Source organism: Derxia gummosa DSM 723 (genome assembly GCF_000482785.1).
Taxonomy (GTDB): domain Bacteria; phylum Pseudomonadota; class Gammaproteobacteria; order Burkholderiales; family Burkholderiaceae_E; genus Derxia; species Derxia gummosa.
On the sequence record NZ_AXWS01000014.1, the window covers coordinates 170,939 to 286,281 of the forward strand.

95 protein-coding genes (2 of these 95 running past the window's edge) are annotated in these 115,343 nt (G+C 73.4%); 53 read left to right on the top strand and 42 right to left on the bottom strand.

The genetic code is table 11. The features are described 5' to 3' along the window. The 5 genes in view from H566_RS30400 to H566_RS25250 are tightly spaced (at most 34 nt apart) and all read left to right on the top strand, a layout consistent with a single transcriptional unit that may run on beyond the window. Positions 1–4,239 carry the 3' portion of an SDR family NAD(P)-dependent oxidoreductase gene (locus tag H566_RS30400; RefSeq protein ID WP_051378780.1) on the top strand. 555 nt of this gene lie to the left of the window's left edge, so only the last 4,239 of its 4,794 coding nucleotides appear in the window; the start codon falls outside the window, past its left edge; its stop codon occupies positions 4,237–4,239. Continuing rightward, positions 4,236–6,314, top strand: a complete 2,079-nt coding sequence (gene fabD, locus H566_RS25240) for an ACP S-malonyltransferase (protein WP_051378781.1) — start codon at positions 4,236–4,238, stop codon at positions 6,312–6,314. The genes H566_RS30400 and fabD overlap by 4 nt, the downstream gene beginning before the upstream one ends. A 34-nt stretch (positions 6,315–6,348) precedes the next feature. Continuing rightward, positions 6,349–6,624: an acyl carrier protein gene (locus H566_RS25245; RefSeq protein ID WP_051378782.1), complete on the top strand. Its 276-nt coding sequence runs from the start codon at positions 6,349–6,351 to the stop codon at positions 6,622–6,624. Next, positions 6,621–7,892: an MFS transporter gene (locus H566_RS0114225; RefSeq protein ID WP_051378783.1), complete on the top strand. Its 1,272-nt coding sequence runs from the start codon at positions 6,621–6,623 to the stop codon at positions 7,890–7,892. The genes H566_RS25245 and H566_RS0114225 overlap by 4 nt, the downstream gene beginning before the upstream one ends. Beyond that, positions 7,889–8,701 carry a thioesterase II family protein gene (locus H566_RS25250; protein WP_051378784.1) on the top strand — a complete coding sequence of 271 codons (813 nt, stop codon included), beginning with the start codon at positions 7,889–7,891 and terminating at the stop codon, positions 8,699–8,701. The genes H566_RS0114225 and H566_RS25250 overlap by 4 nt, the downstream gene beginning before the upstream one ends. A gap of 94 nt (positions 8,702–8,795) precedes the next feature. Here H566_RS25250 and H566_RS30105 read toward each other — a convergent pair whose 3' ends face one another. Continuing rightward, entirely contained in the window at positions 8,796–9,473 is a 678-nt protein-coding gene (locus H566_RS30105) for a DUF3597 family protein (RefSeq protein ID WP_051378785.1), read from the bottom strand. A gap of 250 nt (positions 9,474–9,723) precedes the next feature. Here H566_RS30105 and H566_RS0114240 point away from each other — a divergent pair, with 250 nt between their 5' ends. Together H566_RS0114240 and H566_RS27555 are read left to right on the top strand one after the other, a co-directional pair. Continuing rightward, on the top strand, positions 9,724–11,094 hold the full coding sequence (locus tag H566_RS0114240; protein WP_028311957.1) for an esterase-like activity of phytase family protein: 1,371 nt from the start codon (positions 9,724–9,726) through the stop codon (positions 11,092–11,094). Positions 11,095–11,099: 5 nt separating this feature from the next. Then, positions 11,100–11,639: a hypothetical protein gene (locus tag H566_RS27555; RefSeq protein ID WP_051378786.1), complete on the top strand. Its 540-nt coding sequence runs from the start codon at positions 11,100–11,102 to the stop codon at positions 11,637–11,639. Positions 11,640–11,708: 69 nt separating this feature from the next. On the opposite strand, the gene H566_RS0114250 is transcribed toward H566_RS27555, so the two are convergent. Next, the gene (locus tag H566_RS0114250; RefSeq protein ID WP_028311958.1) at positions 11,709–12,557 is read right to left on the bottom strand and encodes a PA4780 family RIO1-like protein kinase; all 849 of its coding nucleotides are present in this window, start codon (positions 12,555–12,557) and stop codon (positions 11,709–11,711) included. 112 nt (positions 12,558–12,669) lie between these two features. Further along, positions 12,670–13,428, bottom strand: coding sequence for an SDR family NAD(P)-dependent oxidoreductase (locus H566_RS0114255; protein WP_028311959.1), 759 nt, complete (start codon positions 13,426–13,428; stop codon positions 12,670–12,672). Positions 13,429–13,583: 155 nt separating this feature from the next. Between H566_RS0114255 and H566_RS0114260 the strand changes: the two genes are divergently transcribed. From H566_RS0114260 to H566_RS0114285, 6 genes are all read left to right on the top strand, one after another. Further along, positions 13,584–14,495, top strand: a complete 912-nt coding sequence (locus tag H566_RS0114260) for a LysR family transcriptional regulator (RefSeq protein WP_028311960.1) — start codon at positions 13,584–13,586, stop codon at positions 14,493–14,495. Positions 14,496–14,637: 142 nt separating this feature from the next. Beyond that, complete coding sequence (locus H566_RS0114265; protein WP_028311961.1) at positions 14,638–15,021, top strand: hypothetical protein; 384 nt, start codon at positions 14,638–14,640, stop codon at positions 15,019–15,021. Between the two features lie 54 nt (positions 15,022–15,075). Next, on the top strand, positions 15,076–16,122 hold the full coding sequence (locus tag H566_RS0114270) for an NAD(P)H-dependent flavin oxidoreductase (RefSeq protein WP_028311962.1): 1,047 nt from the start codon (positions 15,076–15,078) through the stop codon (positions 16,120–16,122). Between the two features lie 169 nt (positions 16,123–16,291). Further along, a complete protein-coding gene (locus H566_RS0114275) occupies positions 16,292–17,401 on the top strand; it encodes a catalase family protein (RefSeq protein ID WP_028311963.1) in 1,110 nt (369 codons plus the stop codon). A 144-nt stretch (positions 17,402–17,545) separates the two neighbouring features. Further along, positions 17,546–19,309 carry a DUF1800 domain-containing protein gene (locus H566_RS0114280; protein WP_051378787.1) on the top strand — a complete coding sequence of 588 codons (1,764 nt, stop codon included), beginning with the start codon at positions 17,546–17,548 and terminating at the stop codon, positions 19,307–19,309. A gap of 17 nt (positions 19,310–19,326) precedes the next feature. Further along, a complete protein-coding gene (locus tag H566_RS0114285; protein WP_028311965.1) occupies positions 19,327–20,667 on the top strand; it encodes a DUF1501 domain-containing protein in 1,341 nt (446 codons plus the stop codon). A gap of 79 nt (positions 20,668–20,746) precedes the next feature. Here H566_RS0114285 and H566_RS0114290 read toward each other — a convergent pair whose 3' ends face one another. The 5 genes from H566_RS0114290 to H566_RS0114310 all read right to left on the bottom strand — a co-directional run bounded on the left by H566_RS0114290 (position 20,747) and on the right by H566_RS0114310 (position 24,894). Next, entirely contained in the window at positions 20,747–21,859 is a 1,113-nt protein-coding gene (locus tag H566_RS0114290; RefSeq protein ID WP_028311966.1) for a helix-turn-helix transcriptional regulator, read from the bottom strand. 220 nt (positions 21,860–22,079) lie between these two features. Further along, the gene (locus H566_RS0114295; protein WP_028311967.1) at positions 22,080–23,414 is read right to left on the bottom strand and encodes an RNA polymerase sigma factor; all 1,335 of its coding nucleotides are present in this window, start codon (positions 23,412–23,414) and stop codon (positions 22,080–22,082) included. Positions 23,415–23,502: 88 nt separating this feature from the next. Next, positions 23,503–23,916 (bottom strand): VOC family protein, encoded by a 414-nt coding sequence (locus H566_RS0114300; RefSeq protein ID WP_028311968.1) that lies wholly within the window; start codon positions 23,914–23,916, stop codon positions 23,503–23,505. Between the two features lie 94 nt (positions 23,917–24,010). Further along, a complete protein-coding gene (locus tag H566_RS0114305) occupies positions 24,011–24,436 on the bottom strand; it encodes a YciI family protein (RefSeq protein WP_028311969.1) in 426 nt (141 codons plus the stop codon). A 92-nt stretch (positions 24,437–24,528) separates the two neighbouring features. Next, positions 24,529–24,894, bottom strand: coding sequence for a YciI family protein (locus H566_RS0114310; protein WP_028311970.1), 366 nt, complete (start codon positions 24,892–24,894; stop codon positions 24,529–24,531). Between the two features lie 75 nt (positions 24,895–24,969). On the opposite strand from H566_RS0114310, the gene H566_RS29675 reads away from it, so the two are divergent. Both H566_RS29675 and H566_RS0114320 read left to right on the top strand, forming a co-directional pair. Further along, a complete protein-coding gene (locus H566_RS29675; protein WP_211238095.1) occupies positions 24,970–25,122 on the top strand; it encodes a VOC family protein in 153 nt (50 codons plus the stop codon). A 66-nt stretch (positions 25,123–25,188) separates the two neighbouring features. Beyond that, complete coding sequence (locus H566_RS0114320; protein ID WP_028311971.1) at positions 25,189–26,067, top strand: transglutaminase-like domain-containing protein; 879 nt, start codon at positions 25,189–25,191, stop codon at positions 26,065–26,067. A 13-nt stretch (positions 26,068–26,080) separates the two neighbouring features. Here H566_RS0114320 and H566_RS0114325 read toward each other — a convergent pair whose 3' ends face one another. The 4 genes from H566_RS0114325 to acuR all read right to left on the bottom strand — a co-directional run bounded on the left by H566_RS0114325 (position 26,081) and on the right by acuR (position 31,587). Further along, positions 26,081–27,181 (bottom strand): DNA/RNA non-specific endonuclease, encoded by a 1,101-nt coding sequence (locus H566_RS0114325; protein ID WP_156924443.1) that lies wholly within the window; start codon positions 27,179–27,181, stop codon positions 26,081–26,083. A gap of 165 nt (positions 27,182–27,346) precedes the next feature. Further along, positions 27,347–29,593: a TonB-dependent receptor plug domain-containing protein gene (locus H566_RS0114330; protein ID WP_051378788.1), complete on the bottom strand. Its 2,247-nt coding sequence runs from the start codon at positions 29,591–29,593 to the stop codon at positions 27,347–27,349. A 262-nt stretch (positions 29,594–29,855) separates the two neighbouring features. Beyond that, positions 29,856–30,839: an acrylyl-CoA reductase (NADPH) gene (gene acuI, locus H566_RS0114335; RefSeq protein ID WP_028311974.1), complete on the bottom strand. Its 984-nt coding sequence runs from the start codon at positions 30,837–30,839 to the stop codon at positions 29,856–29,858. Positions 30,840–30,843: 4 nt separating this feature from the next. Then, the gene (acuR, locus tag H566_RS25270) at positions 30,844–31,587 is read right to left on the bottom strand and encodes an acrylate utilization transcriptional regulator AcuR (RefSeq protein ID WP_084545124.1); all 744 of its coding nucleotides are present in this window, start codon (positions 31,585–31,587) and stop codon (positions 30,844–30,846) included. A 200-nt stretch (positions 31,588–31,787) separates the two neighbouring features. Between acuR and H566_RS0114345 the strand changes: the two genes are divergently transcribed. Together H566_RS0114345 and H566_RS0114350 are read left to right on the top strand one after the other, a co-directional pair. After that, positions 31,788–32,651, top strand: coding sequence for a DUF6345 domain-containing protein (locus H566_RS0114345; RefSeq protein WP_028311975.1), 864 nt, complete (start codon positions 31,788–31,790; stop codon positions 32,649–32,651). A gap of 23 nt (positions 32,652–32,674) precedes the next feature. Next, a complete protein-coding gene (locus H566_RS0114350; RefSeq protein WP_028311976.1) occupies positions 32,675–33,589 on the top strand; it encodes a hypothetical protein in 915 nt (304 codons plus the stop codon). Positions 33,590–33,607: 18 nt separating this feature from the next. Here H566_RS0114350 and H566_RS0114355 read toward each other — a convergent pair whose 3' ends face one another. The 3 genes from H566_RS0114355 to H566_RS0114365 form a co-directional block, all read right to left on the bottom strand. Beyond that, on the bottom strand, positions 33,608–34,393 hold the full coding sequence (locus tag H566_RS0114355; protein WP_156924444.1) for a hypothetical protein: 786 nt from the start codon (positions 34,391–34,393) through the stop codon (positions 33,608–33,610). A 2-nt stretch (positions 34,394–34,395) separates the two neighbouring features. Next, a complete protein-coding gene (locus tag H566_RS0114360; RefSeq protein ID WP_028311978.1) occupies positions 34,396–35,085 on the bottom strand; it encodes a class I SAM-dependent methyltransferase in 690 nt (229 codons plus the stop codon). A gap of 143 nt (positions 35,086–35,228) precedes the next feature. After that, positions 35,229–36,197, bottom strand: a complete 969-nt coding sequence (locus tag H566_RS0114365; protein WP_028311979.1) for a LysR family transcriptional regulator — start codon at positions 36,195–36,197, stop codon at positions 35,229–35,231. 204 nt (positions 36,198–36,401) lie between these two features. On the opposite strand from H566_RS0114365, the gene H566_RS0114370 reads away from it, so the two are divergent. From H566_RS0114370 to H566_RS0114430, 13 genes are all read left to right on the top strand, one after another. After that, positions 36,402–37,040, top strand: a complete 639-nt coding sequence (locus tag H566_RS0114370; protein WP_028311980.1) for an FMN-dependent NADH-azoreductase — start codon at positions 36,402–36,404, stop codon at positions 37,038–37,040. Between the two features lie 67 nt (positions 37,041–37,107). Then, complete coding sequence (locus H566_RS25275; protein WP_051378789.1) at positions 37,108–38,028, top strand: pirin family protein; 921 nt, start codon at positions 37,108–37,110, stop codon at positions 38,026–38,028. Between the two features lie 266 nt (positions 38,029–38,294). Then, entirely contained in the window at positions 38,295–39,806 is a 1,512-nt protein-coding gene (locus tag H566_RS25280) for an MBL fold metallo-hydrolase (RefSeq protein ID WP_051378790.1), read from the top strand. Positions 39,807–39,871: 65 nt separating this feature from the next. Continuing rightward, positions 39,872–41,575 (top strand): trypsin-like peptidase domain-containing protein, encoded by a 1,704-nt coding sequence (locus tag H566_RS25285; protein WP_051378791.1) that lies wholly within the window; start codon positions 39,872–39,874, stop codon positions 41,573–41,575. Positions 41,576–41,693: 118 nt separating this feature from the next. Continuing rightward, positions 41,694–41,957 (top strand): helix-turn-helix domain-containing protein, encoded by a 264-nt coding sequence (locus H566_RS25290; protein WP_034411933.1) that lies wholly within the window; start codon positions 41,694–41,696, stop codon positions 41,955–41,957. A 1-nt stretch (position 41,958) separates the two neighbouring features. Next, on the top strand, positions 41,959–43,287 hold the full coding sequence (locus tag H566_RS0114395; RefSeq protein WP_028311981.1) for a type II toxin-antitoxin system HipA family toxin: 1,329 nt from the start codon (positions 41,959–41,961) through the stop codon (positions 43,285–43,287). A gap of 215 nt (positions 43,288–43,502) precedes the next feature. Then, positions 43,503–45,224: a pyridoxal phosphate-dependent decarboxylase family protein gene (locus H566_RS25295; RefSeq protein ID WP_084545125.1), complete on the top strand. Its 1,722-nt coding sequence runs from the start codon at positions 43,503–43,505 to the stop codon at positions 45,222–45,224. Beyond that, on the top strand, positions 45,221–46,609 hold the full coding sequence (locus H566_RS25300) for an ATP-grasp domain-containing protein (protein WP_211238096.1): 1,389 nt from the start codon (positions 45,221–45,223) through the stop codon (positions 46,607–46,609). The genes H566_RS25295 and H566_RS25300 overlap by 4 nt, the downstream gene beginning before the upstream one ends. Next, positions 46,590–48,392 carry a hypothetical protein gene (locus H566_RS0114410; protein ID WP_028311982.1) on the top strand — a complete coding sequence of 601 codons (1,803 nt, stop codon included), beginning with the start codon at positions 46,590–46,592 and terminating at the stop codon, positions 48,390–48,392. The genes H566_RS25300 and H566_RS0114410 overlap by 20 nt, the downstream gene beginning before the upstream one ends. A gap of 205 nt (positions 48,393–48,597) precedes the next feature. Beyond that, positions 48,598–49,404, top strand: coding sequence for a peptidoglycan-binding protein (locus tag H566_RS0114415; RefSeq protein WP_034411836.1), 807 nt, complete (start codon positions 48,598–48,600; stop codon positions 49,402–49,404). Positions 49,405–49,516: 112 nt separating this feature from the next. Then, positions 49,517–51,949: an ankyrin repeat domain-containing protein gene (locus H566_RS0114420; RefSeq protein WP_028311984.1), complete on the top strand. Its 2,433-nt coding sequence runs from the start codon at positions 49,517–49,519 to the stop codon at positions 51,947–51,949. 183 nt (positions 51,950–52,132) lie between these two features. After that, a complete protein-coding gene (locus H566_RS0114425; RefSeq protein ID WP_028311985.1) occupies positions 52,133–52,828 on the top strand; it encodes a PEP-CTERM sorting domain-containing protein in 696 nt (231 codons plus the stop codon). Next, positions 52,825–53,823, top strand: coding sequence for an LLM class flavin-dependent oxidoreductase (locus tag H566_RS0114430; protein WP_028311986.1), 999 nt, complete (start codon positions 52,825–52,827; stop codon positions 53,821–53,823). The genes H566_RS0114425 and H566_RS0114430 overlap by 4 nt, the downstream gene beginning before the upstream one ends. A gap of 112 nt (positions 53,824–53,935) precedes the next feature. On the opposite strand, the gene pyk is transcribed toward H566_RS0114430, so the two are convergent. Further along, positions 53,936–55,366: a pyruvate kinase gene (gene pyk, locus H566_RS0114435; protein WP_028311987.1), complete on the bottom strand. Its 1,431-nt coding sequence runs from the start codon at positions 55,364–55,366 to the stop codon at positions 53,936–53,938. Between the two features lie 349 nt (positions 55,367–55,715). Then, positions 55,716–57,011, bottom strand: a complete 1,296-nt coding sequence (locus tag H566_RS27560) for a ComEA family DNA-binding protein (protein ID WP_051378792.1) — start codon at positions 57,009–57,011, stop codon at positions 55,716–55,718. Between the two features lie 233 nt (positions 57,012–57,244). Here H566_RS27560 and H566_RS0114445 point away from each other — a divergent pair, with 233 nt between their 5' ends. Together H566_RS0114445 and H566_RS0114450 are read left to right on the top strand one after the other, a co-directional pair. Further along, positions 57,245–58,480, top strand: a complete 1,236-nt coding sequence (locus H566_RS0114445) for a DUF445 domain-containing protein (protein WP_028311988.1) — start codon at positions 57,245–57,247, stop codon at positions 58,478–58,480. A gap of 532 nt (positions 58,481–59,012) precedes the next feature. Continuing rightward, entirely contained in the window at positions 59,013–59,519 is a 507-nt protein-coding gene (locus tag H566_RS0114450) for a GNAT family N-acetyltransferase (RefSeq protein ID WP_245591364.1), read from the top strand. Between the two features lie 235 nt (positions 59,520–59,754). Here the strand turns inward: H566_RS0114450 and H566_RS25310 are convergent, their stop codons facing one another. Together H566_RS25310 and H566_RS0114460 are read right to left on the bottom strand one after the other, a co-directional pair. Further along, the gene (locus H566_RS25310; RefSeq protein ID WP_028311990.1) at positions 59,755–60,906 is read right to left on the bottom strand and encodes a hypothetical protein; all 1,152 of its coding nucleotides are present in this window, start codon (positions 60,904–60,906) and stop codon (positions 59,755–59,757) included. 218 nt (positions 60,907–61,124) lie between these two features. Then, a complete protein-coding gene (locus H566_RS0114460; protein ID WP_156924445.1) occupies positions 61,125–62,579 on the bottom strand; it encodes a methyltransferase in 1,455 nt (484 codons plus the stop codon). 246 nt (positions 62,580–62,825) lie between these two features. Between H566_RS0114460 and H566_RS0114465 the strand changes: the two genes are divergently transcribed. The 5 genes from H566_RS0114465 (at position 62,826) to H566_RS0114485 (ending at position 68,055) form a co-directional block, all read left to right on the top strand. Continuing rightward, positions 62,826–63,536, top strand: coding sequence for a DUF4197 domain-containing protein (locus H566_RS0114465; RefSeq protein ID WP_028311992.1), 711 nt, complete (start codon positions 62,826–62,828; stop codon positions 63,534–63,536). A 108-nt stretch (positions 63,537–63,644) separates the two neighbouring features. Beyond that, positions 63,645–63,950 carry a hypothetical protein gene (locus tag H566_RS25315; RefSeq protein WP_051378794.1) on the top strand — a complete coding sequence of 102 codons (306 nt, stop codon included), beginning with the start codon at positions 63,645–63,647 and terminating at the stop codon, positions 63,948–63,950. A 63-nt stretch (positions 63,951–64,013) separates the two neighbouring features. After that, positions 64,014–64,781, top strand: coding sequence for a ParA family protein (locus H566_RS0114475; RefSeq protein WP_028311993.1), 768 nt, complete (start codon positions 64,014–64,016; stop codon positions 64,779–64,781). 228 nt (positions 64,782–65,009) lie between these two features. After that, positions 65,010–66,767, top strand: coding sequence for an alpha/beta fold hydrolase (locus H566_RS0114480; RefSeq protein WP_028311994.1), 1,758 nt, complete (start codon positions 65,010–65,012; stop codon positions 66,765–66,767). A gap of 118 nt (positions 66,768–66,885) precedes the next feature. Continuing rightward, the gene (locus H566_RS0114485) at positions 66,886–68,055 is read left to right on the top strand and encodes an NAD(P)/FAD-dependent oxidoreductase (RefSeq protein ID WP_028311995.1); all 1,170 of its coding nucleotides are present in this window, start codon (positions 66,886–66,888) and stop codon (positions 68,053–68,055) included. A gap of 40 nt (positions 68,056–68,095) precedes the next feature. On the opposite strand, the gene H566_RS27565 is transcribed toward H566_RS0114485, so the two are convergent. Further along, on the bottom strand, positions 68,096–71,389 hold the full coding sequence (locus H566_RS27565; RefSeq protein WP_156924446.1) for an ATP-binding protein: 3,294 nt from the start codon (positions 71,387–71,389) through the stop codon (positions 68,096–68,098). Positions 71,390–71,638: 249 nt separating this feature from the next. Here H566_RS27565 and H566_RS25325 point away from each other — a divergent pair, with 249 nt between their 5' ends. Next, on the top strand, positions 71,639–72,652 hold the full coding sequence (locus tag H566_RS25325; protein ID WP_034411838.1) for a DUF2520 domain-containing protein: 1,014 nt from the start codon (positions 71,639–71,641) through the stop codon (positions 72,650–72,652). A gap of 58 nt (positions 72,653–72,710) precedes the next feature. Here the strand turns inward: H566_RS25325 and H566_RS0114500 are convergent, their stop codons facing one another. After that, the gene (locus H566_RS0114500; protein ID WP_028311997.1) at positions 72,711–73,121 is read right to left on the bottom strand and encodes a PRC-barrel domain-containing protein; all 411 of its coding nucleotides are present in this window, start codon (positions 73,119–73,121) and stop codon (positions 72,711–72,713) included. 119 nt (positions 73,122–73,240) lie between these two features. Continuing rightward, the gene (locus H566_RS29110) at positions 73,241–73,600 is read right to left on the bottom strand and encodes a hypothetical protein (protein ID WP_028311998.1); all 360 of its coding nucleotides are present in this window, start codon (positions 73,598–73,600) and stop codon (positions 73,241–73,243) included. A gap of 289 nt (positions 73,601–73,889) precedes the next feature. Between H566_RS29110 and H566_RS25335 the strand changes: the two genes are divergently transcribed. Both H566_RS25335 and H566_RS25340 read left to right on the top strand, forming a co-directional pair. Then, entirely contained in the window at positions 73,890–74,978 is a 1,089-nt protein-coding gene (locus H566_RS25335; protein WP_051378795.1) for a M14 family zinc carboxypeptidase, read from the top strand. Next, positions 74,975–76,120 (top strand): alpha/beta fold hydrolase, encoded by a 1,146-nt coding sequence (locus H566_RS25340; RefSeq protein WP_051378796.1) that lies wholly within the window; start codon positions 74,975–74,977, stop codon positions 76,118–76,120. The genes H566_RS25335 and H566_RS25340 overlap by 4 nt, the downstream gene beginning before the upstream one ends. Here H566_RS25340 and H566_RS0114520 read toward each other — a convergent pair. From H566_RS0114520 to H566_RS0114535, 4 genes are all read right to left on the bottom strand, one after another. Further along, a complete protein-coding gene (locus H566_RS0114520; protein WP_028311999.1) occupies positions 76,104–76,601 on the bottom strand; it encodes a hypothetical protein in 498 nt (165 codons plus the stop codon). The genes H566_RS25340 and H566_RS0114520 overlap by 17 nt on opposite strands. A gap of 1 nt (position 76,602) precedes the next feature. Beyond that, the gene (locus H566_RS0114525) at positions 76,603–77,136 is read right to left on the bottom strand and encodes a glycoside hydrolase family 108 protein (RefSeq protein ID WP_028312000.1); all 534 of its coding nucleotides are present in this window, start codon (positions 77,134–77,136) and stop codon (positions 76,603–76,605) included. Positions 77,137–77,317: 181 nt separating this feature from the next. Further along, positions 77,318–77,554: a hypothetical protein gene (locus tag H566_RS0114530; protein ID WP_028312001.1), complete on the bottom strand. Its 237-nt coding sequence runs from the start codon at positions 77,552–77,554 to the stop codon at positions 77,318–77,320. After that, positions 77,551–78,273 carry a 2OG-Fe dioxygenase family protein gene (locus tag H566_RS0114535; protein ID WP_028312002.1) on the bottom strand — a complete coding sequence of 241 codons (723 nt, stop codon included), beginning with the start codon at positions 78,271–78,273 and terminating at the stop codon, positions 77,551–77,553. Before H566_RS0114535 ends, H566_RS0114530 begins: the two co-directional genes overlap by 4 nt. 315 nt (positions 78,274–78,588) lie before the next feature. Between H566_RS0114535 and H566_RS0114540 the strand changes: the two genes are divergently transcribed. Further along, a complete protein-coding gene (locus H566_RS0114540; protein ID WP_028312003.1) occupies positions 78,589–80,481 on the top strand; it encodes a hypothetical protein in 1,893 nt (630 codons plus the stop codon). Positions 80,482–80,496: 15 nt separating this feature from the next. On the opposite strand, the gene H566_RS0114545 is transcribed toward H566_RS0114540, so the two are convergent. The 5 genes from H566_RS0114545 to norR all read right to left on the bottom strand — a co-directional run bounded on the left by H566_RS0114545 (position 80,497) and on the right by norR (position 87,412). After that, complete coding sequence (locus H566_RS0114545) at positions 80,497–81,039, bottom strand: hypothetical protein (RefSeq protein ID WP_028312004.1); 543 nt, start codon at positions 81,037–81,039, stop codon at positions 80,497–80,499. A 263-nt stretch (positions 81,040–81,302) separates the two neighbouring features. After that, complete coding sequence (locus H566_RS0114550) at positions 81,303–82,007, bottom strand: glycine-rich domain-containing protein (RefSeq protein WP_028312005.1); 705 nt, start codon at positions 82,005–82,007, stop codon at positions 81,303–81,305. Between the two features lie 76 nt (positions 82,008–82,083). Further along, positions 82,084–82,875, bottom strand: coding sequence for a hypothetical protein (locus tag H566_RS0114555; RefSeq protein WP_028312006.1), 792 nt, complete (start codon positions 82,873–82,875; stop codon positions 82,084–82,086). Between the two features lie 2 nt (positions 82,876–82,877). Next, positions 82,878–85,202 (bottom strand): NADP-dependent malic enzyme, encoded by a 2,325-nt coding sequence (locus H566_RS0114560; protein WP_034411846.1) that lies wholly within the window; start codon positions 85,200–85,202, stop codon positions 82,878–82,880. A 401-nt stretch (positions 85,203–85,603) separates the two neighbouring features. Next, positions 85,604–87,412: a nitric oxide reductase transcriptional regulator NorR gene (gene norR / locus H566_RS0114565; protein WP_425387954.1), complete on the bottom strand. Its 1,809-nt coding sequence runs from the start codon at positions 87,410–87,412 to the stop codon at positions 85,604–85,606. Positions 87,413–87,576: 164 nt separating this feature from the next. Here norR and hmpA point away from each other — a divergent pair, with 164 nt between their 5' ends. The 4 genes from hmpA (at position 87,577) to H566_RS0114585 (ending at position 94,061) form a co-directional block, all read left to right on the top strand. Beyond that, positions 87,577–88,800: an NO-inducible flavohemoprotein gene (gene hmpA, locus H566_RS0114570; RefSeq protein WP_028312009.1), complete on the top strand. Its 1,224-nt coding sequence runs from the start codon at positions 87,577–87,579 to the stop codon at positions 88,798–88,800. Between the two features lie 113 nt (positions 88,801–88,913). After that, a complete protein-coding gene (locus H566_RS0114575; protein ID WP_028312010.1) occupies positions 88,914–89,819 on the top strand; it encodes a polysaccharide deacetylase family protein in 906 nt (301 codons plus the stop codon). A gap of 202 nt (positions 89,820–90,021) precedes the next feature. Continuing rightward, a complete protein-coding gene (locus H566_RS0114580) occupies positions 90,022–90,351 on the top strand; it encodes a hypothetical protein (protein WP_028312011.1) in 330 nt (109 codons plus the stop codon). A 308-nt stretch (positions 90,352–90,659) separates the two neighbouring features. Beyond that, positions 90,660–94,061 carry a beta strand repeat-containing protein gene (locus H566_RS0114585; protein WP_028312012.1) on the top strand — a complete coding sequence of 1,134 codons (3,402 nt, stop codon included), beginning with the start codon at positions 90,660–90,662 and terminating at the stop codon, positions 94,059–94,061. Between the two features lie 92 nt (positions 94,062–94,153). Here the strand turns inward: H566_RS0114585 and H566_RS0114590 are convergent, their stop codons facing one another. After that, positions 94,154–94,576, bottom strand: a complete 423-nt coding sequence (locus H566_RS0114590) for an organic hydroperoxide resistance protein (RefSeq protein ID WP_028312013.1) — start codon at positions 94,574–94,576, stop codon at positions 94,154–94,156. Between the two features lie 360 nt (positions 94,577–94,936). On the opposite strand from H566_RS0114590, the gene H566_RS30405 reads away from it, so the two are divergent. Then, complete coding sequence (locus tag H566_RS30405; RefSeq protein ID WP_051378797.1) at positions 94,937–97,741, top strand: calcium-binding protein; 2,805 nt, start codon at positions 94,937–94,939, stop codon at positions 97,739–97,741. A 105-nt stretch (positions 97,742–97,846) separates the two neighbouring features. On the opposite strand, the gene H566_RS25355 is transcribed toward H566_RS30405, so the two are convergent. Beyond that, entirely contained in the window at positions 97,847–98,356 is a 510-nt protein-coding gene (locus H566_RS25355; protein ID WP_084545130.1) for a MarR family winged helix-turn-helix transcriptional regulator, read from the bottom strand. Positions 98,357–98,604: 248 nt separating this feature from the next. Here H566_RS25355 and H566_RS27570 point away from each other — a divergent pair, with 248 nt between their 5' ends. Together H566_RS27570 and H566_RS0114610 are read left to right on the top strand one after the other, a co-directional pair. Next, a complete protein-coding gene (locus tag H566_RS27570; protein WP_051378798.1) occupies positions 98,605–99,291 on the top strand; it encodes a calcium-binding protein in 687 nt (228 codons plus the stop codon). A 171-nt stretch (positions 99,292–99,462) separates the two neighbouring features. Further along, the gene (locus H566_RS0114610) at positions 99,463–101,595 is read left to right on the top strand and encodes an NAD(+) synthase (RefSeq protein ID WP_028312014.1); all 2,133 of its coding nucleotides are present in this window, start codon (positions 99,463–99,465) and stop codon (positions 101,593–101,595) included. Positions 101,596–101,712: 117 nt separating this feature from the next. On the opposite strand, the gene H566_RS27575 is transcribed toward H566_RS0114610, so the two are convergent. From H566_RS27575 to H566_RS27580, 3 genes are all read right to left on the bottom strand, one after another. Further along, the gene (locus H566_RS27575) at positions 101,713–102,069 is read right to left on the bottom strand and encodes a hypothetical protein (RefSeq protein WP_051378799.1); all 357 of its coding nucleotides are present in this window, start codon (positions 102,067–102,069) and stop codon (positions 101,713–101,715) included. Between the two features lie 150 nt (positions 102,070–102,219). Beyond that, positions 102,220–103,257 carry an AI-2E family transporter gene (locus H566_RS25370; protein WP_084545131.1) on the bottom strand — a complete coding sequence of 346 codons (1,038 nt, stop codon included), beginning with the start codon at positions 103,255–103,257 and terminating at the stop codon, positions 102,220–102,222. A 164-nt stretch (positions 103,258–103,421) separates the two neighbouring features. After that, the gene (locus H566_RS27580; protein WP_051378800.1) at positions 103,422–104,447 is read right to left on the bottom strand and encodes a bacteriohemerythrin; all 1,026 of its coding nucleotides are present in this window, start codon (positions 104,445–104,447) and stop codon (positions 103,422–103,424) included. A 188-nt stretch (positions 104,448–104,635) separates the two neighbouring features. Between H566_RS27580 and H566_RS0114630 the strand changes: the two genes are divergently transcribed. Both H566_RS0114630 and H566_RS0114635 read left to right on the top strand, forming a co-directional pair. Further along, entirely contained in the window at positions 104,636–105,955 is a 1,320-nt protein-coding gene (locus H566_RS0114630; protein WP_028312015.1) for an Hsp70 family protein, read from the top strand. Between the two features lie 219 nt (positions 105,956–106,174). Continuing rightward, on the top strand, positions 106,175–106,630 hold the full coding sequence (locus tag H566_RS0114635) for a cupin domain-containing protein (protein ID WP_028312016.1): 456 nt from the start codon (positions 106,175–106,177) through the stop codon (positions 106,628–106,630). A 103-nt stretch (positions 106,631–106,733) separates the two neighbouring features. On the opposite strand, the gene H566_RS0114640 is transcribed toward H566_RS0114635, so the two are convergent. From H566_RS0114640 to gntR, 6 genes are all read right to left on the bottom strand, one after another. Next, positions 106,734–107,558, bottom strand: coding sequence for a transglutaminase-like domain-containing protein (locus H566_RS0114640; protein WP_425387955.1), 825 nt, complete (start codon positions 107,556–107,558; stop codon positions 106,734–106,736). Between the two features lie 47 nt (positions 107,559–107,605). Then, positions 107,606–107,851, bottom strand: a complete 246-nt coding sequence (locus tag H566_RS25380; protein ID WP_034411850.1) for a hypothetical protein — start codon at positions 107,849–107,851, stop codon at positions 107,606–107,608. A 433-nt stretch (positions 107,852–108,284) separates the two neighbouring features. After that, a complete protein-coding gene (locus H566_RS0114650) occupies positions 108,285–109,607 on the bottom strand; it encodes an MFS transporter (protein WP_028312018.1) in 1,323 nt (440 codons plus the stop codon). 48 nt (positions 109,608–109,655) lie between these two features. Continuing rightward, entirely contained in the window at positions 109,656–110,261 is a 606-nt protein-coding gene (locus H566_RS25385) for a gluconokinase, GntK/IdnK-type (RefSeq protein WP_084545132.1), read from the bottom strand. Positions 110,262–110,385: 124 nt separating this feature from the next. Beyond that, positions 110,386–111,123 carry a hypothetical protein gene (locus tag H566_RS0114660; protein WP_156924447.1) on the bottom strand — a complete coding sequence of 246 codons (738 nt, stop codon included), beginning with the start codon at positions 111,121–111,123 and terminating at the stop codon, positions 110,386–110,388. Between the two features lie 140 nt (positions 111,124–111,263). Then, positions 111,264–112,283, bottom strand: a complete 1,020-nt coding sequence (gene gntR, locus H566_RS0114665) for an HTH-type transcriptional regulator GntR (protein ID WP_028312020.1) — start codon at positions 112,281–112,283, stop codon at positions 111,264–111,266. Between the two features lie 261 nt (positions 112,284–112,544). Between gntR and H566_RS0114670 the strand changes: the two genes are divergently transcribed. The 3 genes from H566_RS0114670 to H566_RS0114680 form a co-directional block, all read left to right on the top strand. After that, entirely contained in the window at positions 112,545–113,558 is a 1,014-nt protein-coding gene (locus H566_RS0114670) for an acyltransferase family protein (RefSeq protein WP_028312021.1), read from the top strand. A gap of 167 nt (positions 113,559–113,725) precedes the next feature. Further along, on the top strand, positions 113,726–114,022 hold the full coding sequence (locus tag H566_RS0114675; RefSeq protein WP_028312022.1) for a hypothetical protein: 297 nt from the start codon (positions 113,726–113,728) through the stop codon (positions 114,020–114,022). Between the two features lie 138 nt (positions 114,023–114,160). Continuing rightward, a protein-coding gene (locus H566_RS0114680) for a 2Fe-2S iron-sulfur cluster-binding protein (RefSeq protein WP_028312023.1) crosses the window boundary here: on the top strand, positions 114,161–115,343 show its 5' portion. It continues 11 nt past the right edge of the window; the window shows 1,183 of its 1,194 coding nt (coding positions 1–1,183); it begins with the start codon at positions 114,161–114,163; its stop codon lies off the right edge, out of view.

The following is a 115,343-nucleotide window of genomic DNA, read 5'->3' on the forward strand; positions in this document are numbered from 1 at the left end:
ACGATCGACACCGCCTGCTCCAGCTCGCTCGTCGCGCTGCACCGCGCGGTGATGGCGCTGCGCGCGGGCGAGGTCGAACTCTGCCTCGCCGGCGCGATCAACCTGCTGCTCGAACCGGAGATGACGATCCAGTACGCGAAGGCCGGCATGCTCAGCCCCGACGGCCGCTGCCAGACCTTCGACGCCGCCGCCAACGGCTATGTGCGCTCGGAAGGCTGGGGCTGCGTACTGCTCAAGCCGCTCGCGCAAGCGCTTGCAGACGGCGACGTGATCCACGCCATCATCCGTGGCAGCGCCGAGAACCACGGCGGGCGCGCCAACTCGCTCACCGCGCCCAATCCGCGCGCGCAGACGGCGCTCGTGGCCGAGGCGGTCGAGCGCGCCGGCGTGCCGGTGGATTCGATCAGCGTGGTCGAGGCCCACGGCACCGGCACCGCGCTCGGCGACCCGATCGAGATCAACGCGCTCAAGGCCGCCTGGCGCCAGCTCGGCGCGAGCGACCGGGCGCGCTGCGCGCTCGGCGCGGTCAAGAGCAGCATCGGCCACCTCGAAGCCGCCGCCGGCATGGCAGGGCTGTTCAAGCTCGTGTTTGCAATGCAGGCGCGCCGCCTGCCCGGCAACCTGCACCACCGCCGCACCAATCCGCACATCGACTTGGCCGGCTCGCCCTTCGAGCTGCTGACCGGGGCGCGCGACTGGATCGCGCCCGAAGATGCCGACGGAATGCGGCTTCCGCTGCGCGCGGGCGTCAGCTCCTTCGGCTTCGGCGGCGTGAATGCGCATGTGGTGCTGGAAGAAGCGCCCGGCGACGACGCCCGCGCCCGGCCCGCGTTGGCGACAGCCACGCCCGATGGCACGTCAACGCCAGCGCCGGCGCAATCCGGCCAGGCCACGACGCCCGACGACGGCCCCGCGCTCATCGTCCTGTCCGCGCCCGATGCCGAGCGCCTGCGCGACGCCGCGCGCGCCCTGCTCGACTGGCTCGCGCCCGGCAGCGGCAGCACCGCCGCCGAACGCGGCCGGCTGCTCGACGCGCTGCGCGCCGGCACCGCCCGGCTCGCCGGCCTCACGCCCGACGCCATCGATGCGACCCTGCCCTTCGGCGCCCTCGGCCTGAGCCCGTCGCGCATGGCCAGGCTGCTCGCCGGCCTCGGCGACGCCGGCGCCGACGGCCCGGTCGCGGGCGCCGCCATGGCCGGCACCGCCACCGGCCCGGCCACCGCCGCCCTGCCGCCGCGCCTCGCCGACCTCGGCGGCGCCACCTGCCTCGCCGACGCCGCCGACGCCCTCGCCCGCCGCGCGACCCGCCTCGCCGCCACGCCGCGCCTCGGCGCCAGCCTCGCGCGCCGCCTGCCGGACGCGACCGGCCTCGGCGCGCGCGCCGCGCTGCACGACATCGCCTGGACGCTCCAGACCGGCCGCCAGACCTTCGACGAGCGCCTCGCCATCGTCACCGCCGATCGCGCCGGCCTCGTCGCCGCGCTCGCGGCCATCGCCGGGGGCACCGGCAACCGCGCCGACGCCCACGCGGGCGGCCTCGACCTCGACGGCGCCTGGCTCGCCACCGGCAGCCCGCGCCGCAAGGCCGGCGCCGCCGGCACGCACGAAGCGCGCGCAACTTCGACCGACGGCCCCGCGCACGACGCCAGCGCAACCACCGACGCCCTGCGCGCCCTCGCCCTGCGCTGGCTCGCCGAGAAGCGCCCGCGCATCGACTGGACCGGACTGCACGCCGGCCGCGCGCGCCACCGCCTGCCGCTGCCCGGCACGCCGATGCGCCTCGTCGCCATCCCGCGCGCCAGCGGCGGCGGCCGCCTGCTCCCGGCCACCGCGCCCGAAACCGCCTTCGCCGCGCTGGTCGGCGCCAACGTGTCCGACCTCGACACCGTCGCCCACGCCCGCCCGCTCGCGGCCGGCGCCGCGCCCTGGCTCGCCGGCCGGCCGGCCGACGGCGTGCTCGCCGCCCGGCGCGGCCTGTTGCTGCTCGACGCCGCGCTCAGCCTCGGCCAGCGGCTCGGCGGCGGCGCCGGCCTCGTCGCGCGCGACGCGGTCTGGGCCGCGCCGGTCGATCTCGCGCCCGGCGCCTGCCTGCGCAGCACCTGGGGCGGCGGCCGCGACGACGGCGTGATCGAGATCGGCCTCGACGACGGCCCGCTGCTGTTCCAGGCCGAGGTCGCCCTCGGCGACGCCACGGCTGCCGGCGCGGTCAACGCCGCACACGCCACGACCGCATCGACCGACGCCCCCACCCTGCTGCCCGTCGCCGCGCTCGCCGACGCCTTCGCCGCCGCCGGCTGCGCGACGGCCCAGCCCTTCCGGCTCGACTCGGCCCGCGTGGCACCGGGCGCCGGCAGCGCGACGCGAGCCGAACTGCGCCGCCTGCCCGGCCCCGGCCTGTGCTTCGACATCGACTGCCTCGACGCCGCCGGCCACCTCGTGCTCGCCCTCGGCGGACTGGAACTGCGCCTCGCCGCCACGCCTCTGCGCGCCGCGCCACCGGCCGGTCACGCGCCCGAAGTGGCAAGCCGTGCCAGCGCCCGTGAAGCGCCCGATGCCCATGACGCGCCCGGCCGCCCGGCCAGCTCCGCCGCGACAACCGCAGCCGCCGGCGCCGCCGACGTCCCCGGCATGCACGCGCCCGCCACCCCCACCACCGTCGTCCACCCCGTCTGGACCGACGCCGGCCCCGCCGCGCCCGCCGACCCGCCCGCGCTGCCCGCCGACCTCAGGCTGTTCGCGCTCGACGCCGACGGCAGCCTCGCCCGCGAGCTGTCCGCCGCCGTCGGCCGCGAGGTGGCGGCGATCGCCGGCGGCCTGCCCGCGCCCGACCGCTCGCCCACGACGGTCGCGCTGCCCGCCGCGCTGCCGCCCGGCGCGACGGCCGCCGTCGTCATCGACACGCTGGCCTTCGGCCCGGCCGCCAGCGACGCCCCTCCGCCCGCCGAGGCCTCCGCCGCCGACGGCCCCGGCTGCGTCGCCACCGCCGCCCGCCTGCTCGACCTGCTGCGCGCCTTCGCGGCGATCACCGCCGGCGCACCGGCCTCGGCGCCGCCGCTGCGGCTGCTGCTCGTCACCCGCGCCGATCCGGCGCTCGCGGGCGCGCTGCGCGGCCTCGGCCTCACGCTCGCGGCGGAATCGGGCCGGCTCGCGCTGCATGTGCTCGACTGCGACGCGCCCGCCGGCGCGCCACTGCCCGTGCCCGCGCTGCTCGCCGAACTCGGCCAGGCCTGCGCCGCCGCGCCGGACGCGCCGCCCCCGCACGCGCTGCCGACCGCACTCCGCCATCGCGCGGGCCGGCGCGAACGCATCCTCTGGCAGGCGACGGCCAGCCTCGCGGGCACGCGGCTCGCGCCCGTCCCGGCCGGCCGCGCCGGCAGCCTCGGCACCGAAACGTCCGCGCCGACCGACACCGACGACAGCACCGCCAACCCGGGCGCCGCGCCGCGCGGCGCCGTGCTCATCACCGGCGGCCTCGGCGGCCTCGGCCGGCTGTTCGCGCGCCATCTCGCGCTCGGCCACGGCCATGCGATCGAGACCTGCTCGCGCTCGCCCGCCGACCCGGCGCTGCTGCGCGAACTGGCCGACGCCGGCATCGAGCTGCGCCATCACAGGCTCGACATCACCGACGAAGGCGCGCTCGCCGCGCTGTTCGCCGACATCGCGCGCCGCCACGGCCGGCTCGCCGGCATCGTCCACGCGGCCGGCGTGCTGCGCGACGAACGCTTCGCGCGCCAGCCCGCCGCCGACGCGCGCGCCGTGCTCGCGCCCAAGCTGGCCGGCACGCTCGCGCTCGACCGCGCCAGCGCCCGCCTGCGGCTCGACTTCGTCGCGCTGTTCGGCTCGGTCGTCGGCGTGCGCGGCAACGCCGGCCAGGGCGCCTACGCCTTCGCCAACGGCTGGCTCGACGGCTTCGCGCACTGGCGCGCGGCCGAGGTCGCGGCCGGCCGCCGGCATGGCGCCACCGTGGCCTTCGACTGGCCCTGGTGGGCCGAGGGCGGCATGCCGATGAGCGAGTTGCAGCAGGAGCTGTTCCTCAACCGCCACGGCCTGCTGCCGCTGCCCGCCGCGCGCGGCCTCGCCGCCTTCGACGCGGCGCTGGGCGTCGCGCTGCGCGGCGCAACCGCCGCCGGCGCCGCGCCGGCCGGCATCCCGGCCCAGGCCCTCGTGCTGCACGGCCCGGCCGCCGCGCCCTTCGTCATTTCCGCCCGCCAACCCCAGGCCGAGGAGGCCCTGTCATGACCACCCTGCTGTTCCCCGGCCAGGGCTCGCAGTTCAAGGGCATGGGCGCCGAGCTGTTCGACGCCTATCCCGACGCCGTCGCGCGCGCCGACGCCATCCTCGGCTGGTCGCTGCGCGAGCTCTGCCTCGACGATCCGCGCCGCCAGCTCAACGACACGCGCTACACCCAGCCCGCGCTCTACGCGGTGAGCGTGCTGGCGCTGCGCCGCCATCTCGACAGCGGCGGCCCGCCGCCCGACCGCGTGGCCGGCCACAGCCTCGGCGAGTACGCCGCGCTGCACGCGGCCGGCGTGTTCGATTTCGAGACCGGCCTGCGACTCGTGAAGCGGCGCGGCGAGCTGATGTCGGCCGTGACCGGCGGCGCGATGTGCGCCGTCATCGGCCTGGCGCGCGCCGACATCGAGGCGCTGCTCGCGGAGCACGGCATCGACCTCGACCTCGCCAACCACAACAGCCCGCGCCAGCTCGTGCTCGCCGGCGACGCCGAGGGCGTGGGCCGCTTCGAGACGCTGGTGAAGTCGGGCGCCGCGCCCGGCGCGCGCTGCGTGCGGCTGCGCGTGAGCGGCGCCTTCCATTCGCGCCAGATGGCGCCGGTGGCGACGCGGTTCGCGCCCGCGCTCGCGGCCGAAGCCTTCGCGCCGCCGCGCATCCCGGTCATCGCCAATTGCAGCGCGCTCGCCTACGGCGCCGACGACATCGCCGCCAACCTCGCGCGCCAGCTGCACGCGCCGGTGCGCTGGGTCGAGTCGGTCGAGGCGCTGCTCGCGGCGGGCGAGACGGCGTTCATCGAGATCGGGCCGGGCGAGGTGCTGACGCGGCTGGTCGCGGACATCCGCGCGGACTGGCTGGCGCGAGGCGGGGTGGCGGGAGCTGCGGCGAAGGCCGAGCCGGCGCCTGCTGCCTCGACGGTTGCGTCGTCCGAGGCCACGCCCCTTGCGCCGCCCGCCGCCGAAGCCGCCGAAGCCATTGCCGAAGCCGTCACGCCCGCTCCCGGCCCCTTCGAGCAGGCCTGGCGCTGCGCCAGCCCCATCGTCGCGGGCGGCCTCGGCGGCGATGTCGCGCCGTCGCGGATGCTCGCCGGCCTGGTCGGCGCGGGCTGCCTCGCCTTCGCGGGCAGCGATGGCGTCGAGCCGGCGCTGCTCGCGGTGCGGCTGCGCGCCGCGCGCGAACTCGCGGGGCCGGACGCGCCGGGCCGGCTCGGGCTCAACCTCGTCTGCGACGGCAGCGCGCCCGAGCGCGAGGCGGCGCTGTGGCGCATCGCGGCCGACCTCGGCATCGACGCGGTCGAACTCGGCGGCGCGCCCGAGCCCTCGCCCGAGCTGCTCGCCTTCCGCGCCGCCGCGCCGGGCCGGCATCAGGTGCTGGTGAAGCTGCGCGACGTGGCCTCGGCGCGCGCCTTCCTCGCGCCGCCGTCGGCCGCGCTGGTCGCGGCGGCGGCGGGCCTGCCAACGACGGCGAACGCCGCCGGCACCGCCGCGACTGCCGCGACTGCCGCCACGCCCGCGCCGCCCGCCGGCCTCGCCGCGCTCGCCACCCTGCCGCTCGCCGACGCGATCTGCCTCGACTGCTCCGACTGGCGCACCGCGCCGGCCGATCGCGCCGACCGCAGCTTTGCCGCGCTGGTGGCGTTGCGCGACGCGGCGGTCGCGGCCGGCCTGCCGCGCCTGCCGCTCGGCCTTGCGGGCGGCATCGCCACGCCGGCCGACATCGCGGCGGCGCGCGCGCTCGGCGCCGATTTCGTGCTCGTCGGCTCGGCGCTGCAATGGACCGCCGACGCCGGCCTGCCCGCGCCGCTGCGCGCCCGGCTCGCCGCCGCCGACGCCGCCTTCGTCGCCCGCCCCGACCCGCAGCCGCCCGGCTGGGGCCTCGAAACCGTCGCCCTGCGCCCCGCGCCCGACGCGCCCGACAGCCCCGCCTGCGGCCCCGCCGCGCGCGAGGCCGCGCGCTGGTGGCGCGCGCGGGCCGGCGCCGACGACGCGCCCACGGCCGCCGACGCCACGCGGCCACCCCCCGCCTTCCCCACCGCCGGCGAACTGCTGCGCGCCCTCGCCGAGGCCGCGCGCCTCGCCGCCTGATCCACGCCAACACCCACCACAACGGAGACCCGCCATGACCCAGCAGGACGCCATCCGCGACAAGCTCAAGCACTTCGTCGCCCGCGCCGCCGACACCGAGGACGACGACATCGACGACGACGCCAACCTCGGCGACTACGGCGTCGATTCGGGCGCCGCCGTCGCGCTCATCGGCGAGCTTGAAGAGGAATTCGGAATCGAGCTTTCGCCGACGCTCGTGTACGAGCATCCGACGCTCGACTCGCTGGCCGAGGCGATCGGCCAGAGCGTCGCCGACGCGCGCGCCGACGACGACACGCCGGCCGCATGACACCGCTGGCCCGCGCCTGCCGCGCCGCCGAGGCGGCGACGACCGCCGCGATCGCAGCGCCGGCACCGCCGGCCCTGCCGGCCCGCCCCGCGCCCGGCCTCGGCTGGCTGGTCGCGGGCGTGCTCGCGGTCGGTACCGAAGCCTTCATGCTGCCCGGCCTGCTGCCGGCCATCGCCACGGACTTCGGGCTCGACCTCGCGCAGGCGGGCCGGCTCGCCGCCGGCTACGGCGTCGCCTATGCGATCGGCGCGCCGCTGCTCGCGGTGGCGACGGCGCGGCTCGACCGGCGCGCGGTGCTGCTCGCGGCGCTCGGCGGCTTCGCGCTCGCGGCGCTGGCGGCGGTGCTGGCCGGGAGCTTCGCCGGCCTGCTCGGCGCGCGGCTGCTGCTGGCGCTGGCGGCGGCCTGCTATTTCCCGGCCGCGAGCGCTTGCGCGGTCGCGGCCAGTCCGGCGGCGGCGCGCGGCCGCGCGATCACCCGCGTGTACGGCGGCATGACGCTCGCGCTCGTGCTCGGCGTGCCGCTCGCCAGCGCGCTCGCCGCCGCGGCCGGCTGGCGCGCGGCCTTCGCGCTCACGCTGCTGCCCGCGCTCGCGGCGGCCGCCGGCATCGCCACCCGCCGCAACCTGCCGCCGCCCGACGCGGCCGCGCCCGGCCTCGCCGCCCGGCTGCGGCCGATGCGCGACCCGGCCGTGCTCGCCACCCTCGCCGTCACGCTCGCGGGCGTCGGCGGCAGCTTCGCGGTCTATACCTATCTCGCCGCCGCGCTCGGCGCCGCCGATGCCGGCCTGCCGGCGCGCATCGGCCTGCTGCTGCTCGGCTTCGGCCTTGCGGGCGTGGCGGGCAACAAGGTGGCGGGCATCGCGGTCGATCGCGGCCGCGCCGGGCTGGCCACCGTCGCCAGCCTCGGCGGCAAGGCGGCGGCCTTCGTGCTGCTGGCGCTGCTCGCGGCGGGCGCGCCGCCCGCCAACGACACCACCTTCATCGCCACCCTCGCGACGCTCGTGCTCTACGGCTTCGCCGGCTGGATGTTCCCGCCGCTGCAACAGGCGCGGCTCGCGCGGCTCGCGCCGCAAGCGCTTGCAACCGCACTCTCGCTCAATGCCAGCGCGCTCTATCTCGGCATGGCCGGCGGCGCGCTCGTCGGTGGTCTGGCGCTGCGCCACTGGGGCGCGGCCAGCCTCGGCCTCGTCGGCGCGGGCATCGAGCTGATCGCGCTCGGGCTGCTGGCGCTGCAAGGCCGGCGCGTCACTTCCCCCTCCCGAACATGACTTCGCCCAGCCCGCATCTCGTCCTGCCCCGGCCGCGTCCCGACGCGCGGCTGCGGCTCTTCCTGTTCCACCATGCCGGCGGCTCGCACATGCTGTTCCGCGACTGGCCAGCGCTGCTGCCCGACGACTGGGAGGTCTGCCTGATCGCCTATCCGGCGCGACTCAGGCTGCACCGCGAGCCGATGCCGCCCAGCCTCAACGACCTCGCCGCGCTGCTGCGCCCGACGCTCGCCGGCCGGCTCGACCGGCCCTTCGCCTTCTTCGGCCACAGCATGGGCGCGCTCGTCGCCTACCAGCTCACGCTCGACCTCATGCGCGAGGGCGCGCCGCTGCCGGCCTGGCTCGGGCTGTCGGGCTTCGAGGCGCCGCACCGCGCGCCGAAGAAGACGCGCGAACGCTCGCTGCACCGCCACGACGACGCCACGCTGCGGCGCGAGCTGGCCGCGCTCGGCGGCACGCCGGCCGGCTTTCTCGACGACGAGGCCAACTGGCGGGCGGTGGCGCGGCTGATCCGTACCGACCTCGGCCTGTTCGAGACCTGGCGCGGCGATCCGCTCGCGCCCACGCTGCCGATGCCGCTGTCGGCCTTCGTCGGCGCGGGCGACCGGCTCGTCACCGAGGAGGGCGTGTCGCACTGGGCCTATTACACGCGGCACTGGCTCGGCCATCGCTGCTGGCCGGGCGACCATTTCTGGTTCGCGGCCGACCCGCGTCCGCTGCTCGACGCGCTGCGGGCCGACATCGGGCGCGCGCTGGCGCTCGGCGGCGCGGCGGGCGTGACGCGCGCGGCCGCCGCTGTGCCGGCCTGACCGGCGCGCGCCGCACGACTCACACGAGACACGCGTCGCGCACGACGCACGCCGCGCGCATGTCGTGCGCATCGCGCGCGGCGCGGCCCCGCGCTCAGGACAGCAGCTCGGCCGGCAGCCGCCCGCCGTTGTCGACCAGCGTCAGGAACACGGCGCGATGCAGCCAGAGATTCATCCGCGCCGCATCTTCGCGCTCGGCCGGCGGGCAGCCGAGTTCGTCGGCCAGCGCCTCGCGCGCCGCGAGGCTGCCGTCGAGGCCGAGCAGCCGGAGCAGATCGACGATCGATCCGCGCCAGTCGAGCCGCTCGGCATGGTGGGCGGCCAGCGCGTCGAGCCTTGCCGCCACGTCCACCGGCGTGTGCGGCGTGGCGGCGACGCCGGACACCGGCTCGTCATGCTCGACCACGGGCGGCACGGCATCGCGCTGCGCCGCCGTCACCTGGGCCGCGTCGCCGAGCGTGAGCGGCACCGGATCGAGCGGCGCGTCGAGCAGCACCGCGCGCGAATCGTCGGGCGGTTCGAGATGGCCGTGCGCCGAGGTCGCGCCCTGGCCCGGCCGCAGATAAGGATGGACCGCCTCGTTGCGCGCCCGCGCGCCGGCCGTGGCGCCCGGAAAAGGCTCGTCGATGCCCGACGCCACGCGCCCGGCGCGAGCGCCGCCCGCCGCGCCGGCGCCCGGCACGTCATCGCCGAGCGCGCCGGTCGGCGCATGCGCGCGCGCCTTGCCCGTCGCAAGGCCGAGTTCGGAAAGGATGCTGTCGAGAATGCTCATGCGCGTCTCCGTTGGCTGCATCGCCGCATTGCAGCGACGGCAGCCGCCGCGCGCCGAGCCGGCTTACCTCCGGTTGGCCGGCTTACATCCGGAACCGGGAACCGCGCCGGCGGGGAACCGCGCCGACGCACGCCCGGCGCTGCGCGCCCGGCGGGACGCGCCACGCGCCATCCGCCGGCGACGGGCGGCGCGTCATCGCCCTGTCTTGCGCGCTGACCACCATGCCGCGCCCTCATCTCCGGATCCGTCCATGCGCAAGACTTCCCTCGCCCTCGCCGCCGCGCTCGCGCTCGGCACGCTCTGCGCCGCCCCGGCGCAGGCCATCGACCTCATCGCCATCGGCAAGCTGTCCGCCACCGCCAGCGACTTCTCCGGCCAGACCGGCACGCTCGAGAACGGCGTGCGCGGCGACCTGCTCGGCGGCATCGGCTCGGGGCTCGCCTGGATCGGCGGCACGCGCTTCCTCGCACTGCCCGATCGCGGCCCCAACGCCACGAGCTGGAACAGCAGCCTCGACGACACCTCCAGCTACATCCCGCGCTTCCACGAACTCGACCTCGTGCTCGAACAGCGCGCCGACGCCGCCACCGGCCTGCCGTTCACGCTCACGCCCAGCCTCGTGAACACCACGCTGCTCTACAGCCGCGGCGCGCTCAAGTACGGCGGCACCGTCGGCGGCCACGCGGCCGTGCCGGCGAAGAACGACGCCACGCACTTCTACTTCAGCGGCCGCTCCGACAACTTCGACCCCGCCACCAGCTCGGCCAGCAGCGCCGACGCGCGCCTCGATCCCGAGGGCATCCGCCTGTCGCGCGACGGCCGCGTGGTCTACATCTCCGACGAATACGGCCCCTACGTCTACGCCTTCGACCGCGCCAGCGGCGGGCGCGGCCGCGTCATCACGCTGCCCGCCAACCTCGCCATCGCCGGCAAGGCCGCGACCGGCGCCGCCGAGATCGCCGGCAACACCAGCGGCCGGGTCGCCAACAAGGGCATGGAAGGTCTCGCCATCTCGCCCGACGGCAAGGTGCTGTGGGGCTTCATGCAGAGCCCGCTGATCCAGGACGGCGGCGACGGCGGCCGCATGAACCGCATCGTGCGCATCGACCTCGCCAGCGGCGCGACGAAGCAGTTCGCCTACGACAACTGGCTCGCCGACAAGTCCAAGGCCTACAACTCGAGCGAACTGCTCGCGCTCAACGACCACGAGCTGCTCGTGCTCGAACGCGACGGCAAGGGCCTCGGCGACGACAGCAAGGCCGTGGTCAAGCGCATCTACAAGGTCGACACCACCGGCGCCACCGACGTGAGCAAGCTCGAGGGCGAGGCCGCGCTCAAGGCCGTCGCGATGCCGAAGACGCTTTTCCTGGACATCTTCTCCAAGCTCGTCGCCGCCGGCATCGGCGAACGCGACATCCCCGCCAAGCTCGAAGGCATGACCTTCGGCCAGGACGTGGTCATCGGCGGCAAGGTCAGGCACACGCTCTACGTCGGCAACGACAACGACTTCCTCGCCACCGCGCCGGGCGGACGCGCCAATCCGAACCAGTGGTTCGTGTTCGCCTTCGACGACGCCGACCTCGGCGGCTCGCCCTTCGTCAACCAGATCTTCGGGAACTGACCGCCATGAAGCTCAAGCAGATCGCACTCGCCCTCGCCACCTTCGCCTGCATGGGCGCCGCCAATGCCGCCTGGACCTCGGGCAACAGCAACGGCGGCAACGGCAGCGCCAGCGAGACCGCCGGCGTCATCACCCTCGTGTCGTCGAACTTCGACGACTTCGACGCCGCGCCGCTCGAACCGAGCACCTTCAGCTACTCGACGGTGTTTGCCGCGCCGGGCACGGTGAGCTTCGACTGGAACTACGCGACCGCCGATTCGGCCGGCTCGAGCTACGACGTGTTCGGCTACGTGCTCGACGGCACGGCGCACCAGCTCAGCGCCGACGGCAGCTGGGATGCGCAGGCCGGCCACGTGTCGTTCAACGTCGCGGCCGGCAGCAGCTTCGCGTTCACGATGACCTCGACCGACAGCCTCTGGGGCGCGGCCACGGCCAGCGTCAGCAACTTCACGAGCCCGGTGCCCGAGGCCGACGCGCTGCTGATGCTCGCGCTCGGCCTGCCGCTGGCGACGGGCGCCGCGTGGCGCCGTCGGCGCGCGGGCTGACAGCCGCGCCGACGGGCTGGCGGGCGGCGAATCAGCCACGCCGCCCGCCCGCGGCGCTCGCCACCGGCCTCAGTCGCCGCCGGCCTCGCGCTGGCGGCGCAACTGCTCCTCGCGCTTCGCGTCGTCGATCACGCTCATCACCTCGCGCAGATTCACCGGGCGGCGGTCGGCGCGGAAGCGGCCGGTGAGCGGCGTGTCGGGCGCGAGATGGCCGTGCTCGTACAGCGCCCAGATCTCGTTGCCGTAGTCGCTCGCAAGCAGATCGGGCGCGAAGCGGCCGAAGAAGTCGCGCAGGTTGTCCACGTCGCGCAGCAGCATCCGCTTCGCGTGGTTGTTGCCGGCGGCGTCCACGGCCTGCGGCAGGTCGATGATGACCGGGCCGTCGGCGGCCAGCAGGATGTTGAATTCCGACAGGTCGCCGTGCACGACGCCGGCGCACAGCATGCGCACCGCCTCCTTCACGAGCGTGGCGTGATGGGCGCGCGCCTGCTCGGGCGTGAACTGCACGTCGTTCAGGCGCGGCGCCGCGTTGCCCTCGGCGTCGGTGACGAGTTCCATGAGCAGCACGCCGTCGTGGAAGAGATGCGGCTTCGGCACCCGCACACCGGCCGACGCGAGCCGGAACAGCGCATCGACCTCGGCGTTCTGCCAGGCCTCCTCGCGCGCCTCGCGGCCGAAGCGCGTGCCCTTGGCCATCGCGCGCGCCTGGCGGCTGTTCTTGACCTTGCGGTTCTCGGTGTAGTCGACGGCCTGGCGGAAGCTGCGCGCGGTGGCTTCCTTGTAGACCTTGGCGCAGCGCGTCTCGTCGCCGCAGCGCACGACGTAGACCGTGGCCTCCTTGCCGCTCATGAGCTGGCGCACGACGGAATCGACGAGGCCTTCCTCGATGACGGAGAGCAATCTCTTGGGGGGTTTCATCGGCGCATGATGCCCGGCGGCGCGGCGGGCGTGGCGAAAGTCCGCGCCGCGCGCGCCCGTCATGCGCGCCGGCCGCCGTCGGCGGCACGCCGGCCGCCAACCGCGCCCCGTCTCACAGCAGCACGCCGCCCGACGCCTCCACCCGCTGGCCGTTGATCCAGCCCGCGTCGTCCGACAGCAGCGCGCACACCGCGCCGCCGATGTCGTCGGGCAGGCCCACGCGGCCGAGCGCCGTCTGCGCCGCGATGCCGGCGTTGACCTCGGCGTTGTCGCGCACCAGTCCGCCGCCGAAGTCGGTCTCGATCGCGCCGGGCGCGAGCGTGTTCACGCGGATGCCGCGCCCGCCCAGCTCCTTCGCCATGTAGCGGGTCATAACCTCGACGCCGCCCTTCATCACCGCATAGGCCGCGTAGCCCGGGAAGGAGAAGCGCGTCAGCCCGCTCGACACGTTGAGGATGCGGCCGCCGTCGGCGAGCAGCGGCAGCAGCGTCTGGCTCAGGAAGAAGGGCGCTTTCAGATGAATCTTCATCAGCTCGTCGAACTGCGCCTCGGTGGTGTCGGCAAAGCCGGCGTGGATGCCGATGCCGGCGTTGTTCACGAGCCAGTCGAAGCGCTCGCGGCCGAAGCTGCCGGCCAGCGTCTCGCGCAGCGCCCGCGCGAAGGCCGGGAAGGCGGCGCTGTCCGCCACGTCGAGTTGCAGCGCGGCGCCGCGCGCGCCATGCGCCTCGATCTCGCGCACGACGGCCTCGGCCTCGTCGGCGCGGCTGCGCCAGGTGATGACGACATCCGCGCCCCTGGCGGCGAGGGCGAGCGCGGCGTTGCGGCCGAGGCCACGGCTGCCACCGGTGATGAGAGCGATCTTGCGGTCCATGTCTGACTCCTGTCGGTCGGGCCAGTCGCGCCGCCGACCCCTGCCGGCATGCCCGCGCGACTGCATGGCGGCCACTTTATTGGCCGGTTTCAGCGCGATAAACCAGCTTGCCGTGGCTAGACTGTCCAGCCATCACGAACAATCGCCGCCTTCTCATGGACCAGATCGACGCGATGCGCATCTTCCTGCGCGTGGCCGAGCTTGCGAGCTTCACCGACGCCGCCGCCAGTCTCGGCCTGCCCAAGGCCAGCATCTCGGCCGCCGTGCAACGGCTCGAAACCCGGCTCGGCACGCGGCTGCTTCACCGCACGACGCGCCGCGTGCAGCTCACGCAGGACGGCCTCGCCTTCAGCGAGCGCTGCCGCGACCTGATCGCCGACTACGACGAACTCGACGCGCTGTTCCGCCCCGAGCCGGCCAGCCTCGACGGCCGGCTGCGCGTGGACATGCCCTCGGGCGTCGCGCGCGACCTCGTGCTGCCGGCGCTGCCCGCCTTCCTCGCCGAGCATCCGGAGCTGGCGGTGGAACTGAGCGGTACCGACCGCCGCGTCGATCTCGTGCGCGAGGGCTTCGACTGCGTGCTGCGCGTCGGCGCGCTCGACGAATCGAGCCTGGTCGCGCGGCCGCTCGGGCGCTGGCCGCTCGTCAACGTGGCGAGCGCCGGGTACGTGGCGCGTCACGGCCGGCCCGCCACGCCCGCCGACCTCGCCGACGGCCACCGGCTCGTGCACTACCTGCCGGCCTTCGGCCTGCGCAGCCCCGGCTTCGAATACGTCGATGCCGACGGCGCGACGCGCTTCGTGCCGATGGCGGGCGCGCTGTCGGTCAACAGCTCCGAGACCTACACGGCGGCGGCGCTCGCGGGGCTGGGGATCATCCAGTCGCCCGCGTCGGTCATGCAGGGCCATCTCGACAGCGGCGCGCTGGTGGAAGTGCTGCCCGGCTACCGCGCGGCACCGATGCCGGTCACGCTGCTGTACGCGCACCGGCGCCAGCTGCCACGCCGGGTGCGGGTGTTCATGGACTGGATCGAGGCGCTGCTGGCGCCGCAGCTGCTGCGGGACTGAGACGGCGCGCGCCATCGCTTGCGCCAGCGCAGCCGGCCTGCGCGGACGAGCGGTTTCGCAAGGCTTCCGTGGGCTGGCCGGGGCGAGCTTCATGCCCGGGCGCGGCCATGCCGGCCACGCCACCTTCCGAACGGGAATCCCAATGAAGACATTGCTCGCCGCCCTCGTCGCCACCGTCGCGCTCGCGGGCATCGCGCTGCCCGGCGCGGCCGGCGCCGCCACGCACAAGGTCGCGCACGAGAAGGCGCGCAAGGCCGTCGCCCACACGCCGGTGAACGTCAGCGCGCACCGGACCGCCACCCGTCCGGCGTCGAGGGTCGCGCCCGCGCCTCGCCCCGCCGGGCCCGCCCCGGCCGGCCGCGGTGCGCATGTCAGCCACGACACCACCGGCCACGCCAGCCGCGTCCGTGCATCCGGGCACGGTGCAACGCGGGCCGGGACGACGCCGGCCACCCGTCATGCCGGGGCGGCCAGAAAATCCGCCGCCCGCCACGCGGTTCACGCACGGGCAACGCGGTTGCAATGACGTCGGCGCCGCGCGCGGCGCGATGATCCGGCTCCCGCCACCGGAGCCTCCGCCATGCCCGACCCCCGCCCGCTGCCGCGCACCGCCCTGCCCATCCTCCAGGCGCCGATGGCCGGCTCGCAAGCCGCCCGCCTCACGCTCGCCGTGGGCGAGGCCGGCGGCCTCGGCGCGCTGCCGACCGCCGCGCTCGACCCCGCCCGCCTCGCCGCCGAACTCGCGCTGCTGCGCGACGCGGGCCGGCCGTTCAACGTCAACTTCTTCTGCCACGCGCCGCCCGCGACCGACGCCGCGCGCGAGGCAGCCTGGCATGCGCGGCTCGCGCCGCTGTGCGCGGAACTCGGCATCGACCCGGCCACGCTGCCCTCCGGCCCCGGCCGCCAGCCCTTCACGCATGCGCTTGCAGACCTGGTCGAGCCCTTCGCGCCGCCGGTCGTGAGCTTCCATTTCGGCCTGCCCGCGCCCGACCTGCTCGCGCGCGTGAAGGGCTGGGGCGCGACCGTGCTGTCGTCGGCCACGACGGTCGATGAAGCGCGCTGGCTGGAGGCGCACGGCGCCGACGCCGTCATCGCGCAAGGGCTGGAAGCCGGCGGCCATCGCGGCCACTTCCTGAGCGACGACCTCACGCGCCAGCCCGGCCTGTTCGCGCTGCTGCCCGCGATCGTCGATGCGGTGCGGCTGCCGGTGATCGCGGCCGGCGGCATCGCCGACGCACGCGGCGTGCAGGCGGCGCTCGCGCTCGGCGCGACGGCGGTGCAGGTGGGCACGGCCTATCTGGCCTGCCCCGAGGCCGACACCACGGCCGTGCATCGCGCGGCGCTCGCCTCGCCGGCGGCGGCGCACACGGCGCTGACCAACGTGTTCACCGGCCGGCCGGCGCGCGGCATCGTCAACCGCGCGATGCGCGAGCTGGGGCCGATCGCGCCCGACGCGCCGGCCTTCCCGCTCGCCACCGCCGCGATGGGGCCGCTGCGCGCGAAGGCCGAGGCCGCCGGCAGCGGCGATTTCAGCCCGCTCTGGGCCGGGCAGTCGGCCGCGCTGTGCCGCGCGATCGGCGCGGCCGAACTCACGCGCGAGCTGGCCGCCGGCTGCGCCGCGCGATAGGAAGGGCCGGCGCGGGCCGGGCCTGACATTGCCACCCGCCCGCCACCGACATCCACCCGCCGCGCGCCCCTACCGGACGCCTCCCGTCGGCCGCCGACACTGCCCGCTTCCGTCCCGCGCGCCGCGCCGGCCTTGCCGCCGCGCGCACCGCGCCGCTCCAGGAGCCGCCATGTCCACCGCCGTCCACCTCCACCCCGTCCTTTACAAGCCGGCGCTCGAAGTCGCGCCCGACGACGAGGCCGAGACCGCCCGCCTGCTGCGCGAGGGCCTGCTCGACATCGCCGGCCGCGTCGCCGCCGACGAGGGCCATGCGCACCGCGCCGTGCACGCCAAGAGCCACGGCCTGCTCGTCGGCGAACTGCGCGTGCGCGACGACCTTCCCCTGCCGCTCGCGCAGGGCCTGTTCGCGCGGCCCGGCGCGCGGCACGACGTGGTGATGCGCCTGTCCACCACGCCCGGCGACCTGCTGCCCGACAGCGTCTCCACGCCGCGCGGCCTCGCGCTCAAGGTGCTCGGCGTGCGGGGGCCGCGCGTGCCCGAGTCGGGCGAGCAGGCCACGCAGGATTTCGTGATGGTCAACGGCCCGGCGTTCAGCGCCCCGTCGGCGCGCAAGTTCCTCGGCAGCCTCAAGCTGCTCGCGAAGACCACCGACCGCCTGCCGCGCGGCAAGCAGCTCATCTCGGCCGCGCTGCAAGGGCTGGAGGCGCTGATCGAGAAGGCCGGCGGCGACAGCGTCACGCTGCGCGCGATGGGCGGCCAGCCCGAGACCCACATCCTCGGCGAGACCTTCCATACCCAGGTGCCGACGCTGCACGGCCCCTACATGGCCAAGTATTCGGTCGCGCCGGTCTCGCCCGAGCTGCTCGCGCATCGCGGCGCGCCCATCGACACCCACGGCCATCCCGATGCGCTGCGCGAGGCCGTGGTGGCGCATTTCCGGCGTCACGGCGGCGTGTGGGAATTGCGCGCCCAGCTGTGCATGGACCTCGAACGCATGCCGGTCGAGGACGCGAGCGTGGTCTGGCCCGAGGAGCTGAGTCCGCATGTGACGGTGGCGACGCTCGTGTTCGCGCCGCAATTGGCCTGGAGCCCGGCGCGCGCCGCCGCCATCGACGACGGCATGGCCTTCAACCCCTGGCATGCGCTCGCGGCGCACCGGCCGATCGGTTCGATCATGCGGGTGCGCAAGGCCGCCTACGAGATGGCGGCCGGCTTTCGCGCCGCGCGCAACCGCGTGACGATCACCGAGCCGGCCAGCGCCGCCGACATCCCCGACTGAGCCGGCGGGCCACGGCAGCGGGCGCGACGAGCCGGACGCCGCAGGGCGCGACAGCATCTGGAAACACACTTCAGCCGCCCTTAAGTGGCACCGAAAGCCGTCGGGACTAGCCTGTCGCGGTCGTCACTCCCACCGACCACCATCGTGACCTTCGCCCCGTCCGCCCCGCATCGCCGCCGCTTCCTGCTCGCCGGCACCGGCCTCGCCGCCGGCGTCGTGCTTGCCGCGCCGGCGCGCGCCTTCCCGTTCAATGCCGCGCCCTTCGCCACGCACACGGCCGCCGCGCTCGCCGGTCTGCCCGCCGCGGCCACCGGCGCGTCCGCCGGCGGCGCCAACCCCGCCATGAGCGAGGAGACCCATCTGCTCTCGCGCCTCGCCTTCGGCCCCTCGACGGCCGACCGCGAGCGCCTGCGCGCCCTCGGCACCGACGGCTGGATCGACGAGCAGCTCCGCCCCGACAAGCTCGCCCTGCCCGCCGACCTGCAACGCGAGCTCGACGCCCTGCCGACGCAGACGCTGTCGCAGCACGAACTGCTCATGCGCTACCGCGAGGCCCAGTACGCGGGCAAGACCGACGAGGGCAAGGCGCGCCGCCACTTCCTCATGGGCAGCGTGGCCCAGGAAGACGCCCAGGCCCGGCTGCTGCGCGCCACGCGCAGCCCGCGCCAGCTCGAAGAGGTGCTGACGGAATTCTGGTTCAACCACTTCAACGTCTTCGCCGACAAGGGGCCGATCAAGATGCTGTCGGGCCATTACGAGCGCACCGCGATCCGCCCGCACGTGCTCGGGCGCTTCCGCGACATGCTCGGCGCGACGGCGCGCCATCCGGCCATGCTGTTCTATCTCGACAACTGGCTGTCGGTGGCGCCGGGCATGCAGGTGAGCGCCGGGCGCACCGGCCTCAACGAGAACTACGCGCGCGAGCTGATGGAGCTGCACACGCTCGGCGTCGATGGCGGCTACACCCAGAAGGACGTGACCGAGCTGGCCCGCATGCTCACCGGCTGGACCTACCGCGCCGACCGCACCACGCCCTCGGTGTTCGAGTTCGTGGCCAAGCAGCATGACAACGGCAGCAAGACCTGGCTCGGCCAGACCATCGAGCCGGCCGGCGAAGCCGAGGGCGAGCACGCGCTGGACGTGCTCGCGCGCCATCCGTCCACGGCGAAGCGCATCGGCTTCAAGCTCGCGCAATGCTTCGTGGCCGACGCGCCGCCGCCGGCGCTGGTCGAGCGGCTGGCCCGGCGCTTTCTCGACACCGACGGCGATCTGCGCGAGGTGACGCGCGCGCTCGTGACGAGCGCCGAGTTCCGCGCGCCCGAGGTGCGCGGCGCCAAGTTCAAGACGCCCTATCGCCAGGTGGTGACGGCGGCGCGCGTGTCGGGGCTGGCCATCACCGACACGCTGCCGCTGCGCGCGACGCTCACGCAGATGGCCCAGCCGCTCTACGGCTGCCCCACGCCCGACGGCTGGAAGGACACCGAGGAAGCCTGGCTCTCGCCCGAGGCCATCGGCCGGCGCGTCAACTTCGCCAGCACGCTCGCCAGCGGCCGGCTGCCGATCGACACCCCGTTCCGGCTCATGCCCGAGCCCGACGCGCCCGATCCCAAGGCCGGCGCCCGGGCCGCCGACATGGCGCCCGCCACGATGGGCGAGATGAAGCCGCCGATGCCGGCCATGCCCGCGCCCGGCCGCGCCCAGGCGGCCGTCATCCGCCGCGATGCCGCCGCCCTGGCCGACGCCGATGCCGGCACCCGCGCCCGCCGCCCCGAACCCCTCGACGCCGAGCGCCTGCTCGCCGCCCTCGGCGACGCCATCACGCCGCGCGTGCGCGCCGCCGTCGCCGACGCCCGCCCCGAGCTGCGCGCCGCCCTCGTGCTCGGCAGCCCCGACTTCATGCGCCACTGAGCGCCGGAGACAACCGCATGGACCGCAGACAACTGCTCAAGGCCCTCGCCCTCGGCGGCGCCGGCCTCGCCCTGCCCGTCGGCCGCGACGCCTGGGCCGCCCTCGGCCCGCTCGGCGGCGCCTCGGGCCTCGCCGGGCTCGCGGGCGCCGCCGGCGCCGATGCCGCCGCCGACGGCAATGCCGCGCGCGCCGGCCGCGCGCCGCGCCTCATCGTCGTGTTCCTGCGCGGCGCGATCGACGGGCTCAACATCGTCGTGCCCTGGAGCGAGGCCGACTACGCGCGCCGGCGCCCGAGCATCGCGCTCGCCGCGCCCGGCAAGGACGGCGGCGTGCTCGACCTCGACGGGCATTTCGGGCTGCATCCGGCGCTCGAACCGCTGCTGCCGCTGTGGCAGGCCGGCCAGCTCGGCTTCGTGCACGCGAGCGGCTCGGCCGACGAGACGCGCTCGCACTTCGACGCCCAGTTCTTCATGGAAAGCGGCACGCCCGGCCGCCGCAGCACGCCCGACGGCTGGCTCAACCGCCTGCTCGGCGGCCTGCCCGCCAGCGCCGCCCAGCAGGCCGCGCCGGTGCGCGCGGTGAGCGTGGGCGCGGTGCTGCCGCAGATCTGGGCCGGCCGCGAGCCGGTCGCCACGCTGGCCAGCGGCCGCGCGGCGGTGGCGCCGAGCGTGCTCGACAAGCCCGCCGTGGCCGACGCCTTCGACCGCCTCTACGCCGGCGACGACCCGCTCGCGCGCGCCTACCGCAAGGGCCAGGACGCGCGCCGCGAGGTGCTCGACCTCAACAACCCCGCCGACCTCGAACGCGAGATGACCGCCGCCAACAACGGCGCGCCGCTGCCGACCGGCTTCGCCGAGGACTGCCGCCGTCTCGCCACGATGATGCGCAAGGACGCGCGCGTGCAGTTCGGCTTCCTGGCCGTGGGCGGCTGGGACACCCACACCCAGCAGGGCGCGGCCGGCGGCCATCTGGCGACGCGCTCGGGCCAGCTCGCCAGGGGACTGGCGCTGCTGCCCGAGGCGCTCGGCCCGGTGTGGCAGGACACGGTGGTGATGGTGATGTCGGAATTCGGCCGCACCGCCGCCGAGAACGGCAACCGCGGCACCGACCACGGCCACGGCAACGTGATGTGGCTGCTGGGCGCGCCGGTGGCCGGCGGCAAGGTGCACGGCCGCTGGCCCGGCATCGACGATGCCGGTCTGCACGAGAAGCGCGACCTCGCGGTGACGACCGATTTCCGCGACGTGGCGGCGGTGCTGGCCGAGCGCCATCTGCGGCTTGCCGACGCGAAGCTCGACGCGGTGTTTCCGGGCTTCCGGCCGGGCGATGGCGCGGGGGCGGAAGTGCTGCGCGGCTGAGGACGGGCGGGTGACGACGCCCCGGGCGGTCGGCTTGCCGGGCGGGCCCGTCCCGGCGCCGGCACGGCCGCCGTCGGCATCACCCCAGTGGCGGCAGCGCGGCCACCAGCCGCACCAGCGCCGACTGCTTCGTCACGCCCGTCTTGGCGAAGATGTCGCGCAACTGCGACCGCGCGGTGCTCAGGCGGATGCCGGCCGCCGCCGCATGGCCTTCGAGCGTGGCGCCGGCGGCCAGCGCATGGGCGAGCCGCGCCTCGGCCGGCGTGAGGCCGAGCACGGTCGCCACATGGCGCACATCGGCCAGCGGCATGTCGTCGAGGCGGGTGACGAGGCAGGTGAGTCCGTTCGGCCCCGACTCGACGCCGGCGCGCGTGATGCTCGCGCTCGGCAGGAAGCTCAGGCTGTAGCGCAGCCCGGGCGCATGGGCGCAACCGACGGCGATGACGACCGGGCGGCGTTCCGCGCGGCAGGCGGCCAGCGCGGCGGCGAAGCGCGGCTGGTCGGCGGAAAGTGCGCAGGCCAGCCGGCCGCCCGCGCGCCGCACCGGGCTGGCGGCCGCGAGCATCGCCTCGGCCGTGCCGTCGCAGGCCAGCACGCGGGCCTCGGTGTCGAGCGCGAAGCTGGCGCAGCCGAGCGCGTCGAGCGCGCGACCGGCGACGGAATGCCGGCCGCGCTCGACCGCGAGCCGGGACTGGAGCGCGAGCGCGCGCCGCATGTGCTGCATGAGCCGGGCCATGAGCCGCTCCTGCGCCTCGTCGAAACGGCCGCGCCCCGGGGCGCGCAGCACGGTCACGACGGTGCGCGTGGCGCCGTCGCGCCCGATCTCGCCGCCGAGCATGTAACGCAGGCCGGCCGGCAGCAGGAAGTCCTGGAAGAACTCGCTGCGCCCGACGTAGCGCTCATCGAAATGACGCACGCAGGACATGACCTCGCCGGGCCGCGTGTCGAGCAGATGCGGCACGCGCGGATCGATGCGGCTGTAGTGGGCTTCGTACTGGTGGTTGCGGGTGGCACCGGTGCAATCGCCGCCGGCGACCGCCAGCTCGACGCCGCGCGGGCTGCCGCGCACCAGCATCCAGGCGTCGAGGCCGATGCCGGCGTCAAGCTCGCGGAACAGCGTCTGCCAGCCGTCGGCGGAGTCCAGCGTGTCGTAGGCCAGCCCGACCAGCCGGTCGTAGTCGGATTCGTGCATGGATGCCTGCGCGGCCGCGCACCGTCGGGATGCGGGCTGTCGATCTGATTGGAATGCGCGACAGCATGCAGCGAGCATGCCGACAAACCGCACGTCCGCGACCGGCGCTCCGGGCAAACGGACCGATGGTCCGTACGGGCGCGAAGGTGGTGTCGGACGCGGTGCCGGCGCGCGAGGCGTTGGAGGCCGTGCCGGCGCGGACGTGAAGCGGCCCGCCGCGTCAGGGCTTGATGGCCGCGCCCAGCGCCGCCGCCCGCTCGCGCAGCAACGCCTGCTCGACCGCGTTGCGCGTGAGCGTGGCGGCGCGCTCGAATTCGGCGCGCGCCTCGGCATGGCGGCCGAGCTTCGCGAGCAGGTCGGCGCGCACGCTCGGCAGCCAGTGGTAGCGCGCGAGCGCCGGATCGGCGGCGAGCGCGTCGGCCAGCGCGAGGCCGGCGGCCGGTCCCTCGGCCATGCCGACTGCGACGGCGCGGTTCAGCGCCACCACCGGCCCCGGCGCCACGCGGGCGAGCCGCGCGTAGAGCGCGGCGATACGGGGCCAGTCGGTATCGGTGGCGCGCGCGGCGCGGGCATGGCAGGCCGCGATCGCCGCCTGTAGCGCGTAGCTGCCGTCGGCGCCGCCGAGCGCCTCGGCGCGCGCCAGCGCCGCGAGGCCGCGATGGATGAGCAGCCGGTCCCAGCGCGCGCGGTCCTGGTCGAGCAGCAGCACCGGGCGGCCGGCGGTGTCGGTGCGCGCGGCCGTGCGGCTGGCCTGGATCTCCATGAGCGCGACGAGGCCGTGCACCTCGGGCTCGGCGGGCATGAGGCCCGCGAGCACGCGGCCGAGGCGCAGCGCCTCGTCGCAGAGCGCGGGGCGCATCCAGTCGTCGCCGGCGGTGGCCGAATAGCCTTCGTTGAAGACGAGGTAGATCACTTCCAGCACCGAGGCGAGGCGCGCGGCGCGCTCGGCCGGCGGCGGCAGCTCGAAGGCGGGGCGCGCGGCGGCGAGCGTCTTCTTCGCGCGCACGATGCGCTGGGCGATGGTCGGCTCGGGCGCGAGGAAGGCACGCGCGATCTCGGCCGTGCTCAGGCCGCCGAGCAGCCGCAGCACGAGGGCGACGCGCGCCTCGGTGCCGAGCAGCGGATGGCTGGCGGTGAAGATGAGCCGCAGCAGGTCGTCGCCGATGTCGTCGGCGCGGGCGGCGTCGAGCAGGTCGGCCGGGTCGGGCGCGAGATGGCTGCCGAGCGCGTCGGCGTCGGCGCCGAGTTCGGCCTGCCTGCGCGCGTGCAGGGCGGCGGCGCGCAGGTGGTCGAGCGCGCGGTTGCGGGCGGCGGTCATGAGCCAGGCGGCGGGGTTGGCGGGCAGGCCGGATGGCGCGGCGGCGGCGGCGCGCGCGCTGGCGGCGGCAGGCGTGGTGGCGGCGGACGGCCTGGCGTCGGCGGCCGGGGCCGACCAGCTTTCGAGCGCGGCGACCAGCGCGTCCTGCGCGAACTCCTCGGCCAGGCCGACGTCGCGCACGAGGCGGGCGACGGCGGCGATGATCCGCGCCGCCTCGATGCGCCAGACCGCCTCGATCGCGCGGCGGGTGGCGTCGGCGGACGGTGCGCACGGACGGGCCGCGTTGCCCGCCGCAGCGCGCGCCGCGCCGGCAGCCGGGCGCGCGTCAGCCACAGTCGGCCGGGGCGGCGTCGGGGTTCATCCACACCAGCTCCCAGGTGTGGCCGTCGAGGTCGTCGAAGCCGTGGCCGTACATGAAGCCGTGGTCCTGCGGCTCGCGCGGCACGCTGGCGCCGGCAGCGCGCGCCTTCGCCACCAGCGCGTCCACGCCGTCGCGGCTGTCGCAGGACAGGCAGACGAGCACCTCGCTCGTGGCCGTGGCGTCGGCGATCGCCTTGTGCGTGAAGCCGGCGTAGAAGCCGCGCGTCAGCAGCATCGCGTGGAGGTTGTCGCCGAGCACGAGACAGGCGCCCTGGTCATTGCTGAACCGCGGGTTGAAGGCATAGCCGAGCGACTCGAAGAAGGCGCGCGAACGCGGCAGGTCGCTGACGGGCAGGTTGACGTAGATCTGCTTGTGCATGGTGCTGGCTCCGGAACGGGAATCGAGGCGCGCCGCCGCGCTCAGCAGCGCGGCGATCGCGGGCAGGCCGAATGGCGAACGCATCGCGCCCGCCTCAGCCGGCGCCGCCGCCCGGCAGCTCGCGCATGGACTCGTCGCCCTCCAGCGGCGGGAAGTCGTCCATCTCGTAGAGCCGACGCACTTCCACCACGCCCGGCTTGTCCGGCCCGAAGGGCGCCGGAAAGCGCCGCGCCCATTCGAGCGCCTCGTCATGCGAGCGGACCTGGATGAGCGTGTAGCCGGCGATCAGCTCCTTGGTCTCGGCGAACGGCCCGTCGATCACGCGCGGCGCGGCGCCCGGCGCGTGATCGACGCGAAAACCGTCGCGGCTCGGGCGCAGGCCGGCGGCGTCGAGCAGCACGCCGGCCTCGGCCAGCCGCCGGTGGTACTCGATCATCGTCCGCATCAGTTCGGGATCGGGGGCGGGCGTGAGTTCGGCTTCGGATTCGGGCGTGGCCCGGACCTGGATCATGTAGCGCATGGCGGCTCTCCGTCGTGGCGGTTGCGGGGGACTTCAGGAGCACGACGGCCGAGGGTGGCGGGAATCGACAACCGCCACGAAAAAAACTGCGGTCACCGCCCCGCCGACATGAAGCACGGCCCCAGCTCGCGCACCTCCACCTCGCACCAGGCCGCCGCCGGGCAGCGCGCGGCGATCTCCAGCGCCTCGGCGCGGCTCGCCGCCTCGACGAGGAAGAAGCCGCCGAGCATCTCCTTCACCTCGGCGAAGGGCCCGTCGAGCAGCGCGGGCCGGCCGTCGCGCACCCGCACCCGCGTGGCCGTGTCCACATGCGCGAGCGATTCGGCCGCGACCAGCCGGCCCTCGGCCCGCAAGCGCGCGGCGAAATCGAGCATGCGGGCATAGGCTTCGCGGCCTTCGGCCTCGCCGCGGCCGGCGCGCTGAGTGGGCGGTTCGTTGATGAGCAGGGCAAAGCGCACTGGCGGCTCCGTCGGGTTGGAACGAGCATCGCAGCATGCCCGCGCGACGGGCCGCCAGCCACCTCGGGAGGCCGCTTGAAATTCGCCTACACCCTCGCCTTCGCCTCGCATGCGCTCGGCGCCGAGCCGCTCAAGCCGCCCGCCACCCTGCCCTGGGGCCAGACCTTGGCCTGGGTGCGCGGGCGCGACGGCACGCTGGTGGAGCTGTGCACGCCCGTGGGCGGCTGACGCCTTCGCACGCGCGCCACACAAGCCCGCCAGCATCGCGCACGCCACCACCACTCCCGCCGCGCCATGACCCGCATCGAGCTCCAGCTCGACCTCAACTACGACATCGGCCCGCAGGGCGCCGACTTCGTGTTCAACATCCATGCCGCGCAGACGCGCCAGCAATCGGTGTGGAACGAGCTGCTGACCATCAGCCAGCCGGTGCCGACCCTGCTCCACACCGACCCGGCCACCGCCACCCGCTTCCTGCGCCTGAGCGCCGGCCCCGGCCCGCTCGCGCTGAACTACGCCGCCACGATCGACCTGCACCACCACTTCGCCGACCCGCTGGTGCTGGCCGAATGCCCGGTGCCCGCGCTGCCGTCCGAGGTGCTGCCCTATGTGCTGCCGAGCCGCTATTGCGAGTCCGACCGCATGGCGGCCTTCGCGATCGAGCAGTTCGGCGCGCTGCCGCGCGGCCATGCGCGCGCCCGCGCCGTGTGCGACTGGGTGCGCGCCCATGTGCGCTACGCGCCCAACACCACCGACAGCAGCACCTCGGCCGCCGACACCCTGCTCGACCGCACCGGCGTGTGCCGCGATTTCGCGCATCTGATGATCGCGCTGTGCCGCGCGCTCAACCTGCCGGCGCGCTTCGCCACCGGCACCGACTACGGCGGCGAGCCGCCCGCCGGCCGGCTCGACCTGCATGCCTACGTCGAGGTGTGGCTCGGCGACCGCTGGTACCTGTTCGACCCCGCCGGCACCGCAATCCCGATGGCGCTGATCCGCTTCGGCACCGGCCGCGACGCCGCCGACACGGCCTTCGCGACGATGTTCGGCGAGGTGACGGCCTATGCGCCGACGGTGAGGGTGACGGCGGTGGAGGACATCGCGCGCGGCGTGCTGCTGCCGTGGCGCTGCTGGCAGGCGTTGTCGACCGACGGGGGCGAGCCGATGGCCTGAGGCCGCGCGCGATTCAGAGTCCGTTGAGCTGGCTCCAGAGCGCGGAGCTGATCCGGTGCCGGAACGGCGAGTCGCGCAGCGCCTCCCTCAGTTCGCTGTAGGTGCCGATCGGGCGGAAGGTGTTCTGCAGATCCTCTTCGTCACTGGAGAACTCGTCCTCGCTCTCGATCATGCCGTTGTCGGCATTCACGCGCTGGTAGTCGAGGTTGAGCTTGGTCGGCAGCCAGTTGTCGAGCCTGAGGGTCGATGTCGGATCGGCATTGGCGTCGAGTCGAAGTTTCAGCATCCGCGCCATGTTGCCGACCGTCGGTTCGAGATAGTCCTCGCGCGTGATGTCGATGCCGACTTCGAGGGTCTCGTTGTCCTCCAGCTCCTTGTCGCGCATCCAGTCCTCGCGCTTGGCCCAGTTCTCGACATTGAGGGTGCGCGACATCGGCACCAGGTTCTTGTAGTGGTCGGCCATGCCGACGGCGCCGTCGGCCGCATCCCAGAGCGAGTGCGGAATGATGTGACCGCCCTCGAAAGTCTCGGCCTGCCCGGTCTTGATGTAGAACTGGTCACGCCCGAAGTTGCCGATCACGCCCGAGTAGTAGCCGTTGCGGCCCGGCGGGGTGTTGACCTGGTTGTCGAGCGTCGCCGCGATGCTGGCCGGTGCCGGCACGGTCTTGACGCCCTTGCTGCCGAAGAAGTCGCGCACTTGCTTCGTGATCTCGCCGTTGTGGCGCTCATCGATCGCATCGCTGGCTTCCAGTTCGTTGATGAGGTCCTGCGTAGGCGGCAGCAGCTCCTCGTAGTCGACGTTGAAGTCGAGCACGTTGCGCTGGACGACGCCGGCCTCCGGCTGCGACGCGGCCGCGAGGCGGCGCTGGGCCGTCGCCGCCGGCGCTTCGTGGCGGCCGGCCCGTGCGGAACCCGCATGGGCCGTGGCACGGGCCTGGAGCGCCCGCAGCTGCCCGATCCGGGCCGACCCCGCCGCCTGCCGCGCGAGCGCATCCAGCCCGGGATTGCCGGCGCGGCTGGCGGACGCGTCGGGCCGTGAACGGCCGCGCATGAGGGAAACGGCCGCCGCGCCCGCCTGCGGCGCGCGGGATTCGGGAATGGCATGAACTGGCATGGAGTCCTCCTTCGACATTGCGATCCGGACCACCATCCGGGACGACGGCGGCCCGCAGCCACTCTGGGCCACGGCGCCGGCGCCCCGCCATTCACTGGAACAAGTCGCCGCCATCAACCGGAGGCCGGCCTCCGGCCGGGTCGTGCGGCGGCATGCCACCCGGACTCAGATCCGCAACTCCCAGCGCAGCGTCGCCACCGGATTGGTCCGCTGCGTCGTCGCCGTCGTCTGCGTGAAGCCCTGCGTGGCCGACACCACCGACCCGCCCGAGTCGTAGTCGCGCCCGCTCAGGTTGGCGACCGACAGCCGCAGCTGCGACACCGGCGAGAACGCCCAGGCACCGAACACGTCGGCGACGATCTTCGTGCCGTTGACGGCCTGCTGCGTCGGCGTGAGCTGGATCGTCGTCACGGGCGTCCACGTCACGCCGCCGCCGAGCGTGAGCGGCGTGCCCGGCACGCGGCCGTCGAGGCTGAAGCTGCCCTGGGCCTTGGGCTGCTGGTCGAGCCGGTTGTTCGGCCCCGGAATGCCGTCCACCTGCGAGCGGTAGAGACTGAGGCCGGCCTTGAGGTTGATGGCCGGCGCGCCCGCGACGATCTCGTCGAAGCCGGTGCGCGCCTCCAGCTCGATGCCGCGCGTGACCGCGTCGCCCACGTTCTCGGGCCGCGACACCCAGCGGTCGGACGCGGCCCACGGCACCGGTTGCAGGCTGGTCACGGTGCGGATCAGGTCGGTGATGCGGCGCTGGAACACGCCGATGCTCGTGACGCTGCGTCGGCCCGTGTAGTGCTCCCACGCGAGGTCGATGCCGGTGGCGAGTTCGGGCTTGAGGTCGGGGTTGCCGACGCTGTCGGGATTGCTCGGGTCGTTGGGCCGGGTGCTGAGTACCGGCAGGTTCGAGAGCTGGCCGAGCTGCGGCGCCTTGTAGCTGCGCGTGAGGCTCAGGCGCACGACGTCGCGCGCGTTCTCGTCGGGCTTCCACGCCACATGGAACAGCGGCGACCAGACGGCGCTGCTGTTGTCGCTGCTGCTGCCGGCGGTACGGCTTTGCGTGGCGATCTGCTCCCAGCGCAGGCCGGCGTAGGCCGACCAGTTGAGGTCGATCTCCCATTCGTCCTGGGCCCAGCCGGCGAGGGTACGGCTGCGGGCGCGGGTGCTGTCGCCATAGCCGGCGAGCTGGGACACGCCGTTGTCGAGCGAGACGCGGCGCTGGTGGCGCCAGGCGTCCTCCCATTCCCAGCCGGCGACGAGGCTGTGGCCGCCGTCGAGCGGCTGGCTCAGCTTGCCCTTGCTGTTGATGCTGCGGTCCTGGCTGCGGTTGCTGGCGTCGAGCGTGCGGCTGCGCGTGCCGTCGGCGGCGTATTCGCTGCGGTCGGAAGTGCCACGGTTTTCGGAGCCGCCGGCGCTGAGGTCGAGTTGCAGCCGCGCGCCGCTGTCGTTGAGGCGGTGCTGCCACTGGCCCGAGAGGCGGGCGGCGGCGTCGCTGTTGTCGGCGTCGGTGTGGCTGCTGGCGTAGGGCGCGGTGCCGACGGTTTGCGCGAGCTGGGAGTCGGTGTCGCTGCGCCCGCGCATCGCGAACAGGAAGGGCGAGAGCACGAGCTGGTCGCCGCCGTCGAGGCGGAACTGCACGCGGCCGCCGGCCTGCACACCTTCGCGCCGGCCGAGGCTGCGGCTGACTTCGTCGCGGTCGAGCAGCGGGGTGCCGGTGGCGTCGGCGGTGGCGCGGGTGCGGGTCTCGGTTTCGGTGAGCTGGTCGGCGTGGAAGACGCCGGCGTTGAGGCTGTAGCGGTGGCCGTCGCCGAAGCCGCCGGTGCGGCCGAAGGAGGCGCGCTCGGACGGCCGGCCGCGCTCGACGCCCGTCTCCAGCTTGACCTCGTCGCCGAGGGCGCCGAGCGGCTCGCGCAGCACGATGTTGATGGTGCCGCCGATGGCGCGCGTGCCGTGCTCGGCGGTGGGCGCCTTCATGACCTCGATGCGCTCGACCTGCTCGGGCGCGAGCGTGTCGATCGAGAAGCCGGGCGGCACGCGCTCGCCGTTGAGCAGGATTTGCGTGTAGCCCGAGCCGAGACCGCGCATGCGCACCTCGCCGCCAGGGCGCCCGGGCGGGCCGCCGAGGGTGACGCCGGGCAGGCGCTTGAGCGCGTCGCCGAGGTTGCTGTCGCCGAACTGGAGGATCTCGTCGCGCGTGACGACGGACTTGGGCGCGGTGGCGTAGCGGCGCTCGGCGGTTTCGGCCGGGCCGCGCGACCTGATCTCGACGGCGTCGAGGCTGACGCCGTTGGCGGGCTGGGCCGGGCGCGCGGCGGGGTCGGGCGCCTGCTGGGCGAAGGCCGGCGCGAGCGCGGCGAGGCCGAGGGCGATGGTGAGCGGCAGGCGCGCCGGTCGGGCGTGAAGGGCGGTCGGAAGAGGCATGGGTACGCGCGTTGGTCGTGAGCTGGAGCACACGGGCGCGTGCCCCTGCTGGCTGGCATGTGGGCAGGCTTGCCGGCTGGCGGCGTGCAGCGTAAGGGCCGGCGCGGGGCGCGCGCCGAGGGGCTGGAACGCGGTGCTGGCCATGGCCGGCGGATTGGCGGCCATGGGCGGCGGGAGTGTGGTGGCGGGGCGTCAGCGCGATCGGCGGATGTGCGGAACACCTCGCGCCGACCGACGCGAGCCTGACCGCCCCGTGCGTCGCTCACCGGTTCACATCGACGACCACCCGCCCCCGCAACCTCCCCTCCATGATCCTTCCCGCCGTCGCGATCACCTCCCCCAACCCGATCTCGCTCGCGATCGCCCCGAGCTTGGCGAGGTCGAGATCCCGCGCCAGCCGCCCCCAGGCCTCGACCCGATCCGCCTTCGGCCGCATCACGCTGTCGATGCCCGCGAGCGTGACGCCGCGCAGGATGAAGGGCATGACCGTCGCGGGCAGGTCGGCGCCCGCCGCGAGGCCGCAGGCCGCGACCGTGCCGCCGTACTTCATGCCGGCGCAAACGTTTGCAAGCACATGGCTGCCGGCCACGTCCACCGCTCCGGCCCAGCGCTCCCTGCCGAGCGGCTTGCCCGGCGACGCGAACTCGGCGCGCGGCAGCACCGCCTTGGCGCCGAGGCCCGTCAGGTACTCCGCCTCCTCGGGCCGCCCGCTCACCGCCACCACCTCGTAGCCGAGCTTCGCGAGCAGCGCGACCGCCACGCTGCCCACGCCGCCGGCCGCGCCCGTCACCAGCACCTCGCCCCGGTCGGGCGTGACGCCGTGCTTCTCCAGCGCGATCACGCACAGCATCGCGGTGTAGCCGGCGGTGCCGATCTCCATCGCCTGGCGCGGCGTGAAGCCGGCCGGCAGCGGGATAAGCCAGTCGCCCTTGAGCCGCGCCTTCTGCGCGAGCGCGCCCCAGTGCGCCTCGCCCACGCCCCAGCCGTTGAGCAGCACCGCGTCGCCGGCCTTGAAGTCGGGATGGCTGCTGCTCTCGACCGTGCCCGCGAGGTCGATGCCCGGCACCATCGGAAACCTGCGCACCACCGGCCCCTTGCCGGTGATGGCGAGCGCGTCCTTGTAGTTGAGCGTCGAATACGCGACCTTGACCGTCACGTCGCCCTCGGGCAGTTGCGCCTCGTCGAGCGCGCGGCGGCTCGCGCGGTAGCCCGCGTCGTCCTTCTCGATCAGGATGGCCTCGAACATGTCCCTACTCCCTGGCAGCTTGGGTTTTGCCGGCGCGCCTGCGCGGGCGAGATGCCGCGCCCGACGGCGCGACCACGGTTGACGCGGCCGCCGGCGGCCTGCCGCCCAGCCCCGCGATGAAGAATTCTGCAAACCCTTGCAACACCGCCGGCGACCGCTCCAGCCGCGCGCGCAGCACCGCGCCCTCCCAGCCGGTCCAGAACAGCATCGCCGCGTGTTCGCAGTCGGTGCCGGGCGCGATCTCGCCGGCATCGCGTGCGAGGCGCAGGCAGGCGGCGACGCGCGCCTCCCAGTCGGCAAACACCGCGAGCAGCCGCGCGCGAAAGCCCTCGGGCAGCGCCGACATTTCCTGCCCCAGATTGCCGACGAGGCAGCCGCGCCGCCAGTCGTGCCGCGCCATGCCGTCGGCCGCGTCGGCCACGAAGCGGCGCAGCCGCGCGAGCGGCGACGGTTCGGCGGCGTCGAGCAGATGGCGGTCGAGCTTGCGCCCGAAGTAGGCGGCGTAACGCTCGACCAGCGCCGCGCCGAAGGCTTCCTTGCTCTCGTGCCAGTGATAGAACGAGCCCTTGGGCACGCCGGCGCGGCGGAGGATTTCGTCGATGCCGGTGGCGGCGAAGCCCTTCTCGGTCAGCACCGCGAGGCCGGCGCGCAGCAGCGCCTCGCGCGTGTCGTCGGGCGCGAGGGCGTTGCGCGGCGGGCGGCCGCGACGGCGCGGCGCGGCGGTGTCGGTGCTGGCGTCGGTGCTCATAGGCGCCGATATTAGACCGGTCGTCTATAAATTGACCAGCCCGGTTTCGGGTAGCTCACTCATCGGTGGGAAATCGGTGGGAAGCCGGCGCCCAGTGTTGCGCCCGTCGAAGCCGCCGACGCAGCGGCCGGCAAAAGCCGCAAACCGGATGCCTCTTGCGAGGCCGTCACGGCGCCGGCACTTCATGGGAGGAACACAGCATGTCCATCAGCAAGTTGCTGCTCGCGGCCGGCGTCGTCGGCTGCGCATTCGCGGCGCGGCCGGCGGCCGCCGTCAACGTCAGCATGGGTTGCGTCGAGCGCTACAGCGACGCCTCGGGCTTCACCACCGATGACAACGTCTCGCTCACCTGCGACGCGGCCTCGGGTTTCTACGGCCTGTTCAACTTCTGGGGCGGCAACGCGCTGCGCCGCTTCTGGCAGAACACCCTCGTGTGGCCGACCGACTACCGCGAGGACAGCTTCGGCGGCTCCGACAGCATCGAGGCCGACTGGTCGAGCGCCGACCTGCATGTGTTCTCGGGGCACGGCAGCTGCCAGAACCCGCCGGTATCGACCTCGCCCGACTTTCTCGTCACGGCGCGCAACGGCATCGGCCGCAACGCCAACTTCGTGAACATCGGCAGCTCGCTGCGGCTGGGCGAGTTTCCGGGCTCGGGCGTGTTCGGCTCAAACGGCAACCTCAACGCGCTGATGATCAACGCAAGCTGCCCGATGGACCTGGTGTCGCTCACCACGCAGTGGTGGCCGGTGTTCCAGGGGCTGCACGTGGCCATGGGCCATTCGGGCGACGTGAGCCACGACAACCTCGACAGCCCCACCAAGCTGCCCACCGTCGGCATGTGGCTCGGGCTGCTGGGCGGGCCGTCGGGTAGCGTCAGCTACCGCACCGCGTGGATGAACGCCGGCCTCATCGACGTGCAGGACGGCGTCTGCGCCGTCATCACCGGCACCGGTCGCACCGAGGCCGAGGCCATCTCGCGCCGCGACGCCGAGACGCCGAAGCAGCGCATCGGCGACGCCCTGCCCGCGACCTGGATCGCCTGGCGCTGGACCTGCAAGTGACCCGAGCCACCACGGAGACGACCATGAACATCCACAAGCCGACCGCGCTCGCCCTCTTCTCGGCCATCGCCCTGCAAGCCTTTGCACAATCGCCGGGTTTCGAGCCGCCGCGCCAGCGCGACGTAAGCACGACCGAGCGCGCCGACCTCGCCAAGACGGTCGCCACGCGCTTCGGGCTCAACCTGCCGGCCGACACCAGCTACAACGCCGCCGGCCCCTTCCGCGTCGCGTCGAACAAGCTGTTCAGCTATCTGGAACGCACCGACAACCCGACCAGCAGCGCGATCGAGCTGCCCGACTACGGCCTCGCCACGAAACCGCTCGACCTCGCCGCCAACGGCCGCGACGTGCTCGTGCCGCGCGCGCTCGACGCGCTGAAGAAGGGCGGCTATCCGGTCGACGGCCTCGCCTTCGCGGGCTTTCAGGACGAGTACGTCGGCGCCGGCCAGCCGCAGCTGCTCGCGAAGGATTTCGATCCGCGCAAGACCAGCGTGCCGGTGGCGCGCAGCCTGCGCTTCGAGCGCTACAGCTACGGCCTGCCGGTGTTCGGCTCGGAGGTGCTGGTGGGGCTGATGCCCGAGGGCACGATCGGCCGGCTGCGCTATCACGCGCCGCCGCTCGACGCGGCCAAGGTGAAGTCGGCGCTGGAGCTGTCGAAGCTCGTGACCAGCGGCGGCTGGACGCTGCCGCGCGAACTGGGCGCGGCCAACATCAAGGTGCTGGAGGTGCGCGCGGGCATCGGCGTGTCGAGCCTCGCTAGCCTGGAACCGCGCCAGGCGCCGGTGGTGCGCGTCACATACCGCCGCACGGGCAGCGACCCGAAGCTGCCCGTGCAGAGCACGCGCGCCGCCTACTACGACGCCAAGGGCGCCGAGGTACTGCTGGACGACGTGATCATCACGCCGCCGACGGCGGACGGGACGCTCAAGGGCAGGTAAGAAGCCGCTGCTGGAAGATCATCGTATGGGCCAGGTCTTATCGGACTGGATTGCCTGGTTGCCGTCGATCAGCCCTCTGACCGACTTCGGGATCTTGACGAGGCGGTCGCGATGCATCTCAAACGTCGCTTTAGGCGTCGTTGCGAGGTCATAGTCGGCGTCTTTCAGCACCTGCTCCGCCTCGCCCGGGCTCATGTCGGTGGTCTCAACCTCGTAGGTAATGGTGTCACCGACATTCTTGGCATTGAGAGCCGTGTTGAAGGCCTGCTCCATCTGGAGTTCCCAATCGTTATCCTCAAAGTTCTTGGGCCAGGGCCGGACATTGCTGTTATTGCCGGCACCGCCGAGCCGCTTGGGAATCATGTGGGCGCTCATCAGCAGCTTCGGCCAGCCCATGTCAACAAGGGTCTTGTTCACCTTACTTGCGATCTCGTTGTCGGCGTCACCGCCAGCTGCCGACAAGGTTGCCGGCCAGTTGGCAATCGAGAAACCGGCTGGCTTGGTGACCGTTTTCGAGTACGACTGCGGTTGCAGCACGGCGCCCGCGCCAGCCTGCGCGGGCAAGGTCGCCGGTGCCCGCCCGCCCGGCACCCGACTTACGGCCACCAAGCGCTGCAATGCGCGCATGCCTGACACGGCGGCAGAAGCATCTGCAATCGCCGACAACCGCAACTGGGCGGCAAGTCTCGCATTGGTTACCGGCGCGTGGGCGGCTCCTGATTGACGAACGGCACTGGGGGCGGCCGCTCGCGTGACGGCTTGCGACCGGTCGCCGGCGCGCTGCGGATCGACATGGACGGACATTGCTAGTTCTCCCGAGGCAAGAAGGATTCGGACAGTGGAACGGGAATGGCATGCATGTCGTGGTCATCCGTCACTGGTAAGGCATGCAGCACCACGGTGACGTCATCCCCCGCCACACCGCGCAGCACCCGCACATTCGGCGTGAGCCGCCGGCAGAACCCCTCCACCTCCGCCACGTCCTGCCCGACCAGCAGCGGATGCGCGGGAAACACCGCCGCGTCCAGCACCGTGAACACCAGCGTGCGCAGCGTTGCCGCCCACAGATGCCGCAGCGCGTTCCAGACGAAATCCGGCTCGCGGCTGCGATAGCCGAGCGCGCCGCAGGCCACGACCACCTCGGCCGGCGGCAGCGGCCGCGCGAAGTCGAAGGCATTGCCCAGCTCGAAGCGCGCGCCCGGATGCGCGGGGCCATGACGCTCGGCCGCGTGGGCGATGAACTCGGGCACGGTGTCGATGCCGTGGTAGCGGATGCCCTCGAAGCGCGCGGCGAGATAGGGCAGCAGATCGGCCGTGCCGCAGCCGATGTCGAGCACGCGCGCATGGCTGAAATCGGCGGCGGCGGCGATCGCCTCGAAGCGCGCCTGCTGACTGCGCGGCTCGCGCCAGCCGAGCGCGCCCGGCGTGCCGAGGCCATGCTCGGCGATGCGGTGGCGGTGGTAGTGGATGACGGTGGCGCGGTCGAGCAGGTGCATGGCGGGGCGGGCGGAATGACCGGCGCGGCGGCGCCGCGCGACCTGGGAGCCGGCATCCTAGGCGGGGCCGGACCGCCGTCGGGAGGTAACAGTGCGCATCCGGACACCGGCCGGTATCCGCCTCGACTCAGTGCCCGCGCTCGCTACGCCAACCCCGCCTCCTGCACCGCCGCCTCGATCGCCTCGATCAGCACCCGCGTCTTGGCGGGCATCAGCCGGCGCCCCGGCATCACCGCCCAGCAATCGGTGCAGGGCAGCGACCAGTCGGCCAGTAACGGCACGAGCCGGCGTTCGTCCAGCGGCGCGCGCGCGACCTGCATCGGCAGCGCGGCGATGCCGAGATCGGCCAGCGCGAGGTCGAGCATGAGGCGCGGCGAGTTGACGAGGGCGCGCAGCGCGGGCAGGCCGGTCCATTGCTCGGCGTCGCGGGCCGGCGCGGCGGCGAGGAGCGCGGCGCCACCGCCTGCCGCGCCACCGCTCACGCCACCGCGCCTCAACGCCCAGGGCGCCGCCTCGCCGCCGCGCCCGCGCAGCGCGATGCCGTCATGCGCGAGCAGATCGGCCGGCGCGCGCGGCGTGCCGCGCAGCGCCAGATACACCGGCGACGCGAACAGCCCCCAGCCATGCCCGTACAGCCGCCGCGCCACCAGCGTCGCGTCGTCGGGCAGCGCGCCCATGCGGATCGCGAGATCGAAGCCTTCGGCGATGAGATCGACGCGGCGCGACGACATGTCCACGTCCAGCACGATCTCCGGATAGCGCAGCAGCAGCGCGGCCAGCACGCGCTCGATGTCGATGCCGAAGGCTTCGGACGGCATCGACACCTTCAGCCGCCCGCCCGGCCGCGCCTGCCGGTGCAGCGCAAGGCTGGCGGCGGCGTCCACCTCGTCGGCCACCTGGCGCGCATGCACGAGCAGGTTGGCGCCGAAGTCGGTGAGCGTGAGGCGGCGCGTGGTGCGCAGCAGCAGCCGCTCGCCGAGCGCCGCCTCCAGCGCCGCGAGCCGGCGCGACACCGTGCTCTTGGGCAGGCCCAGACGCTCGGCCGCGCCGGTGAAGGAGCCCGCGTCCATCACGCGCGCGAACAGCAGCAGGTCATTCGGCTCGACGTCCATTGATCCACCAGTGGAACAGTGTTGTGCTGAAAGCCGGGTTTATAGCGCACTACGCGATCAATACAGTGCACTCCATCGACAGCGCGACAGCGACGGCAAACAAGGCAGCCGCACCGCAAGGCCCGCTTCCCGCACCGCCGCGCCGGCCGCGCTGTCGCCAACCGACCCGTTCGCAGCACCGTCAAGAAACCAGAAAGGCCCGCCATGAAGATCCTTCAAGTCCTCTCCAGCGTCCGCGCCGCCGATTCCAACTCGACCGTCGTCGCCAACCGCGTCGTCGACAAGCTCAAGGCCGCGAACCCCGCCGCCGAGCTGACGGTGCGCGACCTCGGCGCCCAGGCGCCCGCGCTGCTCGACGGCGCCGCCGTCGGCGCGCTGTTCACGCCGCCCGAGCAGCGCACGCCCGAGCAGGCCGCCCGCGTGGCCGAGGACGATGCGCTGATCGCCGAGATCCAGGCCGCCGACGTCGTGGTGCTGGGCGTGCCGATGTACAACCTCAACGTGCCGGCGCAACTGAAAATGTGGTTCGACGCCATCAGCCGCGCCCGCGTCACCTTCCGCTACACGGCCAACGGCCCCGAAGGTCTGCTCACGGGCAAGAAGGTGATCGTCGCCTTCGCCCGCGGCGGCAAGTACCGTGGCACCCACTTCGACCAGCAGACGCCCTATCTCAAGGTCGCGCTCGGCTTCCTCGGCATGACCGATGTGCAGTTCGTGTTCGCCGAGGGTTTCGCGATGGGCGAGGAAGGCGCGAAGGCGGCCTTTGCCGACGCCGATGCGCAGATCGCCGCGCTGGACGTGAGCGCGCCCGCGCCGGTCGCCGCCGAGGCGCTCGCCGCCTGAGCGGCATCCGCAACCACAACCCGCCACCCCGGCCATCCGCCGGCGGCGGCAGCATAAGGAGCACGCCATGAGCATCTTCACGACGACCGACGCCGCCACGAGCGGCGGCAGCACCGCCACCACCAGCCCGGTCACCGCCGTTGCCAACCCGCGCCGCGTCGAGCGCATCGTCATCGGCCATCCGACCTCGGACGGCGCCGGCGTCAAGCTCACGCGCGTGATCGACCATCGCCTGCAACGCCGGCTCGACCCGCTGCTCATGCTCGACAACTTCAGCAGCGATTCGCCCGACGACTACGTGGCCGGCTTTCCCGACCATCCGCATCGCGGCTTCCAGACCGTGACGTACATGATCCAGGGCCGCATGCGCCACCGCGACAGCGCCGGCCACGAGGGCCTGCTTGAGAACGGCAGCGTGCAATGGATGAACGCCGGCAGCGGCCTCATCCACAGCGAGATGCCCGAGCAGGAGGACGGCCGCATGGAAGGCTTCCAGCTCTGGATCAACCTGCCCTCGCACCAGAAGCTGAGCGCGCCCGCCTACCAGGACATCGCGCCCGCCGAGGTGCCCGAACTCCAGCTCGCCGGCGGCGGCCTCGTGCGCGTGATCGCCGGCGAGGCCGGCGGCGTGCGCGGCGCGGTGCGGGGCGAGTTCACCGAGCCGGTCTATCTCGACGTGCATCTGCCGCCGGGCGCGCGCTTCGCGCAGCCGCTGCCGGCCGGGCACAACGCGGTGGTCGCCACCTATCGCGGCACGGCCACGGTGGGCGGCGAGGCGGTGGAGAGCGCGCGCATGGCCATCCTCGCCAATGACACGGCGGCCGACGGCGTGGTGATCGCCAACGACGGCCCCGACGAACTGCGCGCGGTGCTCATCGCCGGCAAGCCGCTGAACGAGCCGATCGTGCAGTACGGCCCCTTCGTGATGAACACGCAGGAGGAGATCGTGCAAGCGATTGCGGATTACCGCGAAGGGCGGATGGGCTGAGGCCCGCCCAGGGCGCGGCATCGTCGCCGCGCCGGCCGGCCCGGACGCAGCGCGACCGGCTCGGCCCGCAGCCGCGCGGCCTTGCGCGAAGCCAAGCACCCACCCCGGCCGCCCTGCTGCGCAACCAGCAGCCGGGCGGCCGTTTTCGCTGGATTGCGACCAATCCGCCCCGGAAAGACCGTGGAACGGGAGTTGCCCCGTCAGGCCGACGCGCCGCCTTCGACGGCCGCGCCCGCCTTCCCACCTTTCCGCCTTCAGGTCGCGCCATGCCACTTCGTCCCGCCCGTTCCGTCGCGCCGCGCTCGCCCGCGCGCCGCGCCCTCTTCCCGCTCGCCGTCGCGGCCGCCGCCGTGCTGTCGGCCTGCTCGGCCTTCGCGCCGGTGTCGGTCGAGACCGCGAGCCAGGCGCTCACCGCCGACAACCTCGCCTCGATCGAGTTCTCGGGCACGGGCCGCTGGTACCAGTTCGGTCAGGCGCCGGCGCCCGACGAGGCCTGGCCGCCCTTCGACGTGTCGCGCTACGTGGCCGACATCGACTACGCGAAGTCGGCCGCGCGCGTGCAGATCGTGCGCAGCCAGACGCCCGAGCCGCCGCGCGAACGGCCGGCGCCGGTCGAGCAGCGCGTCGATCAGTACGTGGCCGGCGGCACCGCCTGGAACCGCGCGCCCGCCAGCGGCGGCACGCCCGGCGCCGCCACCGCGCAACCCGCCGCCGTGGCCGACCGCCAGGCCGAGATCTGGTCCACGCCGCAAGGCTTCCTCAAGGCCGCGAAGGCCAATGGCGCGACCTTCACCCGCACGCTTGGCGGCACCGAGGTGACGTTCACCGTCAACGGCAAGCAGCGCTACGTCGGCAAGCTCGACGGCGCCGGCCGCGTCGAGACCATCCGCACCTGGACCGACACGCCGGTGCTCGGCGACACCCTGCTCGAAACCCGCTTCAGCGATTACCGCGACTTCAACGGCACGAGCTTCCCGGCGCATATCGAGCGCTCGCAGGGCGGCTTCCCTGTGCTCGACCTGAAGGTGACGGAGGTCAAGCGCAACCCGGCGCTCGCGCTCGACGTGCCGGCCGAAGTCGCCAGCGCAAAGCCGGCGCCCGTGACGGTCACGGCGCAGAAGCTCGGCGACGGCGTGTGGTACCTGACGGGCGGCACGCACCACAGCGTGCTGGTCGAGGAGAAGGACCATCTGGTGCTGATCGAGGCGCCGCTCAACGAGGAACGCTCGCTCGCGCTGATCGCCAAGGCGAAGGAACTGGTGCCGTCCAAGCCGATCCGCGAGGTGGTCAACACGCATGTGCACTTCGACCATTCGGGCGGGCTGCGCACCTTCGTGGCCGAGGGCGCGAGCATCGTCACGGTCAAGGGCAACGAGCGCTATTACGAGCGCGCCTGGGCCGCGCCGCGCACGCTCAATCCCGACCGGCTCGCGCAGGCCGGCGTGGCGCCGAAGTTCGTCACCTTCAGCGGCAAGCTGGTGATCGGCGACGAGCATCCGGTCGAGCTGCACGAGATCGCGGCCTCGGGCCACAACGATGCCTTCCTGCTCGCCTGGCTGCCGCAATCGAAGGTGGTGGTCGAGGCCGATGCCTACACGCCGGTCGCGGCCGGCGCGCCGGTGCCGCAACCGGTCAATCCGTACAACGTCAACCTGCTGGGCAACATCGAGCGGCTGAAGCTGGACGTGGCCCAGATCGCGGCGCTGCACGGCCCGCGCCTGACCACGCTGGCCGACCTGCGCGCCGCCACGGCGACGCCGGTGGCGAGCGCGCGATGAGGCGGCTCGCGGCAGCAAGGGACACCCGGCCGGCGGCCAACCGGCAAGCTGTGAAAGCGCTTGCAATGTCGGTGGCGCTGGCCTTCGCGCTGCCGGCGGCGATCGCGGCGGATGCCGGCAGCGCCCCGGCCGGCGCGGTCGGCGGCAGCACGCCGGCCAGCCCGGCGGCGGCCGGCGCGGCCGGCAACGCACCGCTCGTGCGCGGCCTGCCCGACTTCGCCGACCTCGTCGAGCGCGCCGGGCCGGCGGTCGTCAACATCCGCACCGTGGCCAATCCGCATGCCGGCGTGCGCGGCGCGCCCGATCTGGACGAGCTGCTGCGCAGGCATTTCGGCACGCCGGATGCACCTTCGGCGCCTGAAGCCGCGCCCGACGCGGGCAAGGCCGCGCCCGGCAACGGCAAGCGCGCGCCCGGACGTTCGCCGGCCGCGCCGGGCAAGGCGCCGTCGGCCTCGGGCAAGGGCAGCGCGCCCGAGGCGCTGGCGGCACCGGGCGGTCGCGCCGCGCCGGGCGCCGGCAATGGCGCGCCCGGCAATGGTGCCCAGGGCAATGCCGCGCCCGGCCAGCCGCCCTCGGCCGGCGCGCCCGACCCCGACCCGTCCGCCGACGACGCCCCCCGCGCCCCGCGCGGCGTCGGCTCGGGCTTCATCGTCGGCGGCGACGGCGAAATTCTCACCAACGCCCATGTCGTGGCCGATGCCGAGCAGGTCATCGTCCGGCTCGACGACCGGCGCGAATTCACCGCCCGCGTCGTCGGCCTCGACCGCCGCACCGACGTGGCGCTGCTGCGCATCGACGCCACCGGCCTGCCCGTGCTGCCCGCCGGCGACGCGACCCGGCTGCGCGTCGGCGAATGGGTCATCGCCATCGGCTCGCCCTTCGACCTCGACAACAGCGTCACCGCCGGCATCGTCAGCGCCCGCGCGCGCGAGACCGGCGAACTGCTGCCCTTCATCCAGACCGACGTGGCGATCAACCCGGGCAACTCGGGCGGGCCGCTCATCAACCTGCGCGGCGAGGTGGTCGGCATCAACTCGCAGATCTACAGCCGCTCGGGCGGCTACCAGGGCATCTCCTTCGCGATCCCGATCGACGAGGCGCTGCGCGTGGCCGACCAGCTGCGCAGCAACGGCCGCGTGATCCGCAGCCGCATCGGCGTGGCCGTGGGCGAAGTGACGAACGAGGTCGTGGCCACGCTCGGCCTGACGCGCGCGGCGGGCGCGCTGGTGTCGGGCGTCGAGGTGGGCAGCCCGGCCGACAACGCCGGCGTCGTGCCCGGCGATGTCATCACCGGCGTGGACGCCAAGCCCGTCGAACGCTGGAACGACCTGCCGCGCATCATCGGCGCGGGCGTGCCGGGCGGGCGCCACAAGCTCAGGCTGATCCGCGCCGGCCAGCCGCAGGAGCTGGCGGTGCGCTACGCCGAACTCGAACCCGAGAAGACCGCCGCCCGCCCCGAGCCCAAACCCGAGCCGACGGTGGCCGCCGCGGCGCCGCGCGACCTCGGCATCGGCGTATCCGACATCACCGCCGCCGACCGCCGCGCGCTCCAGCTCGACCGGGGCGCGCAGATCGTGCGGGCGCAAGGGCTGGCCGAACGCGCCGGGCTGCGGCCGGGCGACATCCTGCTGAGCCTGGGCGGCGTGGGCGTGCACGGCACGGCGCAGTTCGAGGCCGTGCTCGACCGCATCGACACCGGCAAGCCGGTGAGCGCGCTGGTGCGGCGCGAGCAGTGGACGCGGCTGTTCGTCATCAGGCCGCGCGGGTGAGCGTGACGGGCCGTCATCGAGCTTCCCGATAAACCAGTTTTATCCGGAAAATCGATAAAGCAGGAATATCAGGATTGGCGATAAAATCGTTTTATCGTCTTTCCCGATGAGCCATGTCATGCGCCAACGCCTGATCACGCCCTTGCAGGCCGGGCAGCTGCTGACCGCCCGACGCAAGTCGCGCGGCCAGCCCCAGGCCGCGCTCGCCAGCCAACTCGGCATCAGCCAGAACCGGCTGTCCGAACTCGAATCCAGCCCAGAGCGCATCACGCTCGACCGTCTGCTGCTGCTGGCCGACGCGCTCGGTTTCGAGCTGGTATTGCAGGACAAGGGCGAGGACGCCGCGCCGCTCGGCGTGCGCGAATCCGCGCCGGAGTGGTGACATGGGCCGCCCGTCGCGCAGCCGCGCGCTCGCGGTCTGGATGAACGGCGAACGCGTGGGCGAATGGCGCCTGCCCGCGCAAGGCCCGATGGAGCTGGCCTACGACCCGGACTGGCTCGCCTCGCCGCAATCGCGGCCGTTGTCGCTGTCGCTGCCGCTCAACCATGACGGCGTGCCGCTGCGCGGGCCGGCGGTCGAGGCTTGGTTCGACAACCTGCTGCCCGACGGCGAGCCGATCCGCAAGCGCTTGCAGGCCCGCTTCCGCACGCGCGGCGGCAGCGCCTTCGACCTGCTCGAAGCCGTCGGCCGCGATTGCGTCGGCGCGGTGCAGCTGCTCGCGCCCGACGCCGATCCGCCCGATGTGCGCCGCATCGACGCCGAGCCGCTCGACGAGGCCGCCCTCGCCGCGCTCATCGACCGCGCCGTGCTGCCGCCCTCGGCCTGGGACGCAGGCGCCGACGACGGCGACTTCCGCCTCTCGCTCGCCGGCGCCCAGGAAAAGACCGCCTTCACGCTGCACGCCGGCCGCTGGTGCCGGCCGCACGGCGCCACGCCCACCACCCACATCTTCAAGCTGCCGCTCGGGCTCGTCGGCAACCGCCAGGCCGACATGCGCGGCTCCGTCGAGAACGAATGGCTCTGCGCCGAGCTGCTGCGCGAATGCGGCCTCGACATCGCGCGCTGCGAGATCGCCCGCTTCGCCGACCGCAAGCTGCTGGTGGTCGAGCGCTTCGACCGGCGCCTCGCCGCGAGCGGCGACTGGTGGCTGCGGCTGCCGCAGGAAGACGGCTGCCAGGCGCTCGGCCTGCCGTCGGCGCGCAAGTACGAGGCCGACGGCGGCCCCGGCCTCGACGACCTCGCCGGCCTGCTGCGCTACTCGTCCGAGCGCGAGCGCGATCTCGGCACGCTGCTGCGCGCGCAACTGCTGTTCTGGCTGCTGGCCGCGACCGACGGCCACGCCAAGAACTTCAGCCTCGCACTGCTCGCGGGCGGGCAGTACCGGCTCACGCCGCTGTACGACGTGCTGTCGGCCTGGCCGGTCGCGGGCCGGGGCGCCAACCAGCTCGATCCGCACCGGCTCAAGCTTGCTATGGCGTTGCGCGGGAAGAACGCGCACTACCGCCTCAGCGAGATCCGGCGTCGGCATTTCATCGAGACGGCGGCGCGCTGCGGCTACGGCGCGGCGGCGATGGAAGCCGACATCGAAGCGATGCGCGCGGCGCTGCCGGCGGCGCTCGACGCGGTGGGCGCGCGTCTGCCGGCGGGATTTCCGACGGAAGTGTTCGCAAACATCGACGCGGGCACGCGCGGCCAGCTCGCGCTGCTCTGACCGCCGGGGCGCGCCGCGTCCGCGCCAGCCGCCCCGCGCGGACCGCCTGTCGCGCGCCTCCGACCGACCGGCCGTCACGGCCCGCGCACGGCCCGCGCACCGTTCGAACTCCCCGCCCTTCCCCCCGCTTCTCCCCCGCTCGGGCTGCGGGCGACTCCCTATCCTCGACGCTGATCGCTGCGCCTTCGCGCATCGCGCCCAAGCCTCAGGACACCATGCAGGACCGCGCCGACGCCCCCGGCTCGCCCGAATCCGCCACGAGCGCAGCTCCCGCCGGCACCGGCCGTCCGGTCGCCGCGCCCGCCTCGCTCGACCCGGCCAGCCCCGCCGACTGGTCGGCGCTGCGCGAGCAGGGCCATCGCATGCTCGACGACCTGTTCGATCACCTGGCCGGCCTGCGCGACCACCCCGTCTGGCAGCCGCTGCCGCCCGGCCTGCGCGCCGCCTGGCGCGAGCCGCTGCCGCATGCGCCCATGCCGCTCGACGCCGCGCATGCGCGCTTCATGGCCGAGGTGCTGCCGCATTCGGTCGGCAATGCGCATCCGCGCTTCATGGGCTGGGTGCAGGGCGGCGGCACGGCGGTCGGCATGCTGGCCGAGATGCTCGCTGCCGGCCTCAACGCCAACGTGGGCGGGCGCGACCAGATGCCGCTCGAAGTCGAGAAGCAGATCGTCTGCTGGATGCGCGAGCTGTTCGGCTTTCCGGCCACGGCGGGCGGGCTGTTCGTGACCGGCTCGTCGATGGCCAACTTCCTCGGCGTGCTCATCGCGCGCACGAAGGCGCTCGGCGCCGAGGTGCGCCGGCTCGGGCTGCAATGCGCGGTGGCGCGCGGCGGCATCGCGGCGCCGCGCCTCGTCGGCTACGCCGGCACGACGGCGCACGGCTGCCTCGCGCGCGGCTTCGACATGGCCGGCCTCGGCACCGCCGCGCTGCGCCGCATCCCGGTCGATGCCGACCATCGCATCGACCTCACCGCCCTCGCCGCCCAGATCGCGCTCGACCGCGCGGCCGGGCTGCATCCCTTCATGGTGGTCGGCACCGCCGGCACCGTGGACATCGGCGCGATCGACCCGCTCGCCGAACTGGCCGAACTCGCCGCGCGCGAGCGGCTGTGGTTCCACGTCGATGGCGCCTTCGGCGCGCTCGGCATGCTGTCGCGCGAAGTGGCGCCGATGCTCGCCGGCATCGAACGCGCCGACTCGATCGCGCTCGACTTCCACAAGTGGGGCCAGGTGCCCTACGACGCCGGCTTCATCCTCGTGCGCGACCAGGCCGACCAGCTCGCCACCTTCGCCGCGCCGGCCGACTATCTCGCGCGCAGCCCGCGCGGCCTCGCCGCCGGCTCGCCCTGGCCCTGCGACCTCGGGCCCGACCTGTCGCGCGGCTTCCGCGCGCTCAAGACCTGGTTCACCTTCGCCACCTACGGCGCCGACGCGCTGGGCGCCGTCATCGACCGCAGCCGCGCGCTCGCGCAAGCGCTTGCAGCGCGCATCGAGGCCGAGCCGGCGCTGGAGCTGCTCGCGCCGGTCACGCTCAACATCGTGTGCTTCCGGCATCGCGGCGCCCGCGCGGCCGACGGCGCGATGCCGGCGGCGACGGCCACCGCCATGCCGGGCGTCCGTCCGGCCGATGCGGCCCGCGCGAGCACTCCGGAAAGCGCCGCGTCCTCGCTCGCCACACGCCACGCCGACGCCGTGCTCGCCGACGCGCTCGACGGCCGCCGCGCCAGCGCGCTCGACCGGCTCAACGCCGACATCGTGGCCGACCTGCACGAAGCCGGCATCGCAGTGCCGTCCACCACCGTCATCGACGGCCGGCTCGCGATCCGCGCCGCCCTAGTCAACCACCGCACCGACGCGAGCGACATCGACGCCCTGGTCGATGCCGTGCTCGCCCGCGCCGCCGCGCGCCTCGCCTCACCCACGGATTTCGCATGAGCAGCACCATTCCCTCGCCCGCCGTCACGCCGCAGGACGCCGCCACCTCCGCGCCCGGCGCGGGCCACGCCGCGCGCGCCACCGACGCGCCGGCCGCCGCACGCGCCGACGCCCCGACCGACGCGCCCGCCGACGCCCCGGTCGCCCTCGGCTCCGCGCCCGGCCTGCTCGGCCTCGCCACGCTCATGCGCCTCGCCTTCGACCGCGCCGACCTCGTGCCGATCTCGAAGGCGCTCATCGCGCGCGCCAGCCGCGACGAATCCGACGCCGACGCGCTCATGGACCTCGCCACGCTGCTGCAACTGCAAGGCATCGCCGACCTCGGCCTCGCCACGCTCATGCAAGCGCTTGCAGTTTGCCGCGTGTACGAACTGCCCGCCGCGCGCCAGCCCGCGCTGCGCCTGCTCGCGCTCATGGCGCCGGGCGAGCTGATGGCCAACGCGCCGCTGCCCTTCCTGTTCGAGGGCGGCGACATCTCGCTGACCATGCTCTACCTCCTGCCCGGCGAGCCGGTGCCGGCCGAGCTGCCGCCGCATGACGCGATCTTCATCGCCATCTCGGAAAGCGACGCCAACCGCCCGCTGCTCGACAAGCTCGCGCGCGCCAGCGCCGCCTGGACCGCGCCCGTCATCAACCGCCCCGGCCGCGTCGCGCTCACCGCGCGCGACCGCGCCTGCGAGCTGCTGGCCGACGTGGAAGGCGTGCGCATGCCGGCCACCGCGCGCGCGCCGCGCGCCGCGCTGCAAGCGATTGCAGCCGGCCGCGCCGACCTCGCCCGCCTGCTGCCCGACGGCCCCTGGCCGCTCATCGTGCGGCCGGTCGATTCGCATGCCGGTCACGACCTCGAACGCATCGCCGACGCCGCCGCGCTCGATCGCTATCTCGCCGCGCACGAGCAGCGCGAATTCTTCATCGCGCGCTTCATCGACTATCGCGGCCGCGACGGGCTGTTCCGCAAGTACCGCGTGGTGCTCATCGACGGCATCCCGCACGCCGGCCACATGGCGATCTCGGCCGACTGGATGATCCATTACCTCAACGCCGGCATGACCGACAGCGAGGCCAAGCGCGCCGAGGAAGCCGCCTTCATGCGCGACTTCGACGCCGACTTCGCCCAGCGTCACCGCGTCGCGCTGCACGCGATCGGCCAGCGCTTCGGCCTCGACTGGCTCGTCATCGACTGCGCCGAGACCGCCACCGGCGACCTGCTCGTGTTCGAGGTCGATCCCGGCGCCGTGGTGCATTCGATGGACCCGCCCGACCTCTTCCCCTACAAGCGCGAGCCGATGCAGCGCGTGTTCAGCGCCTTCCGCGCGCTGCTCGCGCGCCGCATCGACCAGGCCGCGCGTCGCCAGGAGCCCCGCCATGTCCACCGTGCTGCCTAGCCGCGCCCGCGCGCCCGGATTCCTCGTCAACGCGCCCGCCCGCCTCGCTGCCGGCGATGCCCGCGCCGGCACGGCCGGCGCCACCGCGACCGGCCACCCGGCCACCGCCGGCCAGCCCGCCGTGGCGGGCCACGCTCCACCCGCGCGCCGCCTGCTCGCGCCCAGCCTCTTCCTGCCCGACCTGCGCGCCGCCACCGCGCAACTCCTGACCGAAGGCGGCGACGAACGCATCCGGCCCGACGCCTTCGGCTTCAACCGCTACGGCTGCGCCACGCTGCCCGACCCCGGCATCGTCGAACTGGGTTCGTCCACCGCGTCGGCGGTGTCGCCGGCCGGCTTCGACGCCGCCAACCGGCTGCTCGCGCGGCTCGCGGGCCGGCCCGATTCGCACATGGCCGAGGCCGAGCGCATCCGGCGCGAACTGCTCGCGCTGTCGGGCGCCGACCGCGCCGAAGGCTGCGAGGCGGTGCTCGCCGCCTCGGGCACCGACGTGCATCTCATCGCCATCACCCTCGCCGCCGGCCCGGAACGCGCGCCGGTGCGCGCCGTCATGGCCGACGCCGGCGAGACCGGCAGCGGCGTGCCGCTCGCGCTCGGCGGCCGGCATTTCGGCGCGACGCGCTGCCGGGGCGGCATGGTGGACAAGGGCGCGCCGAGTCCGCTCGCCGACGCCATCGCCGCGCCGCGCCAGATCGCGCTGCGCGAGGCCGACGGCGGCGCCCGCCCGGCCGGCGCGATCGACGCCGATTTCGAGGCCGCCGTCGAGGCGGTCGTCAGTCAGGGCGAGCGCTGCCTGCTCGTGCTGACCGACGTAAGCAAGACCGGCCTCGTCGCGCCCACGCCGGACTGCGCCGCGCGGCTGGCCGAACGCTTCGGCGCGCGGCTCACGGTCATGGTCGATGGCTGCCAGTTCCGGCTCGCGCCGGCCACGCTCGCGGGCTATCTCGGGCGCGGTTTCGCCGTGGCCGTCACCGGCTCCAAGTTCGTGGGCGGGCCGGCCTTCAGCGGCGCGCTGCTGCTGCCTGGCGTCGCCGCGCGCCGGCTGCGCGCCATGCCGCTCGACGCGCTGGCCGGCTACACCGGCCGCGCCGACTGGCCGGCCGACTGGCCCGGCGCGCGCGCGCTCGACGGCGGCGCCAGCCACGGCCTGCTGCTGCGCTGGGAAGCCGCGCTGGCCGAACTGCGCCGCTTCCGCGCGCTGCCCGCCGCCGCCATCGACGGCTTCCTGCGCGACTGGGGCCAGGCCGTGGCCGGCCGCATCGCCGCCGATCCGCGCCTCGAATCCGTGGACGTGCCGGCCCTGGCGCGCGGCTTCGCCGACGGGTCCGGCGCCGATCCCGCGTCCGACGCCCTCGCCGCCGGCCTTGACGCCCACGCACGCGGCGCCGACCGCCCGCCCATGCCCGCCTGGGACGCGCGCCAGACGATCTTTCCCGTCATCGCGCGCGGCCCCGACGGCCACCCGCTCGCGCCCGCCGCGCTGCATGCGCTGTGGCGCCAGCTCGCCGGCCATGACGATGACGCCGACGCGACCACCCGCGCCTTCGCCAGCCTGGCCGGCGGCCTGGGCGGCGCCGACGCCGCCCGCGTCGCCGCGCCGCGCCTGCGCCTCGGCCAGCCGGTACTGCTCGGCCGGCGCGACGGACAGCCGCTGGTCGCGCTGCGGCTGTGCGCCAGCGCCCGGCTCGTGAGCGACGCGCTCGGCCAGCCCGACGGCACGGCGGCGGTGATCGCGGCCTCGCTGGTCGCGCTCGACCGGCTGGCCGAGCTGGCGACGCGCTGACCGGACGGCGGGCGCGGCCGGGCGGTACCGACCCGCCACCCGCCACCGACCACCGACCACCGACCACCGGCCGACGGCCGACGGCCGACGGCCGACGACCCGAGGCCGTCGCCGCGCCCCCGGGCTTCCCCGCAGCGTTTGCGGTCCAGGTTGTCACCCCGATGGGTGCGTGCGACAACCCGGCCACATCCACGCGGGAGGTCCCATGCCCCAGACCCTCAGACTCGGCGACCAGGGCGCCGACGTGATCACGCTCCAGCAGCGCCTGGCCGAGCTGCGCTTCAGCCCCGGCGCCATCGACGGCGACTTCGGCCACGGCACCGAGGCCGCCGTCGTCGCCTTCCAGCGCAGCATCGGCCTGCTTGACGACGGCGTGGCCGGCCCGCGCACCCTCGCCGCGCTCGGCCTCGCCGACAGCGCCGCGCTGCCCAGCGCCATCCCCGGCGTGACGGTGCAGGTGGTCTACCGCGTGTTTCCCGACGCGCCGATCGACAACATCAAGGCCCATCTGCCGCGCGTATGCGACGCGCTGATCGAGCGCAGCCTCGCCGACAAGCCGATGGTGCTGATGGCGCTCGCCACCATCCGCGCCGAGACCGCCGGCTTCGCGCCCATCGGCGAATACCTCTCGCGCTGGAACACCTCGCCCGGCGGCCAGCCCTACGACCTGTACGACTTCCGCAAGGATCTCGGCAACGGCGCCGTCGGCGACGGCGCGCGCTACAAGGGGCGCGGCTTCATCCAGCTCACCGGCAAGGCCAACTACGCCCAGCACGGCGCGGCCATCGGCCTGGGCAACCAGCTCGTGACCGATCCCGACCTGGCCAACGATCCGGTCATCGCCGCGCGGCTGCTGGCGAGCTTTCTCGGCGCGAAGGAACGCGCGATCAAGCAGGCGCTCGTGGCCGGCGACCTCGCCACGGCGCGCAAGCTCGTGAACGGCGGCAGCCACGGGCTGGAAGCGTTCAGCGCGGCCTACCGCACCGGCGAGCAGCTGATTCCGGCCGGCTGACAGCGGCGGCGGCGCCACGCCCGGAACCGCCTCACGCGCCTCCCGGCGATGGCCGGCGGCTTCACCGCGCCCACGGTGAATAATCCGCCGCCCAATCACCACGGAGTCCCGGATGGCAACGCTGCCCTCGCTTGAACAATTGCTGGTTTCGCTCGCTCAGGCGCTCGGCGCGGCATCCGCCGCCACCGGAAGTCAGGCCGATGCCTGGATCGCGCGCACGCTCGATCCCGACACCCAGGCCGCCCTCGGCGCGCGCCAGCTCGAACTGCTGCTGGCCGCGCTCGACCTCGACCCGGCGGACGAATCGACCGCCGACGCGATGGCCCGACTGCTGCACTTCGGCCAGTCGCGCTGGACCGTCGTCGACAACCTGCTCGCCACCGGCGAGGCCACGCCGGCCCAGCTCGCCTGGCTGGTGGGCGGCTGGATCGTCGCGCCGCACGCGGGCCGGCAGATCGCGCTGCGGCAGTTGCAGGCGCCGCGCGACGCGGGCATGCCGGCCGACCGGTTCTGGTACGCGCCCGTGGCCGTGCTCGACAAGGGCCGGTCGCGCGTGACGCTGCCGGTCGAGCAGGTGCTGGCCTGGGTCGATGGCCTGCTCGACGGCGGGCTGGCCGGACTGGCCGCGCGCGACGGCGCCTCGGCCGACGGCAACGCCAACGGCAACGCCGCCGCCGGCACCGACGCCGCCCTTCTCGCCGACTGGCGCGCCGGCCGGCTGCCCGAACCCGCCGACCTGCGCCGCCTGTTCGCCGACGACGCCCGCCTGCGCTTCGCCGATCCGGCCGACGCGCCCGCGCCCGTCGTCATCCGGCGCCGGCTGCTGATCGCGCGCGCGGTGCAATGGCTCTACTTCCGGCTCGGCGAGCTGCTCGACGGCGCGCGCTTCGACGCCCGCGACGCCGACCGCCAGACCAATCACGCGCTGCAACTGTTCGACCTGCACGCGATGGCGCACAACCTCACGATGGCCGCCGCCCGCGCATCGGACGACAGCACGGAGCAGGACGCCGACTTCGAGCGCCGCGTGCCCGACCCGCTGCGCTACGGCCCCTTCGCCAGCGTGCTGCCCTCGCATCAGCGCCAGGGCATCCGCGCCGCGCTGCAACTGCTCGAACGCCGATTCGCGCGGCTCGCGCCCGAGGCGCCGCTCGGCAACCTGCTCGCCTATTCGCCCGAGCAGCAGCAGGCGCTGACGCGCGACACCGCCGACTTCCTGCACGGCGCCACCGACACCCACGAGCGCCTGCACGCCGCCAAGGCCGATCTGCGCAACAAGCCGCACTGGAAACGCGTCGAGCTGCTGACCGACTTCGACCTCGTGCTCGACCTCGCGCGCGACCGCGACTTCGGCCTGCCGCTGCGCCAGATGCTCGCGCGCCGCGCCGCGCAACTGGCCGACACGCCGGCGCGCGAGCTGGACCTCATCTGCGTCGAGCTGGCCCAGCGCCTCGACGGCGACGACCGCCGCCATCGCGCCGACGGGGCCGCCGCCGAGGTCGAGGCGCTGCTCGCGCGCGCCCGCGCCAATCCGGCCGCGCCGCGCTTCGCGCCCGCGCTCGGGCATTTCGAGGCGCTGCACGCGATCGCGCTCGGCGATTTCGCGCGCGCCGGCCGCGCCTTCGACGCCGCGCTCGCGGCCGCCGGCACCGTCGGCATCGGCCGCCAGCGCACCCTGCTCGCCCACGACGCCTTCGCGCTGCGCGCCGGCCGGCCCTGGATGGGCGACATCGAGGCCGACTTCCACCGGCTGGTGAGCTACGGCCTCTTCCTCGGCAAGCCGGCCGACGCCCTGCCCGACTTCGACAGCTGGGCCGCCGAGGCCGCCCAGCACTTCCGCACCGAGCTGCACTGGCCCTACGCCGGCCCGCTCAGGCGCGAGCCGCGTCCGGCGGAATCGATGCGCAAATGGGTCGAGGCGGTATCGAAGTTCGGCGCCGCGCGCGACTGGCCCGGCCTCACGCGCTGGCTCGGCCACACCCTCAAGCCGGGCAAGGCAGTGCGCGACGCCCATGGCGACACCCTGCTCACGCTGCTGCTCGCCACGCGCGCCACCTTTCTCGAACGCGCGCGCGAACTCGAAGCCGTCGCGCCCGACGACAAGGCGCTGGCCCTGCTCGCCGGCATGCGCGAGCGCTGGCCCGAGCTGCTCGTGACCGTGGTGCGCGCCTGCCCCTGGCTGGCCGGCGAAAGCGATTTCGCGCTGCGCACGCCGCTCATGCTCGCTGCCGCCGCCGGCGACGCGGCCACGCTCGCGGCCCTGCTCGACGCCGGCGCCCCGGCCGACGCGCAGGACGCGCTCGGCCGAGGCGCGCTGCACGCGGCCGTGGCCGGCGGCTCGGCCGACTGCCTGCGCCTGCTGCTCGCGCGCGCGCCGGGCCTCGCGGACGTGGTCGCGCATGACGGCGCGAGCGCGCTGCATGCGGCCGCGCGGCTCGGCGCCGACGACCTCGCGCGCGAACTGCTCGCCGCCGCGCCGCGACTGGCCGGGCTGCGCGACGCGCGCGGCCGCACGGCGCAGGTCGCGCAGCCGGCGACGGCCTGAGGCCGGGCCACGCGCCGCAAGGGCAAGAACCTCCAGCCACCGCGGTTCACGCGCCGTGACCCGCCGCCCACCCGCGCCAGGCTGCCGTCGCCCCGGCAGCTGTAACGGGCGCCTCCTCCCGGTCCGCGCGGCGCCAACATTTCAGGCACCTATCCGCGCACGGATATCTACGGAGGAGACGCCATGCCCCATCCCATCGCCGCGCCGCTGCTCGCCGCCGGCCTTGCCCTCGCGCCGCTCGGCGCCGCGCTCGCCGAGGCGCAGCGCTACGACTTCACCGCCATCGTCACCAACGACCTGCTCGGCGACGGCGAGGGCGCCGTGTTCGGCGGCTCGCTGTGGCTCGACACCTCGCTCGCCTCGGTCGATGCCTCGTCCCCCGGCATCACCTTCTACACGGCCACGACCGAGACGCATGCCTTCGACTACGCCATCAACCTACCTGGCGGCGGCGTCAAGACCGACCCGGTCTACCCCAACCTGGAGCGCAGGCTGTCGCTGCGGTTCAACGGTGGCGCGGTCGGCGTGCCGCCGGGCTACAACAGCTTCAGCTTCGGCAGCCTCGCGAACGACCCGAGCAACCCCGCCGGCGGCCTCGCCTGGGACTTCACGCTCGGGGTCGGCGGCGTCGGCGTGATGACCGGCACGAGCACGGACGATCTCGCCTTCGATCTGGGCAAGGCCGAGTTCAACTTCGGCCAGATCCAGACCCGCGATGCCAACTACACACCCACGGTCGATTTCTACTTCCGCGTCACCGGCCTGACCCACGTCACCAGCCCGGTGCCCGAACCTGAAACATGGGCCGCCTTCGGTCTCGGACTCGCGCTGCTAGGCTGGTTGCGTCGCAACAAGCCCCAGCCGAGCCCGAGCCCATGACCGCCACGCCGCTTTCCATCCTCGACCTCTGCCCCATCCCCGAAGGCCAGACCGCCGCCGACGCCTTCCGGCGCGCGGTCGGCCTCGCGCAGCACGCCGAGACGCTCGGCTACTCGCGCTACTGGGTGGCCGAGCACCACGGCATGCCGGGCATCGCGAGCGCGGCGACGGCGGTGGTGATCGGCCATGTGGCCGGGCACACCGCGCGCATCCGCGTCGGGGCGGGCGGAATCATGCTGCCCAACCATTCGCCGCTCGTGATCGCCGAGCAGTTCGGCACGCTCGAATCGCTCTACCCCGGGCGCATCGACCTCGGCGTGGGCCGCGCGCCGGGCTCCGACCGCGAGACCGCCCGCGCGCTGCGCCGCGACCTCATGGCCGAGGCCGACGGCTTTCCGCGCGACGTGCTCGAACTCATCGACTACTTCGAGCCGGCCGAGCCCGGCCAGACCGTGCGCGCCACGCCGGGCGAGGGCCTGCGCCTGCCGGTGTGGGTGCTCGGCTCGAGCCTGTACGGCGCCCAGCTCGCGGCCACGCTCGGCCTGCCCTATGCCTTCGCCTCGCACTTCGCGCCGGCGCAGATGATGGCGGCGGTAAACCTGTACCGGCAGCGCTTCAAGCCGTCGGCGCGGCTGGCCGAGCCTTACGTGATGCTCGGCTTCAACGTGTTCGCGGCCGACACCGAGGCCGAGGCGCGAGACCTCGCCAGCTCGCAGCAGCAGAGCTTCGTCAACCTGCGCACCGGCCGGCCAGCCAAGCTGCCGCGCCCGCGCCCCGGCTACTACGACGGCCTGCCGCCGCAGCATCGCGCCATCATCGACGACGCGCTGGCCTGCACCGCCACCGGCACCGGCGAGCAGGTGGCCGAACAGGTGGCCGCCTTCATCGCGCGCACCGGCGCCAACGAGCTGATGGTCGCCTCGGCCATGCACGATCACGCGGCGCGGCTGCGGTCCTACGAATTGCTGGCCACCGCCACCGGGCTCGCGGCCTGAGCGGGCCCGGGGCGCATGGCGGGGCTTCCGGTCGGTGGCCGCGCGGGCCGGCCGCCGCGGCCGGCGCCGGTGCCGTTCACGGCGCGAAACGCGCGGCCGCGCCCGTGCCGGTTCAGCAGGCGCGCTCCTTGAGTTCGACCACGCGCATCAGGTTGGTCGTGCCCGACTCGCGGAACGGCAGCCCCGCCGAGATGACGATGAACTGCCCCGCCCGCCCGAAGCCCTGCTCCATCACCGTGCGGCAGGCCAGCGTGCTCATCTGCCCGACGCGCTCCACCTCCACGCACTTGACCGGATGCACGCCCCACACCAGCGCCAGCCGGCGCGCGGTGGCGAGGTGCGGCGTCATGCCGACGATGGGCGCCTTGGGCCGCTCGCGCGACATGCGGATCGCCGAATAGCCGCTGCTCGTGTAGGCGACGGTGGCGCAGGCGTTGAGCAGCGCGGTCGCCTGTCGCACCGCGTAGCCGACGGCGTCGGCGGCGGTCGGCTTGGGGTCGGTGTGCGAGGCGTCCACCACCTCGCGGTAGTAGGGGTCGGACTCGGTCTGTTCGAGGATGCGGTTCATCATCGCCACCGCCTCGACCGGGTAGCGGCCCGAGGCCGATTCGGCCGACAGCATCACCGCGTCGGCGCCGTCGTAGATGGCGGTCGCCACGTCCGACGCCTCGGCGCGCGTGGGCACGGGCGCGGCCGTCATCGACTCCAGCATCTGCGTCGCGACTATCACGGGCTTTCCGGCCTTGCGGCAGGCGCGGACGATGCGCTTCTGGATCGCGGGCACGCGCTCGGCCGGCAGCTCCACGCCGAGGTCGCCGCGCGCCACCATGAGCGCGTCGGCCACGTCCACGATGGCGTCGAGCGCCTCGATGGCCGAGGGCTTTTCGAGCTTGGCGACGATGCCGGCGCGCTTCTTCACGATCTGGCCGATCTCGGCGATGTCGGCGGCGCGCTGCACGAAGCTCAGCGCCACCCAGTCGAAGCCGTGCTCCAGCGCGAAGTCGAGGTCGATGCGATCCTTGGCCGTCAGCGCCGACATCGGCAGCACCACGCCGGGCACGTTCACGCCCTTGCGGTCGGACAGCGGCCCGCCGTTGATGACGCGGGTGCGGGCGTGGCTGCTGTCGCAGGCCAGCACTTCGAGCCGGATGCGGCCGTCGTCGAGCAGCAGCGAGGTGCCGCGATGCAGGGCGACGAAGATTTCCGGATGCGGCATCGGCACGCGGCTCGCGTCGCCGGGGCGGTCGGCGTCGAGGTCGAGCGTGAATTCGGCGCCCTCGGCGAGGGTGATCGGGCCGTCGGCGAAGCGGCCGATGCGCAGCTTGGGGCCTTGCAGATCGGCCAGCACGGCGATCGGGCGGCCGGTCTCGCGCTCGATGTCGCGCACGATTTCCAGGCGGCGCGCGTGGTCGTCATGGCTGCCGTGGCTGAAGTTGAAGCGGAACACGTCGGCGCCGGCGGAGAACAGCGCGGCGATGGCGGCGCGGTCGGAGCTGGCCGGGCCGAGGGTGGCGACGATCTTGGCGTTGCGGGTGCGGCGCATGAGGGGTGTCTCCTTGTCGAATCGCGATCGTGACGGCCGGTGCGTGACGGGCCGGTGAGCAATGCTTGCCGGCAGCGGGCGCGCGTCGCCGCTGACGATTCAACGGTGACACGGTCGCGAAACTGACGGACCACGGGGTATGCCCGTGGTCGGGGAGGAGAGCGGGCGGGGGCGGCGGGCGGCGCGGCGGCGGCGGGCACGGTGACGTCCGGTCACGAACATCACGCTTGCGGCCCGGCGCGAGGCCGGCCGCGCGGCTGCCGAGGCGCCCGAGGGGCGCGCCCTTCGCCGGAAGGGGCGCCCGCCGTCGCGGTGCTGCGCGGGAGACCGGACTGTAACCGGAGCCGGCTTAGAGCTTGATCGCGGGGCGCAGCTTGTCGAGCAGCTTGGGGCCGACGCCCTTCACGTCGAGCAGGGCGTCGATCGTGTGGTACGGGCGGCCCTTGATGATGGCCTTGGCCACCGGCTTGCTCATGCCCTTGACCGACAGCAGCTGGGCCTCGGTGCCGTTGTTGACCGAGACGAGGTCGGGATCGGAGGCGGCCGGCTCGGCGGCGTTCCTGGCCTTGGCGGGCTTCGCGGCCTTGTCGGCCTTCGCGGGCTTGTCGGCCTTCGCCACCTTGGCGGGCTGCGCGGGGGTGGCGGCGACGTCGGTGGCGGCGGCTTCGTCCGGCACCGGCAGCTCGATGACGGCGGCGGCAGCGACGACCGGCTCGGCGGCGCTTTCCGCGATGTCGGCCGGGGTGGCTTCGGCGGCCGGGGTGGCTTCGGCGGCCGGGGCGGCTTCAGTGACGGGCGCGGCTTCGGCGGCCGGGGCCGTTTCGGCCGGCGCGTCGATTGCCGGCTCGGTCGCGGTCGTCACCGTCTCGCCGAAGTAGCGCGCCGTCACCACATGCGGCTCGGCGAACTCGATGTAGTCGCGCGTCAGCAGGCCGGCGGGCGTCCATTCGCGCAGCATCAGCACGAGGCGCCAGTCGCCGGCGGGCAGCGGCGCGGCTTCGGATTCGACGACGATGGCCTCGGCCCGTTCGCCGCCGCCGAGGCGGTCGAGCGCCACGCCGCCGACGCGGATGCCGGCGAAGGCGCCGCCGCGATAGGGCCGGTCGAGCGCCCAGAGTTCGAGCGCGAGGTCGCCGCTCAGGTTGCCGGCGGCGCGCGGGTTCTCGATCGCGTCGGCGGCGAGCTGGACGCGCGCGTTGGCGAAGGCCGGTTCGCCCGCGTTGCCGACGAAGCGGTAGCCCGCCGCGCCCGCGAAGCGCGGCTGCACGAAGTCCTGGGTCTGGGCGAACTCGACGCGGTCGAGCAGCGTGTCGTAGCGGCCGGGCTGGCCGGCGACGAGCGCGAGCTCCATCGTCCAGGACTGGCCGCCGGCCGGCGGCAGCGCGGCGGTCCAGCCCTCGACCCAGGCGGGGCGGCCGCCGTCCTGGCGCAGTTCGGCCACGGTCACGGTGTCGGCGGCGGCGCCGCCCTGGGGCCGGGCGCGCAGTTGCAGCGCGAAGGCGAGCGAATCGTCGGCGCCGTCGGCCCAGTCGATGCCGGCGTTGAGGCAGACGAAATCGCCCGCGAGGCGGTAGCCCCAGTGTCCCGACAGGCGCGCGGCGCCGGTGATGTCGGTGGGGGTCGAAGCGGTGGGGAAGTCGGTCATGGTCAAGGCCGGCAGAGCAAAGGGGCGCGGATTGTAGTCAGGCTTGCGTGACCTTGATCGGTCAAATCGTGCTGCATCCGCACACGGCGCAGTGACTGCAAACCTTTGCAGCATCACTGTCACCCCGGCCGTGGCGGGCTGGGCGAACATGGCGCGATCCGGGGCCGCTTTCCGCCACTTTTTTCACTCCCACGGCGTCCGCTCCTGCGTACACCGTCCTCTCCGCCACCGCGATGCGCCTTCCGATCCAGCATCTCGCGCTCGGCCTGCTGGCCGCCGCCGCCCTGCTCTACGTGATTGCTGCTGCACTGCACAACACGCATCCCGCCTGGGACTACGTCGCAGCCTTCGCCGAGGCGGCGATGGTCGGCGCGATGGCCGACTGGTTCGCGGTGGTGGCGCTGTTCCGCCATCCGCTCGGCCTGCCGATCCCGCACACGGCCATCGTGCCGGCCAACAAGGCGCGCATCGGCGAGAACCTGGCCGACTTCATCTGCGCCCACTTCCTGAGCGATGCGCAGGTGCTGGCCAAGCTGCGCGAGTTCGACGCTGGCGCGCGGCTCGCGGGCTGGCTGGCGCAGCCGGCCAATGCTCAGGCGGTCGGGCGGCATCTGGTGGCGCTCGGGCGCTACGGGCTCGCGGCCTTCGACGACGACCGGCTGCGGCGCTGGCTGCGCGTGACCATCGTGCGCAAGCTCGAGACGGTGGATTTCGCCGAACTCGCGGGCCGGCTGCTCGACGTGCTGACGGCCGACCGGCGCCATCAGGCCATGCTCGACGAGGTGCTGATGCAGATCGCGCTGCTGCTCGACGACGAGGCGGTGCAGCAGCGCATCGCGGGCGCGATCGGCGAGGAGCTGGGCTATCTGCGCTACCTCGGGCTGAAGAACGTGGCGGGCAATTTCGCGGCGAACAAGCTGGTGTCGGGCGTGGGCCGGCTGCTGGGCGAGATGGCGGCCGACCCGCAGCACGAGTTGCGGCTGAAGTTCGACGACTTCGTCGCCCAGTTCATCGACAAGCTCAAGCATGACCCGGCCTTCCGGCTGCGCGGCGAGCAGATCCGCGATCAGGCATTGCGGCATCCCGCGCTGTCGGACTGGCTGCGGGAGCTGTGGCGCGATCTGCTCGGCTGGCTGCGCGCCGATCTGGCGCGCGAGGATTCGGCGATCGGCGCGCGCATCTCGGCGATGGCGCTGACGCTGGGGCGACAGCTGGCGGACGACCGGGCGATGCAGGACTGGATCAACGAGCAGGTGCTGGCGGCGGCGCCGCCGCTGGTGGCGCGCTACCGCGAGGACATCCGGCGCTACATCGTGGCGCGGGTGATGGCCTGGGAGACGGAGGCGATGACGGCGGAGCTGGAGCGCAATCTGGGGCGCGATCTGCAATGGGTGCGGATCAACGGGACGGTGGTGGGGGGGTTGATCGGGCTGCTGATCTTCGCGGTGACTCGGGCGGTGGCGGGGTAGGCGGGTTGCGGGGGGTGCCGCGGGTTGCGCTGCGGTTGCGGCTTGCGGCTTGCGGCTTGCGTTGCGGGTCGGCGGTCTTGCGGTGAGAGCGGCGGGGCGCGCGAGGGGGTGAGGGTCGGCCGCCGACTGCGCCGCCCGCCTGCGGCGGGTGCCCGGGCTCCGGTTGCTGCGTCGGGGCCGGGGCGGGAACTCGCCTTGCCCCGACGGGGCAAGGCTCAGACATCCGCCCCTGGACGGCTGCGCCGTCCTCCCCGACTCCGCAACCTCCACCCGGCGGCGCAGAAGGCGCCCGACCCTCACCCCCTCGCGCGCCCCGCCTCGTGAACGCGGAAGCCGGACGGCTCGTGCTGCGCACGTCGCGGAGGGAAGCACCGGCCCGGCCTCGCCTCGCCTCGCCTCGCCTCGCCTCGCACTCGCACTCGCACTCGCACTCGCACTCGCACTCGCACTCGCACTCGCCATCAATCACGCTCGCATCCCCGCGCTCGCGGGGCGCCTTCACGCTTCTCACCTTTCCATCCGCCACTTGCCCATGCTCATGCCCCTGCCTGCCAGTTCGTCGGCTGCCGCGCCGTCCTTGTTCATCCGCCGCTTCGAGCCTGCCGATGCGCCGGCGCTGCGCGGGGTGTTCTGCTCGGCGGTGCGTGAGGTGGCTTGCCGCGATTACTCGCCGGGGCAGCTCGATGCCTGGGCGCCGGCCGATCACGAGCCGGCGGTGTGGGCCAGACTGATGGCGCGGCTTGATCCGTTCGTGGCGGTGCTGGCGGGCGAGCCGGTGGGGTATGCGGATGTGCAGGCGTCGGGGCTGATCGACCACTTTTTCGTCGCCGCGCGGGCGAACGGGCGCGGCGTGGCGCGGGCGCTGATGGCGCGCGTCGAGGCGGAGGCGCGCGGACGCGGCATCACCGAACTGCATGCCGAGGTGAGCCTGACGGCGGAGGGTTTCTTCGCGCGGATGGGCTTCGAGGTGGTGAGGCGTCAGGTGGTGACGGTGCGCGGCGTGGCGTTGCGCAACGCGGTCATGCGCCGGTGCTTGTGACTGTCATTGAAGCGGAGCGGCCGCAAGCACGGCGCCTTGACCGGAAGGGCCGCGACGCGGCCCCGGCGGCTCATGAACCGGAAGCGGCGGTGCGCGGGTGGCGGCGGCCCGGCCGGCGTGCTGCCGCGTGCGCGGGGTTCCCGCCGCCGAGGCGGCGGGCGCGTCCGTTGCGGTCGGGCCGCCGCCACCCGCGCACCGCCGCGCCCCCCGCTTCCATCAAGCGCCGATCACCGCCTCAGTTCCCCGTCCAAACGAACGCCGGAATGCTCGCCGGCGCCGATCCCACGAGCAGCGTGATGCCCCGATGCGAGGTCAGCTCGATCTCGCCCGGATCGCCGGTCCAGCGATACAGGTCATAGCCATCGTTGATCCACGCCTGCACCGGCGTACCCGCCAGATCGGCCACGTTCGCGGTCGTCAGCGGCCGGCCCCACACCGCGAAGAACTGCGCGAGCGTGAACCGCGCCGGCGCAGGCGCCTCGACATGCAGCTTGCCGCTCGTGTCGTGCGTGTGCGTGCTGTAGGTGCAGCCGGTCGGCCCCTGCAACAGCCCGACGTGGTCCGGCACCGCGAGCTGCTGGCCGTTCAGGAAGATGCTCAGGTGGGCATGCACGTGGTAGGTCTCGTCCATCGTTCCGCACTCCAGCCCGGCCACCGTCTGGCCCCGGCCGCCCGAGGTGGTGTCGCCGGCCGGCCAGTAGTTGGTGCCGATGGTGTCGGTGGCGAGCAGGGTGACGGGCGCGGCGAGGGCGGGCGGATCGTCCCAGCGGTAGCTGGCCACGCTCGCGGGCGGCGTGCCGATCACGAGCACGATCTGGCGGTGGTCGCGCAGCACGATGGTGGCGGGGTCGCTCACGGGCACGAGGCTGCCGTTGTCGTTGATCCAGGCCGTGACGGTGCCGGTCACGCCGCCCACCTCGCCCGACGACAGCGCCCGGCCCCAGATCGCGAAGAACTGGCCGAGCGTGTAGTCGGCCGCCGTCGCGGCGATCACATGCAGCTTGCCGGAGGCGTCGTTGGTGTGGATCGGGTACTTGCAGGCGCCAGCCGCGCCGCTGCTGCCGACCGCGCCGATGCCGGCCGGCACGGCGACTCGCGTGCCGTTGGCATAGATCGAGAGTTGGGTATGGATGTGGAAGGCGCCGCCCGTCAGGCCGCAGGCCAGCCCGCCGACGCTGCCGCCCTGGCCGCCGCTGGACGTATCGCCGTTGGCCCATTGCGCGTTGCCGACCGAGGCGCCGTCGGGCAGGTCGACGGCGGCGGCCACGGCCGGCGTGCCGCCGGTGCCGCCGCCGCCGCCGTCACTGCCGCCCCCGCCGCCACAGGCGGAAAGCACGAGGGAAAGCAAGAACCCGCAGGCGAGCGCGACGCAAGGGCGATGAGGCATGAGGACTCCCGGTCTTCGTTGATCGGCAAGGCGGCGCGTGCTCGCACCGCATGCCGCCGATCATGGAGAAGAGCGGAAATCCGTGAATTTCGACACACATTCAAGAAGGCTTGCCGAAAGCTTCTGGCGCTGCCATCCCGCCTGGAGCGAGAGGCGATCGTGGTCGCGGTCTTGCCGGCAACGGTCCCGGCCGGGGCCGCGACCGGCCGGAGCGGATCTCAGGCGGCATCGGCGGCGGTCAGCCGCCACAGCCGCGTCACCTCGCGCATGCGCGCGGCATGCAGCGGATCGCTCGGGTCGAGCGCCTTGGGATGGCGCGGGCGGGCTTCGGCGCGGTCGATCACGCTCAGGCCGGCGGCGGCGATCCAGCCTTCCAGTTCGCCCTTCGCGCGCAGGCCGAGCAGTTCGGCGAGGTTGGAGACGATGAGCCAGCCCTCGCCGCCGGGCGCGAGGTGGTCGCGCAGGCCGGCGAGGAAGCCGCGCAGCATGCGGCTGTCGGGGTCGTACACCGCGCGCTCGACTGGCGCGGCGGGCTTGCCGGGCAGCCAGGGCGGATTGCAGACGACGAGGCTGGCGCGGCCGGCGGGAAAGAGGTCGGCGGCTTCGAGCGTGACGCGGTCGGCGAGGCCGAGGCGGTCGAGGTTGTCGGCGGCGCAGGCAAGCGCGCGCGGGTCGAGGTCCGTGGCGACGATGCGCGCCACGCCCCGGCGCGCGAGCAGCGCGGCGATGACGCCGGTGCCGGTGCCGATGTCGAAGGCGAGGCCCCGGCCGTCGTCGGCGGCGCCCGACGGCGCGGCGGCCCCGGCGGTTTGGCCGCCGGCAGCCGGCGCCACGGACGTCGCCGCGGCCGGCAGCGGCGCGCGCGCGAGCAGGCTCAGGTATTCGCCGCGCACCGGCGAGAACACGCCGTAATGCGGATGGATGCGCGCGCCGCCGAGCGGCCCGATCTCGACGCCGTTGCGGCGCCATTCGTGCGCGCCGACGAGGCCGAGCAGTTCGCGCAGCGACACCACTGAGCGCTCGCCGTCGGGCGCGCCCCAGGCTTCGGCGCAGGCCTCGCGCACGTCGGGCGCGCGGCGCAGCGGGATGGCGCCGTCGCCTTCGAGCGGGATGAGCAGCATGCCGAGGGTTCGCGCGCGCTGGGCCTGGGCGAGGCGATGGCGGTGGAAGTCGGCGGTGGCGATGACGGCGCCGGGCGCGAGGCGATCGGCGGGCTGGCCGCCCCGCGACGCACCGCCTGCCGCGCCACCGGGCACCGGTGCCGTGGCCGCCGCCGCGCCCGCCTTGCCGGCGGCCTTCGCGGCCGGCGCGTTGCGCTTGCGCTGCTTGCGCTCGGGCAGCTGGCCGACGCGCCGGCCCATCGCCTGGAGCAGCTGGCGCGCGTTCTGGAAGTCGCCGACCCAGAGCAGCGCCGTGCCCTCGCAGGCGAGGCGGTAGGCGGCGTCGGCGGTGAGACTGTCGTCGGCGAGCACGACGCGCTTCGGCGGCGCGATGCCGGCCTCGGAGCGCCAGCGCGCGGCATGGGTCTGGCCGGCGCCGTCGGTCCAGCGCAGTTGCGGGATGGCGGGCGCGCCGGCGGCAGCGGCGGGCGCCGACTGGGCGGCAGCGGCCGTGCCGGCAGTCGGCGCCGCATCGGCGGCGGGCGCGGCGGACGGAGTCGTGGGGGATGTCATGCGGCCGGCCTCGGTGGAATGCGAAAGGGCGGCGATTGTCGCCGACCGTCCGGCGTCGGGCCGGGCATTTGCGTGCCGCCGGTCCGGCCGCCGCCGGCGCGGGGCGCCGCCGGGGCATCTCGGCTTCCGTCGGACGGCGGAACCCGGCCGCCCCGGCGCATGCGGCGCCCGATCGGGCCACCATGCCGCCTTCCCCGGCCTGACGGCGCGCCTTCCGCGCCGCGCCGGGCGCATCAGGAGAACCCCATGAACCGTTTCCACGCCCGCCGCCGCCTGCTCGCCGCCGCGCCGACCCTCGCCGTCCTCGGGCTGCCGGCCCTGCCCGCGCGCGCCGGCGCGCTCGACGCGCTGTCGTCCGCCGACGCCAGCGGCGGCCTGCGCGCCGCGCTCGAACAGGGCATCGGCGCGGCGGTCGGCCGGCTCGGCACGACCGACGGCTTTCTCGGCAATCCGAAGCTGCGCATCCATCCGCCCGCCGTGCTCGAACAGGCGCGCCCGCTGCTCGCGCTCGCCGGCCAGGGCAAGGCGCTCGACGACCTCGACGTGGCGATGAACCGCGCCGCCGAGCAGGCCGTGCCGCTGGCCAAGCCGCTGCTCGTCGGCGCGCTGCGCGACATGAAGGTGGACGACGCCAAGCGCATCCTCACCGGCGGCGACACCTCGGCGACCGACTACTTCCGCGCGAAGACGTCCGACCAGCTCGGCGCGAGGTTCCTGCCGATCGTGAAGGGCGTGACCGACAAGTCGGGCCTCGCCACGCAGTACAACGCGCTCGCCGGCAAGGTCGCGGGCGCCGGCCTGCTCGACGGGCCCGAGCGCTCGGTCGAGACCTGGGTGACGAGCAAGGCGCTGGCGGCGCTGTTCACCGCCATCGGCGACGAGGAGAAGGCGATCCGCGCCAATCCGCTCCAGGCCGGCAGCAAGCTGGCCGAGAAGGTGTTCGGCGCGCTGCGCTGACGCCGGCATCGGGCCGCCCGACCGCGCACGGTTCGCGCCCGGCGCCCGCGCGGGCACAATGCGCGCCCTCGCGCGCCGGCCTCGGCGCCAACTTCCCGGAGCAAGACCATGACGATGAAGCGCACCGAACTCGAAAAGCGCAAGGGCCTGAAGCTCGACAACGCACTGCGCGCCAACCTGCCGCCCGACCGTTTCGCCGCCGGCGCCGTGCTCGACAAGCGCGAGCGCCGCAAGCTCGACGCCGCGCGCGGCCTTGTGCCCTTCGCGGTGAAGATCGAGCTGACGCTCGCCAACGAGGCCCGCGAAGCCGCCGCCGCCGCCGGCCTGAGCCTCGACGACGCGGTCGCCGCGCTGCTGCGTCGCGGCCTCGCCGCCGGCCCGCTCGAAGCGCCCGCCGCCGACGCGGCGGAGTAAGCGCGCCATGCGACGATGCAGGGCTTCCAGCTCCTGCATCTCCCTCACGCGAAGGATCGGTTCATGCGGTACGTGGTGTTCAACCAGAAGGGCGGCGTCGGCAAGTCCACCATCACCTGCAACCTCGCCGCGATCAGCGCCGCGCAGGGCCTGCGAACGCTGGTGGTCGATCTCGATCCGCAGGGCAATTCGTCGCACTACCTGCTGGGCGACGCCTCGGCCGAGGAGCGCCCGCATCTGGCCGAGTACTTCGACCAGACGCTCAAGTTCGTGATCCGCGCCCGGCCGACGGCCGACTTCATCAGCGCGACACCGTTCGAGAACCTCTCGCTGCTGCCTTCCTCGCCCGACCTGGAGGAGATCCAGTCCAAGCTCGAATCGCGGCACAAGATCTACAAGCTGCGCGAGCTGCTCGGCGAGCTCGACGGCGACTTCGACCGCATCTACGTCGACACGCCGCCGGCGCTCAACTTCTACACACGCTCGGCGCTCATCGCGGCCGACGCCTGCCTCATCCCCTTCGACTGCGACGACTTCTCGCGCCGCGCGCTCTACGCGCTGCTCGACAACGTGCGCGAGATTCAGGCCGACCACAACGCGAAGCTCAAGGTGGGCGGCATCGTGGTCAACCAGTTCCAGCCGCGCGCCAGCCTGCCGCAGCGGCTCGTGCAGGAACTGATCGACGAAGGCCTGCCGGTGCTCCAGCCCTTCATCAGCGCCTCGGTCCGCATCCGCGAATCGCACGAGCAGGCCAGTCCGATGATCCATCTCGACCCGCGCCACAAGCTCACCCAGGAGTTCATTGCACTCCACGAAACTCTCCAGTCCTGACACCTAGGAGAGTTTCCTAGCTGGCACGAGGCTTTCCCGCAGATTTCAAGGTGACAAAGACGGGGGGCCGGCTAACCCATAAAACGGGATGACGCAAGGGGAATCCCGCGCGAATGTGCAGCTGCGGCGTCACCCTCGCGCGTGAACTTCAGCCGCTTCGGCGACTAGTTCACGTTCCCGTCTGGACCGATGCCGAGCAACGCCTAGCCGTCGCTAGGATCGGCCCCCATGCCAGTACCAAGTGATACCCATAGCAGGCTTTCCGATCTCATCGGCCTGATCTACGACACCGCCTCGCGCCCGGGCCTGTGGCCCCAGCTGCTCGATCATCTGTCGGCCTTTCTCGACCGCCCCGGCTCGCCGGCCGGCGGCGACAACGGCCTGCTCGCGCTGCTCGCGCCGCATTTCGTGCGCGCCCACGACATGCAGCGCCGGCTGGCCGATGCCGAAAGCTCGCGCGACCTGCTCGACGGCGTGCTCGACCGCCTGCCGCTCGGCATGGCCGTCGTGCGCGGCGACGGCGCCGTGCTCTGCATGAACCACGCCCTGCAAGCGCTCACGCGAGAAGGCGGCGCGCTGGTGCAGGAAGCCGGTCGCCTCGTCTCGCGGCCGCGCGACGCGCTGGCCGGCACGCTGTCGCGCGCCCAGTCGGGCGAGGGCGAGCTGCCGCTGCGCCTCGGCCAGGCCGGCATGCCGGGCGCGGTGTCGGTGTGGGTGAGCCGGCTCGGGCCGGCGGGCACCGATCCACACTACCTCGTCATGGCCGCGAGCCATGCCTCGCGCGCGATGTCGCAGGAAGGCCTGAGCGCGCTGTTCGGCCTCACGCCGGCCGAGGCCCGCGTGACCCAGCAGATCACGCTCGGCCGCAGCCTGGAGGAGATCGCCGTCGGACTGTCGGTGTCGCTCAACACGGTCAAGACCCACCTGAAGCGCGTGTTCTCGAAGGTGGGCGTGCGGCGTCAGCCCGAGTTGCTCCAGGCCATCTATTCGAGCCCGCTGTGGCTCCAGGCGCCGCGCGCCGACCTGCCTGGCGCGGGCACGCCGAGCCTGCCCGCGCCGCATGCCGCGCAAGCGCTTGCACCCTACGCGGTGCAGGCGCCCGGCAGCCTCGTGAACAGCGGCGCCGACCATCTCGGTCTGCGCCTGCCCGATGGCCGCTGGCTGGCCTATGCCGACAGCGGCCCGGCCGAGGGCCGCCCGCTGCTGCTCATGCACGACCTGGCGGGCTCGCGCTTCCTGCGCCATCCCGACGACGCCGTGCTGCACCGCCTGCGGGTGCGGCTGATCGTGGCCGAGCGCCCGGGCAGCGGCGACTCCGATCCGCATCCCGAGCGCAGCATCGCGAGCTGGGCGCGCGACGTGGCCGCGCTGGCCGAGCATCTGCAACTCGGCAGCTATTCGCTGCTCGGCCATGGCGCCGGCGCGCCTTATGCGCTGGCGGTGGCACTGGCCGATCCGGCGCGCGTCGAGCATCTGGGGCTGGTGGCGGCGATGCCGCCGGTCGAGCGCATCGACGATTTCAGCGCCTGCGCGACCAGCCTGCGCATGAGCCTGATGGTCGCGCGCCATGCGCCCGGCCTGCTGCCGCCGCTGCTGCGCTCGATGGTCAAGGGCATCCGCGCCGATGTGTACCGCTATCTGGAGCAGACGCTCGAAGGCGCGACCGAGACCGACCGGCTCGCGCTCGCCGATCCGCGCCTGCGCGCGAGCTATGCCCAGGGTCTGCTCGCCGGCGTGCGGCGCGGCGACCAGGATCTCGCCACCGAGATCCTGCTGCTGGCGCGCGACTGGGGCCTCGCGCTCGACCGTCTCGCGCTGCCGGTTCGGCTGTGGCACGGCGAGAACGACGCGCGGGTCGGCATCGAAGGCGCGCACCGGCTCGCGGCGCGCCTGCCGCTCGCACGCGTGGTGACGCTGCCGGAGGCCGGGCATTTCGCGCTGTACTCGCACTGGACGCGCATCCTCGCCGAGCTGATGGCCGGCTGAGGGTCGGGCTGTCGGGCGTCGCGCCGGCCGGGGGAACGGGCCGCGCGGAACCCCGGGCGGATCGCGCGGTCTGCTCCGCTTCGGCGCGGCATCCCGCCGCGCCCCGCCCTGTCTTCCGATGCCCAACCCTCCGCTTCACATCGCCATCGTCGGTGCCGGCGTGTCCGGCGCCGCCTGCGCGCGCCGGCTCGCGCTGGCCGGCCACCACGCCGTGCTGTTCGACAAGGCACGCGGCCCCGGCGGTCGCATGTCCACCCGACGCGGCAGTGCCCCCGCCGACGCCAGCCTCCCGATCACCGTCGACCAGCCCGGCGCCACGCCATTCGCCTTCGACCACGGCGCGCAGTACTTCACCGCGCGCCACCCCGACTTCCGCGCCGTCGTCGAGGCCGGCACGGCCGCCGGCTGGATCGCGCCCTGGACGCCCCGCATCGCCGGCAAGCCCCGCGCCGGCAGCCTCGCCGGCAAGGCCGACGCACCAGCCGACGCGCAGGACACAGCCGAGGTTCCCGCGACCACCGCCTCGGCCTCCGCAGCCGCCACTTCGACCGACGCTCCCGCCCGCGACGCCCGCCACGTCGCCCTGCCCGGCATGCCCGAACTCGCGCGCCGCCTCGCCGATGGCCTGCCGCTGCATCTCCAGGCCCAGGTGACGGCGCTGCAACGCGAGCCGGACGGGCGCTGGCGCCTGCGGCTCGGCGAGACGACGCATCCCGAGCCGTTCGACGTGGTGCTGCTCGCCATGCCGGCCGAGCAGGCCGCCGCGCTGCTCGCCGGGCATCGCCCCGACTGGGCCGCCGCCGCGCGCTCGACGCCGATGCTGCCGTGCTGGACGCTCATGGCCATCACCGACGCGCCCGACTGGCCCTTCGACGCGACCTGGCCCGCGCAAGGGCCGCTCGCCTGGCTGGCGCGCAACGACAGCAAGCCAGGCCGACCGGGCGCCACCGGCCAGGCGCACTGGGTCGCCCAGGCCCGCGCCGACTGGAGCGCCCGCCATCTCGAACGCGATGCCGCCGAGATCGTGCCGCTGCTGCTCGACGCGCTGCGCGCCGCGCTCGGCCCCGATGCGGCCGCGCTTGGCGTGCGGCATGCGGTCGCGCACCGCTGGCGCTATGCCCGGCCGGCCGAGGCCAGCCCGCTCACGACCGGCGCGCCGTGGTGGGACGCGGCGCTCGGCCTCGGCGCCTGCGGCGACTTTCTCGGCGGTGCGCGGGTCGAGGCGGCCTTCCTCAACGGCGAGGCGCTGGCGCGATCGGTGATCGGCAGCGGAAACCCCGGCGGCTGAAACGTCCCGCGGCCGGCGCGCCGCTCGGCCGCCGGGCCGTTCAGCCCTGCCGCCCCTGTCGCCCCCAGCGTCCGACCATCGCGTACAGCCTCGGCACGTCGAGTGGCTTGCCGAGATGGTCGTCCATGCCGGCGGCGAGAGCACGCTCGCGGTCGTCGTCGAGCACGCCGGCCGTCATGGCGACCACCGGCAGGCCGGCGAGCGCCGGCCGGGCGCGGATCGCGCGCGTGACCTCGTAGCCGTCGATATCGGGCATCTGGCAGTCCATGAGCACGCAGTCGAAGCGCGTGTCGGCGTCGAGCAGGGCGAGCGCGGCCGCGCCGCCCTCGGCGGTCAGGACCTCGACGCCGGCGTGACGCAGCAGTTCGCGCGCGACTTCGAGGTTGACCGGACTGTCGTCCACGAGCAGCACGCGCAGACCGGACAGATCGGGCAGCGGCCGCGGCTCGGGAGCGCGGGCCGGACCGGGTGTCTCGGCTGGCCGCGCGGCGCCTTCGGCCGGCAAGGCGTCCGGTTCCGCCCACATCGCCAGTCCCGACATCCTCGCCACCCGCTCCACCGAGGGCTCCCAGCCGCGCTCGCGCAGAGGCGCGGGCGTGGACGGCATGGTCGCCGAGGCGGACCCGGACTCGGACGTCAAAGCCGCCGGCGCCGACCCGCCGGCCTCGTCGGTCTGCGCCACCACGCCCAGCTGGGCATCGAAGTGGAAGCAGCTCCCCTGCCCCGGCACGCTTTCGGCCCGGATCGTGCCGCCCATGCGCTCGACCAGCGCCCGGCAGATGCTCAGGCCCAGGCCGCTGCCGCCATAGCGGCGCGTGGTCGAGCTGTCGCCCTGCACGAAGGGCTGGAACAGCCGCGCGATCTGCTCGCCGCTCATGCCGATGCCGGTGTCGCGCACCCAGCCGCGCATCAGCCGCTCGCCCGCGCGGACCGGGCCGAATTCCAGCCCCAGCGTCACGCTGCCGCGCTCCGTGAACTTGACCGCGTTGCTCACCAGGTTCACCAGCACCTGGCGCAGCCGCGTCGGGTCGCCCAGCAGCCGCGCCGGCAGGTCGGCCGGCAGGCTCGCGCGCAGCGCCAGCCCCTTGCGCTCGGCCGCCACCGCCACGAGGTCGAGCGTCTGCTCGACCAGCTCGCGCGGCGCGAAGGGCACGCGCTCCAGCTCCAGCCGGCCGGCCTCGATCTTCGACATGTCGAGCACGTCGTCGAGCAGCCCCAGCAGGTCGTGCGCCGCGCGGTTGGCCTTGCCCACCTGCTCGCGCGGGCGCGCCGGCAGGTTCTCGTCCATGAGCGCGAGCCGCGTCATGCCGATGATCGCGTTCATCGGCGTGCGGATCTCGTGGCTCATGTTGGCCAGGAAGGCGCTCTTGGCGCGCGTGGCTTCGAGCGCCGCCTGGCTCGCGGCGCGCAGCGCGTCCTCCGACTGCTTGCGCGCGCTGATGTCGTCGAGGATGCAGAAGAACTGCCCCTCCTCGCCCACGCGCAGCAGCGCCGCGCTGGCCGCGAAGCTGCCGCCGTCGAGCCGCGTGTGCACCCAGTCGAAGCGCAGCGCGCCGCCGCTTTCGAGCCGCGCGAGGCCGCGCGAGGCCACATGGTCCTCGCTCGTGATGCCGTCGGGCTGGACCAGCGGCGACAGCGGCGGGCGCCACGGGAACAGGCCGTTGAGCGCGGTGGCGCCCTCGGCGCCGAACAGCCGGCGCGCGGCCGGATTGCTGCGCTGGATGCCGGCGTCGAGGTCGAAGAAGAAGAAGGCGATCGGCGCGTGCTCGAAGGCGGCATCGAAGCGCCGTACCGCCGAGCGCCGGTCGGTCACGTCGAGCCAGTAGCCGTCGTGCAGCTCGGCGCCGTCGACGTCGCGCGAGACTCGGCTTTCCACCGCGATCCAGCGGTCGCGGCCGTCGGCGGCGATCTGCACCACGCGGGTGGCGGCGGGCGGGCGCAGCGGATCGAGGCCGAGCGCGCGCCAGGGTCGCTGGGGCTCGGCCTGGAGCTGGTCGGCATCGAGACCGAAGATGCGCCGCGTGTCGCCGCCCACGAAGCCGAACTCGGGCCGCCCGCCCGGCCCGATGCGGTAGCGGAACAGCGCCAGCGGCAGCGACGCAATCATGTCGAGCAGCTCGCGCCGGGTGTGATGCACCAGCCGGTCGCGCTCGCGGCCGCGCCAGGTCAGCCACAGCAGCGACCAGCCCGCGAGCAGCGCCAGCAGCGCCACATTGATGGCGTCGAACAGCAGCTCCACCTCGCGGTCGAAGGCCTCCACCACCCACAGCCGGTAGGGATGGCCGGGCAGGTCGGCGCCGCGCGCGAGATGCAGCCGGTCGTCGATGCGAAGCGCCGGCAGCGTCTCGGCGCCGAGGCGGTAGTCAGTGGCGATCCAGCCGGGCGGCGTCCCGCCGGGCACGGCACCCGGACCCGCCGCCGCGCCATGCGCGCCACCGGACGTCACCGCGCCGCCGCGCGGGCCGCGCCAGGCGCCGGGCGCGCCGTCCACCTGTGCCGGCAGCGGCAGGCGCGCCAGCATCAGCGCTGGCTGGTTGCCCGCGACGATCACGCCCTCGGCATCGGTCAGCACGACGATGCCGCCCTTGCGACCGCTGAACAGCCGCGCCAGCGCCTCCGAGCCGACGGCGAAGACGAGCACCCCCAGTCCTGTGCCGGCGGCATCCTCGACACGCGCGGCGAAGCTGAAATCACCCCCGCCGTCCGACGTGGCGCCGACCGAGAACATCGAGCCGCGCCCCGCGCGCAGCGCATCGATGACGGCGGCGCGGTCGCCCACGTGGTTGCCGATCACGTCCCTCTGCCCGGCCGCGAAGGCGCTGTCGGCCAGCACCACGCCCGCGCGGTTGACGACCAGCGCCTGCCGCACCTCGAACTCGCGCGTGAAATGGAACAGCCAGCTCGACATGGCCGGCACCTCGGCCTGGCCGATGAGGCGTCGGCGCTGCAGCACGACCTCGTCCTGGCTGGCGGCGGGCGCGACCGGGCCATGGCCATGCCGCAGAAAGTCGACGACGGCGGGCAGCCGAGCCACCGTGAACGGCAGCGCGGCCCACTGGCGGAAGCTCACTTCGATGTCGTGCAGCGCGCCGGCGAGACGCTCGTCGATCTCGTCGCGCACGCCGGCGCGGTAGTCGGCCAGACGCTGGCCGGCGACCAGCACGCCCGTGAGCGCCACCAGCGCGGCCCAGACCAGCGCGGCCAGCAGCCACCACTGGCCGGCGCCTTCGTGGCGCGCGCCGCCCGGCTCGTCCGCCGCCTGCGGTGGCGACGGCTCCCGGGCCGGGCCGGCTCGGCCCGCGCGGGCCGCGTCGTCGATTTCCCCCAACTCCACCCCCGATGCCGCCGTTGTCGTGCCGTCCGCCCTCGCGGCCGTTATCGCCGGCCTTTCCGGCAAGCCTGTGGGCGCCGCTTCCGTCGGGCAATCCGTGGCAGCACGCAAGTCCGACGGACGGATTCCGGGCGACGGACGGCCGGAGCGGATGGATCCGAGGTCGTCCGTCATGACCGCCCGGCCGGACGTCGTCGGCGCGGGCCGGCTGCGGCATCCTCCCCGCCCTGCCTTCCGCGTCACGCCCTTGCCATGACCCAGCCCTTTCCCGCCGCGCCCGCCATCGCCTTCATCGGCGCCGGCCGACTCGCCAGCAGCCTGGCGCGCGCCTTCGCCGGGGCCGGCGCGCGCGTCGTCGCCATCGCCAGCCGCGATCCGGCCTCGGCCGCCGCGCTCGCCGCGCGCATCGACGGCTGCCGCGCGCTCGCGCCCCAGGCCGCCGCCGACGCGGCCGATCTCGTGTTCATCACCGTGCCCGACGATGCGATCGCCAGCGTGGCCGACGCCCTGCGCTGGCGCGCCGGCCAGGGCGTCGTGCATTGCAGCGGCGCGACCGAGCTGACCGCGCTCGACACCGCCACGCGCGCCGGCGCGCTCGCGGGCGGCTTCCACCCCTTGCAGATCTTTTCCGACCCGGACGTGGCGATCGGCCAGCTCGCGGGCGCGGCGGTGGCCATCGAGGCGCCGGCCGCGCTCGCCGCGCCGCTCGACGCGCTCGCCGCCGGCGTCGGCCTGCGGCCCTTCGCGCTGCCACCCGGCGCGCGGGCGCGCTACCACGCCTCGGCGGGGATGGCGGCGAGCTTCCTGCTCACGCTGCTCGACGAGGCCGCGCGGGTCTGGGCGAGCTTCGGCGTGCCGCCCGCGCAGGCGCTCGCGGCGCTGCTGCCGATCGCGCGCGGGACGCTCGCCGCGGCCGAGAGCCGGGGGCTGGCGGGCGCGGTGTCGGGGCCACCGTCACGCGGCGATGTGGGCGTGATCGCACGCCACCTCGCGGCGCTGGACGCGCTCGATGCCGAAGCGGCGCGGCGCGGCGCGGCGGCGGCGCATGCGGCCGGCGGCGCGGTATCGCCCCCGGCCGAGCATGCGACGGCCGACGGCGCCACCACCAATTTGGCACTCGCCTCCGCCGACCTCGCGCGCGAGCACGGCGCCTTCTACCGCGAGCTGACACGGCGCCAGCTCGCGCTCGTGGCCGACGCCGGCCGCGTGCCGCCGGAAGGCATCGCCGCGATGCACGCGCGCCTCGCCGAGCCGCCGCGCGGCTGATCGGACGCAATCGCAACCGGCGGCAAGGCCGCCGTCCGGCTCGCCACCGCCAGCGCCGTCAGCGCCGTGCCGGCTCGGCGTACTCGAACTCCGGCAGCGCCTTGATCGCGTCCCGGGTCGCGCCGGGCAGCAGCAGCCGGCCCTCGCGCTGCGTGAACTGCTGCACCGGGATCGCCACCTGGTGCTTGCCCAGGCCGACGAAGCCGCCACTGCCCACGATCGCGTAGGACACCGAGCGGTCGGGCGCGACGATGATGTCGTCCACCGAGCCCACCTTCTCGCGGTTCTCGTTCCACACCGTCGCGCCGAGGATCTGGCGCTTCGCGCTCCAGCCGTTGATGAGTTCCTTCACCTCGGTCTGGGTGATGCCGAGGGTGGTCGAGCCGGCCTGCTGGCCGAGCGCCAGGCCAGCCGCGAGCGCCAGAACGCTGGCGAGCACGAGCATCACGAGGCGTTGCTTGCGGTTCATCGCCCCTCTCCTTCGCGGTGCCGCGCGGTGGCGGCGGAGCGGGCAGTGTGGTGGGCGCGCGGCGGGCGCGACGCGGGACGGCGCCGCGCCCGCGCGTCAGCCGGCGCGGCGGGGCGTGGTCAGGCCGGTCCGACGCGCCGACGCGGTCCGTCATGGATCGCGCCCGTCCCGGACAGCAGCCGCGCGCGCCACAGCGCCACCAGCTCCACCGCGCCGCCCAGCAGCCCGAGCAGCAGCGCCACGCCCGCCGCGCCCGCGTGCCGGCGCACCACCGCGCCATCGCGCGGCGCGCCGGGCCGGGACGCGCGCGGGCAAGCCGGCCCGGCACCGGCGGCATGGCCGGCACCGTCGTCCGCGACCGGGGCGCGGGGCACGGGGCGAGCATCGGCGGCGCCGGCGGAAGCGGTGGTGGTGGCGACGGAAGCGGAAGCTGGAGTGGCGGTGGCGGTGGCGGTGGCGGTGGCGGCAAGGTCTCGCATGGCAACTCCTTCGATGGCAGCCCGATGAACCGCCCATGGCAGGCGCGTGAACCGAGCCACCCTAGCCAGCGCGCATGACGTTCGCGTGGCATCGCGGCTCCGTCCGGCGCCGCCACCCGGCCGGGTCGCGCCCGCGCCATCACGCCCCGACCCCGCGCATGCCCGATGCGCCGCCGCGCGCCGACCGGGGCACACTTGCCCGCATCGCCCGGCCGCGCGCCATGCCGGTTCCACCCCGCCGGTCCGCCGCCCTGCCCACCCGACACTGCCCAGCCACGCTCCGCCGCCGATGCCCGTCGCCCACGCCGCCCGCCCCGCCGCCCTGCCCGAGCTGGACGAGCTCGAAGCCATCGCCGCCGCCGCGCCGGCCGGGGCCGGCTTCCGGCTCGACAGCGCGGGCGAGATCGAGGCCGGCGGGCGGCGCTTTCCGCTGCCGGTCGTCACGCTCGGCAACCCCGATCCGAAGATGCCCGCCGTCGGCATCTTCGGCGGGGTGCACGGGCTAGAACGCATCGGCGCCCAGGTCGCGCTGGCGAGCCTGCGCCATGTGACGAGCCGGCTCGGCTGGGATGCGGCGCTGCATTGCGTGCTGGAGCGGCTGCGCCTCGTGTTCATGCCGGTCGTCAATCCGGGCGGGCTGTGGCTCGGCACGCGCGCCAATCCGGCCGGCGTCGATCTCATGCGCAACGCGCCGGTGGACGCGGTCGCGCGCGTGCCCTTCCTCGTCGGCGGGCAGCGCATCAGCGCCGGACTGCCCTGGTATCGCGGGCCGGCCGGCGCGCCCATGCAGCCCGAGGCCGAGGCGGTGTGCGCGACGGTCGAGCGCGAGCTGCTCGGCCGGCCGCTCACGATCAGCATCGACTGCCATTCGGGCTTCGGCCTGGCGGACCGCATCTGGTTTCCGTGGGCCTGCAGTCCGGCGCCGGTCGAGCACCTGCCCGAGCTGCATGCGCTCGACGCGCTGTTCGGCGCGGCCCATCCGCATCACCGCTACGTGTTCGAGCCGCAGAGCCGCCAGTACCTCGCCCACGGCGACCTGTGGGACTGGCTCTACGCGCGCGCGCTCGACCGGCCGGGCGTCTTCCTCCCGCTCACGCTGGAGATGGGCTCCTGGCTGTGGATACGCAAGAACCCGCGCCAGCTGTTCTCGCGCCGGGGCATCTTCAATCCGCTCATCGACCACCGGCAGGCGCGCGTGCTGCGGCGCCATCTGGCCTGGCTCGACTTCCTGATGCGCGCGGCGGCGAGCCACGAGCGCTGGCTGCCCGCCACCGAGGCCGAGCGCGAGGCCGGACGGGCGGCGGCGATCGCGCGCTGGTACGCGCCGGCGCGCGCCGACGGCCGGACCGCGCGCACGCCTGCGCGGAGCCACGAATGAACGCCCGCGCCACGCCATCCGCCGACACCTGGCTGCTGCTGCGCGGCCTCACGCGCGAGACCGGCCACTGGGGCGACCTGCCCGACCGCCTCGCCGCCGCCCTGCCCGGCGCACGCGTGATCGCGCTCGACCTGCCCGGCAACGGCGTGCTGCACGGCGAACCCAGCCCAGCGAGCGTCGAGGCGATGGTCGAGGCGCTGCGCGCGCAATGGGCCGGGTTGGCCACGCTCATCGCCGGGGCCGAGGCCGGCACGATGCCCGACCTCGCCGCCGCGCCGCGCGCGGCCGGCACGACCGGGCACGACCCGGCAGGCTTGCCCGAATTGCACGGTTCACCGGACGCGCGGCCCGCCGCCGCGCCGCGCGTCAACCTGCTCGCGATGTCGCTCGGCGCGATGGTCGCCGTCGCCTGGGCCGCCGCGCATCCGGCCGAGATCGGCCGCGCGGTGCTGGTCAACACCAGCCTGCGGCCGTTCAGCCCGCCGTGGCAGCGGCTGCGGCCGCGCAACTGGCTGCGCCTGCCCGGCCTGCTGCGGCCCTGGCTGTCGGCGTCGGAAGTGGAGGAAGGCGTGCTGCGCCTGACCAGCGCGCGCGTGCATGTGCGCGCCGCCGCCGGCAATCCGTCGGAGCTGCCCGCCGCCTACGCGCCCGACGCCGATCCGGCCGCGAACTATCTGCCGCCCTGGACCGCCGCCGAGCGCCGGCTCATCGTCGGCTGCTGGGTCGAGCTGCGCGCGCGCCATCCGGTGACGGGCGCGAACGCGTTGCGCCAGCTGGGCGCCGCGATGCGCTATCGCGCGCCGGCCGAGGCGCCGCCGGTGCCGCTGCTGCTGCTCGCGGGCGGGCGCGATGCCCTCGTCAGCCCGCAATGCTCGCGCCGGCTCGCGGCCGTGTGGGGCCTGCCGCTGCGCGAGCACGCGCGCGCCGGGCACGACCTGCCGCTCGACGCGCCCGACTGGGTCGTGGCCCAGGTGGCGGCCTTCGCGGCCGGCGCGGCCGCATCGGGGCCGGCATCGGCGCCCGGGTCGGCGGTGTCGGCACCCGGACCGACCGCGCGCGCGGCGGCGTCACCGGCCGACGACGCCCGGCCCGCCGGGCAATCGCCCGTGCCCGGCCCGGCCGGGTTCAGGCATCGCGCTTGAGCAGCGAATCGATCGTGCGCGTCTTGTCGGCGCTGCCCGAACTCGACCCGAAGAAGTAGGACACCACCTGGGTCGAGATCGTCGTCAGCGCGCCCAGCACGTAGATGATGACCTCCTTGCGCTCGCCGCCCAGGGTGTCGGAGTTGGCGAAGATGATCAGCCCGAACATCAGGAAGGTGACCGCCACGATCAGCAGCGCGAGCACCGGATGCACGTTCTTGGCAAGCCAGCTCGCATTGGCCGATTCCTGCACCCGCGACTGGTTCTCTCGCGCGCTGGCAATGTCGCCATAGACGGCCTTTCTTTCCTCGACCGAGAGCCGGGCCATTTCGGCGCGGAATTCCATGTCGGCGCGCGCGATTTCATTCTGGCGCGCGAGCTTTTCATCGTCGGTCGTGAAATTGCGGTCGACCGCCTTGCCCACGGCATCCACCAGCGAAGTCGCGCCGGCGCTGAAGATCTGGGTCAGCAGATTGGCCATTTCAGACTCCCGCGAGGGCGCGCCGCACCCAGCCATAGAAATACTTGCGATTGCCCGCGTTCTGCTCGCACAGGCTGACGTAGCGCGCGATCTTGGCCACGGTGAACAGCGCCAGGAAGGCATGCGGCTCGACGGCGTTGAGCCGCGCCAGCGTGTCGCCGCCGACGGCGCCGTCGACCTCGGCCTGCACCGCCGCCTGGGCCAGCCGCACGCTCAGGGCCGCGCCCGCGTTCACGCCGAAATCGAAGATCGCCTCGGCCACTTCCTGCTGCGCGATGTCGTCGCCGTGAATGCGATTCCAGAATTCATTGCGGTAGAAGGTCCGCACCAATTCCTGGAGATCGGCGTTCTGATCGAGATTGGCCGGAAAACTCGCCTGGTTCTTGGCGGCATCGATCAATGCCCAGCCGGGCCAGCGTGGCTGGCGATTGCGCGCAATGCCTTTCCAGGTTTCACCACCCGGATCGTCCGGGTCCTTCGAATAGCCGCCCTCGGCCTTGAGGGTCAGGGCCAATGCCTTGTCGAAATCAGCCATTGCTCGCTCCGCGCCACGAATCGAACCGCCTGAACCGGCCTTCGCCCGAATCGCGCGGAAATGACCGCGCGCCTCGGCATTGGCCGGACCCGGCCCGTCTATACCGCGCGCGGATGACATTGCGGAACAGGTAGGCGCGCGCAGTCCGCAGCCGGATCTGTCCGCGCGCGCGGCGGCGCGTTCACTCGTCCGGCGTGCCGTCCTCGCCGCGCGAGCGCCGGCCCCGGCGCAACGCCTTGTGGCTCTTGCGATGCGCGCCGGCCTTGCGCAGCAGCGCCGCCGCGACCAGCGGATTGCGCTTCGGCGGCGCGGTGAAGGCGCCGCGCGGCGCGGCGGGGTCGGCATCGCGCGCCGGGGCGTCAGCAGGCGCGGAGCGATCCGCCGCCGGCCTCATGCCCGCGCGTCGCGTCGGCTTCATGCGGGCACCGCGTCCTGGAAGCCGCCGCGCCGGTAGGTCAGCACCAGCGTGTCGCGCAAGCCGAGACCGTCGTCGGATTGCAGCGGCGTGGTCTCGTGGATGACGCGGGCGTCGTCGAGCAGCAGCGCCGACCACGGCTCGGTCATCGTGAAGCGGATGCCGTGCGGGCCGGCGGCGTCAAACACGCGGGTCTCGCCGCCGCGCACGCCGCGCCGTTCCACGAGCACGACGGCCACGTAATCGACGCCGTCGCGGTGGGCGCCCTCGGGCGTCGGGCGGCCGATGCCGCGCGCGGTGTCGATGCGGAACTGGTGCGCCTCGACGAACCAGCGCTGCACGCCCGACGCGAGCGCGAACAGCCGACCCAGCCCGGCGATCAGCGCCTCCCACGCGGGCAGCGCGGCGGTGGCCGGCTCGACCGGCGCGAACCAGCGCTCGATGCCGCCGTGCAGCGCGTTGTAGGCCGTCGGCTGCCAGTGCGCGCGATGCGGCATGGTGGTCAGCGTGCCGGCGGCCACGTCCTGCACCAGCGAGGCGTGGCGGCGGAAGCGGTAGGCGCCGCCGTCGCGCAGATAGTCGTCGGGCGGCAGACCGGCCCAGGACGGGCGCAGCGCGTCGATGGCGGCGGGCGGCTGGTCGGCCACGGCGGCGAGCGCGGCCGGGTCGAGCAGCACGAAACCCTGGGCCGAGAGCAGCGCCGACGGCGCCGGGCCGGTCAGGTGCCAGGGCGGCGACGGCGCGAGCGCGACGGGCGGCGGCGCACTGCCCGGCAACTCGGGCGCGGAGGCGGCATCGGTGCGCGCGCCGGCCGCCAGCGTGGCGGCGGGCAGGGGCGCGGCGGCGGGAACTTCGGGCAGGACAGGCACGGCAGGCTCGCAACGGCGGAAAGCCCCGAAGCATAGGCCCGGCCCCGCGCGCCCGCCGAATGGACGCTGCCCGACGGTGGCAACGCAAACTCTGCGTCGATCCGGCGCGGGGCGCGGACCGGCCTGACTTATCGTTCGCGCCTTTCGCGCCACTTTCTTTTTCCTGTCATGCCAGATGCCGCGCCGCCAGCCCCGCTCGAAACCGATCTCTATCTGAGTGCCAATCTGCATGTGTGCGCGCTGGTGTTCGACCCGACCGCGCCGCTGCTGATCGCCTTCGCGTCGGGCGGCCAGCCGCGCCATCCGGTCGGGATGTCGATGGCGCGCAAGCACGGCTTCAACTGCATCTCGGTGGCGTGCAAGGCCCAGGACTGGTTCCAGTACCCGGATTTCGACCGCGCCATGGACGCGGTGCGCGATGCGGCGCGCGGCTTTCCGCGCGTCGTGGCCTATGGATTCTCGATGGGGGGATATGGCGCGCTGATCGGCTCGGGCACGATCGAGCCCGACCTCGTTCTGGCCTGCTCGCCGCAGGCGGCCATCGGTCCCGCCGTGCCGGCCGGCGAGCATCGCTGGGCCGACGAGCGCATCCGCATCGGCCACGAGCTGGGCTTTCCCATCGACGACCTGGCCGCGCGGCTGTCGCGTCGCGCCGATCTGGTGCTGGTGTACGACCCGCGTGACTTCGACCGCTTCCATGTGCGCGACATCGAGGCGCTGCGGCCGGCGCGCCATCTCTACTTCCCGCTCGCCGGCCACAGCACGCTGCCGCTGCTGACGCGCATGGGCTTCGGCTCGAAGCTGGTGCTCGCGGCGCTCGACGGCAGCCTCGACCTGCCCGCCTTCCAGCGCGAGCTGCTCGCCATCCGCCGCGCCACGCTGCGCGACGAGCTGCTGTACGTGGAATTGCGCCGGCGCGGCCGGCCGGTGCCGGAACGCCTGCTCGCACGCGTCATCGACGCGCCCTCCACCGGCCTCGAAAAGGGCCGCCTGCGCAACCTCGTCATCGACTGCCTCGACCTCGGCCGCGTCGACCTCGCCTGGCATGCCTTCGCCCGCCTCGCCGCCGACAACAGCAGCGCCCTGGCTCCGAGCTTCGTCGCCGACGTGCGCCGGCTCGCGGCGGCGCACGTCGAGCCCGACGACACCGCCGTCATGCCGGACGCCGTCAGCGGCCCGACGCCGACGGTCGACGCCGGCACTGGTGCCCAGGCGCCCGCAGGCGAGGCGGACGCCGTCACGGCGTCGGCCGATGCCGAAGCGGACGCCGTCGCCAGCCTCGCGGCCGAGGTCGACCCCGAAGCGCAATTCGCCGGGCTGACGGGCATCGCCCTGCACCGCGCCAAAGCCTTCGCCGCGCTGCGCGCCCAGTCGGAGCGTGGCGGCGTGGCGGGGCGGCGCGTCCTGCTCGCGCTCGGCTGGTTGCTCGGCGCCGCCGGCCGACGCGACGAGGCCCTTGCCGCCGCACTCGCCGCCGCCGCAGACCTCTCGGCCTGGGACGAGGACAACGCCGGCATCGCCGACTGCCTCGCGGCGCTCGGCGAGACCGAATCGGCGGAGCGCTTCAGGCGCCGCGCCGCCAATGCCGCCGTACGCGACTTCACCTGGTACGAATTGCGCGCCCGCCCGCTCGAACGCGCCAACGACTGGCAGGGCGCGCTCGCCATCTGGCGCGAAGCCGCCGATACCCGCGTCGAGCCGCTGCGCGTCGCACCCCGGCTCGCGCGCTGCCATGCGCGCCGCGACGAGCATGCCGAGGCCATTGCGGCGCTCGCGCCCGTGCTCGCACTGCCCGTCATCTCGACCGCCGTGCGCAAGATCGAAACGACGGCGCTGCTCAAGCTGGGCCGCCAGGCCGAAGCCATCGCCAGCCTTGCCCAGCTGGTGCTGGCCGAGCCCGATGTCGCCAACCATCACCGCGCGCTGGCCAACTGTCTCGCCGCCACCGGGGGCGACCTCGAACGCGCCTGCCATCACGCGCAACGCGCCGTCGAGTTGCAGCCCACGCCCGGCCACGCGCGGTTGCTCGCCGGCCTGCAGCAGCGGCTCGCCGCGCGCTGAGCGCCGGCCCGGACCTCAGAACGCGATCGTGATCGACTGGTTGGTGATCTGCCCCGAGGCCGGCACCGCAAAGGGGTTGAAGCTGCCCTTGACGACACGGCTGTCGAGTGCCGCCGTACCCACCGTCGACGACACCGTGTAGTCGGAAACGACGTAGTCAGAGCCGGGCGAGCTGAGAGTCCACTGATAGGGGATCTGGACCTTGCAGGTGGCCGTCGCCGCGCTGTTGCGCGTGGCGAAGGCCGAGGCCGACTCCTCGTAGCTGGTGGGATTGAGGTTGGCGTCGACTTCGCTCACGGCGGCCTTGACCGTGCAGTAGATCGGCTTGTCGAGCGGCACCGTGCTCTTGAGCGTCACGTGGATCACCACGCTGATGCGCCCGGCGACCGGCGTCGTGCCCGCGACCACCGCCGGCTGCACCTTGGGCCGCAACGGCACGAACACCCCCGACACCGGGTCGAGCGTGCCGAGCACGCCGGCGGCCGCCGCGAGCGGCTGGGCCAGGACGGGCAGGCTGAGACAGGCGCCGGCAAGACCGGCGATGAGCATCTTCTTCATTGGGCAACCTCGCGGCGGAATGGGCTCCGGCCCGACCTGCGGACGCGGGAGCGAAAGGCTGCGTTGTGCCATCGCGCCGGGACGTCGCCAAGGCCGGACGGGCCCGCCCGGCGCACGTCTGGCCGGACGGGCGCGTAGCCGGATGAACGGTGCCCCGGACGGCTGCGCGCGATGCCGTCCGCGTCGGCTCAATCGACGCGGACGCACCGCGCGCCGGCTCGATACACGCCGGCTCGATACACGCCGGTTCGATGCCCGTCGGCTCAATCCCCGCCGCCACAGCCTCCGCCGCAACCGCCATCGCCGCCGCTGCCGCCATCGCCGTCGCCGCAATCCCCGCCGGCATCGCCGCCGTCGCCGCAAGCGCCACCGTCGCTGCCGCCGTCACCGCCGCCGCCCAGATCGGCGCCGCAATGCACGCCGTCGCCACGCGCCTCCAGGCCACGGCAATCGGCCACATAGACGAAGCCGCCCGCGATGCCGAGCGCCGCGTCCAGCCCGAACAGCAGCGGCAGCCGCCTCGGCCGGCGCGGATCGAGATGCTCCAGCGCGCAGGCCTGCCGCCAGCAATGGCGCAGCCCGGCATCGCTGCGCTTCGGGCCGCCGCCGAGCACGGCCGCCGGCGTGTGATGCAGGAAGCGCCCGAAGGCGCGCCGGCAGAAGGCGTCGTAGTTGCGCGTGTAGAGGATGAATTCGTGCCAGAGATCGTCCGCCGCCTGCGAGGGCATGGCGACGAAGCGCCGCCCGCCGCGCAGATAGGCGAGGAAGAACTGCCGCAGCGCCCGCTCCACCTGGAGCCGTTGCTGCGCGTCGAGCTGGGGATGGCGCCGCGCCAGCCGGTCCATGAGGCCGGCCGGCCATTCGTAGCGCTCGATGAAGCGCGCGCGCCGGCGCTCGGTGTGCGCGAGATGCACGCCGGCCAGCGCGGCCAGGCCGGCGCCGCCGGCGATGAGGTATCCGAGGTCCATCGGCAGGGCTCCCTTTGGCGCGGGAGAGTCGCATGCGGGCGGTGACGGCGTCAGCCGCCCCGCCCGCGTCCGTCGCTCAAGCGGGGCGTCGCCGCCTCAGCACCAGCCAGCCCACGAGGATGGACAGCGACAGCAAGAAGGCACCGACCTTTTCCTTGGGCACGCCCATGGTCACGCCGGCCGCCTTCATCTCGGGCGGCAGCTCGCCCTGACCGAGCGTCAGCTCGACATAGGCCGGCTGGATGCCGCTGGCGCTGACGAGGCTGACGAGCATCTGGGTGTCGTCGCGGCCGGTGGGCGGACGCTCGCGCACCACGGTCGTGTCGAACACGCTGCCCTTGCCCTCCATGAGTGCGAGATAGGCGTCGGTCAGTTCGGGGCCGAAGTCCTCGCGCACATCGTTGAGGTCGCGGTCGCCGGCCTGGGCGCGCAGGCGCTCGGCCAGACCGGCCGAGCCGGGCTTGCGCACCATGTCGCGCGTCGACAGGGTGATGCGCATGTCGGACGGCGCGGTCGGCACCAGCTCGAAGGCGGTTTCCAGCACCACCTGCCCTTTCGGATCGGGCTCGGCCGACACGCCCAGCAGGCGCACCGCGATCCAGCTCGGCTTGGCCGGATCGAAGCCCTCGGGCAGCGCGAGCTTGACGTCACGCTGGTTGACGACGGGCGCCAGCGGCAGCATGAGCTGGGCGTGCGTCATGACGGTGGCCGCCGCCGGCAGCACGGCACCGGCGGCAAGCGCCAGCGCGACCGCGCAGCGCGCGGCACCGCGCCGGGCAACGGCGCGGACCGCGCCCGCCGCGGCCCGCACGCCGGCGTGCCCGCCGGCTCCGGTGCCGAAGCCGGCATCCACAAGCAAGCCGGTCATGCTCAGCGCCCCTTTGCCGCCGCCACGTCGGCCGACGCGAGCGCGGTCATGTTGACCACGCGGCGCATCGTCGCCGACGGCGTGAGGATGTGCGCCGGCTTGGCGGTGCCGAGCAGGATCGGGCCGACCGTCACGCCATGGCCGCCGGTGATCTTGAGCACGTTGAACAGGATGTTCGCGGCGTCGATGTTGGGCAGCACCAGCACGTTGGCCGAGCCGGCCAGCGTGGTGTCGGGCAGCACCGCGCGGCGGATGTCCTCGTTGAGGGCGGCGTCGCCGTGCATCTCGCCGTCGCACTCGATGTGCGGCGCGATCTGCTTGAACACGTCGGCCGCGCGGCGCACGCGCAGCGCCGACGGCCGCTTGCTGCTGCCGAACTGGCTGTGCGACAGGAAGGCGACCTTGGGCGGCAGGCCGAAGCGCGCCACCTCGTCGGCGGCCATGCGCGCGATCTCGGCCAGCTCCTCGGCGCTCGGCTCCTCGTTGATGAAGGTGTCGGTCACGAACAGCGTGTGCTCTTCGAGCATGAGCGCGTTCATCGTCGCCATCACCTTGGCGGCGGCGCTCTTGCCGATGACGGTCTCGACATGCGCGAAGTGGGCGTCGAAGCGGCCGACCAGCCCGCAGAGCATCGCGTCGGCATCGCCCCGGCGCACGAGCATCGCGGCGATGAGCGTGTTGGAGCGGCGCAGCGCGACCTTGGCGGCGTCGGGCGACACGCCTTCGCGGCCCATGAGGCGGGCGTAGTCGTCGCAGTAGTCGCGGTAGCGCGGGTCGTTGTCCACGTCCACCACTTCCACGTCCGTGCCGAGCCTGAAGCGCAGGCCGGCACGCTCGATGCGCTGGGCCATGACGGCCGGGCGGCCGACGAGGATCGGCTTGGCGAGGCCGTCGTCGAGCACCACCTGCACCGCGCGCAGCACGCGCTCGTCCTCGCCTTCGGCGTACACCACGCGCGCCGGCGCGGCCTTGGCCTGGCCGAACACCGGGCGCATGAACATGCCGGTCTGGTACACGAAACGGCCGAGCTGTTCGCGGTAGGCGTCGTAGTCGGCGATCGGGCGCTCGGCCACGCCGCTTTCCTCGGCGGCCTTGGCCACCGCGGGCGCGATGCGCAGGATCAGGCGCGAGTCGAAGGGCTTGGGGATGAGGTAGTCGGGGCCGAAGCGCAGATCCTGGCCGGCGTAGGCGGCGGCGACTTCATCGCTGATGTCGGCCTTGGCCAGCGCGGCGATCTCGCGCACGCAGGCGAGCTTCATCGCCTCGGTGATGCGGCGCGCGCCGCTGTCGAGCGCGCCCCGGAAGATGTACGGGAAGCACAGCACGTTGTTCACTTGGTTCGGATAGTCCGAACGGCCGGTGGCGATGATGCAGTCGGGGCGCACGGCCTTGGCGAGTTCCGGGCGGATCTCGGGCTCGGGGTTGGCGAGCGCGAGGATGACCGGCTTGTCGGCCATGGTGCGGACCATGTCGGCGGTGAGCGTGCCGGCAGCCGAACAGCCGAGGAACACGTCGGCGCCGTTGACCACGTCGGCCAGGGTGCGCGCGCTGGTGGTCTGCATGTAGCGGCGCTTCGATTCATCGACGCGGCCGGCGTCGGCGCGCTCGGACTGGATCACGCCCTTGCTGTCGCAGACGAAGATGTTCTCGCGCTTCACGCCGAGGCCGACCATCACGTCGAGGCAGGCGATGGCGGCGGCGCCCGCGCCCGACACGGCCATCTTCACGCTGCCGATGTCCTTGCCGACGAGTTCGAGCGCATTGAGCAGCGCAGCGCTGGAGATGATCGCGGTGCCGTGCTGGTCATCGTGGAACACCGGAATGTTCATGCGCTCGCTGAGCGCGCGCTCGATGTAGAAGCACTCGGGCGCCTTGATGTCTTCGAGGTTGATGCCGCCGAGCGTGGGCTCCAGCGAGGCGATGATCTCGATGAGCTTGTCGGGGTCGCGCTCGGCCAGCTCGATGTCGAACACGTCGATGCCGGCGAACTTCTTGAACAGGCAGCCCTTGCCTTCCATCACCGGCTTGCCCGCGAGCGGGCCGATGTCGCCGAGGCCGAGCACGGCGGTGCCGTTGGTGATGACGCCGACGAGGTTGCCGCGCGAGGTGTAGTCGGCGGCCTTGGACGGGTCGGCCTGGATGTCGAGGCAGGGATAGGCGACGCCCGGCGAATAGGCCAGCGACAGGTCGCGCTGGTTGGCGAGCGGCTTGGTGGCGTTGACGGAGATCTTTCCGCGCGTGGGAAAGCGGTGGTAGTCGCGGGCGGCGTCGCGCAGGGCGATTTCGGCGTCGGTGGTTGGCGTGGCGCCGGACTCGATGTCTGACATGGAAGGGCCTCTCTGACAGCGGTTTTGGATTTTTCGTGTTCTTGCGCGCAGCAAGCGTTGCGTGAGCGAGGCGCGGGGGCGCGCACCTTAGCGCGGGCGCCCGGGCAAGCCAATGACGGCTAGCCGCAACCGCCAGGCATTACAGGATTGGTGCCAGGGGCCGGCGTCGTGCCCATGCCGGCGCGCCGGGCGCGGCTGACGCGGGATGGCGCAACCACGCCGGCGCGCGGCGCCGCAGCGGGGCAGATGCCGGGCCGGCGGGCGCCGACGGTTGCGCCATTCCGGGGCAGGCGTGGCGCGACGGCCGCGTATGGCGACGCGCGATCGACACGGCGGCGCCGGCCGCAAGCGCATGCAGGCAATGCCGCCGAGCCGCGGCGGTCGCGGGCGTCGGTCGTGCCTCAGTCGCGCCCGATGCCGAGCCGGCTCGCCAGCCGGTGGAAGTTGCCGCGATCCATGCCGGCCTCGCGCGCGGCGGCGGCGTAGTTGTTGCCGTGGCGCGCGAGCGCGGCCGCGATCCACTGGCGCTGGAAGGCGTCGGTGGCGGCGCGCAGGCCGCCGGTGGCAGCGTCCGACGCGGCGAGGCCGGAGCTGGCCGGCATGGCGGCGTCATTGCCGGGCTGGCCACCGGCGGCACCGGCCGGCATGGCGAACGCCGGCCGCGCCAGACCCGGCGGCGCCACGCCGGACGGCGCCGCGACAACCGTCGCATCCGGCGCGCCATGCGTGGCGACTTCTGCCGCGACAACCGTCGCCGACGCGGCCGCCGCCAGCCCCAGATGCACCGGCTCGATCGCCACCCAGCGCGCGCGCCGGCCCTGCTCGGCCAGCGCGCGCAGCGCGGCGCGCGCCATCGTGTGCTCCAGCTCGCGCACGTTGCCGGGCCAGTCATGGCCGGGCAGCGCGTCGCGCGCGGCGGCGCCGAGGCGCAGGTTGCGCGCGCCGAGGCGGTGCTGGTTGTCCTCCAGGAAGGCGTTTGCAAGCGCTATCACGTCACGGCCGCGCTCGCGCAGCGGCGGCACGACGATCGGGAACACCGCGAGCCGGTGGTACAGGTCGGCACGGAAGCGCCCGGCCGCCACCTCCGCGCGCAGGTCGCGGTTGGTGGCGGCGATCACGCGCACGTCCACGCGACGCGGCATGTCGCCGCCGAGGCGCTGCACCTCGCCGCTCTGCAAGGCGCGCAGCAGCTTGGCCTGCACGGCGGGCGGCAGCTCGCCCACCTCGTCGAGCAGGAGCGTGCCGCCGTCGGCCAGCTCGAAGCGGCCCGCGCGATCGGCCAGCGCGCCGGTGAAGGCGCCCTTGCGATGGCCGAACAGCTCGCTCTCGGCCAGCGCCTCGGGCAGCGCGGCGCAATTGAGCTGCACCAGCGGCCGGTCGCGCCGCGCCGAGCGCCGGTGCAGCTCGCTGGCGACCAGCTCCTTGCCGACGCCGGTCTCGCCGGTGACAAGCACGGTGAGGTCGGAACCGGCCACGGTGGCGATCTCGTCGCGCAGCCGGCGCATCGCGGCGCTCGTGCCGACCAGCTCGCGCGCGGCCGGCGCGCCGACCACGCTGCGCGCGACCTCGCTGGCCTGCTCGGCGCGCGCCGCGAGCCGCTCGATCGCGAGCGCGGCGTCGATGCCCGATTCGAGCAGCGACACGATCGCGCGCAGCCGCGCCGGCGGCACCGCGTCGAAGGCGCCGGGCAGCAGCGCGTCGAGCGTGACCACGCCCCACAGCCGTCCGCCCGCGCGCAGCGGCGCGCCCATGCAGTCGTGCACGGGAAGGAGCGCGAGGGCGGCGGGCGAACCGGCGGACGGCGCGGAGGCGATGCGGGCGGCCGCGTCGGCGTCGCCCGCGCCGGCGGCATCGGCGACGACCGGCGCCGCCGGCTCGATCAACCCGTCGTAGGGATCGGGCAGCGTCGTGCCGGGCGGAAAGCGCAGCGGCCCGCGCGCGTCGAGCAGCGCCGCCAGCCTCGGATGGCCGGCCACCGCGAAACGCCGCGCCAGCGTTTCCTCGGCCAGACCGTCGATCGCCAGCGGCACCAGCACCTCCCCGTCCAGCCGCAGCAGCGCCGCCGCGTCGCAATCGACGAGGCGGCGCACGGCCGCGAGCAGGTCGCGGTAGCGGGCGGCGGGATCGGTGGCGGCGCCGGCCCGGTCGTCGACCGCAGGCGCGGCGACGGCCAGACCGGGCGCGCCGGCGGCGGGCGGCGGCGGGTTCACGAGGGCGTTGTCATTTGCACATCGGCGTTGTTATTCACACATCCATCCACATGATGTCAGATCAACAACGCCAGGCATATTTTGCAATGCAATCAGTGGCTTGCATTCTGGCATGCGACTTGACTCGAAGCCGGCTTCCGCAATCGATCCACAGGAAGCCCTCCATGCCCAGCGCCCAGACCATCGCCCTCGTCAAAGCCACCGTGCCCGTGCTGCGCGAGCACGGCGAGGCGATCACGACGCACTTCTACAAGACGATGTTCCGCGACTTCCCCGAGGTGCGCGCCTTCTTCAACCAGACCCACCAGGCCAGCGGCAGCCAGCCGCGCGCGCTGGCCGGGGCGGTGCTGGCCTATGCGGCGCACATCGACCGGCTCGACGAGATCGCGCCCGCGCTGCCCGCGATCATCCAGAAGCACGTCTCGCTCGGCATCACGCCCGAGCAGTACCCGATCGTCGGCCAGTGCCTGCTGCGCGCGATCCGCGAGGTACTGGGCGAGGCCGCGACCGACGACATCCTCGCCGCCTGGGCCGAGGCCTACGGCGAGCTGGCCGAGCTGCTCATCGCGGCGGAGGAGCAGGTGTACGCCGCCACCGCCGCGCAGCCGGGCGGCTGGCGCGGCCTGCGCCGCTTCGTGGTGGCGGCGCGCGTGCACGAGAGCAGCGAGATCGTCTCGCTCCATCTCAAGCCGGAAGACGGCGCCGCCCTGCCCGACTGGAAGCCGGGCCAGTACATCGCGCTCAGGCTCGTGATCGGCGGCGAGACGCTGCGCCGCAACTACTCGGTGTCGAACGCGCCGGGCACGGGCGAGATCCGCATCAGCGTGAAGCGCGAGCCGGGCGGCGTCGCCTCGGGCTGGCTGCACGAGCAGGCCACGCTCGGCACGGTGCTGGAACTGACGCCGCCGGCCGGCGAGTTCGTGCTGGAGGCGGGCACGCGGCCGCTGCTGTTCCTCACGGCGGGCGTGGGCATCACGCCGGCGCTGGCGATGCTCGAAGCCGCCGCGCCCACGGGCCGGCCGATCGGCTTCGTGCATGCGGCGCGCAACCCGGGCGCCCAGGCCTTCCGCGCGCGCCTGCAAGCGCTTGCAGCCGAGCATCCCAACGTGACGCCGCGCTTCCGCTACAGCGATGCCGACGCCCACGGCCCGGTGGCCGGCGCCGACGGCCTGCGCGCCAATCTGGCGCCGGAGGAGCGCGGCCTGATCGATGCCGCGACGCTCGCCGGCCTGCTGCCGGCCAACCGCGACCTCGACGTGTACCTGCTCGGCCCGACGCCGTTCATGCGCGCGATGCTCGGCCTGCTCGATGCGCTGGACGTGCCGCGTTCGCGCGTGAAGCTGGAGTTCTTCGGGCCGAAGGAGGCGCTGGAGCCGGCGGCGGCCTGAGCGTCGGGCGGCGCGGCCTGCATCGCGTCGGCCACGGAACCCGCGCGCCCGATCGCCCCTGGCGGCGCAAGCCTTTGCACGCCGCCCGGCGCGCAACTTGCCTCGGCGCGGGCATGACCACGCCCGCCCACGCCCCGCTCCCCCGCCACGACCGCTTCGACTACACCCCGATCCACCGCCGGCCCGACTTCTGCTGGCCCGGCGGCGCGCGGCTCGCGGTGTACGTCGCCGTCAACCACGAGCACTTCGCGTTCGGCGCCGGCCTCGGCGCCCGCCTTGCGCCCGGCACCGAGCCCGACGTGCTCAACCACGCCTGGCGCGAGTACGGCAACCGCGTCGGCGCCTGGCGGCTCATGGCGCTGCTCGACCAGCTCGGCCTGCCCGCCGCCGCGCTGCTCAACACCGCGCTCTACGACCATTGCCCCGAACTCGTCGCCGCCTGCGTCGCGCGCGGCGACGAACTCGTGGCCCACGGCCACACCAATGCCGACAACCAGTCGGCGCTCGCGCCCGAGGCCGAAGCCGCCCTGCTCGCCGCCTGCCGCGCACGCATCGCCGCCGAGTCGGGCCGCGCGCCCGAAGGCTGGCTCTCGCCGTGGATCGCCGAGACGCCGCGCACGCCCGACCTGCTCGCCGCCGCCGGCTACCGCTACACGCTCAACTGGTGCCACGACGACCAGCCCACGCGGCTGCGCACCGCCGCCGGCCCGCTCTGGGCCATCCCGTATCCGCAGGAAGCCAACGACATCCCGGCCGTGATCGCGCGCCAGATGACGGGCGCGCAGTTCGCCGAGCTGCTGGCCGACCAGTTCGACGAGATGCGCGAGCAGTCGGCGCATCAGCCGCTGGTCATGGGCATCGCGCTGCATCCCTATCTCGTCGGCCAGCCGCACCGGCTGCGACCGCTGCGCCGGGTGCTTGCGCGCATCGCGGCGGCGGACGACGTGTGGCTCACGACGCCCGGGCGCATCGCCGCGCACATGGATGCGCTGGCGGCCGAAGGGGGCTGGCCCCTCTGAGACGGCCCGGCAGCCGCCCCTCTGTCACTCCCGCGAGCGACCGAAAGCCTGAATGCCCCGTTTCGATTACGGCATTCCGTCACGTCAGCGCACTTCCTACACGCCCCGGATTGCGCTGCCAAAGCGGCTTTCACCGGCCCATCGCGCCGCGTCATGCGAGGTGACGATGCAATCCCGCAGTCACCGAATTGAAGGAGATGGCATGACCGCCCCGTTCAACCAGCCCGAGTGGGCCGAACTCGTGGCCGACAGCTGCCGCGCACTCGACGCTTACGACAGCGGTCGCAAGCCGATGGACGCCGACGACTACCGCCACGTCGCCGCCCGCCTCGAAGCCCTCGTGCGCCAGGTGCGCACGCCGCAGACGCTGTATCTGCCGAGCGCCGCCTACCGTCACGCCGCCGAGAACGTCTACTTCGAAGCCAACCGCCGTCTGCTGGAGCCGCGCCGCCTCGCGTTGCGCGCCGCCGCCGAAGCCCAGGTGATCGACGCGCTGCAACGCACGCTGCGGCTGCGCAAGACCGAGGAGTGAGGCGGGCGGGCCATCCGCGCCGGAAGAGATCCGGCGCCGGAAGCCATGTGCTGCCGTGATGGCCAACCGGGACCGACGGCCAATTCCGCCCTCGGCCCGAAAACCCCGTCGCCACCGCGCCGCGCCAGCGTCAGCCTCGCGCCCGTCGGCACTCTTGTATCAACCGTCCGTCCAGAGCACGCGCCCGCACTGCTCTCGGAATGCGTCCTCTCGCCGTTTAGGTCTTTTTCCGATCACCGGAAACGCGTAGAAACCGCACGGAAAACTCCGTGCGATTTCGCACACCTTCCAGACGGACGAGACAGGCGATGGCGATCTTTACCGGCAACGCATCCAGCAACACCCTCATCGGCGGCGCCGGTGACGACAGCATCAGCGGCCTCGGCGGCTACGACAGCCTGAGCGGCGCGGCGGGCAACGACTTCATCAGCGGCGGCGACGGCAACGACACGCTCGAAGGCGGTGAGGGCAACGACACGCTCGCCGGCGACGCCGGCAACGACAGCCTCACCGGCGGCACCGGCGCCGACAGCTTCGTGCTCGGCGAGGGCTACGACACGATCGGCGACTTCGACATCAACGCCGACCGCATTGATGTCTCGGGCTACGGCATCAGCGACTACGCGACGCTCCAGCGCCTGCTCGGCTACGACAACGCCGGCAACGTGACGCTGTCGTTCTGGGCCGCCGGCAGCCAGCGCAGCACCACCTTCACGGGCCTGTGGACGACCGATTTCGACCCGGCCCGCGTCACGCTCAACACCGCCACTACGGCCGACGCGCTCACCGGCACCAACTACGGCGAAGTGCTCATCAGCGGCCTCGGCAACGACACCGTGGTCGGCGGCGATGGCAACGACTTCATCTTCGGCGAGGGCGGCAACGACCTGCTCTATGGCGGCTCGGGCACGCCGACGGGCGAGATCTACGGCGGCAACGACACGCTCGTGGGCGGCGCCGGCAACGACAAGCTCTGGGGCGGCGGCAACGACGACGTGCTCGAAGGCGGCGACGGCGCCGACACGCTCGAAGGCGGCCGCGGCGACGACAGCCTGCTCGGCGGCACCGGCGCCGACGTGTTCGTGCTCAACGCCGAAGGCGCGAGCGAGAACGACCGCATCGGCGACTTCAGCAGCGTCGAGGGCGACAAGCTCGACCTGCGCAACCTCGGCATCAGCGACGCCGACACGCTCCAGCGCCTCATCAGCAACAGCGAGAGCGCGACTTCGTTCAGCTATCGCACCGGCAGCGGCTACACCCACACCATCACCTTCGACGGCGTGGCGATCGCCGGCATCGCGCCGGCCAACCTCATCCTGAGCACCACGGTCAGCAACGACAACGTGCTCGGCAGCAGCTATGCCGACGACCTGTTCGGCGGCCTCGGCAACGACACGATGGCCGGCACCGACGGCAATGACCAGCTGTTCGGCGAGGGCGGCAACGACGTGCTCTACGGCGGCTCGGCCTCGCCGCTGAGCGAGGCGTACGGCGGCTACGACGCGCTGTTCGGCGGCGCCGGCAACGACCAGCTCTACGGCGGCGGCGGCAACGACACGCTCGACGGCGGCGCCGGCCTCGACACGCTCGACGGCGGCATCGGCGACGACACCCTCGGCGGCGGCGGCGGCGCCGACGTGTTCGTCTTCCGCGTCAGCGACAACAGCAGCGACACGGTGCTCGACTTCTCGCAGGCCGACGGCGACCGCATTGATGTGAGCGCGCTCGGCGTGGGCGACTTCGCGAGCCTGCAGCGGCTCATGAGCACGACCTACTACAACTACGGCTCGACGCTCGTGGTCGCGGCCAACGGCAACACCGGCTACCTCACGCTCAACGGCGTGAGCTTCGGCCAGCTGACCGCCGCCGACTTCATCTTCAGCACCGACACCGTGGCCGGCAGCCTGATCGGCAGCAGCTACGGCGACGCGCTGTTCGGCGCCGGCGGCAACGACACCATCACCGGCGCCGATGGCGACGACCGCCTGTTCGGCGAAGCCGGCAACGACGTGCTCTACGGCGGCTCGGGCAGTCCGACCGGCGAGACCTACGGCGGCAACGACCTGCTGTCGGGCGGCGCCGGCAACGACCAGCTGTTCGGCGGCGGCTACAACGACACGCTCGAAGGCGGCGCCGGCAACGACACGCTCGACGGCGGCAAGCACAACGACACGCTCACCGGCGGCAGCGGCGCCGACCGCTTCATCGTGCGCAACGAAGGCGTGACCGAGACCAATCTCGTCACCGACTTCAGCGTCGCCGACGGCGACCGGCTCGACGTGACCGCGCTCGGCATCAGCGACTTCGAGACCGTGCAGCGGCTGTTCGCGAGCAGCGCCACCGGCACCACCTTCACCGTGCGCGCGGATGGCTACACCAACACCTTCCAGCTGCGCGGCCTGAGCGCCTCCGACCTGACGGCGGCGAGCTTCGTGTTCTCCACCGCCTCCACCGCCAACGCCGTCACCGGCGGCAGCGGCTATGACGACCTGTTCGGCGGCCGGGGCAACGACACCATCACCGGCGGCGACGGCTACGACCGACTGTTCGGCGAAAGCGGCAACGACGTGCTCTACGGCGGCACCGCCAGCCATGTGGCCGACCGCTACGACGGCTACGACTTCCTGTCGGGCGGCGCCGGCAACGACCAGCTCTACGGCGGCGGCGGCTACGACACGCTCGACGGCGGCAGCGGCGACGACACGCTCCAGGGCGACGACGGCTACGACACCCTCATCGGCGGCGACGGCATCGATCTGGCCTCCTATGCCGGCGAGGCCACCGGCGTGCGCGTCAACCTGCTGGCCGGCAACGTGGGACGGACCGGCAACAACTATGCGGAAGACCGGCTCGTCGGCATCGAGGGCGCGATCGGCACCGACCAGGCCGACCGCTTCACCGGCGACGCGGGCGACAACCTCTTCTTCGGCGGCGCCGGCAACGACGTGCTCGTGGGCGGAGCCGGCAACGACGTGCTCAACGGCGGCAGCGGCGACGACAGCCTGAGCGGCGGCGCCGGTCTCGACGTGGCGAGCTACACGCTGGCCAGCGGCGCGATCAGCATCAACCTGTCGACCGGCATCGTGAGCGGCGCCGACGGCGAAGACGCACTGCTGTCGATCGAGGGCGTGTCGGGCAGCGGCTTCGCCGACCGCATCACCGGCAGCAGCGCGGCCAACCTGCTCATGGGCAACAACGGCAACGACACGATCTCGGCCGGCGCGGGCGCCGACACGCTCGTGGGCGGCGCGGGCAACGACAGCCTCACCGGCGGCAGCGGCGCCGACGTGTTCGTGTTCGACAGCGCGACCGGCAGCGACCGCGTCACCGACTTCTCGTCGGGCGGCGACAAGCTGAGCTTCGACGCCTCGGTCTGGGGCCTCGGCGACGGCGACGCGCTGCTCGAAGGCGCGGTGGCCATCGCCGGCCCCGGCGGCTTCGCGCGCGGCGCCGAGCTGGTGATCGTGACCGACGGCTTCAGCGGCAGCATCACCAGCGCCGCCAGCGCCGCCGCCGCGATCGGCAGCGCCACCAGCGCCTATGCCGTCGGCGACGACCGGCTGTTCGTCGTCAACAACGGCACGCAATCGGCGGTGTGGGAGTTCCATGCCGACAACGCCAACGCGGCGGTCGAGGCAGGTGAGCTGTCGCTGGTGACGCTCGTCGTCAACACCGCGACGACGGTGGTGGGGGATTACCAGTTCGTGTGACGCCGGTCGGCGGGCGGCATGCCCGCCGGGCACCGGAACGGCCGGGACGGGCGGAACACGGGCCGACCGGCCCGGCTCCGCCGACCGGGTGATCAGGCGATCACCAGCGTCACGTCGATGTTGCCGCGCGTCGCGTTCGAGTACGGGCAGACGATGTGGGCGGCATCCACCAGCTTCCGCGCCACGTCGCGGTCGAGGCTGGGCAGCGAGATGGTCAGCTCGGCCTGGATGCCGAAGCCGGTCGGGAGCGGACCGATGCCGACCTTGCCGGTGATCTGCGCGTCGGCCGGCAGCGCGACCTTCTCGCGCGCGGCGACGAACTTGAGCGCGCCCAGAAAGCAGGCCGAATAGCCGGCCGCGAACAGCTGCTCGGGGTTGGTGCCGGCGCCGTTGCCGCCCATTTCCTTCGGCAGCGCGAGCGCCACGTCGAGCTTGTTGTCGCTGGTGACGGCGCGGCCGTCACGGCCGCCGGTGGCGGTGGCTTCGGCGGTGTACAGGACCTTTTCGAGGGACATGACGGACTCCTTGGACCGGGGTGACGGCGCCGGGCTCGGTCGCCGGCGCCATAACATTGAACACGATTTGATCGTACACGATATAAATGATTGGCCGAGCATCAAGTGTTTCCGGTTGTGATCCGCGGTCCGACGGCAGTGGCGACGGGAATGGCCGCCCGGTCCGGTCGCGCGGTTGCGGCGCTCCGTCCAGGCATTGGCGACTCCGTCCGCTTGCGCCGTCACCCCGGCGGCACACACCGCGCATCCGCGCAGGCATGATCACGCCCCCCTGCCAGGCAGCACGCCCGGCCGGACGCGCGCCCCGCCCGCAGCAGGACCGGGGCCGCCATGTACACGACACATCAGACCAGAACATTCATGGGCGTATTCGCAGGCAACCCGTCGCTCGATCTCGACGAATCCATCGTCGGCTCGGCCGGCAACGACAGCATCTGGGGCTACGGCGGCAATGACACGCTCCTCGGCGGCTATGGCAACGACGTCATCTACGGCGGCGACGGCGACGACACCATCGACGGGGACGAAGGCTTCGACACCCTCTTCGGCGGCGCCGGCAACGACCTGCTTTACACCGGCATCGCCTTCGAGGGCGGCGAGGCCCACGGCGGTGACGGCGACGACACCCTCATCGGCAGCTACACCGTCGACGCCCTGTACGGCGACGACGGCAACGACGTCATCACCGCCAGCGCCAATCCCGACTACGCCTGGGGCGGCAACGGCGACGACAGCATTGACGGCGGCAGCGACAACGACAATCTCCACGGCGACGACGGCCGCGACACGATCGACGGCGGCTGGGGTCGCGACACCCTCGACGGCGGCGCGGGCGACGACCTGCTGCGCGGCGGCGACGACGACGACACGATCCGGGGCGGCAGCGGCGACGATTCGATCGACGGCGGCGACGGCAGCGACACCATCGAGGGCGGTGCCGGCAACGACAGCATCGACGGCGGCGCGGGCGACGACACGATCGACGGAGGCGATGGCAGCAACTCGCTGTCGGGCGGCGCGGGCAATGATCGGCTCTGGGGCGCCGCAGGCCGCGAGACCCTGCGCGGCGGCGACGGCGACGACACGATCTACGCCGACATTGCCTACAACGGCAGCAGCCCGACCGCCGGCGATGTCATCGACGGTGGCAGTGGCAACGACAGCCTCCTCGGTGCCAGTGGCGCCGACAGCATCCGTGGCGGTGATGGCAACGACACCATCACCGGGGACAGCGGCAACGACACGCTCATCGGCGACTACGGCAACGACGTCATCTACGGCGGTGACGGCGACGACACCCTCGACGGGGACGAAGGCTTCGACACCCTCTTCGGCGGCGCCGGCAACGACCTGCTCTACACCGGCATCGCCTTCGAGGGCGGCGAGGCCCACGGCGGCGACGGCGACGACACCCTCATCGGCAGCTACACCGTCGATGCCCTGTACGGCGACGACGGCAACGACCTGATCACCGCCGGCGCCAATCCCGACTACGCCTGGGGCGGCAGCGGCGATGACAGCATCGACGGCGGCAGCGACAACGACCATCTCGACGGCGACGACGGCCGCGACACGATCGATGGCGGCTCGGGCCTCGACACCCTCGACGGCGGCGCGGGCGACGACCTGCTGCGCGGCGGCGACGACGACGACACGATCCAGGGCGGCGACGGCGAAGATTCGATCGACGGCGGCGACGGTAGCGACGTCCTGCGCGGCGGCGCGGGCGGCGACCGCCTCGACGGGGGCGCGGACGGCGACAACCTCGAAGGCGGCGGCGGCGACGACAGCCTCGAAGGCGGCGACGGCAACGACTGGCTCGCGGGCGACGACGGCAGCGACGCGCTGTCCGGCGGCGCGGGCGACGACTGGCTCTCGGGCGGCGCGGGCAACGACAGCCTCGACGGCGGCAGCGGCACCGACAGCCTCGACGGCGGCGCCGGCAACGACACCGTCATCGCCGGCGGCGACGGCGACACGCTCGACGGCGGCGACGCCATCGACACCCTCAGCTACGGCCGCGTCGGCCACGGCGTGGTGGTACTGCTCGACGCGACGCTCGCCACGGGCCTGACCGGCGACGACGTGGTGAGCGGCTTCGAGCGCGTGACCGGCAGCGCGCATGCCGACACGATCGGCGGCAGCAACGGCGCCGACCTGCTCGCCGGCGGCAGCGGTGATGACGTGATCGACGGCTACGGCGGCAACGATGTGCTGCGCGGCAATGCCGGCAACGACAGCCTGTCAGGCGGGGCGGGCAACGACACCCTCGCCGGCGCCACCGGCGCCGACACGCTCGACGGCGGCGCGGGCGACGACACCTTCATCGTCACCGACGGCGACGGCGGCCGGATCGAGGGCGGCGCGGGCAGCGACCTGCTGTCCTTCGCCGGCGCGGGGAGCGCGGTCACGCTCGTGCTCGACGCGACGCAGGCGGGCGTCGACACCGGCAGCGCCAGCCTTGCCGGCGGCAGCGCGGCGATTGCGATCGACGGCATCGAGTCGGTCATCGGCAGCGCGTATGCCGACGTGCTGCGCGGCTGGCAGACCGCCGTGCGCATGGACGGCGGCGCGGGGGACGACACGATCACGGGCGGCGCCGGCAACGATCGGCTGCTGGGCCGCGACGGTGCCGACGCCCTGTCGGGCGACGCCGGCAACGACACGCTCGAAGGCGGCGACGGCAACGACACGCTCGACGGCGGCAGCGGCGGCAACAGCCTGCGCGGCGGCGCGGGGGCCGACAGCTTCGTGTTCTTTGCGCCGGACGGCCTGAACCGCGTGCTCGACTTCACTGCCGGCAGCGATCGCGTGGTGCTCGGCCTGGATGACCTGATCGATGGCGACGGGCAGGTGCGGACCGTCGGCGCGCATGCCGGCGTGTCGGCGCAGGACACGGTCGTGATCATCGACGCCGACCTGCGCTCGCTCGGCAATGCGCGGCAGACCGCCGCCGCGATCGGTCATGCCGATCAGGCCTGGTCCGTCGGCGAGGCGCGCCTGTTCCTGACCGACGACGGCGCACGCAGCGCGATCTGGCTGTTCACGAGCGCCGACGGCGATGCGACGGTCGATGCGGACGAGCTGACAATGGTCGGCCTGGTATCGGGCGGCGTGCTCGGCGCCGCCGACATCGACTACACGACGAGCTATCTGTTCGCCTGAGCGTCGGTGCGGAGGCGGTTCCGGCCGCGCCCGCCGCCGGTGCGGCCCGCGCATGGCGCCCGCGCGGGCGGATCGGCGCGGCAGCGCGCCACGCTTGCGGACGCGCTAGCCGCCCGCCGCCTGCAAGCGCTTGCGCAACGCCTCCAGCCGGGCCTTCAGCTCGGCCAGTTCGGCCAGCCCGCAGCCGGTCGCCTCGAGGATGGCGGGCGGCAGCGGATGGGCGCGTTCACGCAGGGCGCGGCCCGCGTCGGTGAGGCTGACGATCACGCGGCGCTCGTCGGCCGTGTCGCGGCTGCGCGCAATGAGGCCGGCCTGCTCCAGCCGCTTGAGCAGCGGCGTGAGCGTGGCCGAATCGAGAAACAGCCGCTCGCCCAGTTCGCCCACGCCGAGGCCGTCGCGCTCCCACAGCAGCAGCATCGCGAGGTATTGCGGATAGGTCAGGCCAAGCTCGGTGAGCAGCGGGCGATAGACCTTGGTCATCGCCAGGCTGGCCGAGTACAGGGCGAAGCAGAGCTGGTTGTCGAGGCGCAGGGCGGCGTCGCGGTCGAAGGGCGGACCGTCATCGACGGCGACGGGCGGACCGAGGGGCGGCAGGGGGGCGGCGAGCGGATTCATGGATCGAGTCTGCCCGCGCATGCGATTCAGTCGCAAGCGATGAAATCGCACCAGAGGTTGTTGGCGGTCACTGGCCGCGCGAGGGTGCGGGTTCCGTTTCACCGCTCGTCGGCCGGTTTTCTATTGTCTGCTTTACAGATGTGAAAAAAGCACATTCAATACGCACATCAAACGGCGACCCGCGCAACCTTCCAGACGCGGCCGCCAACCGGGCGCCATGCGGCGCCACCCCACCCGAGGAGAACGACATGGCAGGCAAGCGCGGCGGTCACGACGACATCAACCACGAGATCAACCACATCCGCGGCGGCCGGGGCGCCGACGACCTTGCAGGCACGACGGGCGACGACAGCGTCACCGGCGGTGCGGGCAATGACCGGATCCATTCCGGTGCCGGCAACGACGACCTGAATGGCGGCTCGGGCCGCGACCGCATCGAGGCCGGTGCGGGCGACGACCGCATCAACGGCGGCAGCGGCAGCGACGTGCTGCGCGGCGGTGACGGTGCCGACGTGTTCGTGTTCGACAACCTGAGCGGCGCCGACAAGGTGAGCGACTTCGTCTCGGGCACCGACAAGATCAGCTTTGCCGCCACCACGCTCGGCATCGGCAACGGCGACGCCGTGGTGGACGGCGCGGTGTCGGTGGCCGGGCCGGACGGCTTCGCGGCCTCGGCCGAACTGGTCATCGTCGAGACCGACGTGGTCGGCCGCCTCACCAGCGCCGCCGCCGCCGCTCACGCCATCGGTAGCGCCGATTCGGCCTATGCCGTGGGCGACACCCGCGTGTTCGTGACCGACAACGGCACGAGCAGCGCGGTGTGGGTGTTCGAATCGGCCGATGCCGACGCCACCGTCTCGGCCGGCGAGCTGACCCTCGTCGCCACGCTCGAGCATGCGGCGAGCACGACCGTCAGCGACTACGTCTTCGCCTGAGGGCGGCCGGCGCGGGGCCGGACAGACCCGTCGGCATTCACGGCGCGGGCTTCGCCGACATGCCGCGGCGCCCGCCTCGGTCAGAATCGCCCGGTCGCCGTCTTTCCGGCGGCCCGGGCCGGCCCGATCGACGGGCGCGGGCAGGGCCGCCTCCGCTTCCGGTTCCCGCCCATGAGCTTCTTCAGCCTCTACCGCCACGGCTTCGCGCGCGTGGCCGCGTGCAGCAATCCCGTCCGCCTCGCCGATCCGGCCAGCAATGCCGCCGCCGTCGCCCGCCTCGCGCAGCGGTGCCATGACGACGGCGTCGCGCTCGCCGTCTTTCCCGAGCTGGCGCTGTCGGGCTACGCCATCGACGACCTGCTGTTGCAGGACGTGCTGCTCGACGCGGTGGAAGCCGCCGTCGAGACGCTGGTGGAAGCCTCGTCGCACTGGCGCACGCTGGTGCTCGTCGGCGCGCCGCTGCGCCATGGCAACCGGCTCTACAACTGCGCGGTGGCGATCCAGTCGGGCCATCTGCTCGGCGTCGTGCCCAAGACCTACCTGCCCAACTACCGCGAGTTCTACGAGAAGCGGCATTTCGCGTCGGGCGCGGGCGTGGCGGGGCAGACGATCGCGGTCGGCGCGCGCAGCGTGCCCTTCGGCACCGACCTGCTGTTCGAGGCTCACGACCTGCCGGGCTTCGTCGTGCATGCCGAGATCTGCGAGGACGTGTGGGTGCCGGTGCCGCCCAGCGCCACCGCCGCGCTCGCGGGCGCGACCGTGCTGGCCAACCTGTCGGCCAGCAACATCACGATCGGCAAGAGCGACACGCGCCGGCTGCTGTGCAAGTCGCATTCGCTGCGCTGCGCCGCCGCCTATCTGTACTCGGCCGCCGGCCTCGGCGAATCGACCACCGACCTCGCCTGGGACGGCCAGGTGAGCATCTACGAATGCGGCGAGGTGCTGGCCGAGAGCGACCGTTTCCCGACCGGCGACCAGATCGCCACCGCCGACATCGACCTCGACCTCATCCGCCAGGAGCGCGCCCGCATGGGCAGCTTCGACGACAACGCGCGCGCGCTCGGCGCGGCGGCGGGACCGGGGACGCAGCAGTCGCCCGCCATGCCCGACGTGACCCTGCCCGCGCCGCTGCACGCAGCCGCGAGCATCAACGGCTGGCGCCGCGTCGGCTTCCTGCTCTCGCTGCCGGCCGATGACCTCGGCCTGCGCCGCCACATCGAGCGCCTGCCCTTCGTGCCCGCCGACCCCGAGCGCCTCGCCACCGACTGCTACGAGGCCTACAACATCCAGGTCGCGGGCCTCGTGCAGCGCCTGCGCGCGACCGGGCTGAAGAAGGTGGTGATCGGCGTGTCGGGCGGGCTCGACTCGACGCATGCGCTCATCGTCGTCGCGCGCGCGATGGACCTGCTCGGCCTGCCGCGCGCCAGCATTCACGCCTACACCCTGCCCGGCTTCGCCACCGGCGACGCCACCAAGAGCAACGCCTGGGCGCTGATGCGCAGCCTCGGCACCACCTGCGCCGAGATCGACATCCGCCCCGCCGCGCTGCGCATGCTGGAGGACATCGGCCATCCCTACGCCGAGGGCGAGGCCCACTACGACCTCACCTTCGAGAACGTGCAGGCCGGCCTGCGCACCGACTACCTGTTCCGCCTCGCCGGCCACCTCGGCGGCATCGTCATCGGCACCGGCGACCTGTCGGAACTGGCGCTCGGCTGGTGCACCTACGGCGTCGGCGACCAGATGGCGCACTACAACGTCAACGCCGGCGTGCCCAAGACGCTGATCCAGCACCTGATCCGCTGGGTCATCCACGAAGGCCTGTTCGACGCCGACACCAGCGCGACGCTCGACGCCGTGGTCAACACCGTCATCTCGCCCGAGCTGATCCCGGCTGGCGAGGGCGACGCGCCGCAAAGCACCGAGGCCAAGATCGGCCCCTACGAGTTGCAGGACTTCAACCTGTACTGGCTTGCGCGCTTCGGCTTCCGGCCGTCGAAGATCGCCTTCATGGCGCACCGCGCCTGGGGCGACGCGGCAAGCGGCGCCTGGCCGCCCGGCTTTCCGGCGGACAAGCGCAATGCCTATTCGCTGGAGGAAATCGGCAAGTGGCTGCGGCTGTTCATCGGCCGCTTCTTCGCCAACCAGTTCAAGCGCACGGCGATGCCCAACGGGCCGAAGGTGAGCCACGGCGGTGCGCTGTCGCCGCGCGGTGACTGGCGCATGCCGAGCGATGCGTCGGCGACGGCCTGGCTGGCCGAACTGGACGCGGCGCTGGCCGAGGCGGCGGGCAGCTCGGACTGAGGTGGATCCGACGCGGCTACCTCGCCGACATCAACACCGGCTCCGGCGGGGACGATGCTGGTGCGCCGCGGCCTTGTCACGCCTCCCCCCTCGGCAAGGCAGGGCGCGCCGCGCCGCTCAGGGCAGCAGGCCGCGCTGAAGCTTCGACACCTCGTCGTAGGTGCTGATCGAGTCGCGCAGCATCTCGATGAGGACATTGCGCCGGGGTTCGGGCGCGGCAGGCTGCACCGGAGCCTCGGTCTGGGGCGCTGGCGCGACCGGCTCCCGGCATTCGAGCAGACCTTCGTCGAGCAGGCGGCTCACGGCATCGAGATCGGGAGAGCCGGTCATGACGATGAGTTCGGCCACGCTGCGCTGGCCATCGGCCAGCAGCAGCAGGTTGCGTTCGCGGCGCGACAGGTTCAGGCGCCGGCCTGCCACTTCGTCCTTCCCTGCGGCGGTCTTGGCCGGCACGGCATCCATCGTCAGTTCCATGGGGTTTCCTTGTTATCGCTGCGGTTCGCGCCAGCCCCTGCTGGGCCAGCCCCGGCCTGATCAGGCCGGGTGAGCGTAGTGAGACAGCAAGCACCGAACCCGGGCCTCAGGTAAAACCCTTGTTACAAACCCCAAAGTGCCTGATTTCTCCTAGATCAGGCGCACGCGCACCAGTTCGCTCTTCACGAAGGCGTACACCACGGGCGCCGCCACCAGCCCGCCGATGCCCCATACCGACTCGAAGGCCAGCATCGCCACCAGCAGCTCCCACGCATGGGCATGGACCCGGCCGCCGATGATGCGGGCGTTGAGGAAGTACTCCAGCTTGTGAATGAAGATCAGGTAGCCGAGCGACGCTGCCGCCGTCACCGGATGATGGGTGAGCGCCACCAGCACGATCGCGGTATTGCTGATGAGATTGCCGGCCACCGGAATCAGCCCGATCACGAAGGTGAAGGCGATCAGCGTCTTGAGCAGCGGCAGCTGCACGCCGAACAGCGGCAGGATCGCCGCGAGGTAGATCGCCGTCATCGTCGTGTTGATGGCCGAGATCCGCACCTGCGCAAAGATCACGTTGCGGAACGCCGCGCCGAAAGCGGCGAGCGTGCGGTGCAGCGTGGCGGCAAGTGGCCCGCCGGCAAAGCCCCGGCTCGCCTCGCGCAGCGACACCATCGCGCCGACGATCATGCCGATCAGCAGGTGCACCACCATCAGTCCGGCGCTGCGGCCGGCCAGTTGCAGCTCGGCCGCGTGGGCGCGCAGCAGCTCGGCGCCGCGCTCGCGCAGCTCGTCGAGGCCATCGGGCACGTAGGCGGCCCAGCGCTCGGGCAGCGCGTCGCGCACCTGGTCGAGCACCTCGGCGCTGCGCGCGATGACCTCGGCCATCGCCGGCCCGCGCGCGAAGGCGATCAGCCCCAGCCCCGCCGCCACCAGACCGCCGACGACCACCGTCGTCAGCACGCCGATCACGATCACCTTGCGCCGGCCCCGGCTCTGCACCGGAGCGTGCTCGGCCAGCAGATGCACCAGTTCATGCACCAGGCAGCCCGCGAACAGCGCCGCGAGCAGATGGAAATGCAGCACGAACACCAGACCGGCCAGCACCAGACCGAAGCCGACGGCCTCGCAGCGCGTGAACCCGACCTTGCCGCCCTCGGGAGCCGGGGCAGCGTTCTCGACAGGAATCATGGGGGAGGACAGAAAGCGCCTTGAAGGCGGGGCCGCCATGGTAGTGCCGAGCCGCCGAGCGCCGGACGGCGCCAGAGGTGACGGATGTTGCGAGGACTGTCAGACGGCGCGGGCCGCCGAGGCGATGGCGCCAGGCGCCCTCGGCCGGCGCGACGGCCGCCGCGTCAAACCTTGGGCGGCGTGAACAGCCGCGTGAGGTCACGGCGCAGCTTGATGCCGGCAAGCGCATAGGGGCCGCCGTCGAGACCGTGCTCCATCACCTTGTCGCGCTGGCCGGCGCGCAGCATGAGGATCAGCTCGGTGGCCTGGCGGTGCAGTTCGGCATGCCACATCTGCACGTCGGCATAGGCCGGATGGCTGGCGAAGCGCTGGCGCGCCTCGTTGGCGATCCAGATGCCGAGCGCCGACAGCTCGCTGCGGCCGACCACGGCCGGGTCGAGTTCGGCCTCGCGGCCTTCCTCGATGGCGGAGCGGAACTGAGCCTTCCAGCGCATCAGCAGCTCGACGGCGCGCGTGAGGTCGATCGCGTCCTCGGGCGAGATGTTGGTGGCATGCGGCGCCGCGGTCGTGGTGTGCGGCAGCGCCGGGCGCGTGGCCGGATTGATCATCGTGGCCGGCCCCTGCATGCGCGTGTTGTGCTGGACCTGGGGCACCGGCTCGGCCGAGAACACCCGCTTGAGCCAGCCGCCGAAGCCCTTCTGCTGCGTGGCCTGCTGGGTGTGGGCGCCAGCGCCGCCGAAGAAGCGCGCGAAGAAGCCGGCCCGGCTGCGGCGCACGTCGGCATGCAGTTGGCGCTCGTATTCACCGAAGTCGCGGTCGGCGCGAAGGATGTGGCTGACCAGCCAGTCGCTCAGGAAGTTGACGATGTCGAGTTCGAGCGGGAAGCCGGCCTGGAGGCGCTGCTTCTCGACCCGCACGCGGGCGACGAAGTCGTCGTGCTTGGCCTTGTGCGACGGAAAGTCGGGATAGCGCGCGTGGAGCATGTAGCGCTCCTCGTCGGCGAAGTGCAGCACCGTGTAGTGCTCCAGCGCATCGACGATCTCGCGCACCTCGGCCGAGCTGGCGTGGTGGACGGCGGCCTCGTACACGCGGTTGACCAGCTCGAACAGCCCGCGGTGCTGCTCGTCAACCTCGGGGATGCCGACGCTGTATTCCTCGTCCCAGACAACCAGGGCCTGACTGCTTTCCATGAGTTCCTCGACCGATTCGCAATGCGGTCGAGCATCCTGGCTCGCAGTCGGCTTTCGATTGACTCGGCGCAATCCGAGCAAGCCAGTCAAGTGACAAATCTCACGGTTTTTTGCCCGCGAGGCGGGCACTGACAGCAGCACGGTGGCTGCTAGTCTTGCGCGCCCTCCTCCTTCCCCACGGCAAGCCCATGACCCATTGCGCCATCGACTTCGGCACTTCCAACTCGGCGGTCGCGCTGCCCGCGCGCGCGTTCCGCCCGGTCGGAAGCGGCGCCGCCACGCCGCCGGCCGACGGCGCCGGCGTGCCGGCCGGTGGCGTGGTGCGCCTCGTGCCGCTCGAAGGTCAGGCCGTCACGCTGCCGACCGCCGTCTTCTTCGACGCCGACAACAACCGCATCGACTACGGCCGCGCCGCCGTCGCGAGCTACATCGACGGCATCGACGGGCGGCTCATGCGCTCGATGAAGAGCATCCTCGGCAGCGACCTGATCGAGCGCACGACCGACATCGGCGGCGGGCGCGGCATCCCCTACATCGGCGTGATCGCCACCTTCCTGCGCCATCTGAAGGCCAAGGCCGAGGCCGCCGCCGGCAAGCCGCTGACGCAGGTGGTGCTCGGCCGGCCGGCCTTCTTCGTCGATGACGACCCCGAGCGCGACATCGCCGCCCAGACAGCGCTCGCGGCGGCGGCGCGCAGCGTCGGCTTCAAGGAGGTGGCCTTCCAGTTCGAGCCGATCGCGGCGGCCTTCGACCATGAGTCGCGGCTCGATCACGAGCAGCTCGTGCTGGTGGCCGACATCGGCGGCGGCACGTCCGACTTCTCGCTGGTGCGCGTCGGCCCCGAGCGCGCGAAGCGGCTCGACCGGCGCGACGACATCCTCGGCCACCACGGCGTGCATGTGGCCGGCACCGACTTCGACCGCCGCGTGGCGCTGGCGAGCGTGCTGCGCCCGCTCGGCCACGGCAGCGTCGGGCCGGACGGCAAGCCGGTGCCGAGCGGCGTGTACTTCGACCTCGCGACCTGGCACCTGATCAACACGCTCTACACGCCGCGCCGCATCGCCGACCTCGCGGGCACGAAGCATCTGTACGCCGACCGCGCCCAGCACGCCCGGCTGATGCGCGTGCTCGAAGACCAGCTCGGCCACGGCCTGCTCGGCATCGCCGAAGACACGAAGATCGCCGTCGCGGCCGGCGGCAGCACGCGCGTGGATCTGTCCCTGATCGAGCGCGAACTGGCGCTCGACTTCGACGAGGCCGGACTCGTGCAGGCGGTGGACGACGAGATCGCCCGCATCGTCGGCGCCGCGACCGAGACCGCGCGCCTCGCGGGCGTGGGCACGGACGAGATCGACGCGGTGTACTTCACCGGCGGCTCGACCGGGCTGCGGCTGCTGACCGAGCGCATCCGCGCCGGCTTCCCGAAGGCGCAGGCGGTGACGGGCGACCGGTTTGCCAGCGTGGCGGTGGGGCTGGGGATTCACGCGGGGCGATTGTTCGGAGGCTGAGCGGGTGAAGGTTGTTCGGCAGCGGGACCGGCGGCCGGCGGCAGCGGGCCGGGCTTGCCGCAGTCGCGCGGCGGGACGCGGATGCGGGCCTGGCGCGGCAACGGCGCAACGACGTGGGCAATTCCCCTGCGTCTCGTCGTGCATCCGGCTCTGAGGGTGGACAGGGCGGGCGGGCTCCAATCGGCATGGCCAATCCGGCCATCACCACGGAGACAAACCATGACCACCGCCCACTTCAACCCCGACGGCATCCGCTGGCAGCCCTTCGGCGAGCTGCCGCATTTCGCGTTCTCGATCCTGAACGTGGACATGGAGCAGCGCATCGCCGACGTGATCTTCCGGTTCGACGCCGGGCAGCAGATCGTGCTGCACCGTCACAAGGCGCTGAACCACACCTTCGTCGTGCGCGGCGAGCACCGCATCTACGAGGAGGACGGCAGCCTGCGCGAGTCGCGGCCGACCGGCAGCTACACGATCTCGCCCGCGACCGAGACGCCGCACCGCGAGGGCGGCGGCGAGGTGGATGCGATCGTGCTGTTCAGCATGCGGCCCGGGCAGGACGACCTGCTGTACGAGGTGATCGACGACGCCGGCAATCTGGGCGGGACGATCACGCTCTCGCTGCTGGCCGAGCTGTTCGCGGCGCAGCGTGCGGGCGAGGCGGTCGCGGCCTGACGGGCGGCGGACCGCGACGCGGGGCACGAGGCGGGTCCGCCGCCGGCGGACCGCCGGGCGCGCTGGCCGGCGGTCCGGGCGGCAACGTCGAACTCGCCGCCGCTCAACCGCCGTCTGTCGACAGCGCCATCGCCGTCGCCAGCGGCACGCGCAGCTCGCCGTCCTCGCCCGCGACAGCGCAGATGCCGACCACCGGCGGCGCCGGATCGACCGGGCCGTAGATCGTCGCAAAGGCCACGTCGGCCGCGTCGCGCCCGGTGGCGATGCGCACGAAGCCCATCGGCAGCGCCGTGCCCGACGGGTCGAACAGATACCAGCGATGGCCGAGATAGGCCTCGACATAGGCGTGGAAGTCGGAGGGCCCGAGCGCCGGATCGGCGCCGTAGTCGAGCCCGGTCGTGAAGCGCGCCGGAATGCCCACCGCGCGGCACAGCGCGATCATCAGATGCGCGAAATCGCGGCACACGCCCTCGCCCGAGCGCGCGGTGTCGCAGGCGGTGGTGCTGGCATTTGAACTGCCCGAGCGGAAGCGCACGCGGCGGTTGACCCAGTCGCGGATCGCCGTCACGCGCGCATGGCCGCGCGGCAGCCGGCCGAACTGCTCCAGCGCGAGGCCGTGCAGCACATCCGATTCGCAATAGCGGCTCGGCAGCAGCCAGGGCAGGACGCTGTCGGGCAGGCCGTGCACGGGCACTTCGGCGAGGCTGGCGGGCGCGGCGACGTGATGCTCGATCGCGACCGTCGCCGCATAGCGCACGCGCAGCCGGCCCGGCGGCGCCGACAGCCGCAGCCGCCGGTTGTGGTCGGGCCCCGGCGTCACGCGCCAGTGCAGCGCCGGCGTGATGTCGAGCGACTCGGCGCACAGGCGCTGACGCGCGGTCTGCGCGGCATGGATGCCGAGCACGAGGTCGGCTCCGGGCGCGAACACCTCGTAATCGAGCGCGACCGTGTAGCGCAGGTGGATGGGCGCGGCGCTCAGCGGCTGAACCCGCTGGTGCGACCCGCGTCGGCGCCCCAGTCGAGGCCCTGCTCGCGCGCATAGGCGTGGGCGGCGGCATCGGTGTCGAAGCGGCGGGTGAAGCGGACGATGCGTCCGGTGGTGGAACTGCCCTCGCCGCTGCGGATCGAGAGGCTGGCGCGGAAGCGGCCGTCATCCATGCGCTGCGCGAGCGAGTGGAAGGAGAAGCGGCCGAGCGAAAAGCTGTGGTGTTGCGAAGTCATGGTTGAAACGTCCCGTCGCCCGTCGTGGGCGACACAAGCAGGATTGGCGGCCCGAATGCCATGGGTGCCATCCACGCTCCGAAGGGCGCGCGAGCGCAAGCGCCGGCGGCCGGGCAGCGCCTCGCGAGGGCTGCCGTACAGAACATGAAGGGAAGAAACGGACCCCGGTTGCGGAAGGAAGCGGTCGGGGTCGAGGCGCATGCCGGGATTGACTCGGGGCTCCGTGGCCGGAGCCGGGCTTCGCGGTGAGAGGGCGAAGCTGGCGATGTCGCGATGCGATGCCGCAGGGTAACAGCAGAAGATGACATCACGAAGCGCGAAGTTGCGACGGGATGTGCGTGCTTTCCTTCTGCTGGGTCGCCAATGCCCTCGGCCTGCACGCGCTGGCCTTCGCAGCGCCCGCGCGTACGGGCCGCACGGCCGCGCCGCCAGCTCAGTGCGCCAGCGGCTTCAGCACGCCTTCGCGCACCGGCTCCGGCACCGCCTCGATCTTCCCGAGCAGGAAGGTGAAGCTCGCCATGCCCACCAGCAGCACCACGCCCGCGACGGCAAACGCATTCCCGAACGAGCCGCTGCCGCCCACGATGTAGCCCGTCACGATCGGCGCGACGCCGCCCATGAGGTTGTTGGCGAAGTTCATGATCCCGCCCACCGTGCCGGTGCCGCCCTTGGGCGCGATGAGCGAGGGCAGCGACCAGCCCACCGGCGCCGCCGCCGCCAGCCCCGACAGCGCGAGCGAGATCCAGGCGATCGCCACCGCCGGATCGGTCGTGGTCGTGGCGCCGAACACCGCCAGCCCGCAGGCCATGCCGCCCAGCAGCACGCCCTTGCGCACCTTGGTCTCGTCATGGCCCTTGGCGATGAGATGGTCGATGAGCCAGCCGCCGACGATCAGGTCGGCCACCGTCGCACACAGCCACGGGATCGCCGCATAGCCGGCCGACTTGAGGATGCTCATGTGCATGGTCTGCACGAGATAGCCCGGCAGCCAGGTGAGGAAGAGGTAGAAGGTGTAGCCGTAGGCCGCGAAGCCGATCGTCAGGCCCCAGACCTTCTTCTGCCGGAGCAGGTAGCCGAGCATGCCGACGGCGCTCTCGGTCGAGGTGCCTTCGGGCTGGGCGCCGCCGCCCACGATGTAGTCGCGCTCCTCGCGCGTGAGCTTCGGGTCGGCGCTCGGGTCGCGGTAGATGAGGTAGAAGGCCGCGAAGTAGGCAAAGCTCAGCGCCGCCGTGATGCCGAAGCCCCAGCGCCAGCCCAGGTGCACAACGGCCAGCGCGATGAGCGGCACGCCGATCACGTTCGAGAACTTGGCGGCGGCGTCGAAGATGGCGGTGGCCATCGCGCGCTCGCGGCGCGGGAACCAGTAGCCCGTCGCCTTGCTGCTCACGGGAAAGCCCGGCGCCTCTGCCACGCCGAGGATGGCGCGCGCCAGCAGGATGCCGCCGAAGCCGCTCGCCAGCGCCGTGATGGTCGAGGCCACGCCCCACAGAAAGGCGCCGAGGCGGCCGATGCGCGTGACGCCGAAGCGGTCGAGCACCACGCCGGTCGGGATCTGCAACAGCGCATAGGTCCAGAAGAAGCCGCTGAACAGCAGCCCCATGTCCGAGGCGTCGAGCCCGAATTCCTGTTGCAGCTGGGGCGCCGCCACCGACAGGTTGATGCGGTCGAAGTAGTTGACCAGCACGCCGATGCCGAGCAGGCCGCCGATGCGCCAGCGGCGCCCGCCGCGCGGGCGGGTGGGGGTGGGGGAAGTCATGGGGTCTCCTCGTGGGGTGCCGCGTGGGGCGGTCGGATCGGATGGGGATCAGCGGGCCGGCGTGGCGGCAGGCGCTGACGCGCGACCGTCGGTAGGCAACGGGGCGGCGTCGGTGGCGGGAGGCGACAGCACGGCGGCGCCGGCCGGCATGCCGGCGGCGAGCCAGCCGAGCACCGCGTCGCGGATGGCCTCGGGCGCGGCGGTGACGCTGGCGGTGAAGTGCGGTTCGTCGCCGCGCGGCGGCTCCAGCGCGGCAAACTGGCTGTCGAGCAGGCTCGGCGGCATGAAATGGCCGGGCCGCGCCGCCATGCGCTCGCCGATCAGCGCGCGGCTGCCGGCCAGATGCACGAACACGAGGTCGGGGTCGCCAAGACGCAGGCGGTCGCGGTAGCGCCGCTTGAGCGCCGAGCAGCCGAGCACCATGCGCTCGCCGCGCGCGCGGCCGGCGGCGAGCCGGTCGGCCAGCGCCGCGAGCCAGCCGGCGCGGTCGTCGTCGTCGAGCGGGATGCCGGCGCTCATGCGGGCGATGTTGGCCGGCGGGTGAAAGGCGTCGCCTTCCAGCCAGACCGCGCCGAGCGCCTCGGCCAGCGCCAGCCCGACGCTGCTCTTGCCGCAGCCGGCGACGCCCATCACGACAAGGTTCGGTGCTCGCATGTTTACGTTAACAATCCGTGGTCAAGAAAAAGCGCAGGACAAAGGCTGCGCTTGATGGGGCGGATGTTAGCGTTATCAAACGATTTGCAATCCTCGGGGTTTCCCGGGAATGCAAAGCGGCCATTCAACGGCGGCGCCGCGCGATACGCAGCCCGAGCAAGGCCAGCGCGCTCACGGCGCCCAGCACGGGCAGGGACGGCTCGGGCACGGCGGTGACAGGCGCCGCCGCCCGGACGAGGAAGGTGCCGAATTCGGCATAGCGCTGGTCGCGGTAGATCTGGCTGCCGCTGCCATCGGTGGCGACGGCGGTCGCCCAGGTCGGCGTGATGTAGTAGCCGATCTCGGCATAGCGGCCGTAGTTGCCGTACCAGGGGTGTGTCAGGTAGTCGTCGGCGATGTAGCCCAGGACCGAGCGGCGCAATGTGGGCGAGCCTTCGTCCTCGTAGCGGAAGGTGGTGCCGAGCAGGTTGGCGAGCGTCTGGACGCGCTGGACGTCGTTGAACGAAGGCTGCGGACCGATCACCGAGGCGTTCCAGGTGTGGTGCTGGTTCGGTGCCAGACCGGCCGAGGCAATCAGGGCGCCGACCTCGGCACCGGTCGCGATGTGGAAGCCGAGGTCGAGCCAGCCGCCGCTGCCGCCGGCGATGTCGCGGAACGAGCGGTAGGTCGTGAGGCTGACGTCGAGCCACTCAAGGCCGGTACCGCTGTCGAAGGTGAGATGGGCGTCGCCACTGCCGGCGACGAGATCGCGCTCGACGAGCGCTGCCCGCGCAGGCAGCGCACCGATGCAGGAGAGGACGAGGATCAGGCCGGCGATGCGGCGACGGGCGGGCGCGCCCGCGCGGTACATGCGTGCGTTCACGCTTTCTCCCGTGTTTCTGGCTGGAGGCGCGATCGTGGAGAGCGGTCCTGGGGCGAGCAATTCCTTCGCGGGCGACTGCGGCGAGCCGCCCGGGCAGGCGAGCGCGCGCCCGAACGGCCGGCCGGCGTGCGCCGCCCCCCTCAACCGCTCTCGCGCACCCGCAACTCGAAACCCAGATCGACCGCCGCCTCGCCCGTCACATCGCCTGCGATCAGGTCGAGCAGCCGCCGCGCCGCCGCGCGCCCGACCTGCTCTCGCGGCGTGGCGACGGTCGTGAGCGCGGGCAGGGTCCACGCCGCCGGCTGGAGGTCGTTGAAGCCGACGATCGCGAGCCGCTCGGGCACGGCGATGCCACGCCGCCGCGCGCGGGCGAGCGCGCCGATGGCGAGGTCGTCGTTGCAGCAGAACACGGCGTCGCAGTCGGGCCGGGCGGCGAGGATGCGGTCGAGCAGGTCGGCGCCGAGCGCCATGCTCGACGGCGCGGGGTCGGCGAAGTAGAGCGACTCGTCGGCGAGACCGGCGGCGCCGAGCGCGGCGCGCCAGCCGTCGGCGCGCTTGAGCGTGCGCTCGTCGAGCTGGACGGCCATGAAGGCGATGCGGCGCCGGCCGCGTTCGATGAGGTGCCCGGTCAGCGCGCGCCCGGCCGCGAGCTGCGAGAAGCCGACGCAATGCCGGCCGTCGTCGGCGAGGTCCATGAGGTGGACGGTGGGCAGGCCGTGGCGGTCGAGCCAGGCGCGGCAGTCGGGCGATTGCGCGAGACCGCTCACGAGGATGCCGTCGGGCTTGTATTCGAGATGGCTGCGCAACAGGCGCAGTTCCTCCTCGGCCGAGTAGTGGGTGTTGGCGATGAGGATCTGGTAGCCGGCGGGCCCAAGCACCGCCTCGATGCCGGCGAGCACGTCGATGAACACGGTGTTCGTAAGCGACGGGATGAGCACCAGCACCGTCTGCGAACGCGCCTCGGCCAGCAGCCGGGCCTGGCGGTTGGGCACGTAGCCCATGCGCTCGACCGCGTCCAGGATGCGCTCGCGCAGCGGCTCGGCCACGAGCGCCGGCGTGTTGAGCGCGCGCGAGATGGTGATGGCGCTGACGCCGACGGCCTCGGCGACTTCGGCGAGGGTGACGCGGTTGGCGGAGCGCGGGCGAGGCTTGCGGGGCATGGGAGGCGGCGAACGGAAGGCGCGGCGATTCTGCCAGCGGGCGAGACAGCGGCCTCATGCGCTGCGGCGCGGCCCGCGGGCGCGGCGGCGGTCGGCGGACGCGCAGGCCCGATGCCCGTCGCGGCGACACCCGACCGGGACGCGCGGCCGTCGGGAAGGCTTCGAAGCGATGCCTTCGGTAACGACTTCGATCGCGCGTGCCGACTATGTTGCAGCGCGACAAAGCCGGCCCGGGGTCGGCGCCCGCTCCGGAGGTCCGTCATGCGTGATGACAAGATCGATCTGCTTCGCTTTCTCGGTCTGGCGATGATCGTGCTCGCCCATGTCGAGCCGCCCGCGCTGGTGTTCCAGCTGCGCAATTTCGACGTGCCGCTCATGGTGCTGGTGTCGGGCCTGTCCTTCGGGCTGTCGTACCGGCAGGAGAGCTTCGGCGCCTATGCGTGGAAGCGCGTGAAGCGGCTGCTGCTGCCGGTGTGGATCTTCCTGACCGGCTATTTCCTGAGCTGCGCGGCGCTCGGCTTTCCGACGCCGCTGCCCGACGCGCCGACGGTGCTGTCGAGCTACACGCTCATGTCGGGCATCGGCTATGTGTGGGTGATCCGCGTGTTCCTGCTGCTCGCGCTGCTGGCGCCGGGCCTGTGGTGGCTGGCGCGGCGCACGCCGTCGCAGGGGCGCTGGTTCGGCGGGCTCGGCCTGGGGCTGCTGGCCTATCAGGCATTGCTGTGGTGGCTCGGGCCGTGGCTGGGCACGCCGGCCGGCGCGCTGTTCGAGACGCTGGTGCTGGAGACGATCGGCTATGCACTGGTGTTCGCGGCCGGGCTGCGGCTGCCCGACGTGCCCCGGCGCGCGGTGGCGCTGTTCGCGGGCGTGGCGCTGGCCGGCTTCGCGGCGACGGCGGCATGGCTGCGCTGGCGGTATGGCTTCATCGTCTCGACCCAGCAGTTCAAGTACCCGCCGTCGGCCTACTACCTGAGCTATGCGCTCGGCGTGTCGGCGCTGCTGTGGCTCGCGGGCGATGCGCTGGTGGCGGCGGTGACGCGGCTGAAGCTGATCGGGCTGCTGCGCTTCGCGGCGCAGAACAGCATCTGGATCTACCTCTGGCACATCGCGCTGATTCCGGTGTTCCACCTGCCGTTCCAGCTGCGTTACGTGGTGGTGTTCGGCTGCGCCTGGGTGCTGGCGTATGCGCAGGTGAGCTTCGTGAAGCGGGTGCTGATGCGGCGCGTGGAAAGCCCGCGCTTCCGGCGCAACCTGGCGCTGCTGTTCACGGGCTGAGGGCACGGGCTGAGAGGCCGGCGCCCTGGGCGCGCGGCCACGCAAACGGTGCGCGGACCGGCCACCCGCGCGCTCGCCGGAGCGCGGCGGCGCTGGTCAGGCGCGGGCGGCCGGGCGATCCTCGCCGCCTCCTCCACGCCACGCGCGCCCTGTCCGCGCCGCCCGCCATGCCCGCCGACTTCACGACCCTCGCCGAATCGCGCCAGCCCGCCGACCCCGCCGCGCCGCGCCACGTCAGCCTTGCCATCGGCAAGCGCGGACCGCTGCACCGCGCGCTCATCCGCGACAGCGCCGCGCCCGGCAAGGGCGAGGCCTCGGCCATGGACTACGACTGGCGGCTCGCGCTCATCGGCGCACGCGACCGCGCCGGCGGCCGTGGCGTCGCCGGCGATGCCGACGGCGCCGCCCTTCTCGCCGCCGCCATCGCCGAATGCGAGGCCGTGATGGCGACGCGCAGCACTTGAGCATCCGCTCACGCTGAAAACCCGCACAAATCGCTCGGGTGCGCGGCCGAAAACTCCCCGCCTTGCGCCGGGACGCCGCCGCGCCCGGCCCGCGCCGCGCAGACTGCGGATCATTCCCGGCAGCCACTCCTCCAGGCCATGACGCAGATCCACACCCGGGGCGTGTCCATCGACACCCTGCCCGGCGAAACCGTGCTCGACGCGCTCATCCGGCGCGGCCTCACCATTCCCTTCTCCTGCCGTGGCGGCAGTTGCCGCAGCTGCCTCCAGCGCTGCACGGCGGGCAGTCCGGGCCAGCGCGCGGCACGCAATCTCGCGCCCGAGCTGATCGCGCTCGGCTACTTCCTGCCCTGCATCTGCGTGCCCGAGACCGAACTGAGCTTCGAGCCGCCCGATCCCGCGCACTTCTGGATCGGCGCCCTGCTCGCCAGCCGCGACGCCCTGCCCGACGGCGGCTGGAAATGCCGGTTCGAGCCGCTCACCCCGATCGCCTGCGCGCCCGGCAGCCGGCTCCATCTGCGCGGCCCGGGCGGCGAGACCGGCGGCGCCGTCGCCGCGAGCGACCCGGCGCGGGACTTCTATCTCGACCTGGTGTTCGGCGCCGACGACGCCTTCGCGCTGGCCGTGATCGCCGCGCTCGCCGAGGGCGACACGATCGAGATGCAGCTCGCGCCCGACCCGGGCGCCGACGCGCCGGCCGTGACGGTGGCGGCCGACAGCCCGACGCCGGACGCCGATGCCGCGAGCGCCCCGCCCGCCCATCCCGAGCCGGCCGCGCCGCCCGCCGATCCGGCGCTCTGGGCCGCGCTCGGCGACGGCGCGCTCGTGCGCGAGGTGCTGGAGGACTTCTACACGCGGGTCTACGCCGACCCGCTGCTCGCGCCCTTCTTCCACAAGTTCACGCAGGCGCGGCTGGTCGAGAAGCAGTACTCCTTCCTCAAGGAGCTGATCACGGGCGAGAAGGTGTATTTCGGCAACCGGCCGCGCAACTCGCATCACTGGATGGTGATTTCGGACGCGCTGTTCGACCACCGCGAGCAGCTCATGCTCACCGTGCTGCGCGAGCACGGCCTGACCGAAGACCTCGTGCGGCGCTGGCACGCGATCGAGAACCACTACCGCGGCGAGATCGTGAAGCCCGCGCCCTGGCCCAAGAAGGTGGGCGAGTTCGAGGCGCCGGTCGGCGGCTTCGGCGAGATGGTGATGGAGGTGGGCTCGGTCTGCGACGGCTGCGGCGGCGAGATCGATGCCGGCGAGACGGTGCGCTACCACCTGCGCGAGGGGACGGTGTTCTGCGCGCGCTGCGGTGGCGGGGCGCTGA

Bases quoted from the DNA above. Each gene is read 5' to 3' on its own strand.
- fabD (WP_051378781.1), top strand. From the start codon at position 4,236: ATGACCACCCTGCTGTTCCCCGGCCAGGGCTCGCAGTTCAAGGGCATG.
- H566_RS25245 (WP_051378782.1), top strand. From the start codon at position 6,349: ATGACCCAGCAGGACGCCATCCGCGACAAGCTCAAGCACTTCGTCGCC.
- H566_RS0114225 (WP_051378783.1), top strand. From the start codon at position 6,621: ATGACACCGCTGGCCCGCGCCTGCCGCGCCGCCGAGGCGGCGACGACC.
- H566_RS25250 (WP_051378784.1), top strand. From the start codon at position 7,889: ATGACTTCGCCCAGCCCGCATCTCGTCCTGCCCCGGCCGCGTCCCGAC.
- H566_RS30105 (WP_051378785.1), bottom strand. From the start codon at position 9,473: ATGAGCATTCTCGACAGCATCCTTTCCGAACTCGGCCTTGCGACGGGC.
- H566_RS0114240 (WP_028311957.1), top strand. From the start codon at position 9,724: ATGCGCAAGACTTCCCTCGCCCTCGCCGCCGCGCTCGCGCTCGGCACG.
- H566_RS27555 (WP_051378786.1), top strand. From the start codon at position 11,100: ATGAAGCTCAAGCAGATCGCACTCGCCCTCGCCACCTTCGCCTGCATG.
- H566_RS0114250 (WP_028311958.1), bottom strand. From the start codon at position 12,557: ATGAAACCCCCCAAGAGATTGCTCTCCGTCATCGAGGAAGGCCTCGTC.
- H566_RS0114255 (WP_028311959.1), bottom strand. From the start codon at position 13,428: ATGGACCGCAAGATCGCTCTCATCACCGGTGGCAGCCGTGGCCTCGGC.
- H566_RS0114260 (WP_028311960.1), top strand. From the start codon at position 13,584: ATGGACCAGATCGACGCGATGCGCATCTTCCTGCGCGTGGCCGAGCTT.
- H566_RS0114265 (WP_028311961.1), top strand. From the start codon at position 14,638: ATGAAGACATTGCTCGCCGCCCTCGTCGCCACCGTCGCGCTCGCGGGC.
- H566_RS0114270 (WP_028311962.1), top strand. From the start codon at position 15,076: ATGCCCGACCCCCGCCCGCTGCCGCGCACCGCCCTGCCCATCCTCCAG.
- H566_RS0114275 (WP_028311963.1), top strand. From the start codon at position 16,292: ATGTCCACCGCCGTCCACCTCCACCCCGTCCTTTACAAGCCGGCGCTC.
- H566_RS0114285 (WP_028311965.1), top strand. From the start codon at position 19,327: ATGGACCGCAGACAACTGCTCAAGGCCCTCGCCCTCGGCGGCGCCGGC.
- H566_RS0114290 (WP_028311966.1), bottom strand. From the start codon at position 21,859: ATGCACGAATCCGACTACGACCGGCTGGTCGGGCTGGCCTACGACACG.
- H566_RS0114300 (WP_028311968.1), bottom strand. From the start codon at position 23,916: ATGCACAAGCAGATCTACGTCAACCTGCCCGTCAGCGACCTGCCGCGT.
- H566_RS0114305 (WP_028311969.1), bottom strand. From the start codon at position 24,436: ATGCGCTACATGATCCAGGTCCGGGCCACGCCCGAATCCGAAGCCGAA.
- H566_RS0114320 (WP_028311971.1), top strand. From the start codon at position 25,189: ATGACCCGCATCGAGCTCCAGCTCGACCTCAACTACGACATCGGCCCG.
- H566_RS0114325 (WP_156924443.1), bottom strand. From the start codon at position 27,181: ATGCCAGTTCATGCCATTCCCGAATCCCGCGCGCCGCAGGCGGGCGCG.
- H566_RS0114330 (WP_051378788.1), bottom strand. From the start codon at position 29,593: ATGCCTCTTCCGACCGCCCTTCACGCCCGACCGGCGCGCCTGCCGCTC.
- acuI (WP_028311974.1), bottom strand. From the start codon at position 30,839: ATGTTCGAGGCCATCCTGATCGAGAAGGACGACGCGGGCTACCGCGCG.
- acuR (WP_084545124.1), bottom strand. From the start codon at position 31,587: ATGAGCACCGACGCCAGCACCGACACCGCCGCGCCGCGCCGTCGCGGC.
- H566_RS0114345 (WP_028311975.1), top strand. From the start codon at position 31,788: ATGTCCATCAGCAAGTTGCTGCTCGCGGCCGGCGTCGTCGGCTGCGCA.
- H566_RS0114350 (WP_028311976.1), top strand. From the start codon at position 32,675: ATGAACATCCACAAGCCGACCGCGCTCGCCCTCTTCTCGGCCATCGCC.
- H566_RS0114355 (WP_156924444.1), bottom strand. From the start codon at position 34,393: ATGTCCGTCCATGTCGATCCGCAGCGCGCCGGCGACCGGTCGCAAGCC.
- H566_RS0114360 (WP_028311978.1), bottom strand. From the start codon at position 35,085: ATGCACCTGCTCGACCGCGCCACCGTCATCCACTACCACCGCCACCGC.
- H566_RS0114365 (WP_028311979.1), bottom strand. From the start codon at position 36,197: ATGGACGTCGAGCCGAATGACCTGCTGCTGTTCGCGCGCGTGATGGAC.
- H566_RS0114370 (WP_028311980.1), top strand. From the start codon at position 36,402: ATGAAGATCCTTCAAGTCCTCTCCAGCGTCCGCGCCGCCGATTCCAAC.
- H566_RS25275 (WP_051378789.1), top strand. From the start codon at position 37,108: ATGAGCATCTTCACGACGACCGACGCCGCCACGAGCGGCGGCAGCACC.
- H566_RS25280 (WP_051378790.1), top strand. From the start codon at position 38,295: ATGCCACTTCGTCCCGCCCGTTCCGTCGCGCCGCGCTCGCCCGCGCGC.
- H566_RS25285 (WP_051378791.1), top strand. From the start codon at position 39,872: ATGTCGGTGGCGCTGGCCTTCGCGCTGCCGGCGGCGATCGCGGCGGAT.
- H566_RS25290 (WP_034411933.1), top strand. From the start codon at position 41,694: ATGCGCCAACGCCTGATCACGCCCTTGCAGGCCGGGCAGCTGCTGACC.
- H566_RS0114395 (WP_028311981.1), top strand. From the start codon at position 41,959: ATGGGCCGCCCGTCGCGCAGCCGCGCGCTCGCGGTCTGGATGAACGGC.
- H566_RS25295 (WP_084545125.1), top strand. From the start codon at position 43,503: ATGCAGGACCGCGCCGACGCCCCCGGCTCGCCCGAATCCGCCACGAGC.
- H566_RS25300 (WP_211238096.1), top strand. From the start codon at position 45,221: ATGAGCAGCACCATTCCCTCGCCCGCCGTCACGCCGCAGGACGCCGCC.
- H566_RS0114410 (WP_028311982.1), top strand. From the start codon at position 46,590: ATGTCCACCGTGCTGCCTAGCCGCGCCCGCGCGCCCGGATTCCTCGTC.
- H566_RS0114415 (WP_034411836.1), top strand. From the start codon at position 48,598: ATGCCCCAGACCCTCAGACTCGGCGACCAGGGCGCCGACGTGATCACG.
- H566_RS0114420 (WP_028311984.1), top strand. From the start codon at position 49,517: ATGGCAACGCTGCCCTCGCTTGAACAATTGCTGGTTTCGCTCGCTCAG.
- H566_RS0114425 (WP_028311985.1), top strand. From the start codon at position 52,133: ATGCCCCATCCCATCGCCGCGCCGCTGCTCGCCGCCGGCCTTGCCCTC.
- H566_RS0114430 (WP_028311986.1), top strand. From the start codon at position 52,825: ATGACCGCCACGCCGCTTTCCATCCTCGACCTCTGCCCCATCCCCGAA.
- pyk (WP_028311987.1), bottom strand. From the start codon at position 55,366: ATGCGCCGCACCCGCAACGCCAAGATCGTCGCCACCCTCGGCCCGGCC.
- H566_RS27560 (WP_051378792.1), bottom strand. From the start codon at position 57,011: ATGACCGACTTCCCCACCGCTTCGACCCCCACCGACATCACCGGCGCC.
- H566_RS0114445 (WP_028311988.1), top strand. From the start codon at position 57,245: ATGCGCCTTCCGATCCAGCATCTCGCGCTCGGCCTGCTGGCCGCCGCC.
- H566_RS0114450 (WP_245591364.1), top strand. From the start codon at position 59,013: ATGCTCATGCCCCTGCCTGCCAGTTCGTCGGCTGCCGCGCCGTCCTTG.
- H566_RS25310 (WP_028311990.1), bottom strand. From the start codon at position 60,906: ATGCCTCATCGCCCTTGCGTCGCGCTCGCCTGCGGGTTCTTGCTTTCC.
- H566_RS0114460 (WP_156924445.1), bottom strand. From the start codon at position 62,579: ATGACATCCCCCACGACTCCGTCCGCCGCGCCCGCCGCCGATGCGGCG.
- H566_RS0114465 (WP_028311992.1), top strand. From the start codon at position 62,826: ATGAACCGTTTCCACGCCCGCCGCCGCCTGCTCGCCGCCGCGCCGACC.
- H566_RS25315 (WP_051378794.1), top strand. From the start codon at position 63,645: ATGACGATGAAGCGCACCGAACTCGAAAAGCGCAAGGGCCTGAAGCTC.
- H566_RS0114475 (WP_028311993.1), top strand. From the start codon at position 64,014: ATGCGGTACGTGGTGTTCAACCAGAAGGGCGGCGTCGGCAAGTCCACC.
- H566_RS0114480 (WP_028311994.1), top strand. From the start codon at position 65,010: ATGCCAGTACCAAGTGATACCCATAGCAGGCTTTCCGATCTCATCGGC.
- H566_RS0114485 (WP_028311995.1), top strand. From the start codon at position 66,886: ATGCCCAACCCTCCGCTTCACATCGCCATCGTCGGTGCCGGCGTGTCC.
- H566_RS25325 (WP_034411838.1), top strand. From the start codon at position 71,639: ATGACCCAGCCCTTTCCCGCCGCGCCCGCCATCGCCTTCATCGGCGCC.
- H566_RS0114500 (WP_028311997.1), bottom strand. From the start codon at position 73,121: ATGAACCGCAAGCAACGCCTCGTGATGCTCGTGCTCGCCAGCGTTCTG.
- H566_RS29110 (WP_028311998.1), bottom strand. From the start codon at position 73,600: ATGCGAGACCTTGCCGCCACCGCCACCGCCACCGCCACCGCCACTCCA.
- H566_RS25335 (WP_051378795.1), top strand. From the start codon at position 73,890: ATGCCCGTCGCCCACGCCGCCCGCCCCGCCGCCCTGCCCGAGCTGGAC.
- H566_RS25340 (WP_051378796.1), top strand. From the start codon at position 74,975: ATGAACGCCCGCGCCACGCCATCCGCCGACACCTGGCTGCTGCTGCGC.
- H566_RS0114520 (WP_028311999.1), bottom strand. From the start codon at position 76,601: ATGGCCAATCTGCTGACCCAGATCTTCAGCGCCGGCGCGACTTCGCTG.
- H566_RS0114525 (WP_028312000.1), bottom strand. From the start codon at position 77,136: ATGGCTGATTTCGACAAGGCATTGGCCCTGACCCTCAAGGCCGAGGGC.
- H566_RS0114530 (WP_028312001.1), bottom strand. From the start codon at position 77,554: ATGAAGCCGACGCGACGCGCGGGCATGAGGCCGGCGGCGGATCGCTCC.
- H566_RS0114540 (WP_028312003.1), top strand. From the start codon at position 78,589: ATGCCAGATGCCGCGCCGCCAGCCCCGCTCGAAACCGATCTCTATCTG.
- H566_RS0114545 (WP_028312004.1), bottom strand. From the start codon at position 81,039: ATGAAGAAGATGCTCATCGCCGGTCTTGCCGGCGCCTGTCTCAGCCTG.
- H566_RS0114550 (WP_028312005.1), bottom strand. From the start codon at position 82,007: ATGGACCTCGGATACCTCATCGCCGGCGGCGCCGGCCTGGCCGCGCTG.
- H566_RS0114555 (WP_028312006.1), bottom strand. From the start codon at position 82,875: ATGACCGGCTTGCTTGTGGATGCCGGCTTCGGCACCGGAGCCGGCGGG.
- H566_RS0114560 (WP_034411846.1), bottom strand. From the start codon at position 85,202: ATGTCAGACATCGAGTCCGGCGCCACGCCAACCACCGACGCCGAAATC.
- hmpA (WP_028312009.1), top strand. From the start codon at position 87,577: ATGCCCAGCGCCCAGACCATCGCCCTCGTCAAAGCCACCGTGCCCGTG.
- H566_RS0114575 (WP_028312010.1), top strand. From the start codon at position 88,914: ATGACCACGCCCGCCCACGCCCCGCTCCCCCGCCACGACCGCTTCGAC.
- H566_RS0114580 (WP_028312011.1), top strand. From the start codon at position 90,022: ATGACCGCCCCGTTCAACCAGCCCGAGTGGGCCGAACTCGTGGCCGAC.
- H566_RS0114585 (WP_028312012.1), top strand. From the start codon at position 90,660: ATGGCGATCTTTACCGGCAACGCATCCAGCAACACCCTCATCGGCGGC.
- H566_RS0114590 (WP_028312013.1), bottom strand. From the start codon at position 94,576: ATGTCCCTCGAAAAGGTCCTGTACACCGCCGAAGCCACCGCCACCGGC.
- H566_RS30405 (WP_051378797.1), top strand. From the start codon at position 94,937: ATGGGCGTATTCGCAGGCAACCCGTCGCTCGATCTCGACGAATCCATC.
- H566_RS25355 (WP_084545130.1), bottom strand. From the start codon at position 98,356: ATGAATCCGCTCGCCGCCCCCCTGCCGCCCCTCGGTCCGCCCGTCGCC.
- H566_RS27570 (WP_051378798.1), top strand. From the start codon at position 98,605: ATGGCAGGCAAGCGCGGCGGTCACGACGACATCAACCACGAGATCAAC.
- H566_RS0114610 (WP_028312014.1), top strand. From the start codon at position 99,463: ATGAGCTTCTTCAGCCTCTACCGCCACGGCTTCGCGCGCGTGGCCGCG.
- H566_RS27575 (WP_051378799.1), bottom strand. From the start codon at position 102,069: ATGGAACTGACGATGGATGCCGTGCCGGCCAAGACCGCCGCAGGGAAG.
- H566_RS25370 (WP_084545131.1), bottom strand. From the start codon at position 103,257: ATGATTCCTGTCGAGAACGCTGCCCCGGCTCCCGAGGGCGGCAAGGTC.
- H566_RS27580 (WP_051378800.1), bottom strand. From the start codon at position 104,447: ATGGAAAGCAGTCAGGCCCTGGTTGTCTGGGACGAGGAATACAGCGTC.
- H566_RS0114630 (WP_028312015.1), top strand. From the start codon at position 104,636: ATGACCCATTGCGCCATCGACTTCGGCACTTCCAACTCGGCGGTCGCG.
- H566_RS0114635 (WP_028312016.1), top strand. From the start codon at position 106,175: ATGACCACCGCCCACTTCAACCCCGACGGCATCCGCTGGCAGCCCTTC.
- H566_RS25380 (WP_034411850.1), bottom strand. From the start codon at position 107,851: ATGACTTCGCAACACCACAGCTTTTCGCTCGGCCGCTTCTCCTTCCAC.
- H566_RS0114650 (WP_028312018.1), bottom strand. From the start codon at position 109,607: ATGACTTCCCCCACCCCCACCCGCCCGCGCGGCGGGCGCCGCTGGCGC.
- H566_RS25385 (WP_084545132.1), bottom strand. From the start codon at position 110,261: ATGCGAGCACCGAACCTTGTCGTGATGGGCGTCGCCGGCTGCGGCAAG.
- gntR (WP_028312020.1), bottom strand. From the start codon at position 112,283: ATGCCCCGCAAGCCTCGCCCGCGCTCCGCCAACCGCGTCACCCTCGCC.
- H566_RS0114670 (WP_028312021.1), top strand. From the start codon at position 112,545: ATGCGTGATGACAAGATCGATCTGCTTCGCTTTCTCGGTCTGGCGATG.
- H566_RS0114675 (WP_028312022.1), top strand. From the start codon at position 113,726: ATGCCCGCCGACTTCACGACCCTCGCCGAATCGCGCCAGCCCGCCGAC.